At 47.8% G+C, this 115,343-nt stretch carries 47 protein-coding genes (2 of these 47 only partly in view); 29 read left to right on the top strand and 18 right to left on the bottom strand.

Features of this window, described 5'->3' with window-relative positions; genetic code table 11:
- The 5 genes from KD145_RS03450 to KD145_RS03470 form a co-directional block, all read right to left on the bottom strand.
- Positions 1 to 614, bottom strand: partial view of a peptidase domain-containing ABC transporter gene (locus tag KD145_RS03450; RefSeq protein ID WP_212004514.1) — the 5' end (the start) only. Its footprint begins 1,579 nt before the window's first position; 614 of the gene's 2,193 nt are visible here — the first part of the coding sequence; its start codon is at positions 612 to 614; its stop codon lies off the left edge, out of view.
- Complete coding sequence (locus tag KD145_RS03455) at positions 601 to 2,202, bottom strand: vitamin K epoxide reductase family protein (RefSeq protein WP_212004515.1); 1,602 nt, start codon at positions 2,200 to 2,202, stop codon at positions 601 to 603. Before KD145_RS03455 ends, KD145_RS03450 begins: the two co-directional genes overlap by 14 nt.
- A 5-nt stretch (positions 2,203 to 2,207) precedes the next feature.
- A complete protein-coding gene (locus KD145_RS03460) occupies positions 2,208 to 3,632 on the bottom strand; it encodes a TlpA disulfide reductase family protein (protein WP_212004516.1) in 1,425 nt (474 codons plus the stop codon).
- An 85-nt stretch (positions 3,633 to 3,717) separates the two neighbouring features.
- Positions 3,718 to 3,960, bottom strand: coding sequence for a hypothetical protein (locus KD145_RS03465; RefSeq protein WP_212004517.1), 243 nt, complete (start codon positions 3,958 to 3,960; stop codon positions 3,718 to 3,720).
- A gap of 481 nt (positions 3,961 to 4,441) precedes the next feature.
- Entirely contained in the window at positions 4,442 to 5,986 is a 1,545-nt protein-coding gene (locus KD145_RS03470) for a S8 family serine peptidase (RefSeq protein ID WP_212004518.1), read from the bottom strand.
- A 1,079-nt stretch (positions 5,987 to 7,065) separates the two neighbouring features.
- On the opposite strand from KD145_RS03470, the gene KD145_RS03475 reads away from it, so the two are divergent.
- The 12 genes from KD145_RS03475 (at position 7,066) to KD145_RS03530 (ending at position 36,834) form a co-directional block, all read left to right on the top strand.
- On the top strand, positions 7,066 to 7,677 hold the full coding sequence (locus tag KD145_RS03475) for a hypothetical protein (RefSeq protein ID WP_212004519.1): 612 nt from the start codon (positions 7,066 to 7,068) through the stop codon (positions 7,675 to 7,677).
- A gap of 177 nt (positions 7,678 to 7,854) precedes the next feature.
- Entirely contained in the window at positions 7,855 to 8,496 is a 642-nt protein-coding gene (locus KD145_RS03480; RefSeq protein ID WP_212004520.1) for a hypothetical protein, read from the top strand.
- Positions 8,497 to 8,509: 13 nt separating this feature from the next.
- Complete coding sequence (locus KD145_RS03485) at positions 8,510 to 9,154, top strand: hypothetical protein (RefSeq protein ID WP_212004521.1); 645 nt, start codon at positions 8,510 to 8,512, stop codon at positions 9,152 to 9,154.
- Positions 9,155 to 9,295: 141 nt separating this feature from the next.
- Entirely contained in the window at positions 9,296 to 10,891 is a 1,596-nt protein-coding gene (locus tag KD145_RS03490; protein WP_212004522.1) for a hypothetical protein, read from the top strand.
- Between the two features lie 42 nt (positions 10,892 to 10,933).
- Positions 10,934 to 20,536: a DUF6603 domain-containing protein gene (locus KD145_RS03495; RefSeq protein ID WP_212004523.1), complete on the top strand. Its 9,603-nt coding sequence runs from the start codon at positions 10,934 to 10,936 to the stop codon at positions 20,534 to 20,536.
- Entirely contained in the window at positions 20,533 to 22,032 is a 1,500-nt protein-coding gene (locus KD145_RS03500; protein WP_212004524.1) for a hypothetical protein, read from the top strand. Before KD145_RS03495 ends, KD145_RS03500 begins: the two co-directional genes overlap by 4 nt.
- Positions 22,033 to 22,034: 2 nt before the next feature.
- Positions 22,035 to 22,943 (top strand): hypothetical protein, encoded by a 909-nt coding sequence (locus KD145_RS03505; RefSeq protein WP_212004525.1) that lies wholly within the window; start codon positions 22,035 to 22,037, stop codon positions 22,941 to 22,943.
- Between the two features lie 16 nt (positions 22,944 to 22,959).
- Entirely contained in the window at positions 22,960 to 26,955 is a 3,996-nt protein-coding gene (locus tag KD145_RS03510; protein ID WP_212004526.1) for a hypothetical protein, read from the top strand.
- 4 nt (positions 26,956 to 26,959) lie between these two features.
- On the top strand, positions 26,960 to 28,426 hold the full coding sequence (locus KD145_RS03515) for a hypothetical protein (RefSeq protein WP_212004527.1): 1,467 nt from the start codon (positions 26,960 to 26,962) through the stop codon (positions 28,424 to 28,426).
- 68 nt (positions 28,427 to 28,494) lie between these two features.
- On the top strand, positions 28,495 to 28,992 hold the full coding sequence (locus KD145_RS03520) for a hypothetical protein (protein ID WP_212004528.1): 498 nt from the start codon (positions 28,495 to 28,497) through the stop codon (positions 28,990 to 28,992).
- Between the two features lie 121 nt (positions 28,993 to 29,113).
- Positions 29,114 to 36,085 carry a type I polyketide synthase gene (locus KD145_RS03525; RefSeq protein WP_212004529.1) on the top strand — a complete coding sequence of 2,324 codons (6,972 nt, stop codon included), beginning with the start codon at positions 29,114 to 29,116 and terminating at the stop codon, positions 36,083 to 36,085.
- Complete coding sequence (locus KD145_RS03530; RefSeq protein ID WP_212004530.1) at positions 36,082 to 36,834, top strand: aspartyl/asparaginyl beta-hydroxylase domain-containing protein; 753 nt, start codon at positions 36,082 to 36,084, stop codon at positions 36,832 to 36,834. Before KD145_RS03525 ends, KD145_RS03530 begins: the two co-directional genes overlap by 4 nt.
- A gap of 92 nt (positions 36,835 to 36,926) precedes the next feature.
- On the opposite strand, the gene KD145_RS03535 is transcribed toward KD145_RS03530, so the two are convergent.
- From KD145_RS03535 to KD145_RS03560, 6 genes are all read right to left on the bottom strand, one after another.
- Complete coding sequence (locus KD145_RS03535) at positions 36,927 to 54,287, bottom strand: non-ribosomal peptide synthetase/type I polyketide synthase (RefSeq protein ID WP_212004531.1); 17,361 nt, start codon at positions 54,285 to 54,287, stop codon at positions 36,927 to 36,929.
- An 896-nt stretch (positions 54,288 to 55,183) separates the two neighbouring features.
- Positions 55,184 to 56,041, bottom strand: a complete 858-nt coding sequence (locus KD145_RS03540) for an AraC family transcriptional regulator (RefSeq protein WP_249219729.1) — start codon at positions 56,039 to 56,041, stop codon at positions 55,184 to 55,186.
- A gap of 26 nt (positions 56,042 to 56,067) precedes the next feature.
- Entirely contained in the window at positions 56,068 to 57,483 is a 1,416-nt protein-coding gene (locus KD145_RS03545; RefSeq protein WP_212004532.1) for an aldehyde dehydrogenase family protein, read from the bottom strand.
- 107 nt (positions 57,484 to 57,590) lie between these two features.
- The gene (locus KD145_RS03550; protein WP_212004533.1) at positions 57,591 to 57,920 is read right to left on the bottom strand and encodes a nucleotidyltransferase domain-containing protein; all 330 of its coding nucleotides are present in this window, start codon (positions 57,918 to 57,920) and stop codon (positions 57,591 to 57,593) included.
- 2 nt (positions 57,921 to 57,922) lie between these two features.
- Positions 57,923 to 67,678, bottom strand: coding sequence for a neuraminidase-like domain-containing protein (locus KD145_RS03555; protein ID WP_212004534.1), 9,756 nt, complete (start codon positions 67,676 to 67,678; stop codon positions 57,923 to 57,925).
- Between the two features lie 46 nt (positions 67,679 to 67,724).
- Positions 67,725 to 75,239: a SpvB/TcaC N-terminal domain-containing protein gene (locus tag KD145_RS03560; protein ID WP_212004535.1), complete on the bottom strand. Its 7,515-nt coding sequence runs from the start codon at positions 75,237 to 75,239 to the stop codon at positions 67,725 to 67,727.
- A gap of 354 nt (positions 75,240 to 75,593) precedes the next feature.
- Between KD145_RS03560 and KD145_RS03565 the strand changes: the two genes are divergently transcribed.
- Genes KD145_RS03565 through KD145_RS03575 form a run of 3 tightly spaced genes read left to right on the top strand, consistent with a single transcriptional unit; the run spans position 75,594 to position 82,981 of the window.
- Positions 75,594 to 78,218, top strand: a complete 2,625-nt coding sequence (locus KD145_RS03565) for an ROK family protein (protein WP_212004536.1) — start codon at positions 75,594 to 75,596, stop codon at positions 78,216 to 78,218.
- 16 nt (positions 78,219 to 78,234) lie between these two features.
- Positions 78,235 to 79,632 (top strand): sugar porter family MFS transporter, encoded by a 1,398-nt coding sequence (locus KD145_RS03570; RefSeq protein ID WP_212004537.1) that lies wholly within the window; start codon positions 78,235 to 78,237, stop codon positions 79,630 to 79,632.
- A gap of 34 nt (positions 79,633 to 79,666) precedes the next feature.
- On the top strand, positions 79,667 to 82,981 hold the full coding sequence (locus KD145_RS03575) for a glycoside hydrolase family 38 C-terminal domain-containing protein (protein WP_212004538.1): 3,315 nt from the start codon (positions 79,667 to 79,669) through the stop codon (positions 82,979 to 82,981).
- A 68-nt stretch (positions 82,982 to 83,049) separates the two neighbouring features.
- On the opposite strand, the gene KD145_RS03580 is transcribed toward KD145_RS03575, so the two are convergent.
- The 5 genes from KD145_RS03580 to KD145_RS03600 all read right to left on the bottom strand — a co-directional run bounded on the left by KD145_RS03580 (position 83,050) and on the right by KD145_RS03600 (position 88,360).
- Entirely contained in the window at positions 83,050 to 83,793 is a 744-nt protein-coding gene (locus KD145_RS03580) for a GntR family transcriptional regulator (protein ID WP_212004539.1), read from the bottom strand.
- 89 nt (positions 83,794 to 83,882) lie between these two features.
- Positions 83,883 to 84,653 carry an ABC transporter permease gene (locus tag KD145_RS03585; RefSeq protein ID WP_249219730.1) on the bottom strand — a complete coding sequence of 257 codons (771 nt, stop codon included), beginning with the start codon at positions 84,651 to 84,653 and terminating at the stop codon, positions 83,883 to 83,885.
- Complete coding sequence (locus KD145_RS03590; protein WP_212004540.1) at positions 84,654 to 85,415, bottom strand: ABC transporter ATP-binding protein; 762 nt, start codon at positions 85,413 to 85,415, stop codon at positions 84,654 to 84,656.
- 11 nt (positions 85,416 to 85,426) lie between these two features.
- Complete coding sequence (locus KD145_RS03595; protein WP_212004541.1) at positions 85,427 to 86,371, bottom strand: pentapeptide repeat-containing protein; 945 nt, start codon at positions 86,369 to 86,371, stop codon at positions 85,427 to 85,429.
- A 159-nt stretch (positions 86,372 to 86,530) separates the two neighbouring features.
- Positions 86,531 to 88,360, bottom strand: a complete 1,830-nt coding sequence (locus KD145_RS03600) for a cytochrome c peroxidase (protein WP_212004542.1) — start codon at positions 88,358 to 88,360, stop codon at positions 86,531 to 86,533.
- Between the two features lie 215 nt (positions 88,361 to 88,575).
- Between KD145_RS03600 and KD145_RS03605 the strand changes: the two genes are divergently transcribed.
- Positions 88,576 to 90,924, top strand: coding sequence for a metallophosphoesterase (locus KD145_RS03605; RefSeq protein WP_212004543.1), 2,349 nt, complete (start codon positions 88,576 to 88,578; stop codon positions 90,922 to 90,924).
- A gap of 64 nt (positions 90,925 to 90,988) precedes the next feature.
- Here the strand turns inward: KD145_RS03605 and KD145_RS03610 are convergent, their stop codons facing one another.
- Both KD145_RS03610 and KD145_RS03615 read right to left on the bottom strand, forming a co-directional pair.
- A complete protein-coding gene (locus tag KD145_RS03610; RefSeq protein WP_212004544.1) occupies positions 90,989 to 91,705 on the bottom strand; it encodes a LytTR family DNA-binding domain-containing protein in 717 nt (238 codons plus the stop codon).
- Entirely contained in the window at positions 91,702 to 92,778 is a 1,077-nt protein-coding gene (locus KD145_RS03615) for a sensor histidine kinase (RefSeq protein ID WP_212004545.1), read from the bottom strand. Before KD145_RS03615 ends, KD145_RS03610 begins: the two co-directional genes overlap by 4 nt.
- 202 nt (positions 92,779 to 92,980) lie before the next feature.
- Between KD145_RS03615 and KD145_RS03620 the strand changes: the two genes are divergently transcribed.
- From KD145_RS03620 to KD145_RS03680, 13 genes are all read left to right on the top strand, one after another.
- Positions 92,981 to 95,320 (top strand): outer membrane beta-barrel family protein, encoded by a 2,340-nt coding sequence (locus KD145_RS03620; RefSeq protein WP_212004546.1) that lies wholly within the window; start codon positions 92,981 to 92,983, stop codon positions 95,318 to 95,320.
- 233 nt (positions 95,321 to 95,553) lie between these two features.
- Positions 95,554 to 95,868: a hypothetical protein gene (locus KD145_RS03625; RefSeq protein ID WP_212004547.1), complete on the top strand. Its 315-nt coding sequence runs from the start codon at positions 95,554 to 95,556 to the stop codon at positions 95,866 to 95,868.
- Positions 95,869 to 96,307: 439 nt separating this feature from the next.
- Positions 96,308 to 97,399 carry an HNH endonuclease gene (locus KD145_RS03630; protein ID WP_212004548.1) on the top strand — a complete coding sequence of 364 codons (1,092 nt, stop codon included), beginning with the start codon at positions 96,308 to 96,310 and terminating at the stop codon, positions 97,397 to 97,399.
- A 9-nt stretch (positions 97,400 to 97,408) separates the two neighbouring features.
- Positions 97,409 to 98,239, top strand: a complete 831-nt coding sequence (locus tag KD145_RS03635; RefSeq protein WP_212004549.1) for a hypothetical protein — start codon at positions 97,409 to 97,411, stop codon at positions 98,237 to 98,239.
- A 74-nt stretch (positions 98,240 to 98,313) separates the two neighbouring features.
- Positions 98,314 to 105,099: a hypothetical protein gene (locus KD145_RS03640; RefSeq protein WP_212004550.1), complete on the top strand. Its 6,786-nt coding sequence runs from the start codon at positions 98,314 to 98,316 to the stop codon at positions 105,097 to 105,099.
- An 11-nt stretch (positions 105,100 to 105,110) separates the two neighbouring features.
- On the top strand, positions 105,111 to 105,992 hold the full coding sequence (locus KD145_RS03645) for a hypothetical protein (protein WP_212004551.1): 882 nt from the start codon (positions 105,111 to 105,113) through the stop codon (positions 105,990 to 105,992).
- A 24-nt stretch (positions 105,993 to 106,016) separates the two neighbouring features.
- Positions 106,017 to 107,225, top strand: coding sequence for an ADP-ribosyltransferase (locus tag KD145_RS03650; protein ID WP_212004552.1), 1,209 nt, complete (start codon positions 106,017 to 106,019; stop codon positions 107,223 to 107,225).
- A 10-nt stretch (positions 107,226 to 107,235) separates the two neighbouring features.
- A complete protein-coding gene (locus KD145_RS03655; protein WP_212004553.1) occupies positions 107,236 to 107,619 on the top strand; it encodes a DUF6508 domain-containing protein in 384 nt (127 codons plus the stop codon).
- A gap of 79 nt (positions 107,620 to 107,698) precedes the next feature.
- The gene (locus KD145_RS03660; RefSeq protein WP_212004554.1) at positions 107,699 to 109,045 is read left to right on the top strand and encodes a hypothetical protein; all 1,347 of its coding nucleotides are present in this window, start codon (positions 107,699 to 107,701) and stop codon (positions 109,043 to 109,045) included.
- 143 nt (positions 109,046 to 109,188) lie between these two features.
- On the top strand, positions 109,189 to 109,779 hold the full coding sequence (locus KD145_RS03665; RefSeq protein ID WP_212004555.1) for an RNA polymerase sigma factor: 591 nt from the start codon (positions 109,189 to 109,191) through the stop codon (positions 109,777 to 109,779).
- 81 nt (positions 109,780 to 109,860) lie between these two features.
- Positions 109,861 to 111,039, top strand: coding sequence for a FecR family protein (locus tag KD145_RS03670; RefSeq protein WP_212004556.1), 1,179 nt, complete (start codon positions 109,861 to 109,863; stop codon positions 111,037 to 111,039).
- A gap of 126 nt (positions 111,040 to 111,165) precedes the next feature.
- On the top strand, positions 111,166 to 114,321 hold the full coding sequence (locus KD145_RS03675; RefSeq protein WP_212004557.1) for a SusC/RagA family TonB-linked outer membrane protein: 3,156 nt from the start codon (positions 111,166 to 111,168) through the stop codon (positions 114,319 to 114,321).
- A 58-nt stretch (positions 114,322 to 114,379) separates the two neighbouring features.
- Positions 114,380 to 115,343, top strand: partial view of a RagB/SusD family nutrient uptake outer membrane protein gene (locus KD145_RS03680; protein ID WP_212004558.1) — the 5' portion only. 638 nt of this gene lie beyond the right edge of the window; the window shows 964 of its 1,602 coding nt (coding positions 1–964); it begins with the start codon at positions 114,380 to 114,382; its stop codon lies beyond the right edge, outside the window.

Genomic DNA, 115,343 nt, shown 5'->3' on the forward strand with positions numbered 1-115,343 from the left:
TTATGGGTATTGATACCGGTATCCACAATACTCTGTGTAAGGAAAGGAAATATCAGCTGAAGCAGGCTGGTAACAAATACCGACAACATCAACTGAAAAAGATATCTTTTGTAATTCCACAAGTATTTATACAGTATTCCCCAACCTATGCGGTCATCTTTGTCGTTCTCCTGCTGATAAAATTCAATCGTCGGTTCCAGCAGCAATGCAATGCCCGTTCTTTCGTTACCCTCTTCTCCGGCGAGCCATTTGGATTCAAAAAACGCCCGTGGCACCTTACGTATGCCTGCCTCCGGGTCTGCCACCACAATGTAACGGTTGCTCACTTTGGGAGTAACTACCACAAAATGGTTCTGCCCCCAATGAATAATGCAGGGCAACCGGGCTTCCCTGATCAGCTGTTCGTAAGTGATTTTTGTGCCCACACATTTGAAGCCCACCCTTTCTGCAGCCTCGGCTATGCCCAGCAGCGATACACCATCTATCGCAAAGGATGCATATTCCCGCAGCTTGTTGATGGAGATACTTTTACCATAATGGGCAGCAATCATCTTCAGGCAGGTAGGCCCGCAATCCATCATATCCAATTGCCTGTACCACTTAAATCCTGCCATGTTCCTTTACCTGGGAGATGTTTATAAAATGTTTGATATCTGCCAGCGTATATTCTGACAAATACAAATGATTGTTGAAGAAAAGCGCCGGTGTATGGGTGATCTCATTTTCATCACACCAGGCCCGGTGCGCTTCAAAAGTGCCCATCACACTTTCATCTATCTTCACGTCGGTATATTTTTCCAGCCATGCCTTTGGATTATTTACGCCGCTCTCATACCAGTCAGCCATCGCCATCTCACATTCCCGGCTGCCAAGCTGCTGTGAAATACCGATCAGTTTCTGAATGATCTCGTTTTTCGGATCATTGGAATTATAGGAGGCTGTATAGATAGCTGTAAATTTCAGTTTGCTCCTGCACTCATCCACCAGTGGGCTCAACAGCTTATGCATCTCAGAACAGGGCTTACAAAACGGATTGGATACAAACGTTATTTCAAAGGAGGCCTCCGGATTACCAAATATAATCTTGTCACTCTCCGCCATCTCTTCAATCTTACGTTGCTGTTCCAGCAGCGTATAAAAGATGTTATCATCCTTCTTAAACTGGTTGATATCGCGCTGTAATTTTTTAATCTGCTGGGCACTTTGGATCAATGGTTTCAGGATAACCCAAAGGGAGCCCATCACCAGCAATATGGCCAATAATACATATGGCGCCGGATTATTTTCAAGAACCCGAATGCTTCCGACCTGTAACAATACCGGCAAGGTGGCAAAAAATTCCAGCCACAGGATAACCTGTACAGATAAACACAGCTTGCACCACGTTTTTTTCCGGTATTGATAGATGATGGAATAGAAAGTATAGGGTAATGCACAGACATTAAAAACCGCGAGTGTGAGCAGCGTACTGCTGGTACTGCCGCCAATACTTAATGTCAGCCATGTAGCAAGGAAATAAAAGAATCCTATTTCGCTCCACGACAGCCGCCCTTTGAATATTTTAGCACCTTCGGACCCGAGTATATCCTGACAGCCGTTGCCGGAAGCAGAGCTGCACAAACGGTTAATAAACGGATTGTTCATATTAAAAGACTGTATCAGCAACAACGACGTTACCGCCAGGCCTGCCACTTTCAACAGGAATAACATTCCTCCGCTGAAAGATACAGGCGAAGACAGGAACCAAAAAGAAAAAACAGCCAGCAATAATTCCAGCGATATTGCCTGCAATAGCCGCTGTTGGCGGATTTTAGCCTTAGTCCTTACAAAATCAGGTTCGCCGGAATATCTGGTCTTCTGCCCTACCAGCACTACCCCGCTATATTGCATAAAAAACAATTCCAGGCTGGTGGTGACGATGCGGTCCTTTTCATTCAGATAAGTAACTGATTGATCATCCAGTTGTGTGACCAGGCAATAGTCGCCTTCTGAGGAGGCCGTTTTAGCAATGAAGGGAGCCGGTACCTTGGTGAAATTATCCTTCCCGATGGCAACGCCGGCATTCTCTATATTAAAATGGTCAAACAGGTCGCTGATACTGAGTAAACTCGGGTGATAGGGATGTGTAGAAAAAAAACTATCTACTGTTTCTTTATTATAGTCAATAGCCAGATGGTCAAGATACGTCGTTACTATTTTCATGTGATCTATTTTAAGAGCTTGTCTAACTGCGCTATGAGGGCTTTATCACCGGGTCTTGGCGCATTGGCGGATAGTATTTTTCCATCAGGCCCCAGCAGGAGATACCGGGGGATACTGGTAACACGATAGGTCTTTGCAAACCCCGAAGCAAAGTTACCTCCCAGCAGGTAAGAGTTATCAGCCTGCATGAAAGCGGTGAAACTCCGGTTTATATTTTTCCAGCTACCTGCTTCTGTGTCCAGTGAAAAGTAAAGAAAGGTGATATTCTTTCCTTTGTACCGGCTGTTCAGCTTTTCTGAAAATTCCATTTCGTTCAGACAGGGCTGGCACCAGCTGGCCCAGAGGTCTATGTAGATGTACCGGCCTTTATGCTTGTCCAGTAAGTCTTTCAGCTGTATCTGTTGTTGTTGCAGATCAAGCAGTACGGAGGTTTCCGTTTGACTGATATCGCTAACGGATATACGATTATTGATGGCCTGCAAGTATTCTTCTGTATGGCATTTCTTTAAAAAATATGTAAGGAGCGTATCGTTTCTCAGGCGCTGATCCAGGTTATCACTGGCGATGGCAAAGAGTATTCTGTCTCTGGACCTTCCGGTAAAGGAGCTGTCTGCATTCTTCATTTTTTCCAGTCCGCTGCTTTTCCTCTTTAGTCGTATGGTAGTAAGGTATTGATTATAGAACCACAGGAAAGCCCTGTAGCTGTTGAGGCCAGCGAGTAATGAGTCGTTGAATACCGCAGGTTGTATGAACTGTTGTAGTCGTTTGTTTAATGATTCTCCGGTATATTCAAATCCGCGTACGGAATGATAGAGATAGCGATAGAAAAAATGATTTTTCAGGGTTTGCCGGAAGGGCTGACTGATCAGTTGATGTTGACAGAAGCTATCCAGTATCACCGATCTTTTTATATAAAAATCATACAGTAATGAGTCCCTTATATCGTTGTTGGCCGGTACTGGTGGCAGATGCTGACCGAATGTGGCGAAGTATTTTTTATCACTTGCTTCGTAATTTTTCCGGCGCATTTCATCGGGGAAAGGTATTCTGTCGGGAGCATCGAAATTATCAAATATAAAGCTGCCATAAGCTTTAAAAAGGCGATCGGTACAATCCAGTTCATTTTGTCTTTGCGGATTGTCGGACCGGATACGAAGTTGTCCTGCACTGCCGGAAACGAAGAGGCTGTCGCCTGGAAATAGCAACAGCGGGAAATGGCTGCCGGCTTCTTCATAAAATTCAGGCCGCAGCAGCGGATGTGAAGATGCCTGTGACCCGCTTTGGGTGAGCACAATATTATCTTTCATCAACAGGTCATCACTCTGTGAAAACCGGATATTGCCGGTGGTTTTGTACTGTATAACTGCCTTTTGCGCTGTAGCTGTTGAGTACAGCCATAGGCCTAAGGTCAGCAAAAAAATCGTCTTCACGAACATCATGGATAGTAGAAATTAAAATAAAACGGACCTGGAAAGGAAACTGCGTTTACGGACGCAGTTCCTGTAAGGCTGGATATTAGCATAATGTGTTGCAGGAAGAGCAGCACCAGCTAGCTCCGTCACTTCCCGGCTCCAACGCCATTTCGGTAGCTTTTTCTTTAGCTTCAGCCATAGTGAGGTTACCACCGCCGCAGCAGGAAGCTGGCCCGCAGGTATCAGCGCAGCCGGTGTTGTAATGGGCGCAACAGGTACCACCACCTTTAACATCGCGCATTTCTTTTTTGCTCAGCTGACGGCCGAGTTCAATTACTTTCAACATAATAATAAAGCAATTTTCGGGTAAAGCCTCATTAACCGCCTTAGGCAATAAAACGGCGTTTCCAGCTTTTTTGAATGGGTTGAGTGGAAGCATCCCATATTCGTAGCTACTGAATATCGTGGACTGTTGCAGAATCGGGAACACAACGACAATAGATGTATAATGGCAGTTTTATACTACTACGTCAGGGATAAATATCGGTCGACACAGGTCTTTGATAAAGGAGAAACGGGAAAATGCTTACAGCTGATTATTTTTTACAGTTAACATCAGTTTTTGGTTGACTATTTTGTATGCTCAGTTTGGCACAAATGCTCTTCTTAAAATCTAAACTAATAGTATTCTATATTAAATCCAAATATTTTTTTGGAGAGATAAGATGCGGATGAGATTTACCAAAACAGGTAAGGACGTACCCTTTACGGGTACGTCCGTTATTTACATTGTTCATTTCCATCAACAAATAATCAGGAACCGATGATTAGTTACCAACAGCCTGGGCAACATTTACATAGCCCCATCCCAGTTTGGAGTTCCTGTTGGGATAATTGCTGGCAGCACGTTTCATTCTCGCTACAATGCTGTCTTTCGGATAGCTGGGATATTTACTCCATACCAGTGCTGCAATACCTGCTGCGCTGGCAGTTGCCACAGAAGAACCACCTACTGTATTAGGACTATTACCGGTAGCGGTAGTCGTGAGGGGATTTCTGCGGGTACCATTTTTTTCCATGATAACGGTAAAGGCTACCTGTGTGCCGGTGTGGCAGTCTTCACAAGGCGTAGTAATACTTTCCGTAACACCCGTCACGGCCAGTACGGAAGGCAGGTAAGCAGGATATACTACACCCAGCAAAGCACCAAAAAAGGAGTTGGTAGTACCGGCAGCACAGAACAACAGTTTGCCCTTGTTGCTGGCATAATTCACGGCGTCTGTGATCTGGCCGGCTTCAAAGATAGTGCCCATGCTCATGCTGATGATCTTCACAGAGGCATTGTCGCCTCCCAACACATAAGCATCAGAAATACCCTGTGTTGATTCAGAAGACAAGATCACCACATTTTCCGCTGCATGAACCGTCAGCAGGTTACAGTTATAAGCAATACCTGCACTACTGCCATTCACCCCTCTGGGTGCTGCAATAACGCCTGCCATCTTGGTTCCGTGTCCACATACGTCTGCGGGTGTTCCTCCGGGATAGGTTGCAATTTTTTCTATGGTTCTACCGCTGGAAACACCCTGATTAAAAGCGCTGCCCAGGTTGGCCTGATCGGGGCTAACACCGGTATCTATCAGCATCACTTTTACATTGCTGCCGGTCGATTGGGTCCATGCCTGCGGAATACTGTGCAGTGCATAGTTCCAGGACTGCTTGGCACCCGGCGTAATATCGGCATAATCTACACCCGCTACCAGAGAGGTATTAGGCAGATTGGCATCACAACCGAAAGTCAACAGATTGGATTCCGTGAACGGACCTGACCGCCCCTTCGGCACCTGGCCATCATTCATGTATTTGGCGTAACTGGAAGGCTCGGCATAACGTACCAGTCCGGATGCACGCAATGCCCTTACTGTAGACAGACGGCTGGCTTTTACATAAAACACGGGCAGCCTGGAAGCCTCATAGGTAATGAGGGATTTGACACTTGCACCGGAAGTCTTTTCATTATCCAGGATCAGGTTTAAAACGTTTTGTCTCGCTGCGGTCCAGGATTCGCTGTGGATGTCTATTTTGTCGATAGTCGCTTCCAGGTTGCTTACTCCAGCCGCCTGGTAACCGACTGCCAAAACACTATCCCCCTGTACCAATGCGCTCCATAGCACATTATCGTCTACCATTTTCCAGTTGAAACGGCTATTCTGGCGGAGCTGTTCATTCACCAAAGCATTGATGGCAGATTTTGGCATTACTTCTTTCGGGTTTTCCTGGACACGGCCGGGATTCAAAGGCGTTTCCTGTCTGTTACAGGAAACAACAACAGCAACAAGAATACAGGCTGCAAATAAGTTGGAGATTTTCATGAATAACGTTTAAGGTAAACAAAGTTTTAAAATGAACAGAGGTTTTTCAATCATACTGTTGATGGAAATATTAATGCCAAGGAGGTTATTTGAATAGTACAGTTGGGCTTCACGCTTGGGTTACATCATTGACATTATTTAAGGGTATCAGGTTAGCAGAGGGAATACTATCATCTGAATAAATACTCCTATATACTTTATAGTAGTTCTAATTTAGTAAACATATTTAATCCGGGAAAAAAATTAAGACTGGTGCAACATCAAAAGGAGCAACACCACTTACTTTCAGTGAAACGACAGTTCAGCAAGAAGACCTGATACGTAATACTGTCAATCTTTCGCATCTTCACCCTATCAGCATCAATGATTTTATCCCCGCTGTTCATAAATTAATTTTAACGTCGAAATGAGATAATTTTTATGGCAGAAAATAAAATCATAATTAACTTCCCATCTGCTGCGAAACCTTATGCTGCAATGCTCTCCCCCATTTGATTCATTCAGCAACCTACTGACCGCAGCTTCTCTGAAACCCTTTTGTATCATCCAATCTTTATCAATGACCTCGCCCTCCCCCACTGGGCCTCCATACCATTATGACCACCCAGTCGGGCTGCGGCACTGAGATGATATTGTACTATTCAAAAGTACCCCATAAAACGACATGGACCTTGTGGTTGTATCTGTTTCATCCAACCATCTCTCTCATCAATCAGATTATATTTTTGGCGAAACGATTTTTTTATTTATATTCGATATCATCATTATGACCGGAAAATTAGCATTCATCCTTAACCTCAGACAGCTGTGATGAACATGTTGTGAAATTGCCCTCAAATGCCTGTTGATGTTAGCTTTCTTTCGTCATTCATTTTAGTCAACGCATTACATTTTTACCGAATACTATCCTGACAAAGTGGAGTTTCTATTCCACTCGCGCTACCATCCGAATGAGAGCAAACCCTGTTGTTCTCATAACATTTTTTTCGATGACCGGGCCTGAAGAGAATTCGGGTAGGAAGTTTTTTGTTCGTGACCTTGCTTCTTTTATTTTTCATTTCATAAATGAGATTAATCATATGAACACGCTCACACAAACACAGAAAGACAATCACGCGTTAGTAAATCAACGTCTGGGACTCGCTGCTGATGCACATCTCACACTCAGTAAAACCATTAAAAGCATCCAGCAGCAAAAGAAAAATCTGGTATTTTCCTCTGACCCGCTTGAATCCGATGTACCACCTGTTCATGTCAGTGTAGGCTCCATTGCTGAGTTTAAAAAAATGGTTGGCACTCCTGACGGATCAGATGATAGCCACATCAACTATCCGGGAGCCATGGCAGACCATCATCGTGAGCTTATGTCCACAGTGAGTTCCAAACAGGATCTGCTGGGTAAAATGGACGAACACTTGCATGACAAAATGCAAAAAGCCGCCTATGCATATGTAATGGGCGATTCCCGCAAAGTACAGGAATATGAACCGCTGATTAACTCACTGATGTTCCCGGGAAGAATTGCCGTATTCACAGGCGAAGATCTGGACATCCCTGCCGGAGAAGTGTACACCATCAAAGGAGAAGACCCTGTGGTATTCAATTTCGAAGAAATAACAGAAGGTAAGGATGCCGAAATTATGATCACTACCAACTGTTCACTTCATACTCAATACTTCACACAGAAATAATCCCGGTTCCCGAACCCCATCATTTTCAACTAAGCAAAACGCTGGAAATAACTGACCCTGAAATCATCTCTATTCCCTCTTATTTTTTTACGGGAGCCCCTTCAACGACAAATCCTTATTCAGTTTTATAGGCTTATTGCATGCCTCTTAGTTAAATTTTAAAAACATTATCTCATTATGTGTAGTTTTTCTTTTGTGGGTGCTGATTACACCACCAAGGCACCTGATGGCGGAAATGGCAGCCCCGGCACCAAAGGCAGTACGGGCACTGCCGGGACCTCTGGCTACAATAGCAGCACCTGTACCTATTACTGTAACACTCCTCCTGGCAATGGAGGTACCGGTGGACAGGGAACCCCTGGCGCCGCTGGTTCACAAGGAGCAAAGGGACTTCCTGCTCCTCCCGGCAGAGTGCAATTGGGCATTGTCACAGGAGCTGTTACCATTTGTGCTGGTGGAGGCAAGGGCCAGGATGGCGGCAAAGGTGGCAGAGGCGGTATCGGCGGACCAGGAGGGGATCCCGGTGCAATGGACCCTCAAGCCAAATGTACGGCCGCCAGCAGAGGTCAACAGGGAAGAGGAGGTAACGGAGGCAATGGGGGCAAAAGTGGTGATGGTGGTGATGGCACTACTGTTATTGTCACTTACACCCAAATCACCGGTGGTTCAATCACGCCTAACACTTTTTCAGCAAATCCGGGTACTCCCGGTGATCCCGGTTCCGGCGGCGCAGGAATTCCTAATGGCACCGATGGTAGCAGAGGAGCCGTTGGCAGCCAGGGTAGCTCATCAAATGTTATTATTCGTCAAGAAGCTTAAATCTACTTACAATATGTCATCCATCTTAATTATCGGCGCCCCTATTCCAAATCCTGCTGCCGTGGGTTCCAGGGGAAATACCGGCACCAAGGGCGCCACAGGAACAGCCGGCCAATCTGCCTACAATGACAGAAACTGCACCTACTATTGCAGTTCACCTCCTAGTAATGGTAGTATGGGCAGTCCAGGTACCACAGGTGGTACAGGAGCCGGTGGCGTCAAAGGTAACCCCATGCCTATGGACGACGTGCATCTGGGCGTTGTCAGTGGCGAGGTCACTGTTCAAGCAGGCGGCGGCACCGGGCAGCCTGGCGGCAAGGGTGGTCAGGGGGGAAATGGTGGTCCCGGTGGCGATCCTGGGGCAAAAGATCCCAATAATGTTTGTACTGCTGCACAAGCAGGTCCTCAGGGTCCCGGAGGAAAAGGTGGCAATGGTGGAACCGGCGGCGATGGTGGTAACGGAGATACCCTCATGGTGTACTACACAGCTCTCAACCCCGGTTCGTCAGTGAATGGGATAGAATTTAACGGCAGGCCTGGCGATCCTGGCAATGGCGGAGATCCAGGTACCAGCACCAGCGGCAATCTCGGGCCTGGAAATCCAGGTGGGCCCGGCAGGCCCGGCGCTGCCTCCAATATCATTATACGCCAGGTGTAAAACATTTTCGTCTGATTACATCGCAACAATATCCGGTCCCGCTGATGATCTGGCTACCTGGGACCGGTTTCTTTCCTAACATTTCAATTACCAGTCCGGAAACAACCGGTCCTTATTCTCCGGACTTAAATGTCTTTTATCATGGAACAGACAAATTCCGTATACGCAGCAAATGCAACAGCTACCAGCATTTCAGTGCCTCTCTCCAGCCTGGAGATGATCGCAGCACAGGCAAACATCTATGATCTGCTCACCAATGGCCCTTCCCTGCCACCAGGCTGGGACATCATCAAGCAGCCATTTGCAAATGAACGCGCTACGGATAAAGTCGTTCCCGTTCCTACCCAGGGATACATGGTTAAAATCACTGTTAAAGACAACAATAATCAAAATGTTCAGGTGGATATTCTGGCACTTGGATGTGCCTGGATTAAATATTTTCAGTACCAGTATAACGGGGCTTTCACCCTGGGAACGTTACCTCCTGAAATAGCCGGCAGATCTGTACCTCCACAGGCAAACGTACTCTCTGTTTATTCCATCGCCTATCAATTCCTTCGCAGACCTCTCTGGAATGCGGTTGTTACCCGCGAAGATCCATCACGCCCGCTGTTTATCTGCGGCCATGGCCTTGGTGCGCCATTAGCGCAGATAGCGGCCCTTGATCTGCGCATTGGCAACTTCGGTCCCGCTGATCCGGCCACCGGTCTTCAACCAATTGCACCTTCCACCCCTACTCCCTGCTACACCTTCTCTAACGCCAACTTTGCCAACAGCGCCATGCAATCCTATTACAAGGATACTGTAACAGCGCCAGTAATCGCCACCAGAGCAGGCAGCAGTGGAAATGATGTAGATCAGTGGCCTATCTCTCCATCCAATCTGGTGTTGCTGGGTACCTTAAATCAGGTTAATGCCAGTTTGATTCCTGACGAAGACGATCCCTGGTGGGAAAGAGCGACTATTTTCTACACCAGAACATTAGGTGGTAATCCTCTCCCTAATCAACCGGAACCTGTCAACATTCCTAATATTCCAGCCGGGTTCTCCAGAGACATGGCCTTTTCTCTATCCAAAATGACCATGATGGCCTATCACTGGACACAGCACCCCGATAGCCAGACTAAAGCTCCTTCACTCAATTATACTTTCGTCACAAAAATCAACAGCGAAGGAGCGCCATGGGCTTATCTCTTTACGGGAGATACCAACAACTCTATTATCGTTGTTTTCCGGGGAGCTACCAACTGGAATGAATTCAATTCTTACGCAGCATGCTCTGTTTTTGCTGCCACTCCCTGGTATACCGATCCCTCCGCACATGTGCATAAGGGTGCCTATACCCTTTATGAAGGTATGACTGCTGCCTTGAAAGCCGCGCTCCAGCCCTACAGCAGCAGAAAACTCTTTTTCGCAGGGCATAGTCTTGGCGGGGCTATCGCCAATATTGCCGCTTCCGACTATGCCATCAGTAATTACAGGCCGGTGGAAGCTGTTTATACTTTTGGCAGTATTATGTCGGCCGACTATACATACGCCCAGAAATTCAATGAGGTATTGGGTACTAAAAGCTATCAGATCAGAAGGCCGAATGATCGTATCACCACCGGCCTTATGTCTATAGGATATGAGCCTGTAAATACCGGTGTGCTGCTGAGAGGAGAGTTGGAATATGAAGAGCCGGACTATCACAACCTCCTTCACTATAAGAAGCTGCTGGATACTGCAAAGGCTTAACTCCAGATGGTCCCCGATTTTCTGCCCCTCAAACCATTGACGATGATTAACGAATTAACCGCCGCACAAACAGCCAGACATAAACGTACAGCTTTCGGCGCGAATGATAATGGTCTTACCTTTGCAGGTCTGGACCCCATCCTGGCCAGTCTTGGACTGCTGATAGGATTACTTACCCAACCAGACCCGGAGCTGGAAGTCTATCAGCTGAATCCGAATTGGTTCGCGAATCCGATCGACAACACCCAAAAAGGGATTACTGCCAATCCTGAACAATTCCAACAACTACTCACTGCTATCCTGGGTAAAATCGGGGGCAATGCATTGGGTATTCCCATACAGGATGCTTCCCTCCTGGGTACCTGGTATCCGATAAAAAACGGTCAGGAACCTACGGGGTTTTATTTGGTGAGCTATGAGAGAGAAACAGATACTGTGAAGGAAACCGTACTTGGGCTCGGTGTCCTGCATATCTGGAAGGTGCCGCCCTCTCCCGGTAATCCTTTGCTGACCGTAAATGTATGGGGACTCATGCCTTTCGTTGCCATTGGAAATGGTAGCTTCAAAATTACTTTTACGCATGAAGGATACCCTATCAGTCTGGGTATAGCCACAGAAGGAGGTGATCCCAAACTGCCGCTGGTAGATATCAACGGTATCTCTTTTGACGGTGTGAAATTCAGTGCCCTGATAGATGTGGCAGCCAGGGACCCGTTTAGTGTTTCCCTGGAAGTGTTAGCGTTGAAACTGGGCGCTGCTCCTCCGGCCAACAAGTCCCTCGCTGACCTGCTGGCCATCAGCGGACAGGAAATGCTGGAAATAGCCACCAACCTGTTCATGGGAGCACTGAGCTATGTCTTTCCCAACCAGCAACAATACCTTAACTATATCACCCCATTGCTGGGTTTGTCTTCCCAGGTGCCCAACCTCGCTGTGAAGCTGCCCGTCATGGAGTGGTATAACCTGTTTGAAGTAGCCGCGAATCCTGATAAATATCCGGATGGTGTCAAAACACTTTTCTTTAACTGGTTTAATGCCTTATGCACGGATCCGGAGGCCCTCAAAGGCTGGATCAGCTGTCTCAGCGGCTTCCTTGGCAATATAAACATTCAGGTAACGGGAACGGGCACACGCATCGATCCTTACCAGCTGAAGATCCTTGCTGTCAATGGCATTGGGCAGCTTAACTTCGCGGTAGCCACGACGGTGGATGAGGGTGGCATCCGGTATTTTTATCCTGGCTTGTCTTTCACAGGTAGTAATGTAGCACTGGGCAGTTCTCCAGCGATATTTACTTCCCAGGCTAATCTGGAGTTAGGACAGTTTGGGCTGAGCGCACAGGCAGTGACAGCCTCTCCGGCAATAAAATTCATTTTTCAGTTTGCACTAAAAAATAAAACAGCGGGGCAGCCGCTGGTGTCGTATGATGGCAATAGTGTAGGCTCCCTGACAGCTGGCCTGATGCTGGGATCAGATGGGAAAATCGTTCCTGATTTCTCCTTGAACCAGGTAGTTACAGGCAATACTTCCTTTGAAAACGTCAACTTACTCTCACCGGGGGAACTGGCTGAAGTCGGAGCTGCGGCCTTAAGCGCAGCACTCAGTTCTCTCATCGGCGTGGGTACCAATGATTTCGCCGATAATATCGGGGCGCTGATAGGTTTAATTGCACCGGTAAGTGCGCAGGGAAAATGGCCGGCAACTTTACCACCGCCATTCTCAGAAAAGCAGATGGTGCACTCCATTATGAATCCTGTGAAGGCCTGGGCAGACTACTATCTCCATACACTGCAATATCCTGGTGAGGTGGATGGTAAGGCTGCATTTGCCTTTATCGTTCAGGAAATGGCATTGCTGCTGCAACAGACGGTACCAGGTTTGAATGTAACCGTTACCGGCAGCGGTACTGCAGATGATCCCTGGATGGCGGGTATTTCACTGAGCAGCAGTAGTCTCCCCGCCTACCTGACAGCATACCGGCAAGTCAATCCCGACAACAGCATTGATCTGATCATTGGCATGTCGCTGATACCGACCATCACAATAGTCGGTGTAGAGATTGTCCCTTCTCTTAACCTGGAAGCACTGGCACTCAGATTCCCTGCCAATGGTGATGGCGTACAAGCGTTCTGGTTACCTGCTGTCAGTTCCAGACTGAAGCTGCCACAAGGGTTCATCACACCTTCCCTTGGCGGTGTAGTCGTTAGCGTTAATACCGCACAACTGTCTGCCCAATGGAACCGTCTTAACGGATGGGGTTGGTCTATGCTGATCAAGAGCCCTAAGCTGATCATCAACGGGAAAGATATCGTGCTCGGTCAGGATTTGAATTTTGATGATAAAACAGCCTTAGAGGATCTGGTAAAGAAATCTGCCGCCACATTCAGTCCTTTCCTGATAGGTGCGTTAGGCACCTTGATGATGCGGGTGGAAAACAGAGCCGCCCTCTTCACTATCGGAGCACTGGGATTAATTCCGGATATCACCCACTCACCGGTATTCCCTCCAGGATTGACCTGGACAGGTTTTCAGCAACTCAGCCTCAGTAGTCTGAGTAATCCCTGGCCGGATATACGTAACTATCTCTCCGCCACATTCGCCAATACAGCGAATGCTAAAAGCCTGCTCTCGCTCCTATCTTATACCATCAATACACAAATTGCCGCTGCACCCGCCACAGGTGGCAATGGCAAATACGAAGATCCATGGACATTCCCGCTGCCATTAGGATTTGAAGGAATTGCATGGTATGAAAATATCGGGAAGATATTAGGTCTGGGTGCTGGCAGATCCAACACCTGGCAATATCAGCTTACTAACGGCGACGGTACCACGAAATTTGGATTTGATCTTCATTCCCGTATCTATGCACTGAAATATAACCTGTCCACCGGCACCCTCATTTTCGATGACCAGGTCCCTGCTTTCAGTCTGACTGGCACCCTTTACAATCCTGACGGCGGTATGCTGGTAGATCACCCGGGAACGGCAAGCAGTGTGGAGAAAATCATTGTAGGATGTAATCTCTCTTATGACACTGCCAGCAAGTCTTTCCACTTTACACCCATTGTCACACTCCTGAATGTAACCTTACCCGGACAATCGCCGAAAGCCCAGCTGACCTTGCAGGACTTTATGGACCCTGCTTTCACCACTGCCTTGCAGAATGGATTCATGGTACTGCTGAATGCCGGATTACAGGCGGCTTTTGAACAGGTAAAGACTAAACCTTTGTTCCAGCAAGCTTATATGCTGCTATCCATGCTGGGGCTCACCATATCCCCTGATGGAGAAGCAGAACTCCGGGACATTAAACTGTACGACATTACAGCCGGGTTCCTGGCAATCAATAGCGCAGGCTGGGATGGGTTACTGGCCAATTTCAACACTTACATACAGACACAGTTCAACCAATTGCTGGCCATACCGGAGCAGCGCAACCTCCTGTACAACTTCCTGTCAGAAATTTTTGGTATACAGATACCGAAATTTGAAGAACCGGTTTTACAGTTGCTCAACGGACTGGGCATCTGCGGGCCGGCAGAGGAAGGTTATGTCATATATCCGTATACGTTACTGGAAATCATCAGCAACCCTTACCAGACATTCCAACGGATTTACAAGCAGCTGTTTGACATTGCGAACATAGATAATCTGAAGCAGCTGGCGGCTAATCTGGCGAAGAACCTGGGGCCTTACAAAGCCGGCGTCTGGAGCTTCAGCACAGATGCCACAGGGGTGATGTCCTTTGGCATTCTGCCGGAGGATGCTTTTTCGCTAGGGTCATTGTTCCTTGTCAGTGGCGGCATTCAACTGGACCTCAGCAACGAGATCCTAAAAGGAGAACTGACGATATATTGTGAAAAAGTAGGCATCAGTCTGAAAAGCGGATTCACCGTAAAGCTGGATAATGGTAGTCTGAAGTCAGACTTTACATCTGCAGCAGTATGGGGTGATGGCAGTAAACCTGCGGCGCAATCGCTTCTCCTCATTCCGTTTAACACCAACGTTTTTCTTAATCAGGTAGCGGAACTTGCCCCAACCTTTACCCTTAACATCCTTCTTAATGCAGTTTTCGAAGAACAACTGCTGAAGAAATATCCGCTCATTCAGCAGATCTTCACCGGGCTTGGCCTGGCAGATAAGATACCGGCGGAAAGCCTGGCAGTACAACATTTCCCGAATGAAAAACATCCCATCGCGGAAAATATTACCGATCAGCTATGGCAGATGCCAGCATTGATGGGCATTCTGCGCGATCCACTGGGATGGCTGCTATCCGATGAAGTACTGGGTACCAATGGCAGATTCAGTATTTCCAAGCTGGTACAAATGCTCAGTCATTTGCCGGAAGTCGAGGCCACGAATGGCATCAAGGTGGCACCAAACACCAGGGGCATGAAGATTACCGGTATGCCTTATGGTTTTGAAATTGATATGAATGGCGATACAGATGTCGCTAATTTCGGTTTCAGTACAAAAGATCTGGTGATCAGTGATGACTGGGGTACATTGAACCTCCTTGCCTTCCAGGTGGGCGTTGATCAAAACTATCAGCCTTCATTCGCCGGTGAGGTGACTATTTCCACGGGTGCAAAGATTCCTCTCCCATTTTATGTAAAGACGGGATATAATAAAGAATTCTTCCTGAAGATTTCAGAAGGAAGTGCGGATAAGCCCGGACTGTTGTCTCTGCAACTGCTGCCTTTCCTCGGATGGGGCTCTCTGGCAGAACAGGCCGCACGAGTTGCAGCAGCGGCGGTACTGAAAAAGCTTGTCCCCGTTGTATTACAGCAATTATCCGACAGCGGCGCCAAAGATTTTGTAGATAAACTTATTGCATTTGGGGATCAGGTTAATACCACAGAATTGGTAGACAATATCATCAAAGTACTGACTCCCGGCGCTTTTGCGACCAAAACGCAGCAAGACCTGTTAAAGGAAATCGAAGCCGTAGCATTGGCATGGCTACAGGAAAGATTCACTCCTGCGGGCGCGCCAGCTACCGTACAAGGACTGATTATCCTGCTCCGGGATGTAATGCCGGGGCTGTCTGCACAAGGTGGCAGGCTTGCATTCAAACCAGACAACAGGATACCTGTCACCATACTCGCAGGACTTAATGACAATGGGTTTCTGGGCCTTTGGGCCGATTTAACCCTGCCAGAGATGCAGGTATTGAAAATCCAGCTGGCAGAAACAGGCGTCGGCGTAAAGCTGGATGGCACTGTCAATTTCTCCTTCGGGGTAGATATGCTCATTCCGGTAGATGATAACAGCGGACCAGGTATTACGTTTACATATGATCTGAGTAAAGGTTTCAAACTATTGTTTGATCCTATCAGTAATAGCACCAACTCCTCCCAACATTCAGATCTGGCCATAGAACTGCTGCCTGATTTCTTCTCCAGGCCCACTGATGGCCTGGCCATGAAGCAGAGCGTTACCGACTGGCTATTACAGGTAGTGAAAATAGTGCTGCCACGATATGTATCCCTTCTGGTGCTCAATATCGAAAAAGTGAAGAGCTGGCTGGAAACTCCTATTGTTACAGGAGCGCCGACACCAGCCACATTGTTACAGGCCACCTCCCTGATTTTGAAGCCCAACAGCAAATACGAACTGAACACCATTGATAACCTGACCAGGCTAACACCAGCAGGATTCTTTGGTAATCTCTTCTATACCCTGATGCAGACAGAACTCACCCTGCTGCAGTTCGGGGAAAATAACAGTGGCAAAATTCTGGTAGGACCACGTAATGGCAAGCAGGATTACTATGGTGTAAGAGTAGTTGCACCTGCATTAAAAATTGCAGCCCTGCCTAATGTCGTCATACAATTAGGCGCCAATGACACCGAATGGATTGACAAATCCGGTGATGGCAAGTTCACTGGAGATCCTGGCATAGGCTTCTACCTGCCTATCACTAAGTCGGGTAACAATGACCTGGAAGTTAATTTCTCTCTATTCAGTCTGTTATTATATAATCTTGGGTTTGATATCATCGGCACCAATGGCAAACCTATTGTGGATCAGCCGAGATTTAAACTCGGCGCTGTAGAACCAAGAACAGTATTTGAACTGAATTTCAAAGAGGGCGGCGGAGCATCCGTACAATTTGGGGCAGGCATCACGCTGGCTAAAATGGGCTTATCGCTGGCGCCGGATAAGATGGCTGGTTCAGGAGGCACCAATCCAATTGCCAATAATATCCTGGGCTCCGGCAGTACAGATGGTAATCCTCCTGTAAACCCGGAATTTTCTGTTAGCACCGCTTACATCAATAAACTATGGGTAAACCTGAAAAGCAATACTGGTAATGGTTCTGAGATTATCGTACCTATAGAACGCTCCTTCGGTCCCTTGTATATTGAGAGTCTGGGTTTAGGCTGGGAAGACCAGGCTAAACTGCTGGACTTCCTGTTTTCCGGTAATGTGGCCCTGGCAGGACTCAGAGCATCCGTCGTTCGTTTAACAGTAGGCGTTCCCGTTACAGACCCCACCAATTTCAGTAAATATAAAGCAGACCTGCAAGGGCTGGACATCAGCTTCAAAGGTGGCGCAGTTACCATTAACGGCGGTTTCGTGAAAACCGAAACGATGGCAGGCGGTGTAAATGTAATCTCCTACAATGGAGTAGCAGTTATCAAGGCCGGCACTTTCTCCCTGATGGCGTTGGGTTCCTATGCACAAGTACCGGTATCCAATGCGCCTGGCGCTGAAATGATGCCTTCCCTGTTCATTTTTGCAGTGCTCAACTCTCCGTTGGGCGGACCTCCTTTCTTTTTCATTACCGGCATCGCCGCAGGCTTCAGCTTCAACCGCTCGCTACTGATACCAGATATTACTGAGGTGCAGGATTTCCCGTTACTGAAAGGTCTCGTGGATGGCACCTTTGCAGAAGGAGAAGACCCGGGAAAAGCCCTCGAGCAACTGAGTACCGTAGTAGCGCCTGAGATAGGACAGTATTGGCTGGCAGCTGGCATGAAATTTACCACCTTCGAACTGCTGACCACTTCCGCCCTGTTGTTCCTGAGCTTTGGAAAGGATTGGGAAGTCAATCTGCTGGGACTCAGTTTTACTTCTCTCCCACCCAGGATCCCCAGAAATCTGGCATTGGCTTATTTCGAGCTGGCCTTGAAGGTTTCCTTCAAGCCCGTACAGGGAATTCTCTCTTTCGAAGCGCAGCTGACGCCGAATTCGTTCGTATTATCGAAAGACTGTAAAGTAACAGGGGGATTCGCATTCTTCCTATGGTTTAAAAATATAACAACAGCGACCTATACTATCCCTGCCGGTGACTTTGTGATCTCGCTTGGCGGTTATCATCCTGATTTCAATAAGCCGGCATGGTATCCGACTGTACCAAGACTGGGTATGCAATGGAAGATGGATATTGTTATTGGTAGCATCAGTATTTCCGGTGGCTGCTACTTTGCACTTTGTCCGACCGCAGTAATGGCCGGCGGTTACCTCAATGTAGCCTATGCGCTGGGACCATTGAGTGCATGGTTAAATGCATCGGCAGATTTCCTCATTGAATGGAATCCGTTCTACTTCAATGTAGGTATCAGTATTACCATAGGCGCATCTTTCGGAACGACCATCCTCGGTGTTACAATTTCCATACGTGCAGAACTGGGGGCTACACTCAGATTGGAAGGACCTCCAACACATGGTTACGTCAAGGTGGACTGGTTCGTGATCTCCTTTACCATTCCTATCGGTTCTGGCGAAACAGTTACCAGCGATAATAATATCACCTGGGCTGCCTTTGCAGAGGCCTTCCTGCCGCCGCCTGCAGAACCGGGCAGCACTATGGGCAAAGCCGGTTTCAGGGCCGAACCAGAGCAGCAGGTAGTGAAACTCAATCCGGAATTCGGATTACTCGCTGATCAGGATAATATTTGGACCATTCAGCCATATCCATTCTCGCTCAGCGCCAAATCTGCTATTCCGGCATCCACCATTACTGTTACCGACAGCAACTTTAGTCGGAATGGCGTGAAAGTAGGTGTACGGCCAATGGGGTATATCGATAACCTGAATGCACCGCTGACGATCACCCTGACAGATGATCATGGCATTGCCGTAAATCTGACTGCACGCAAGATCAAACTGATCGTGGATTTTGACGGCGCGCCAGCCGCTATGTGGTCCCAGGATCCTTTGGATCGCCACAAACCACCGCCAGCAGATGATCTGCTGATTCCGGGTGCTTCCTATGGTCTGACACTGCTCGCTGATGAATACAATTACCTCGGAAATGTACCGGCATTTGATATAGAAAATCTCAAGTATGATATAGGTACATACCGTATGCTCCCCTACAAGGTGACGATTAAATTCCCGCCTGCAGTCAGATACCCGGCCAGTGATCAGAACAATGCCTATAATGTCATCATGCACTCCATCATGCAGGATATAGTGATCACCAGACGGAATATTATCCTGGAGGGCATCGCAGCCAGCCACATACTGGCTCCACTCAACCCGGATCTCAGTGTGATGGCAGCAGCCGCAGACATGATTCTGCAGGCATTGCCCGTCATCGCCCGGCTGGCCATCTACCAGAACAACGGTGTCATGGAATCTGCCAGACAGATCCAGCCACCAGTAGTAGCCGCTGTGAAGCCTGTTTCCGAAAACAACATCAAAGCGCCGCAGTTAGTAGGCATTGTGAAACGATATAAAGTCAACAGGCTGGAAACAGTCAATCAGAAAGCAGAACAGGTCATTGCCATCAGAAGCCACTATCAGCCGATGGAAGGACTCACCCGCAAAACCAGGCCGCTGGCTGGAGCTAGGTCCGCATCTTCCCCAGACAGGGGTACGAAAGTACTCTACGATGGTACTTCCATTTTGTGGAACGTAGACCATCACGCAGATACACACCTGGAGCTGAAAGGAGATCTACCAGTGAGAGTGTCTGGTTTTGACCGTCGTGGAAGACTTACAGGTATTCAAATTGCAACAGGTACACAGACCATTTCCATTGCTCCAGGCACTGCACAGATAGTTGTACAGGGATATACCGGCGGTGATATGATTACCGGCTGGGAAATAAATACGCAGCTCTTCAAAACCAACAGTGTATGGGCGCTTGGTGATGCAGCCATGATGCGGGTACAGAACAGTCAGCGTGTACGCGTTCGTCATACAGCCGCCAATACCGGTCTCATAGATGCCGCAGATCTGGTGCAATACAACCAGATCACCGATATCGGTAATACTACCCGCAGCGGTTGGATACAAACCGTCTTCCCTGCCAATACCAGGTATATCGGCGTATTACTGGAAGAACATACCGGTGCGGAAAGGTTAGATATCGCTATAGCTGCCGGCAGTCTTCCGTTGGAAGGGAAACAGTTATCACCGGTACGCACCTACGAAACCGTAAAAGGTACACTATTGCTTTACCCATGTCCGGACGACCGTCATCCGGTAGAATACATGGCGATACTGGCAGTTCCGAAAGACAACAAAGTGAAGATCATCGGTATGTATGGATTGTCCGCACTGCCAGATGATAGTAAAACCATTCAGGCCGGGTTACAACTCAGCAACGCAGGACTGGATGTCACAGCAGCAACTGTAAAATCCGCCACGGTTAGTACTCACTCTAAAAAACAGGCATTATGAGAACCAGTTTCGATTCCAATCCCGGCACGATAGGACCGGGTATGATCCGCTTCTATGATTCAATTCTTAATCCGCTGGAAGCTGGCGAATACACCTTGAAAGCAGCGCATCAGGTCAAGGATCTGCCCGGAGAAACACCTGCTCCATATGTTGCCACTCAGAAAATAGTCGTGGATGGGCCCAGGTTCTCCATCAATCCGGCAGATATCCACATGGTATATCCGCCGGCCAATCAGGAAGGGCTATACGATAATATTATGCCCAATATGGTATTCAACAATTTCGCGCTGCCCTGGGCAAGATCCATTGATCCGGCAGCGAAAGCCAGGGGTACCGTTATGGCCGTAGACGATGATCAGAACCCCATTCCATGGATAGGACTATTAACCATATATCCGGATGACCTGAAAACCAAAGCGGGAGAACCTCATACAGTAACTGTTGAGGAGTTGGTACATCCGGCTGACAGCAAGATTCTACCGCCCGTATTAGGTAATTTATTTGGTGCAGAAGAGACGCAGATATCCGTAGTAGATTTCGACCTGAGCTATTTCCAGGCAATTGCTCCCTCCCTGAATGAATTACCCCTTCTGGCACATGCCAGGGAAGTAAACACCGGAGGAAAAGTACTACTGGGAATGGAAGATGACGGCTGCTTCTCGCTTGTATTCGGCAACCGGGTACCCAAGGCCGATGCCGAGAATATCATGTATCTGGTATCCTACGAAGGGCACCAGGATCATCTGCATGGCAGCACTATCAGTGGTGGTTATACGAAAATAAGATTGGTATTACTGGGTACCTGGCAATTCCGGGCGAAACCTGCACAAGGCAGTTTCATCCAGCTGATGGCTAACCTTTGTCTGGCAGGCAGAGGTGGCGTAAAACTGCTGCAGATGCCTATATCGGAAGAAACCGGCGCCATCTCACCAGAAGCCCGGAAAGCACTGGAGATGGGATATGTACCCATGCAGAATAATATGCGCCAGGGCGAACAAAGCACCTCCTGGTACAGGGGGCCGCTCCTGCCCTCACCCACAAAGCGGGATTTTGCCTACGGTCCTTATCATTACAGTGACCATGCCATTCACTATGATCCGGAGACCGGTTTTTTCAATCATGCCTACAGCAGCGCATGGCAGACAGGAAGATTACTGGCATTATCTGACGCCTCCTTTTCATCCGCATTATTCACCTGGCGGAATAATTACCTCAACGCCATTATCAGTAGCGTCAAGCAACTAGACAAGGATAAGATCTATGCAATAGCCGGAGAATCCAGCAGCATGCTACCGGCGACGCATGCACGTAATGCAGTAGGGTTACTGCTATCCGGTGGTTTCAGCAAAGTAAAATGGCCACAGATAGTTAGTCGCGCTGAAGTTGTACTCCAGGAAGGACTTCCGGGGATACTCACGGAAGAAGAAAAAATCGCCATCGTAGAAAATGATGCCGATCCGCTTTTAATACTTGTTAAAAAAATAAAAGGAGAATAGCGATGAAATCATGGGGAAACAGAGCGACTATCTGCTCAGATGTAATGCAGCAGTTACTTTCCGTCAAAGACGGCGATTATCCGCCGCCGATCCTTCCGGATAACCTGACCACCTGGCTGGCTCAGCTGACATTACTTTATGGCGTACCCGTAGCGTACATGACAGCAGACAACCGGATGTTGCCGCTGGAGTCCATGCGTTTTTTTTATATGGACAGAAACTGGCTGGATCGTTTGGTGGATGGCGCCCTCAGTGTAGGGGTCCTTTCTTCCAGAGAGCAGGTATTCAATGAAGCATTCTATGAAGAAATCTATGCGCAGATAGATGTCAAACAATTACAGTTGCGTTCCACCCTGCGCAAAGAACCACTCCCGACTGTAGTTGCCGCCGGTGGCGGGATGACAGGTGTCATCTTTCGCTCCGCAGTAGTATCCGGATGGCCTGGACTGGAGATAGAGGGATTGAGTGGCGGCACCCTGCTGAATATACTGCGTATGGACCGGCTTTCTGACAACACCATGCTGTGTATATGGGATGGATTGCCGGACACCGTAAACTTTATAGAACCTGCAGAAGGATTGCATTTCGGTATTATCCGTAATCCAGCCGCCAGTACCTACTCCGTGAATCTGCGTGGGCTGGGTTATCCGGCCGATAAACCCTACCCTGCAGGAGAGCAGATTTATAACGGAGCAGCTCCCGTACAGGCATCCGGTGGATTCCGCAGTGGTACTGAAGCCGGAGTAATGGATATTATCGCTCTTAAAAACAATATCATCCAGGCAATGCCTACGGGAGCACTTCCGGATGGAAAACTATCCCCCGGGGCATTTGCTATTCAAATGGTACGCGGAGCCGGTAAACAGCCATATGATCTGAATTCGCCGGCATGTGATCCACTTATTCCCTGAGCATAAACTGTTAATCATGGCAAACACCCAATATATTCCCGTTTGGCCAGGCCCGGTAGTAATGGTGCCTGTTCCGCTGGACGTACTCCGTATAGGAAATCCGGATGTCACATCTACCACCACCTGGGCCAGCACCAAGAACAATTATTTCAATTTGTGGATGAAGCAGATCCCTGACCCACCTCCATTTGGGCAAGGTACCTGTCCGGATGCAGGTATTCACCTGATGTGGACCCTTCCCTACAGCATGCGGCAGGGACAGCAATCCGATGTAAACAATCCGGAAGGGAACGTGGCATTCCCATTTGTTCCCAACAGGTGGCTGGTTACCCGGTTTACCTATCCGGTACAAAATAAAACCAATCCGAATCCTGCTCCTCCTCAGTTACAGGCAACCATCATCTGCAGTGATACCTTGTTTGATATAACAGCAGCCACTGAAAATGGCGGTCTGAGTGGAGCCAGTCAATATCCTTATCCGGAAGATCCGGCATTCCCTGTTAAAGGAATCGGCGCCAGCATGCCGCTTGCCAGCTGGAAGGGAGAGGTACGTAATGGCAAAGCATTTATTATGGCAGTAGGGCCTGGTGATGTTTCATGGTCTGTGGCATATGATAATGTGAAGAATGTATTTACCATGCATGATCCTGCAGGTGCAGATGCCGCACAATACACCTATTCTCTGCTGGGTTGGTATGACGATCCAAAGGATGATCTCCTGTCGAAAATAACGGTTGAAAGCAATGATGCGTGGATGGATGCGCTGGCATTGCAATTCGGCTGGTCCGTAGGTGGCTCCGCAGAAGTGCAGGAAGCAGTAGACGCCTGGCTTGCCTGGCAGAAGTCCCATGGTCTGGATGGTCCTTTTGACCCCAATAAACTACACTTGCCTCAACAGATCAAAGATGCCATGATTGCCTGGAATAACTGGCGGCAAGCGAATGGCGTGAAGGAAAATCAACCTAACCTACCTACTCAGTGCATTTGTCACTCTATGGCTTCTGTTCCCTGGAGTGGCAACGCCATCGCATATGGAACAGGGGTTCCTACCCCGGAAGGCGGCGTCACAATAGCTGTCGGCAATAATGCGATGGAAGCTATTTCCACCTACATGGCCAATAAAGTAGTAGAAAGTCAGGGACAGCACCCTGCGAATATACCTATTGTCGAAAGGGCGTTGGAAGCCTTCCAGAAAGATTTGCTCGCGCAGCTGAATGATGATCCTACCGGCGTAGAAATGGCTATCCATAAAGACCGGTTTGAACAACATTATGGTGGGCAAGAATGGATTGTGGTGAGGCCGGAGAGTACGGATGAGAATATCCTCGGCACAGGAGGACAACAGACGATCCCCCTCAATGCAGCTGATACGGCAACCCTGACACTCCTGAATGCAAAACAAAGTGAGCTGAATAATCTGAATGCAGACCTTCTCACCCTGCGACAGGAAATGTTTCAGGTGCATGTCAAACAAAGCCTCTTTATCAAATCCACCCCGGCAAATATCAGAACACAGGTGAATGATAGCATGTCTGCATTGACAGAAGCATTGAATACCCAAACCGCCGCCAGAGATCTAAAGAAAGCAGAAGTAGATACAGATGCAGCTGACTTCGCCGTGAAGCTGGACAAAAACTTCGTCCTGAAAGCGATAGATATCCTACCCGCTGCAGCGCCGGTAGATCCTGTCATCATGGTTGGTGGTGCCTATATTGACACCAAGCTCACCTCACCGGAGCAATACACAGATACGGCAGCACTGTTTGTCCGTTTTACCGGGCAGACCGTCACCGGCATCAATGTGACATTTACCGTAAATGGTAATACCCGTACACACCTGATTGCAGCGGAAAATCTGCTAAACAAGGTCACCATTCCCACCTGGAATATCTTCCCGAAAGAAGCCATGGATTTATGGATTGAAACCATGATACTGGATACTTCCTGTGCGGCATTGATCGCATCCATCTGGTTTATCAAAAGTAATATCACGCCTACCGCAGATCAGATGAGGGTGCTGACACAGCAGATCCAGACGCAGCAGACAGCCATCTGGAATGATTCAGCAGCGTTGGGATTACATCCGCAGGCCCTGAAAGCAGCTTCAGGTATAGAAGGAGTTATCCCTTCTCCCTTCGCCGTAGCATTTATTACCAAACAGCCATGGACACCCATTTACATGGATTGGAAGATCCAGTATATTCCAACCTCCATGGTGAGCACCGACTCCCTGAAGGACTGGAAGCTGGGAGAGATTGACTACGACTGGAAAGGCAGTAGTCTTACACCGCCTGCGAATAACATTGTTTTGTATGGTCGTGCGGTGATGAATGCCAAATCCTCCCAGGTGATACAAACAAAAATGGCCACCTTCCACAATGATCCTTTATACGATGGACTTCCGCCGTATGTACTCGAAGATCTGCAAAGAGTGGCTGGCATGGTAGGTCAGATTGACTTACTGACACAGTCCATGAGTGGTTTTACCAGACAGCTTACCACCTCGCTCATCTCTATCAATAGTGCGCCTACGGATACTACCGTTAAAAGGCTGCTGGGCGACACAGAGCTGAACTACAGACCAGTACTGGTGAACTATACGCAGACACAGCCCTTCTTCCCCATTCGTTCCGGGCACTTTCAGCTGGTAGATCTATGGGTAGTAGACGCATACGGGCAGGTATTGAAAACCAAAAGCAGGTTTGCAGCCCCATTGGACCCGCTTCCAAATGTTTACTGGTCCGAAAATCTAACCACTACCAGTCCCAACTATATTGATAAAGATAGAAAGGATTACGGGCAGTTGTCACCGAGGATATCGCAGCCGGCGAATGTACACCTTACCCTATTGCAACGGAACAATGATAATATCCCGACTAACTCCTCCGATTTAACCAGTCCTATCTGCGGCTGGGTGATGCCTAATCACCTGGATAACTCACTGATGGTATTTGATGCTGATGGCATTAACCAGGGAGCTGTCATCAAAGTACAAAGACAGATTGAAAACGGGAATGAACCTGGTGACTTCCAGTATACGATCCGATGGGATGCAGTACCGGGAAGCAATACTGCTCTGGGAGCGCCGCCGGAACTGGAAAACGAGCACCTGCAGGCATTTGTCAGCAATTTATTGAAAACAGGATTCGATGGAGCCGGTGCATATGATGATCTGATGAGTGTGATAGATGTCACCTTATGGCCAATGAGCAATTTCAAAACTCAGACCGGAAATCAGTCGATACTCCTGGGAAGGCCACTGGCAGTAGTACGTGGAGAAATTAATATGCAGCTGAGTGGTACACCGATTTACAATCAGGCCTGGATAGATACCGGAAAATATTATGACAACGGTCAGCACTATCAGCCTATTGATCCTCCATATCTCAACACTCCTTTCAATATCAGAATTGGGGATGCTTATCTGAATGGCAACGGGGCTATTGGTTATTTCGAAGCCGACAACTACAATACCTTCTATGCCGTGTATGGAGCTAACGGACAATCCAGAGAGCTGTTAAAAATGTTCTCCCGCAATTCCAGAGGCAAAATCGACCTGGCCGGTTTTGCCGCACAGAAATTTACAGGAGCCGATTTCGAATCTGATTACGTAAGTCCGGGTCATACGATAACGCTGACGCCCAAACGTAACGCTATCAAGCTCACGATGCTGGTAGATCCTTCGGGGGGCATTCCGGTGATTCCCGGCAGTCAGCCTTCTTTCAGTGTAAGTCTGCCTTTAGGTCCGGTTTCCAATGCCCTGACCAATCTGAAATCCACCTTCCGTACAGGTCCGCTGTTGCTGGACCCTGACAGGATAAAGATGCCTACTCCGGCAGAAGTCAATGGCAAATGGGGATGGATAGCCCGCAGGGATGTAACAACCTGGAGGGTAGAAACGCCTATAGAGCCTTACACACCAATAGCAACTTCAGATCAGGAAAATCTGCGGCTCACAGAAGGGTGGATTACTTTATCCGGCGCCAATAAACAACAACCAGAAAACAACTAAAAAGATGATGGCAGATTTGAAATTCAGTTATGATTTCCGGCCTTCCGAAATTTTCACCAACTCTGTAGTAGACCTGCATCTCTATATCACAAACAATACAGCCCAGTCCATTGAATTTGAAGGAGGGCCTGATAGTGATATTATACAGATTGGTTTCCCCAAAGGGGGCGGGGCTACAGACCTTGTAATTGATACCAGCTTTAGTGGCAAAGCAGAAACACAGTGGTTTAACTGTAATAAAAGTGCAGGTAGTGATTATTATGTTATCACGGCTATCAGAACAATCCCTATCCCTCCGGGAGAGGAAATTCAAGTCTCTTTCCTGAGGGTACCGATCAATAGTACCGGAGGAACTGCCGCAGTCGGCATAACGGAATACCTGGGCATTCTGGACCCTGCTACCGGTCAGAAGAATATCGTAAAAGTGCAGCCGCAGACATTAAGTCTGATGGCCTATTTACAGCAACAGATAGTAGGTTTGAACCAGTCCACCACGCTTACCTGGTATTCCACCGGAGCCACCAGAGTAGTGGTAACCGGATTTGCGACAGGAGATAAACAAAGGGAATTCCCTGTTAAAGGCGACAGGCCACCTTATCAGGATAATTGCATTGTAGATATAGCGCCTGACAAAGACGACACCCCCTACACCCTGATTGCCTATAACGGGAACGGCAACACGGACCCCAGTGTTCAGGTCAATGTAGTCCTGTTTCAAAGCAAAGCGATCATTCTTTCCTATGATGCCTACAAATCTGCCAATCTGAGTCAGGATAACCTGGTAGGTACTGATCCCCTGATGGTAAATCAGGCCATCTTCCTATACTGGTATCTGAAGTATGCATCCGGATCACAGCTGAGAACTCCTGACAGGCGCATTACTAATCCAATTACACCCATGCGGGTAACGCCCGGGGAAGATCTTGTCAAAGGTTATCAGGGTAATTACGGCGATATGCCTGATAGCGCCCCTTATCAGCTCACCGCATTCGGATTTAAGAATGATAATCCCACCAGGACACTCTCATTCAAACTTAAACCTGTTGGCATTGCCTACTTCAAATTCAAAGACAAAGCAGCAGATGGTAAGCTTTCCGGGGTTATCTGGCTAACAGATCCTGCGGATTGGCCGGCAATGGAAGTAAATCTGAGCAGTCAGCCTTACAAATTCGTCATTTATCAGCCTGGTGGTGCACAAAACACCTATTACCTGGGTGATAATGATAATCATCCACAGATACAGTATTTCAATTATGCCAAAGCTGATGCCGACAAGTACACCCTCAGCTGGGTGACTGCGAATCTCACCAGTCTGACACTTAATCCCGGAAATATCACTATTCCGGCGAATCAGATCAAAGATGGTGCTCAAACGCTAAAGCTGGAAGCGGCACAATATACACTGACAGGCCGCGCTGCTGACGGGAGTTCTATTGTGAGTATTCTCCGGGTACCTTTCACTGTCAGTTAAAAATTTTCCGATACATCATGTATTTCTTAACCTTTAAAAATTCATTAACCCAAAAAAACAAATTCATTATGGCTACTATTAAAGTTGATGAAGGCCAGGTAGGGGAAGCACTGGGAGATAATACCCTGGAATACCCGAATATCAATAGCTGCCTGTCTCTTACAGCAGTATATGCCGACAAAAAAAGATACGGCGGGCATGCTGTCATGCTTGATCTCCAACCCGGCCAGCTTACTCTGCAGCAAATCTGCGATAAAATCAATGCCAATAAAGGGACCAGTACCAGACTGATCATCATTGGTGATATAGGCACATGGAATCAACACTGGGGTATCCTGGATCAGACCAAAAACCTCGTCCTTAATGGCAAGAAAGTGACCAGTGTAGGAGATATTGGTGTTAAGATGGGATTTGCCACCACCGATGAGTATGATACCGATAACTGTGCTACACCTGGTGGCTCCTATGATGTATACTTCGGCTATATCAGCGGAGCGCGGAAATTCTGGGTATATGACACTAAGACAAAACTGGATTGTCCTTATATCGGGCAGAAAACCTGGTAACTATTTAGCCATCAGGGCAGCCCCAAAAGCCCTTTTTTACTTTTGGGTCTGCCCGGCCAAATGCAAGCCAGGATATGACAAACATTACTTATGATGAATAACCCGTTTCAAAAACTATTGCATGGAGTATAAAACAATTGTCGATCTTATCTCCAGATTCCCTATCAGTAAAGCCAATGAGAAGGCGCTTATATTCCTGGATCACAATGGCAAAGAATCACAGGTTTTCACATACCGGACGCTGAAACAGCAATGTGTTACCATCGCCGAAAACCTGCACGGACATTTAACTCCCGGAGAAATGGTGCTATTATGTACCCCTGAGCAATCCGACTTCACCCTTGCATTTTTTGGTTGTATGATAGCTGGTATTGTGCCGGCTCCTATGGCGCCTGTTCGCAACAACAAGGATAAAAACGGACTGGAACGGATTATCCGGATTGTCCGTCAGCAAACCATTCGCAGTATTATCCTGCCGGATGAACAGGTATCCTTGTTCCGGGAGGCACTCCAGACAGCCAATGCTGGTAATGTCCACCTTATTCCATTGCAGCGATTATTGCAGCCATGCATCACTGCCGAATCTTTGCCGGAAATCAGCCCGGAAGACATCGCATATATTCAGTATACATCCGGATCTACGGGCACTCCGAAAGGTGTTGTCATCCGGCATCGGAATGCCATTAGTAACCTCGCCTACATGCATCGGGTATTCCAGCGTAGCGAGACCGCCAGAGTAGCCGGCTGGCTGCCCTTCCATCATGATATGGGACTCATAGGTCATCTCCTGGGCATCCTCTTCGAACATGGATTCGGTGTCTTTATCAGTCCGCAGTCCTTTATGTCCTCTCCATCCCTATGGCTGCAGATGATAGGACAATATCAGGCCAATGCTGCAGCCGCTCCCCCTTTCGCATTTGAACACTGCTGTAATAAAATTGCAACTACAGCCGGACTTCAATTATCCTCCTGGAAATATGCCTATGTAGGTGCTGAAACAGTTTCTCCTGAACTGCTGCAACGCTTCGCTGCAAAATTTGCACCTGCAGGCTTTGATATACATGCCTTCAAGCCTGTATACGGACTGGCAGAAACCACCTTACTGGCAGCAGGCGGAGGTATGGGGCTAGATGAGCTACTATCGTCTATGCATATACGTCATACCGGTCAGACGACCCGGCATCTGCTCCCCTATACTATAGATCCGGAAGTCCGTATATCCGTGCATCATCCCGAAACCGGCGCATTGCTCGCAGCAGGAGAAGAGGGTGAAATTTATATCCTGAGTGCCGGCAACGCCGAAGGATTACTGGATGACAAAGGCTTACAGAAAATACCCGATAATACCCCGCTGAGAACCGGGGATACAGGATTCCTGGAAGATAACCGGCTCTATGTCACCGGCCGGTTAAAAGATATTATCATCGTGCGAGGTGTAAACTATACCGCTGAAGATCTGGAAAACATGATCCGTTACCATCAGGAGGACATCCGGACAAGCGATCGGACCGTCTGTATTTCCCATATTGCAGCGGAAGAACAATTGCTGGTATTTCAGGAAATACACCGTCATACCGATATTTCAACACAGGAACGTATCATTGCCAGGATTAAAGGGAGCCTGGCGGAAGGTTATGGAATTGTTCCTGATAATATTCTGCTGGTACCTTCGGGGGGTATTCCCAGAACCACCAGTTACAAAGTATCCAGGAAAGCGTGTCTGGACAACTATTTACAGGGAAAGCTGCCATTACTTAACCACATTCCCCCTGCGGCTGTCATGACACCAGATGATGCAGTAGTGATTGTATCCATGGCCTGCCGGTTTCCTGGCGGGGCCAACACACCGGAAGCTTTCTGGGAATTGCTGCAGCAGGGTACAGATGCCATCAGTGAAGTTCCTGCCAGCCGCTGGGAAAATGATATTTTCTATGATGCAAGACCTGCCATGCCAGGGAAAGTCAATACCCGCTGGGGAGGATTCGTGGATGACATTGATCAGTTTGATCCTGCCCTATTCGGAATATCACCCCATGAAGCCCCGGAAATAGATCCGCAGCAAAGGTTGCTCCTGGAAACATCCTGGCGGCTGGTGGAAAATGCAGGCTGGAAAAAAGAACAGCTGGCAGGTACTGATACAGGGGTTTTCCTCGGCGTATCGACTAACGATTACCTATATATGAAAATAAAGCTCATTCCAGGCATGGAGAGCTTTAATGCCTACTCCGGGCTGGGTAATGCGAACAGTCTGACCGCTAACCGGATTTCCTACACCTACGACTTAAAAGGCCCCAGCATGGCCATAGATACGGCCTGTTCCTCTTCTCTCACCGCTTTCCATCTGGCAGTACAATCCATCCGAAACGGGGAATGCACACAGGCCATTGCTGGTGGAGTAAATGCTCTATTATCTCCGGGTCCGACCATCACCTTGTCGCAGTTTGGCATGATGTCGCCGGTAGGAAGATGCAAGACCTTTGATGCCAGTGCAGACGGATATGTACGTGCAGAAGGTTGCGGAATGGTCATGCTAAAGCGGAGATCTGCCGCCTTGCGGGATGGAGATCCCATCCTGGCAACGGTACTAGCCAGTACAGCCGGGCAAGATGGTAAAAGCAACGGGATCACCTCTCCTGATGGAGCAGCACAATACCGGCTGATTACCAGAACACTCGCCGAAGCCGGCATCTCCCCGGATACTGTTTCTTTTGTTGAAGCACATGGTACCGGCACAGCCCTGGGTGATCCTGTGGAAATGGAACAACTGGTAAAAACCTATGGGCGGGCGGCAGGCAATATTTGCCATATAGGAGCAATAAAAGCGAATATAGGTCATCTGGAAGCCGGCGCCGGTATCGCAGGATTATTAAAGACGGTGCTGATGTTGCAACATGGCAAAATTCCACCACAGCCACATTTGCAGGAATTAAATCCACGCATACATCTGGAAGGAAGCCGCCTGAAAATCCCTACTGTACTGACCAACTGGGAGTCGGCAGATCCACGGCGCGCTGCCATCAGTTCATTCGGTTTTGGAGGTGCGTTAGCACATGCCATCCTGGAGGAATTCACTCCAATAGGTCCGCAGGTAAAACCAGAACGTCCATTATTTACACAAATACCTTTTATATTCTCCGCCCATTCCACGGATGGACTGTTGCAGCAGGCAGACCAATGGATTGATTTTCTTTCAAAAGATCCGGACATCAGTATTCATGATTTGTGTTTTACTCAGGCGACTACCCGAACGGACCTACGTTATCGTCAGGCATTTCTGACAGATAGTAAAGCCGTTTTAACACAGAAGCTAAAAGCCTTCCGGGAAGGCGTTTTCCAGCACTCTGATATGGTAACAGAAGGACAACGCTGCTTCATTTTCTCCGGACAAGGTGATCAGTACAGAACTATGGGCAGGGAATTGTACTTCCATTTCCCTGCATTCCGCAGGGCTTTTGACCGCTGTGCTGCAGCAGCAGATGATCCGGAAGCAGACTATTCACTGGTAGGCATGATCAATGGAAAAGAAGAAGGATCTTTTCTGTTAGACCATCAATATCAACCTGTACTTTTTGCAGTGCAGTATGCTTTGGGAATTTTACTGGAAGAAAGCGGCTGCATTCCACAACTGTTACTGGGTCACAGTATAGGCGAATATGCAGCGGCCTGTCTGGCCGGATGTTTTGAACCGGAAACAGGTATAGCGATGCTCAAAAAGAGAGCCGCATTATTGACTGCTCTTCCCCGCCAGGGAAATATGCTGACGATTTTCGCAGACGGGGAAACAGTAGCAGCGGCTATTAATCCCTATCCGGAACTCTGTATTGCAGCGATAAACAGCCCTCTCAAAACTGTCATTTCCGGTAGTCCTGATGCCATTAACGAAGTAGCCAACTTCTTCAGCAGTCAGGGTATTGGCATATTCTCCCTAAAAGTATCGCAGGCATTTCACAGTCAATATATGGACCCCATTCTGGAGCCTTACCGGGAATACCTGCAGCAGTTTACCTTCCGTGCACCCTCGAGGAGATGGATTTCTTCCTTACATGGAACAGAAATGACTATGGCCCCGGATGCAGATTACTGGATACAACAAACGCGGCAGGCCGTTAATTTCAGACAGGCGTTGACGTTAATAGCACCCGAAAGCATACGGGAGTTTGTAGAAATTGGTCCGGGTGGCAATACCTTGCTCGCTGTCAGTGAAACCATCGACTGCAGCAATACACAATTACTTCGCACCCTCAATTTCCGGAAGGGCGACAGAACAGAAATCTATTTTCTCCTCGAAGCCCTCTGTCGCATGTACAGCGCGGGAGCACAGATACACTGGGAAAATATACTGCAGGGACAGGCTTTTCCGACGCAGATACCAGGACAGGCATTTCAGCACAAACGTTACTGGCTGGAGGGATTAAGTTCCGATCACCTGACAGCATTAGCAGATCATACCCGTCAGACTCGTGTATCCAGGCAAATACTACGTGATTGCTTTTACCAAATCCGCTGGAATCCTGCCGGCACTATTTCTGCCGACATACCGGAAGAGCTGTTACGTGAAAAAATCAACTGGATCATTGCTGCACCCGCCGGACCTGTTACCGATCAGTTGCTGCAGCGATTAAAAGCTGTTCAGAAAAGTGTATACTGGTTCTGTACAAGCGAATCCAGCGATACCGGCCAATACCGCCCTGATTACCATTTCAACGTACAGGCTGTAAAAGCCGACTATCGGAAAGCATTAGATAAAATAGTTAACCTTCAGCGAACAGAAAATGAACGTGAGTGGAAAATTATTTACGGAGATGCAAGTCTGTCAGAACAGCATTCACCTAGTTCAATAAATCATATATCCGATAGCGTTAGTATGCTCATTCCTTTCCTGCAAGCAGTTAAGGAAAGTGCACTGGTAATGCCTTTATGGCTGCTCACCCGGCATGCACAGCCAGTGCCGGATGCAGGAAAAGACCTGAAGCTGTCAGCCGCCGCGCTATGGGGATTTGGCAAGACTTTATTCCTGGAGCATCCCGAATGGAGAGGTGGCATGATAGATATAAGTAGTCCGGAAGATGTATCTGTATTGCTACATAAAATATTGCAGCCTGGCAGGGAGCATTGTATCACCCTCCGGAAGGGGCAGCAATATGTCACACAGTTGCAACCCATGCCGGAAGTAGCGGCAGCCACCATTTCTCTTCGCAATGATGGCGCCTATATTATCACCGGCGGCTTCGGCGGACTAGGACTAGCCTGTGCATCATGGCTGGCAGGCAAAGGTGTGAAACACCTGATACTATTGGGCCGCAGAGTACTTCCTCCAGCAGAAAGCTGGGCATCCATCACCGCAGAACATCCGGAATACCATGTCATCCGCCAGCTTAGTGGGTTACAACAGGAAGGCATACACGTAGCAACACATAGCATGGATGTGAGAGACAGCAGGGCACTCGCACATATCTTCGAACAGCTGGATGAACAGCAAATACCTGTTCGTGGGGTATTGCATGCCGCCGGCGTCAACTGGTTTTCCAAAGTAATGGACCTGGACAGCAACAAATTAGCCGGTACGCTGCAGATAAAGACCGAAGTCTCCTGGCAGCTGCATCAGCTTACGAAAGAGCGGGACCTCGACTGCTTCCTGTTGTTCTCCTCCGTATCAGCATTATGGGGATCTGTTGACCTTAGTCACTATACTTCCGCCAACTATTACATGGATATGCTCAGTATGTACCGGAAAGGCCTGGGACTACCAGCTACCTGTATCGACTGGGGACCATGGGCAGAAGCAGGCATGAGTGCAGGAGCATACGAAATGCAGGTACTGGAGCAATTGGGGTTCCGGCTGCTGGCCCCTGCAAAAGCGTTATCCTGTATGGAGACTGCCATTGCCAGACACGATCCGTTGTTACTGATCGCAGATATTAACTGGGAAAAATTCAGGCTGTTTACAGAATTCTCGCTGCAGCCATCCCTATTTGGTCAGGTAGTCAAAAGCAATACCGCAGCCACACCAGCCGCCGCCAACCTGGATCACATCCTGAGCAGTACACCCGCAGCCGCCAGAGCTCAGATTGAAGAAGTAGTAAGGCTGGAGCTCCGCATGGTCATGTTGATAGAGTCTATGGATACGATAGATGCCCGTCAGCGCTTTAACTTCCTGGGTATGGATTCGCTGATGGCGATTTCCTTCGTAGCGCGATTGGAACAGTATTTTCATTGCAGGCTGTCGGCGACATTGGCCTACAACTACCCCACCATTGAAGCGGTGACTGATTATATTTTCTCGCTTGTATATGAGAACAGGGATACCATTCAACCAGTTATTACGCAGCTGCCGGAACCACTGCCGGACGCGGTTCCTGTGCCGAAAGCATTTATAGTCATGAATGAAAAAAACAGACCAGTAAAACAGCAGCTGTATTGTTTTCCATATGCCGGTTCCGGCGCCTCCGCCTATTCCCGCTGGGCAGATGCTTTCGGAGAACAGCTGGAAGTGATCGCCGTACAGCCACGTGGTCGGGAAGAGCGGAGTCATGAACCCGCATTCACGGACCTGCAGGCCCTTGTCGCAGATCTGTTGCAGAATTATTCAGATCCTGCGGAGGAGTTTTATTTCTTCGGCCATAGTATGGGCGCATTGATGGCATATGAGTTTTACGTTGCCTTACAGCGTGCAGGCAGGAAGCTGCCCGCAGGATTGATCCTGTCCGGATGTGGCGCTCCGCTGGAAGCAGGTACAGGAACCTTACATCAGCTGGGCGAAGATGCCTTTATAGAAGAAATCCTGAGAAGTTACGGCGATCCCGGTATTGCTGCGGAAAGAAGGAAAGCCTTACAGCATACGAGTGAACTGTTACGTGCCGATCTGCAGGTACTGGAATGTTATCAGCCGGGAGGTATGGAGATAACCATTCCACTGACAGTAGTTGCCGGTCTGCATGACCAGCTGGCGCCAGCTGCAACAGTACGCCGCTGGATGGACCTGGCCACTGATAATTTCTCCATTTGTTATCTGAAAGCAGGCCATGACCTGGTACAGCAAAAAAGTCAGGATCTCATAAAAATTATTTCCTCAGCCATCAAGCAAACATTATGAGTAATACGGTTAAACCATGGTACAATGTATTTGGAGGCCGCTATACCGGCGGGCAGCCACCGTTTTATTGCAGAGAGGAGCTTTCATGGGTAAGGGTACTGGAAGATAATTGGGAAACTATCCGGGATGAAGTCATCGGATTAATGCAGGAGAAGCCCGCCAGATTACGGCCTTATTTCATTAATAAGTCCATGTCTTTTCCACCGAAAAAATGGAAGACCATGGGATTGTATTTCTGGAAATTCACCATGCATGACAACTGCAGAAAATGTCCGGAGACAGTGAAGCTGATGAAGCAGATCCCCAATCTCACCTCTTGTTCCCTCAGTGTATTGGAAGCAGGTTCCAACATCAACCCGCATCAGGGAGATACGGATGCAATTATCCGCTGTCATCTGGGATTATCGGTGCCTGCTACTTTGCCAGACTGCGGGTTTCAGGTATCAAAGGAAATCAGGCCATGGGAAAATGGGAAGGCGCTGCCATTCTGTGATGCCCACACCCATACCGCCTGGAATAACTCCAGGGAGCGGCGGTTAATCCTGATTATAGATGTGATCCGTCCCGAATTTGCCGATCAGCAAAATATGATATGTGCACATGTACTCGCGTCTTCCGCACTACAAATGTTATATCAACGATTTGCCTTCCTCGGACGGCAATCCGGTTACCTGAAGAAAAATCTCTATCATCTGCTGCGATATGCTATCTGGGTAGTATTACCTATACAGCGACTGAAATTTTTCTGATAGGGTAATCATCGAAGATTATTATCTGGCAATAGAAGAGGCCGTCTCATAAATAAATGAGACGGCCTCTTCATCATTTAGCAAAGACGCAGTTATACCTGGTATAACTGCTGCTTTCCAAGCTGCATCATACAGTGATGAATCAATGTTTCCAGATGTCTGATATAAGCAGTACCCAATGCTTTAATCGTGGATTGCTGGAAATGATGGGTGCTGTAGAGCCAGTCTATTACCAGTTCATCATCTGTCACCACACTGTCTATAAAGAGTTTGAACCGCATGGTATAACTTCCGATCAGCTTCAGTTCGGACGAAGTGCCGGTTAAAGCAATCCATTTGTGGTTGCTGCTGACATTATCTATTTGTCCATGATAGTTGAAGATGATATCCCAGGGGTCTTTACCCTGTAATCCGGCTTCTTTGTTGATGTACTTCAACACGCCGAAGCCCAGACCTTTATCAGGCACTTCATTCAGCTGTTTCTTTATAGTGCTGATCAGCGCACCGGTATCTTCTCCGGCGCTGGCATCCAGCGATACAGGCGACAAAGTTGTAAACCAGCCTGTAGTATGACTGATGTCAATATCCGGGCTAATGTCTTCACGGCCATGTTTCTCGAAGCCAATAGACACCCTGCTACTGTCCATCCATTCGGAAAGGGTTAATGCCAGGGCACTTAACAGCAGATCCTTTACTTCTGTCTGGTAGGCCTGAGCCACCTCATGCAAGAGCTTCCGGGTAAGTGATACGTTGAGGCGTACACGGTAGGCCGTCATTTCATTGATTCGTACCAGACCTTCGTAATGTTTGTCAGTAGGCAAAGGATGATATTGATCTGTTGCCTGCTGCCAGTAATCACGCTGTGATAATAAGCATTCGGTTTGTCCATAGTGCTGTAAAGCATTGTACCATTCCCTGTAAGAACTGCTTTTCGACACCATCGACACTTCTTTTCCCGCCAGCAGATCCCCCAGCAGACGATCCAGATCATCAAATAAGATACGCCATGACACTACATCCACACCTAAGTGGTGAATCGCCACCAACAAGCGGTTGGAAGGGATCTTTTCCGGAGTCAGGAACAACACCGCACATACCAGCTTACCATCTTTCATGCTGAGACTGTGTTTATACTTATCCTCCCAGAAAATAATTTCTGCGGCCAGATTGTCTTCTGATGTGGATCGCAGGTCCACCACTTCGATCGTACCATTGTCATTACCATACCATTGCTGCCATTGGCCCGAACTGTTACTATAGGCAAACCGCAGGCTGTCATGGAAGCTTATCAGGTGCGTGATGGCAGCTGACAATATTTCCACGTCAATGGCCTTGTTAATCTCAACGGGCAGACTTTGAATAAAATGATCGGAAACATTACTATCATCTGAGAGATACCATTGCTGTACCGGTAACAGTCCACATTCACCGCTCAGGTATCCCTGTTCGCCGGTGATGCGTTTGACTTCCTGACCCGCCAGCAAGGTGGCCAGTTCCGCAATTGTTTGATGCATGAACAGGTCCCTCGGCTGCAGCACATAACCATAGTGTTTAGCCCGGTTCACCACCTGAATGGTGATAATGGAATCCCCTCCCAGCTCAAAGAAATTATTGTGTACACCGATGGCTGACACACCCAGCAGTTCCTGCCAGATAGTAACCAGGTGACGTTCTGTTTCATTACGCGGCGCCTCCTGTGTGGTATTTGTAACCTGCACCTCTTTAACAGCGTCCAGTAATGCTTTCTTATCCACTTTTCCGCTGGAGGTGGTAGGCAGTGATAACAGTTCTATCAATTGCGCAGGCACCATATAATCCGGCAGCCTTCCTCTGAGGAAATGGAAGATATTTTCTTTGTTTATGGTATCATTGCTGAGCACATAACCGATGAGCTGTTTATTACCATTATCATCAGCTTTCACTAATACAACCGCTTTGCTGATTTTTTCATGCTCTTCCAGTACATTTTCTATCTCACCCAATTCAATACGATGGCCTCTGATTTTCACCTGTTCGTCTCTGCGGCCCAGGTATACTAGGTTGCCGTCTGGCAGCCAGCGGACCATATCACCTGTTTTATAAAGGCGACCTTCTCCGAATGGGTTAGTGATAAAACGTTCATTCGTTAACGTTGTCCTGTTCAGATACCCACGGGCTACCTGTACGCCTCCAATGCACAGTTCTCCTACTCCACCCAGCGGCACCAGATCATTACCCTCATCCAGCACATATAACGGTACGTTCGCCACCGGTTTCCCGATCACCACCATATTATCGTCCAGTACCGGCCTGTCGGTCAGACTGGCACATACAGTGCCTTCCGTAGGCCCGTAAGCGTTAATTAACCGGATACCTTTTGATTGTATGTAGAGCGCCAGACTTCTGCTCAAAGGCTCACCTGCTGATACTATCGTGTGCAGGCATCCCAGGCTGTCTTTCATCGCATTCAGATAAGAAGGTGGTAATACAGCCACTGAAATGGTGTGCCTATTGACCAGCGCCTCCAGCATGGCACCGGAAAGCAGTGTTTCTTTTTCTGCCAGTACCAGACATCCTCCGCTGAGTAAGGTGTTGAATATTTCGTAGCAGGCGGCATCAAAACCAACAGATGCAAACTGAAGGGTCTTCATACCTGGCTGCAGACGCAGCTCTTCCTTCATGGCACGTGTCAGGTTCACCACACTGCCATGTTCCACCATCACGCCTTTAGGTGTGCCGGTAGAACCGGAAGTATAAATGAGATAGGCCAGATGGCCGGCAGTAACCGCACTGTTTCGCAACAGTGATACCGGCATGCGTTGCAGCTGATCTGCCATAACATCTACCTCAATAATGCTGCGCTTATCATTCAAAGGCAAACCGTTCCGGCAATTACGACTGGTGATAATAATACTGGCCGAAGTATCTTCCAGTATATAAGCAATACGTTCCTGCGGGTATTCGGTATCGACCGGCACATATGCCCCTCCTGCTTTGAGTATGGCCAGGATGGCGATAATCATTTCAGGAGAACGTTCCAGGAAAACCGGCACCAGCTTTTCTGTTGTTACGCCTTCTACCCGTAAATAATGGGCCAGCTGGTTTACACGTTCATTCAGCTCCTGATAGGTTATCTCCGTGTCTCCGAATACCAAGGCCGCCGCATTCGGTGCGAGTGCCACCTGTTCTTCGAAGATATCCACGATCGTCTTATGTGCATCAGCGGAGTAATCTCTGCGCTTGTCGTTAAACGTTACCAACAGCTGATGCCGCTCTTCCTGACCGAGCATATCCAGCTCACTGAGCGGCTGCTCCGGTGCATTCGCCACTGCTTCCAACAGATGGTGATAGTAATTCAGCAAACGGAGGATCGTTTCTCTTTTAAACAAATCTATGCAATATTCTACATCTATCTGTAAGCCGTCTTCTCCTTCCTTCACAAAGAAACTCATATCAAAGAGGCTGGTGGATGCTGTATAAGGCTCTTCAGATATTACCACCCCAGCTAAATCCAGCGCCGGCATTTTCGGCGTATTCTGTAACATAAATACCACCTGGAATAAGGGGTTTATGCTGAGATCACGTTTATCCAGCACTGCTTCCACTACCTTTTCAAAAGAAACATCCTGGTTCATATAGGCGTTCAGGGTAGTTTCCTTTACCTGCTGCAGGAAGAGATGGAAAGGCATATCTCCTTTGAGATGTGATCTCATTACAAGTGTGTTCACAAAGAAACCTATCATTTCTTCTGTTTCTTCCTGTGTTCTACCTGCAACACCACTTCCTATGGAGATGTCTTCCTGCCCACCATAACGACACAGCATTACCTTAAAGACAGCAAGCAGTGTCATGAAGAGCGTAGCGCCCTGTTGCTGGGAAAGATTGTTTAACTTCTCAACTAATAATTTATCAATATTAAATTCTACAGTAGCTCCCCTGGTACTCAATACCGGCGGCCGTTCATAGTCTGTAGGCAGACTCAATTCCCCGCTGCCGGCCAGTTGTTCTTTCCAGTATGCCAATTGTTTATCCAACAGGCTGCCGGTTATATATTTCCGCTGCCACAGCGCATAGTCGGCGTATTGCAAAGGCAATGGCTTCAACTGAACAGATATATCCGCTGCATAGGAGTGGTACAAAGTAACCAGTTCCTTTATCAGATTACCTACTGACCAGCCATCAGAAGCGATATGGTGAATGATGAGTGCCAGCACATGTTCTGTTGCATCCAGGCGAATGAGGTGTGCCCGCATCATATAATCTGCTGACAGATCAAAAGGCTGGCCTATCAGAGCAGTGATGCTTTCCTGCAATGCTACAGGCGTTTCCATTGTATGCAGCTGCCAGCGGTCTTTATTCAATATATGCTGACCAGCAACGCCGGTGATACCATTGATTTTTATAACAGTACGGAGCGCTTCATGACGGGATACGATCATTTGTAAAGCCGATTCCAGCGCAGTGGCGTTTAAGTTGCCTTTCAACCGTAAAGTAGCCACCATGTGATACTGCTTACTACCCTGCAAGCGGTCGATGAACCATAAACGTTCCTGGCCGAAAGAAAGCGGGATATGTGAAGGCCTGGACACAGCCGTAATCGGCGGCAATAATGATCCTTCCTCTTTGTTTTGCAGGTGGGCCGCCAGTTGTGCAATAGTAGGATATAAGAAGAAATCCTTTACTGTCAGATCCGCCTGTAACTGTTTGCGTATCGCAGAAACAACACGGGTGGCCAGCAGGGAGTGTCCTCCGAGTTCAAAGAAGTTATCTGTAACGCCTACACGTTCCACACCAAGTAAACGCTGCCAGATGGCTACCAATGCGGTTTCTTCGGGCGTAACGGGTGCCTGGTAACCGCCCTGATGCTTCTGCTCCATATCTTCCCATTCACTCAGGAACTTACGATCTGTCTTACCGTTCGTTGTCAGTGGCAGATACTGCAAGGCGAAGAATGCGGATGGCACCATATATTCCGGCAACCTTTTCTTCAGCAATTGCTGTATTTCTTTTTGCAGGATGGTACAGATATCCCCAAACAATGGGATATTGGCTTTTACGGTCTCTCTGGCATCATTGTAAGGCTGCGCTATAAAGCCGGTATACGGTGTGCGTTCCAGCAGTACATTCATTTTCATCGGATCATCATGCAGCAGGAAACGGCAATGATACCCTTTTGATTTTGCCGCTGACAATACTGCATTTACGGCAATAGTCTCTGCGTCAGGTGCTGCCATAGCGTTCACCAGGTCACGTACCTGGAGCGCTGATTTGTCATCCAGGGCTTGTGCCAGCATCCGTTCCTTCCATAAACGCGGGTTAGGCACATCCTTCAGCGCGATGGTCGCAGTATTATTGTCCAGTTGTTCCTGAACAGCTGCACTGTTCCAGGGTTGCCAACGAGGCTCCCATGTTTCCTTTTCAGTACCAACATGTACTATGACAGTATAGCGGTATAAGCTAAGCTCATTGATGAAGTCACCCTGCTTCCACAAGATCTCTACATGCGTGATCTCCGGATACTGTGCACGCAATTGGTAGAAATAGGCAGGTGAAAAACAAAGCTCTTCTTCTTTCAGAACTTCCTGGTCTGCATGCCAGATAAAATCTTTAACAGCAGTACTGTCCTGCATTCTGTCCAACTGCAAACGGCGTTTGAAAGATGGCAGAAGACGCAGATCACGCACATCCCCTATCACAATATGCCCCTTGCCTTTTAACAGCCTGATAGCTTTAGCCAGTACATCAGACATATACCCGGCTCCCGGGAAATACTGAATAATAGAGTTCAGTACCACCAGGTCTATTGTTTCAGATGCAGGCAGTGCTACTTCATGTGCCGCACAAACGTTTAGTTCAGTATCAGGATACCTGCGCAGCTGTTTGTTGACATGCTGCTGCAACTGACCTGTAGACACCGGGGAGAAGTCTGTTCCGATATATTTGCTGATATGGTCTGCCAGCTGATAGTAGATCAATCCTGTTCCACAGCCTATTTCCAATACACGCTCAGGTTTCAGCCCCAGGATCACTCCCGCAATATCATTCAGCCATTTCCGCATCTGATCAGCAGGGATTGCCCCACCGGTAAAACTATCGTTCCAGCCGGTGATGTCGAATTCAGGGTCAGCTATTACGATATCTTCAGGTTTGGAGAAAGCCATTTCATACAGCTCTTTCCAGTTGGCCACCTGATGCTCAAACAACTGCTGTTCCTTCAGTAATACCTGCGCTGGTTCGGGCACATAATAGGCCGCCAGCCTTTTGTCGCCGGATGGTTGTTGTTTCACTACCACGCAGCTGTTGGCAATAGTATCCAGCTCGTTCAGGGTACGTTCTATCTCGCCGGGTTCTATACGGAAACCACGGATTTTTACCTGATCATCTATCCTGCCAAGATATTCCACGGTACCATCGGCCAGCCACCGGGCCTTATCACCGGTGCGGTATAACCTTGCCCCGGGTGTAGTGCTGAATGGATCGGCGATAAATTTCTCCTGGGTAAGCGCTGGCTGATTAAGGTATCCCAGCGATACCCCAGCTCCGCCTACATAAAGCTCTCCCGGCACTCCTACCGGCACTAAACGCTGCCGGCTGTCCAGCACATACGCCTGCCTGTTGGCTAACGGGCGTCCGATTGGAATGCTGACGCCGGCAGAGATAGCAGCTAACGGGTAAGTGAGGGAAAAGGTAGTATTTTCCGTAGGTCCGTAACCGTTAATAACAGTAATATGCGGATGTGCGGCCAGGAATTTCTGCACATGTATTTCTGACAATTTTTCTCCTCCTGCCAATACCACATTCAATCCCTCAAAAATATTGATATCATCATCTATAAGCTGATTAAACCAGCTTGCCGTAAACCACATCATGGTTACTTTCCTGCTTTGCATTTCCTGGCGAAGCAGCCTGTTATCCAGCAAATGTTTTTCCGGACAAAGGACCAGTTGCCCGCCATTGAGTAACATGCTCCAGTATTCAAAAGTGGTGGCATCAAATGACGGGGAGCCTGTAGACAACAGTACATCGTCGTTTGTCATAGAGACAAAGCCCGCGCCCTTTACAAGGCTGGTTACGTTCCGGTGTGTTACCATAGCCCCTTTGGGTCTTCCGGTAGATCCGGAAGTGTATATCACATATGCCAGAGAATCAGGTCCGGTGGATATCTTCAACTGTCCGTCCGGCTGACCGGTCACCAACTCACTGAGGTTGTCCAGGCAGATGAATGTGGCGGCCGGGGCTGCAGCCCTCAACAACGCTTCATTCGCGGCAGTAGTGATCACCAGCTTGCCGGCGATATCCTCCAGCATATAGGTAATACGCTCTGCCGGATAAGTCGCGTCCACCGGTACATAAGCAGCACCCGCCTTCAGTATGGCCAGGATACTTATTATCAGTTCAGCTGATCTGCCGAGGCATACCGGCACCATTGTATTTTCTTTGACCCCATTGGATATGAGGAGATGCGCCAATTGCGATGAAACTTTATCCAGCATCCGGTAGGACAGCTTCTGCGTCTCAAATACCAGCGCGGTTGCATCAGGCGTAAGCCTGGCCTGTTCTTCAAACAGTTCAACAATTGTTTTATCAGCAGGATAAGACGCTGCTATACCACTAAAGGACAACAGTTGATCCTCTTCCACCTTACCGAGCATATTCAGTTCACTGATGGGCAACGCCGGATTTTGAACAATCGCCCGCAGCAGCGCCACGTAATGGTCCATCATTTTGCGTATAGTCCTCTCCGTGAACAAGTCAATACAATATTCAAGTTCCACCACTGTTCCATATGGCTGCACACTTATTGACCAGAAGAGATCAAACAGGCTGGTGGTGTGGTTGATACGCTGTCTTTTGAGCATTACCTCGCCCAGTCGTAACTCCGGAATATCGGGGATATTCTGTAAGGCAAACATCACCTGGAATAAGGGATTTTGGCTGACATCGCGGGCACCTACCACTGCTTCCACCACCCGTTCAAAAGGAACCTCCTGGTGTTCGTAGGCATCCAGCGTTGTCTGGCGCACCTGTTGTAAAAAGCTGTCAAACGCAGGATTACCACCCAGATCACTTCTCATCACCAGTGTATTTACGAAGAAGCCTATCAGTGATTCCGTTTCCTGTTGCAACCTGCCTGCAATACCACTACCTACAGCGATATCCTCCTGTCCGGTGTAGCGATAGAGCAGCACTTTAAAAGCGGCCAACAGTAACATATACAGCGTACTCTCCTGTTGCTGGGCCAGCGTTTCCAGCTGACGCGTTAATGTTCTGTCTATTCTGAAAGTGATCAGGTCCCCTCTGGTACTATTGATAACAGGACGTTCAAAATCAGTAGGCAATTTCAGCGCGGGTATATCTTTGAGTTGATTTCTCCAGTAGTCCACCTTTCTCCCCAGCAGTTCGGAATTGAGGTAATCCCGCTGCCAGATGGCGTAGTCAGCGTATTGAATGGGCAATACTTCCAAAACCGGCTCCCGCTTTGCAATATATGCGTTGTAGAGTTCCAATAACTCCTTTACCATCACAGACAAAGACCAGCCATCAGAAGCGATATGGTGCATCATCAATACCATCACATGTTCTTCCGGAGCAAGGGGAACGAGGTACACGCGCAGCATATGGTCCTTTGACAAATCAAACGGAACAGTAATAAGGCCATTGATAAAAACCTGCGGGTCTTCCTCATAAACAGACTTGTCTATTACTGACAGTTGCCACTGATTTTTTTCCAGCACATGCTGATAAGCTGATTCTCCTTCCTGTATAAAAACTGTACGAAGTACTTCATGCCTGTTGACGATATTACGCCATGCATATTCCAGCGCAGTAGTATTCAGGGCACCTTTAAGGCTGAATGTTGCGGGCATATGGTATTGCACGCTGCCTTCCAGCTGATCGATGAACCACAAACGTTCCTGGCTATACGATAAAGGAATATGTTCCGGCCTGATGGCAACGGTGACAGATGGCAGTAATCCGCCTTTCTGCTGTTGCTGCAGCCAGGTAGCCAGCTTTTCTACCGTTGGATGGTCGAACAGGTCTTTCACAGAAAGTTCTGTTTCCAGTTCTTTGCGTACGGCAGATACCACGCGGGTAGCCAACAGGGAATGGCCTCCCAGTGTAAAGAAGTTATCCTGTATACCGATGCGGTCTACTCCCAGTAAACGCTGCCAGATGGCTGTCAGCTGACGTTCTATCGGTGTAGCAGGTTCCTCGTGACTGATAGTCTGATCGTCTTGTACGTCTTCCAGGCTACTTAACAGCTTACGGTCTGTCTTTCCATTACTGGTTAAAGGCAGCTGACTTAATGCAATCAATGCAGACGGCATCATATATTCAGGTAGCTGTTTCTGTAATGACTGCCGGATATCTTTTTCACTGATGGCTCCCAATGCTGTGTTCACAACATAATAACCTACCAGCTTCTTCTCTCCTGTCGGAGATTGTTTCACCACCACGCTGCTGGCGGCAATGCCGTCCAGCGAATTCATGGCCCGCTCTATCTCTCCCGGCTCAATACGATAGCCACGGATCTTCACCTGATCATCTGCTCTGGAGGTGTATATAATACTTCCTTCCGGCGACCAACGGCAAAGGTCACCGGTACGGTACCAGCGACCATCCTGGCCCTTCAGCACCACAAATTTTTCAAGCGTCAGTTGTTCATTGTTGATATATCCTGCAGAAACACCATCTCCGCCTATATATAATTCCCCATCCACGCCAACGGGCACCAGTTCTCCGTTCTGATCAAGGATGAGCGCTTTGGTATTGGCCAGGGGGCGACCGATAGGAACTGTAACAGCATGGGTATCCAGGCTGTCAATCGGATAACTGGTAGCATATACGGTCGTTTCTGTAGGTCCGTATACATGTACCAGCTTACCGGGGCCATAGGCCGCCAACGCCTTTTTCACATGATATACTGATACCTTTTCGCCGCCAAACAATACTTTTCGCAACGGACGAAGGCCTTCGATACTACTGTCCACAAAACTGTTGAACAGGGCCGTAGTCATGAAACATACAGTGATCTGTTCTTTGCGTATGATGGATGATAATTCCAGCGCATCGGAGGCAGCCGCATCCCGTATCATACATAAACGGGCGCCCCTGAGCAGGGTGTTGAATATATCATAAGTAGATCCGTCAAATGCATAGTTGGACCACTGCAACACCTGATCGTTTGGCTGAATGGCAATTACGCCCGGTTCAAATACCAGTTTCGTGATATTTTTATGGTTGACGGCAATACCCTTAGGACGGCCGGTTGTACCGGAAGTGTACATGATGTTCACCAGCGCATCGTGGTTTGTTTTGATACCCGTAGCTGCAGTGGTAAAACCCTTTGCACCCGTTATATCAATACCTTCAGCCGCTGACAAGCCCATGGCTTCAAAGAGTGTATTATCTGTAAACAGCACCTTTGCAATGCCTGCATCCTCCATCATCATACGGATACGGGCACCCGGATAGCCGGTATGGAAAGGAACATAAGCCGCACCGGCTTTAAGAACGCCCCAGATAGCCACGATCATATCAAGGCCGCGATAGGACAACAATCCTACTTTGTCTCCGGGTCTTATACCTTCTGCCAGCAGGTAATGCGCTACCTGGTTGGCCTGCTCGTTGAGTGAGTGGTAGCTGAGCTGCTTTCCATTGAAAGAAACGGCAACTGCATCCGGCGTAGCCAGCACCTGGGATTCAAATAATTCCACTACGGTTTTGTATGCCGGATAATCATGGTGTGTGGCATTAAAGGAATGCAGCTGCTGCTTTTGCTCTGTTTCACTCAGCAGCTTAATTTTATGCAGCGGTAAGGTTGGCTGGTTCACCACCTCACTTAGTATGGCCTCGTAATGCTGCATCATTTGCCGGATGGTAGCCTCTCTGAAGAGATCAGTGGAATATTCAACCATTAATGATATACCATCAGGAAGGTCTTGCGTGGCCAGGGTAATATCAGCGATACTGGTTTGACGTACTACCGGTTCATAAGCCACCTGTACATCTCCGAGACGGATATCAGCGGCATTGGGTATATTCTGCACCGTAAACATCACATGGAGCAATGGATTATCCCCCCTGCTCCCTTTGTCTGCAGCAGCTTCCGTTACTTTATTAAAAGGTACATCCTGGTATTCGTGTGCATCCAGAACTGTGCTGCTTACTTTTTTCAACAGTTCGCTGAATGAAGGTCTGCCACTCAGGTCTGAGCGAAGCACCAATGTATTGGCAAAGAAGCCCAGCAATGGCTCTACTTCCCGCTCGGTTCTTCCTGCAATGGCACATGCTACAACGATGTCTTCCAGGCCGCTGTAACGGGACAATAATACCTTGTAGGCGGTGAGCAGCGTGGTAAACAATGTCACTCCCTGCTGACGGGACAATTGCCGTATCCGGGCCGACAGTGTTTTATCTATCCGCATTTCAGTTGCCGCACCACGGGTGCTTCTGTTTACCGGCCGTTCAAAATCCGTTGGCAGCAGCAGTGGTGTTGCTCCTTTCAGTCTGTTTTTCCAGTAAGCTTCTTTTTCTTGTAGTAAGGCATCTTTCAGGTAATGACGCTGCCAGATAGCATAATCCTTATATTGTATGTTCAGCGATGGTAAGGCTGCAGTATGGTTTTCCCGGTATGCAGTGTATAAAATTGCCAGTTCATTGAACAGTACTCCTGCTGACCAGCCATCGAACACAATATGATGCACGGCCAGCACCAGCACATATTCCATATCAGTGATGCGGATGAGGGCTGCGCGGAGCAGGTTATCCTTAGCCAGATCAAAAGGCGTGTATACAAAATCGGATATAAATGCCTGCAGTCTGGCAGGATCAGCTTTCAGCAACGGATCATCGATGGTGGCCATCTGCCACTCGTAGTTGTCCAGGATACGCTGATATGGCTGCCCATCGGCCTGTTCTATGACGGTGCGCAGCACTTCATGACGGCCCACAATCTTCTGCAGTGCATGTAACAGAGCGGCATTGTCCAGATTTCCTTTCAGTCTTAATACAGCCGGAAGGTTGTATTGTACGCTGCCTTCCAGTTGGTCTACAAACCATAAACGCTCCTGGTTAAACGACAATGGAATGTTGGCAGGTACAGGCTGCCGGCCAATACCGGCCACCAGCGCTTCTTCCCTGCGTACTTCTGATGCAGGAATCTGGTCAGTCAGCTGACCGTTCATTTTCCCTTGCCGACCATTTACATATTTGCTATGGGGAGCTTCTACCGGTGCAGGAAGCATGGGAACGGGTTCCGGTGTTACGGTCACCGGCACATTACCGCTCAATTGCTGCTGCATCATCAACAACTGCAGTTGCTGTGCCATTACATTCACCTGACTTTGCAACAGCTGTAAGGTTTCTGATGCTATGCCGGCTGTCTTCCCATTTACAGGTGGCAGCAAAGGTGTTTCAGGAGTAATGGACGGCACTTCCCGGGTCACTACCGGCGACGCAGCAGGTAAAGGTGCTGGCGTGGTAATTACCGCATGAGCAGCGATATAATCAGCTATCAATGTAACAGTGTCCATTTTCTCAAACAATAGCCTCATGGAAATACTCAGGCCATATTCGCTCTCTATACGTTTTACCATACTGGCCAGCACTAATGAATCGGCGCCCAGTAAGAGTAATGGCGTATCAACATTGATATCTGCCGGTGCTATTTTCAGCAACTCACCCAGCATATCTACCAGGAAGGTGGTAATAGCAGTCTGACTACCGGCAACCGGGGCTGCGGTATGATGATTGAGTGACATGTTTACAGCTGGTGTAGTGGTAACAGGGATTGTTTTTATTTCATTTTCCTTTATCCAATAACGCTGACGCTGGAAAGGATATACAGGAAGTTGTATTTTATGATAATGGCCCTGGTCAAAGAATCCAGACCAGTTAACAGGGATCCCTTTAGTGTATAAAGCGAGTAGACTATGCAGCATGGTGTTCCATGCAGACTGTGATTCCCGCATACTCGGCAGCAGACGGCCTTCATCAGCCGGCACTGTCAACTGCGCCATAGACAGCAGATGTGGTTGCGGACCTACTTCCAGGAATATATCAGCACCAAATTCCTTTATCGCCTTCATACTTTTTGAGAACTGCACCGGTTCCAGGATATGATTACACCAGTAGGCAGCAGTGGTTATTTCCTCCCGGATGATATTTCCGGTAACATTGGATACCAGCGGTATAGCCGGCATATGAAAACGGATGTTTTCTGCCACCTGCCGGAAAGCCGCTATCACAGGCTCCATCAGCCTGGAGTGGAATGCATGCGAAACCGTCAGTTCGCGGTGGCTGATGCCTTTCTGTTTTAAAGCTGCCACCACCTCGGCTACTGCTTCTTTTTCGCCGGAAATAACGGTAAGGGCCGGGCCATTGATAGCAGCAATAGACAACGCAGCACCATATGGCTGGATAGCCTCCTTCACCTCATTTTCCGGAGCAAATATCATCGCCATAGCACCGGGTGTGGAAACAGCCTGCATCAGACGGGCTCTTTCCGTGATGAGTTTTAAACCATCATCCAGGGAAAATACACCGGCTGCATATGCAGCTGCATATTCTCCTACACTGTGACCCACCACTATAGCCGGTGTGACACCCCATGATTTCCATACTTCTGCCAGCGCGCAGCCAAGCGCAAATAAAGCCGGTTGTGTGAATTGTGTTTCCCGGAGCAGGGCATTACCCGCTTCCCTGTCGTTTTCATAAAGGAGGGTTATCAGCGAGATATCCCATTGTGTTTTCAGCCAGGCGTCACAGTGGTTAATCACTTTTCTGAATACTTCATTCACCTCATACAACTCCCTTCCCATGTTCCAATACTGGGAACCCTGACCTGTAAACAGCCAGGCTACTTTTTCAGGAGCCATGGCATGGCCATACAGGAGCGTCTTTGTCATTTTCCCGGATACGTAATTATCCAGGCATTCTTTTGCGGCGGTATTGTTGCCAACGTGAAAGGCTATACGATGCGGGAAGCTGTCACGGGACATAGCACTGCTGTAAGACAGATCGGACAGGGCTAATGCCGGATCCCCCAGCAGACCAGCATAACTGGCTGCCAGTTCTTTCAGCGCTGCCGGAGTTTTGGCAGATAATACAACAGGATAGGCAGGTTTGGCTGCCGCCGGAACAGTATGATCTTTTGCAGGTACCGCTTCTTCCAGGATCACGTGCGCATTGGTGCCGCTAAGGCCAAATGCACTCACTGCACCATATCTTTTGCCATTTACAGGCTGCCAGGGTGTTAATGCATTAACCACGCGTACGGCCATATTATTCCAGGGGATAAAGCGGTTGGGTGTCTGATAATGAAGCGTAGCAGGTATCTTCCGGTGTTGCAGACAAAGGATCACCTTAATCAACCCCGTCACACCAGCAGCGGCTTCCAGGTGACCAATATTGCTTTTCACAGCACCTAACATTAATAGTTCTGTAGCGGTGCGTGTACCTCCATATACAGCATTCAGGGCCTGTACTTCCACAGGATCACCCAGGCGGGTACCGGTACCATGTGCTTCGATATACTGTACTGCTTCAGGAGCAATACCGGCATTTTGTAAAGCCTTGTGCAGCAGTTGTTGCTGTGCTACCCCATTAGGCGCTGAGATACCATTGCTTAAACCATCATGGTTTACTGCGGAGCCGCTGATAACCGCCAGTACATTATCTCCATCGGCCAGGGCATCGCTCAGTCTTTTCAGTACTACGATACCAGCACCTTCCCCTCTCACATAGCCGTCGGCGTTATCATCAAATGTTCTGCACGCACCTGTAGGAGAAAGGGCGTTCATCTGGCACAGCTTTACGGTGGAATCCGGCGACAACATCAGGTTAACGCCGCCCGCCAGGGCCAGTGAACAGTTGTCATGCAGGAGGCTCTTACATGCCTGGTGTATACTCACCAGGGAAGAAGAACAGGCTGTATCCAGTTGTATTACAGGACCGTGAAAATCCAGCAGATACGCCACTCTTCCTGCAGCAATGCTTCTTTCTGTACCAAGCCCTGTAAATGCGTCTTCAAAGTAGGTAGCATCGTTGTTTGCACGGATAAGTTGCTGATAATCGTCAGCGCCCATACCGATAAACACCCCGCTGTCACTGCCTCTCAGTGAGGAAGGACGAAGTCCTGCATGCTCCAGTGCTTCCCAGCATACTTCCAGCAGCAGGCGCTGCTGAGGGTCCATGGCGGCTGCTTCTTTGGGAGAGATCCCAAAAAAGAGGGGATCAAATTTATCGACATCTTTAATAAAACCACCTTCGCGGGTATACATCTTTCCCCGCATGCCGGTGGCAGTATCATAATAAGCATCCATATCCCATCGGTCTGACGGTACCTGGGTGATAGCATTTTTCTCTGAGATCAACAGTTGCCAGAAGTCTTCCGGAGAGGATACATTACCCGGAAACCGGCAGCCAATACCGATGACCGCTACCTTCTCTTCTATCTCAGCGACCTTCTTTTCTTCTTCCTTCACCTGCGGGGTCCTTCCCGAGAAATGAGTGGCAAGGCTACCTACATTAGGATAGCTATAGATGACGGTGTTATCTACAGGCGTTTGTAAAAAATCTTCCAGGTCATTCGCCAGGGCAACAGCCTGCATGGAAGTGATACCGTATTCTGTGAAAGTCCTTGCCTGTACCAGTTCTGCGGCAGATAGCTGTAAATGCTGTTTCAGCCAGTTTTCCAGCCAGGTACCTATTTTCGTTTCCCGTTCATGGAGTTCCTGGTCCGTTATGACTGCTATTGTTTTATTATCACTCGCAGCAGCTATGGCTGCAATGTCTTTATCATAGACACCCTGACGGTATTCATCTGAAAAAAGATAACGTTTTACTTTTCCGCTGGTTGTTTTAGCTATTTTGCGGACAGGCAGTACATGTTTTACTTCCAGCCCGAGTCTGGCGGCAACAAAACGTTTGATGGACCTTGCCAGCGGTGCAAACTTCTCTATGCTCAGTTTGTACATGACAAATATTACGATATCTTCGGAAGATTCGTCTTCATTGGGCACGCCACAAGCCAGCACCTTTCCGGTTTCAATATCGTCCATCGTTTCCAGCATCTGTTCAATATCATGCGGATAAACATTCTGCCCATTGACAATAATGATATCCTTCACTCTTCCTACCGCATACAAATAGCCATTCAGCATAAAGCCGGTATCACCTGTATTCAGCCAACCTTCCTTGATCACAGCATGGGTGGCAGCTTCATTATTGTAATACATCTGCGTAACACTTGGGCCATACACCCATATAATACCGATACCACCTTCCTGTAAGATCTCTCCTTTTTCATCGGTGATTTTAATATCGGTATTGGCAATCAGCCTGCCGACATTGACGATCTCCATATTATCTGCAGTGCGCTGCTGTTCCAGCATACCTGGTTCAGAGATGTAACGTCCGATAGTGATGGCTTCCCTGCGAACAAAAACACTCTCCAGTAATGTATCGGCAGGGGCAAAAGTAACAATGAGGGTACTTTCAGCGAGTCCATAGGCAGGGCGCATCGCTGTGGGCACTAATCCATATTTTGATAAGGTGTCGAGGAAAGTACGGCAGAGTGTACCTGAAATAGGCTCTGCACCGTTGATGATCACCTGCAGACAGGACAGGTCGAGTCCTTCCGCTTTATCATCGGAAAATTTATCGAGGTAATATTTATAGCCAAAGTTGGGCGAACCGGTTATAGTGGCACGGTGCTCCGATACTTTTTGCAGCCATAACAAAGGATGTCGTATAAACAGATCCGTTGGCATCAGGAAATGCTGTGCGCCATTGGCAATCGGATACAGGTGAAAAAAGATCAACCCCAGGTCGTGTGTAAGCGGCATCCAGCTCAGGCGACGGTCTGTTATATTGTCGTGAGTGGGTAAAGCAGAAAAGATGTTGGCAATCAGATTACTGTGTTTCAGCACCACGCCTTTCGGATTGCCTGTGGAACCGGATGAAAACTGTATAAAAGCAATATCATCGGTAGTGGCAGGATATACGATGCCGGAAACATCGCTTATCTGTGCATCTTCTGTAAACAAAGTGCTGTCAGCGAAAGGTATTTCACCGGGAGATTTTTTATGATGCATCTTTTCGTAGGATGCCCTGCTGGTAAGCAGATAAGGATGATGGAGCAGTTGCCATATCCGGAACAGTTTCTGTGCATTTTCACCCTGATAGGTAACGGCTACCGGCACTGGTATGATCCCACCCAGGATACATGCCCAGAAGAACTGTATAAATGTTTTATTGTCTTCTATCTGTAATACTACTTCATTTCCGGGCTTCACACCCTTTTCCTGGAGGTAAGCCAGCAATGATCTGGCACTGACATAAAGCTGGTGATAAGACAGGAATTCTTCTTTACTGGCGCCTGAAATAAAGGTGACACCTTTATCCAGGTTATCTTTCTGTGCTATCAGCAATGCTGATAGTGTTGTCTGAGGGAACGATGCGTTTGTCATATATACTGGCTATTTTATTTACTATCGGTACCGGGATTAACCATACAGGGGATTACCGGTAAATTGATTCAATATTTTTTCGTATATGCGTTACATTTATATCATTGTACAAACAGGGTCATTGCATATGCATGGTCATTTTTATGCATAGCAAAGCCGTTCCGGTTAACTAGCAGTGTTAACCAGGTTTGTATTCAGTGCGGATATTTTTAGACAAAATGCTACACGCATCACCTGTACCGGGGTACAGCCAATGTGCGGATCATAAATGGAAGTGGATAAAATGTGCTATTTAAAATAGTACAAAATGGTACCGGTTTTTTTCCGGTGGATTTCATAACGATACTTACGAATGGTTTCCTTGTATTTTGAGTGGTTTCATAAATTAATAAGGGTTCTTTAAAAGAGGTACTTTGTTTTCATTGATGGAATCGGGTAATCTGTATACGCTACACTAATAATGGAAACGCCAATCAGGGGGCATTGTTGGCAATTAAAAACGCTTATTTATTCTGGTGGTCCAACCAGTTTAGGTGTATAATTAATGTAAAACCATCACTTAAAAAAGGGTATTCGTGAATTACAGACAATCACTGCACTTTCGTTATTGCACGTTTCATTTAGGAAACTGACATATTGATTATTAAGAGAGCATAGCATAGTCCGGTTTCATAGGAACAACTCTTCTGGCATCTTTTAAGTGATATCAGTTCACTGCATTAAAAAATTTGTGTAGTAAAATAAGCAAATAAATATGAAATCGCCAAAACTCCCAGATTAAATAAAAAACATTTCGCGTTTATATACACTACGCTCAAAACAGTTAGAAACAGCAACAATAAATACATTGTATCCTTAGAAATATTAAAATCCATCCCTCCTCCTTTTAAAACTGTTCACGCTTTTAACAATTCCGAAGGCGACTGCCCGAACTGCTTTCTGAAGGCAAAAGAAAAATGCGATAAATCCTCGAAGCCCAAATCCAGATAGATATCATTAGGGCGTTGTCGTTTTTGAGTAATCAGGGAATAGGCTTCCTGCAAACGGCGCTGCTGCAGCCAGCTGCGGGGCGATGTCTGAAATATCTTCTGAAAATCGCGCTTAAAAGTAGCCAGGCTCCGGCCGGTAAGGTAGGCAAAACGTTCCAGCCTCACATTGAAGTGATAATTCTTCTGCATAAATTCTTCGAGATTAATTTTATGCGGATCCGAAAAATCAAACAATACCTTCCTGAGATCTTTGCGATGGACAAACAATAACATAAGCGCCTCTCTCTGTTTTAGCTCCAGTAATTCGGGTGCTTTATTCTCCAGTAACTCCTGATATTGCAGCAACGATTCCATAAAATAGCGCAGATGCTGCGCTTCAGACAAATCAATAAATGCCGGCGTTTTCAGTTTTTCTTCCAGATGAAATCCTTCCTGCGCGCTGACTTGTTTGAGTAATTCTTCATCAAACCGCATGGACAAGGATTTGAATTCTTCCACTTCTGTCGGCTTTTTTATAAACTTCAGCAACTGATTTTTTCTGGCAAGATATACATCCCCTTTTCTAAACACCTTCCTTTCGGTTCCATCATCCAGTTCCATTTCTCCCGAAATAACCATCGACAAACTATGATGTAAGACAAACTGCTCTCCTTCCCTAAACGCGGTGAAGTGACAGGAATAATTGATATAGTTATTCTTTTCAGCCATACGATTTACCAATCTGTATAAAAACATCGCCTGAGTGAAAACCCAGGCAATGTTCATAAATATAGAACTTTTTGATTTGCCGTTTATATCAGGATAGATTTGGGTTCCAGGTATTCCTCCAATCCATATACACCATACTCTCTTCCAAGTCCGGACTGTTTGAAACCGCCAAACGGCGCCATAGGGTCGTGTTTGAATCCATTTATGCAAACCCTTCCGGCATCGATCCGGGAAGCTACACGCAGTGCCCGGTTTGAGTCAGCAGAAGTAATATACGCTGCCAATCCATAGGTGGTATCGTTGGCAATAGCAATGGCTTCTTCCTCATTTTCATACGGAATAATGGACAACACAGGGCCGAAAATTTCTTCCTGCGCAATACGCATATTATTCCGGACATTGGTGAATATGGTGGCTTTAACGAAATTCCCGTTTTCAAGACCTTCCGGCTTACCCATGCCGCCTGCCAGCAGGGTCGCGCCTTCGTCCAAACCAATCCGGATATAGCTTTGCACACGTTCAAACTGCTTTTCGGATACCATTGGTCCTACGTTGGTAGTTTCATTGCCAGGCTCCCCTACTACTACCTGTGCTGCAGCGGCCTTAGCTATCTGATTTACTGCTTCCAGTTTGGCTTTGGGCACCAGTAAACGTGTAGGTGCGATACAGGCCTGTCCGCTATTCATATAAGCCCCAAATACGGCCTGTGGAACCGCCTGTTCAAGATCAGCGTCATCCAGGATAATATTCGGCGATTTACCGCCCAGCTCTAACGTTACCCGCTTAATGGTATCCACTGCAGACTTGGCAATCTGTTTTCCGGTAACTGTAGAGCCGGTGAAGGATATTTTAGCAATGTCAGGATGGTTCGTGATGGCGTTTCCTACCACATTTCCCAGGCCGTTCACCATATTGTAAAGTCCTTTGGGCAAACCAGCTTCATGGAAACATTCGGTCAGCAGCTGTGTCTGCAATGCACTCATTTCGCTTGGTTTTACAACCACTGTACAACCTGCTGCTATAGCCGTTGCCAGCTTGTTGCAAATAAAACTATTACTGGCATTCCAGGGTGTGATGATGCCTACCACACCTACCGGTGTCATCTGCACCAGCGTATCTCCGGCCTTCCGCTGGAATTCAAAATGGCGAAGCGTTTCCATCATATTATCAAAAGCAGCGATAGCATTTTGTATGCTCATCCTGCAAAACTGACGGGTACCGCCGTATTCGAGGATCATTACCTCCACCAGTTCTTTTTCCCTTTTACTCACCGCATCTCTTAAATTTTTCAATAGCTCAATCCGTTCTGCTGCACTTGTTTGGGAAAATGACTGAAATGCTGCTTTAGCCGCGGCAATTGCCCGTTGGGTATCTGTTTCATCACCCAGGGTCACTTCACCGATCTTCTGATGACTGGCCGGATTAATCAAATCAAAAACCTGTGTTCCGTTGAGTGTTACAAACGCACCATTGATGTAACCTTTAGTTATACTTTGCATATTCTTTTTGTTTTTTGTACAATACAAAGGTCCGGTAACCTGAAAAGATTTGTTTTGTTGTATAGCTCAAATATGCTGTGTTGTATAGCTCAACAGAGATTTGATGATTAATGTAAAAAAGAGGCTCGTTCATAAGCAGTATAACCGGTTTTGAGCACAGTCTGTACAAAAGAATGATCTTCTGTTGCATACTGATCTGTCTCCTCAGGTGTATAGATATGAACATCCACTCTGGGCAGGTGGTTGCGCAACATAGGCTGAATATTGACCGTTCTCAGCGGCATTGGAAGCGCCGTCCGCTGAATAACGAATATATCCAGGTCACTTCTGGGTGTGGCCATTTGTTTGGCATAGGATCCGAAGACAATGATTCGCTCCGGATCCAGCTTTGCCACCAAACTTTGCACCACACCGTTGATATCTTCCGGTGTAAGCATAATTATGCAATTGAATAGTTAATAATAAGGTAGAGTTTTTCAATACTATCAGCAGGTAAAGAGCGGAAATCATCAGCATCTTTCGGCTTCAGCTTTATTGACCAGGGCTGGAGTAACACCTCTTCACCGGAAGCAAATGGTTTTACCAGTTGTTGCAGGCCGGGGTAACTATTGCTGCTGGTCATATCCTGCAAGTCCGCACCAGCAGGGCTCAGTAATACCTGCATTGGCGTCTCTTGTCCATGGAAACGGGCTACCAACTCTATACGGCTCACTTTCTTTTGCTGGAAGCTACGTGTAAAATAAGGTAGCCGTGCTGCCAGATCATCCAGTACCAGTTCCTGATCGCTATCATTGCTGGCAGGGTAAAGAAATCTGTACCATTTCTCCGGGAACTCCTGCTGTATATCGAATACCCTGAACATCCCCTTCCTGTTTTCAGCCAGTGCCATTTCATTCAGCTGTTGCTTCAATTCTGATACCACCTGTTGTTTAAAGGCTTCTCCTCCTTCGCGGGCAGTATAATTCATATGCAGCACCACATCTGTCAACGTATTAAAATCAAACTGACGAAAATCCTTATTGAGTTGAATGTGCCAGGTGCTGACAGCTCCAGCGCCTTCAAACGGAAGGTAACGCTCATCTCCGAAATTAACTTCAAAAAGTCCGCTGTCCTGCTGCGCATGACTGACAGCAATAGATTGTACCGCTGTGATTTCATCTCTGAAGCGCGGATCGGTAACAGTATAGTCTCTGGCATATTTACCCCTGGCACTCAGGGAGGTGTCCTTGCGAAGCCCGTTACCAGTCAGGGTCAACGTACAGGCTATAGTGGTAAATGGCCCTGTTATACATGGTATGGACAGGCTCACAGCTTTGATCCTTCTGAAATAATGTCCGGGATAATCCATGTCAAACAATGTTTCCGGAATAGTGATAAAACATTCGCCTTTTTGTTTTAACTGTAGTAATGCTACGGGATCGAGCAGTGACAAGGAAATATGTTTCCGCAGTTCGTAGGTACGGCGGTTCTGTTCATAATAAGCGGTTTCCAGCCTTTTAAGGTCATGGTGCAGCGACTCTCCGCACAGCAATCCTTTACGCAGGTTATCCCAGTATCCGAACTGGATATAGTTGGAGCTGCTTAATCCCAGTTCATACCGGAAACATTTCTCTGTGCGTTTAGCCAGATCAAATGCCAGCTGATAACTTTGAAAATAGAGGGTAGAGAGCTGATTGCTCATCCAGTTGTACAGTTCCTGGCTGGTGAATTTACGTTCCATGTATTCCATCTCTTTTTCCAGGTTAAGCACTTGTTTATCATGCAATACCAACTCCTGCCCGGCAATTTTCAGCCTTGCGGCTGAGGCAACTATTTGTTTGTCCAGTTGCAGCAGTTCCTGTTCTGCCAGCTGCCGCTGGAACTCCCATTCTTCTGCGCGACGGCTGTAGTTGGCAGCTGTCAAGGTTAGCTGGGCGCCTTTTTCCAGGGTGGTGGCAAGGCTGTTTAATGCCTTCCCTCCTCTTTCTGCGGCCTGTGCCAGGTTTTCACCACCCACACTGGCGCTCACTGTAGGAGTGCCTCCAAAACCCGCACAGCCAGCGAGGAAAGTAGGGATAACACTTAGTCCTCCGCCAATAATATAACTGGCAGTGACAGCCGCTTCCAGACCAGTGGCCACCGTGGAGAGCACAAAAGCTGCCTTTTCTCCGACAGACCATCCTTCTTCAATCAGCCGGGCATAATAATCCCGGCGGATGGTAGCCAGTAACCTGGATTCTTTCAGACTTTCAAGTGTGGCTTCTGCTTCCTCTATCTGCTTATTCCGGATGCTGGTAGTAGCCCTTAACATCAGCATTTCATGTTTATTGCGAAGTGTAGTAAAGGCTTCTGCATCCTTTTTCTCCAGCGCAGACAGTAGGGCAGCTCCCAGGCTTTTTACTTCCGCGCAGTGATCAAGGGCACGCTGCAACATGAAGTTGAAACGGTACAACGGCATGGGCGCATTGATATCTGCCAGCATGCCTGTTATATCTATATTACCCGCTGCTGCGGCGCTAATCAGTACACCAGGATCAATGGGTTGATCACTGAGTGGTAACTGCTGTACCTGACCTTCTATATTCATACAATGCCTGATCTTGAACAATCTGTCGCTTACAGTATCCCACATCGTCATCATTTTTTCATTATGAGGAATACCAAAATACAGCAGTTCGAAACGGGGCAATTCCGGCCTGTCTGCCAGCGGTACGCCCGTCACGGGCATAGCAGGAATGAGGTTTTCTACTTCCGTTAATACATTGCCAAAGGCATCGATACTATCTTTTTCCAGCTGATAGAACGTTTTAACCTGTCTTCCCTTAGCCTCCGGCACCACTTTGGGCTTAGGTCCCAGGATTGCCTCTGCCAGCACATATAACTGGGCTGCCTCATTAATAAATTCCATGGTATTACGGCGGAACAACTGATCTGCCCAGGAGAGGATGGTCTGTATATATTTTATGAGCACATTTTTCTGATATGCCACCGTACGCATTCTTGCCAGCAGATGCGGATTAAAGGGATTGTTTCTCCACTCGCTGACCTGCATCACACTCTCCCTGTCTATCCTGGCAATTGATTCCAGGAGTGATTCTATCTTCTGTCTGTAATAATCAGCACGGGTCGTTTCAAAAAAAGGTTTGGTGATCCAGAAGCGCTGCTGGGGAGTACTGTTATCATTCACCGTATCGTCTGTATTAACGGGATTGAATATATAGTGGTACCATTCCAATGCCTCTTCGAAACGCTGGTTGGCAGCCAGCTTATTCGCGATATAAAAGGGTGCATGAAAAAACAGCTCCCAGTTATACACAGCATAAGCACCCATATAGGTGAAATCTACATCCTCCACAGGATAACTCAGTGTTTTATCAGCCAGCCGGTAGCTGCGTGTAACAAACTGCGTAGGTTTATAATATTCCTGGAAATTAAAAGCAGCCGGGCTGTCGGGGATGCTGCCCGGCGCTATCTGTATCTTTCTGTTCAGTAACCCTTTCAGCCCTTTGATATTCAGTTCCCTGATAAAAAGTTCTGCAAAGGGATGATAATGGATATAGAAATTAAAGGCCCCATCCTGATAATAGGTCCAGGCAGAAGATTGCCGCTGTTGCCAGTTACTGGCGTAATAGTCCACCATATAATTGCGGTGGGAATCCCAGCAGGAGAAAGTTCCGAAGTCTGAAAATCCGGCTGCTGCAGCATCAATAACAGTAAATGTTTTACCCGGAGAGATGTTATTCAGTAGTTTAAAGCTGTCCTGTGCTGCAGCCGCCTGAAGCTCTGCATTGGTTTTAGCTTCTTCCAGACTGGTAAAATAAAAGCTGTAGCTGCCTGTCTGATGCTGCATCAGATTATTACGGAAGGCGCTTTCATTTGCTGCAATGAGATATTCCTGTGGTTTGGCCGTACTGACTACCTGCTTTCCTGTTTTCTCAAAATTATCTGTCCCTTTGACAGCATTACCGGGTTTGTTGCTATACAACCTGACATCTATGCTTTGCTGAATCCGGATACGGAAGGCAATATTTTCCCGGAAATTGCCGCCTGTATTATCCTGTTTAACAGTAATAACGGCATCAGCTATTGTTTTAGGAATCCACTTCCCTTTTTTCATTTCACTCCATGCCAGATTAATGTCCCAGTATCTGTCGGGGGCGGTGAGTGTAAAGTTCCCGCCCTGTGTAGGAATGCTCTGGGAAACCGGTTCTGTTGCTTTCTCTATAAACTGAGGCCACATCAGGAACAGCCGTTTATTATGCACACCGGCCATAAGATGGTTACTATTGATGTCCAGGTCTATTTTCTCCCAGGCAGTCCAGCGTCCACCATTTTTACGCTGACGATAGAAGTACTCAGGCGCGATGCTGCTGCGGGTACGGGCGAACACGTGCAGGACTGCTTCATCCAGTGTGACCTCATTGTAAATGGCTCTCGTTTCGAGATTGGCTACCCTATCCAGTTTTTCCAGATAGTTCAGATAGGCCTGTTCAGCATTGTTGTTGTCTACATCCTGTTGCATCAGCTCTTCTTCCAGTTCACGGAAGAAGGGAGATTTTTCATCCCTGAGCTCAGGCTCCAGCCAGTTCTCCGGATAAAGGAAAACTTTTCTGTTGGCTTCCCACACGCGATAGTATTTCATCCATTTCCACTGATTCCATTTTTCATCCAGATCAGCACGGGCAATAATATCTTCTTCCAGGTTCAGCAAGCAACGCTGCACCAGGAGCTGGGCGGCGGCCACGGCCTGTTTCAGACGGGAAGTCTGCATACATACACCCATTTCCACATCAATCAGGAAGTAATTGTAAAGATCATTTTCAGTAATCCAATATTGTCCGGTGGTCTGGTTCGGATGGGCTATTAACCAGGATACCAATGCATCTCTTTTTTTCGTCCGCAGGTCGTCCTGCAATGGCTTGATAATTTCCTCCCATCGGGACAGATCATATTTTGCTTTCAGTACTTGCTTCATACTCTCTGCGGTGTCTGCAGCGGGGTTGGCATCAGCCCAGGAAAATATTCTCGCTGCATTGACGCCCAGCTGGCGCACCAACTGCATACACTCTTTCAGGCGTTGCAGGTGGTCGATATTCCGGAAGGCCACTCCCGGCTCCCAGCCAAATGCCTCCACACAGGTAGTGATGTCTGTTGCCTCCCAGCCTGTCAACTTCGCAAGCTCCTCAATAATACCGTTGTCCGTTGCAGACAAGACAGCCGTCATCCATGCGAGCATGTTTGTTACAGTAGCTGGTAACGTATTTTTCCACGCAAAGAAACCTGTAAAATGCAGCCAGGCTTCCAGCGCAATAGTGGTGTTATTATCTACCGGAAAATGGGCAGGATGAGGCCAGCCAAAGCTACTGGCATTTGTTCCGGACAGCCACCATTCCAGCTCTTCCGGCTTTATTTTCAGCTTTGTAATGATAAGGGAAAGTTTATGCAGTAATCGCAGGTTACTGAAGATGGCCGGCAGTTCAGCTGAGGTCAGTGCATAGCGGTAGAAGCCATCCGGTTGTTTCTCAAGGAAACGAGTGTCACTAAATGCGACGAGCAAGGGCTGATCAGCGATGATGGTCCTTCTCAGCAAATGTTCCATATGTGTACTGCTGATTGATAACAAGGCAGAAAGCTTCTGGATAAGAAATGCTTCGCACTGCATTTTCATCAGGTATTGCTGCAACAGCGGCTGCAGCCATGCAAAACGTGCCGCTCCCGCCAGCCCCTGCGGAGGCGGTGCCAGCTGTTGTTTCGCTATCGCTGCATCCAGTACTTCTCCAAAATAGGCTGTAATCAGATCATCCTGATGTTCGGTGGCGGTATTGATCCATATCCCGCTAATAATAGCCATGGCCTTCAGTTGGCTGGCATCTGTAAACAAAGTTGGGATCAATCCCAGCTTACTGCGGACATAATCTTCCGGTGTTTCTTCAGGTTTGATGACTACCCCATTCAGAATTTTTTGCAGTTCGTCGCGTAATGGCTGAAGATATTGTGCCAGTGTTTTATCATCCGGCCGCATATCTGGCTGTAGCGAAGACTGATGGGCCAGCAGGTAATCAAGCTCCGCTACAGAAAATCCTGCAGCTTTTACTTTCATAGCCAGATCAATGAATGACTGCAAGGCTTCCGGAGAAGCAAAGGGATAACTACCCCATAAGTTTTTCAGCCGTAATAATTCAGCAATATTCAGCGACAGTATTTTCGACAATACACTGATTCGATAGATACGGGTGAGTATGGTCCAGTCAAGATCACTGTTGGCATTCAGCTCCATGTCCTTCATTACCAGGAACAGTTCTCTTTCACTCATGCCCAGTGCGGCGATGATACCGGGGATATATCCTTGTACAGGTCCTGTAATAGCGGCCGGATGGTCTGGAAAAACAGCGGCATCTATCAGTTTATTACAGAACAATTGCTGGTAGAGCGTCTGTTGAGGTTGAGCAGCGGCAGTACCATCTACTGAATACAAGGTGTGATCTATATTACGGAATAATGCCAGTACCACAGGCCATTCCATGGAGAAACGTGCCCGTATACGGTCTGCCTGTGCAATAAATCGTATAACCGGTTCCGTTAACATTTTGCCAGCTCCCGGATTGGCAGGATCAATATATGGTAAAACCATATCCGCTTCCTGCATCCGGATATTCAGCTTTTTCCAGAGACGGATGAAGCGATGAATACGGCCAGCAGCAGCAGTATTTAAGTTCATCACCACAAACTGGTTTGTATCACACTGCGTACCACCGGCAGGAACAGTATCCTGAATGTATATATTACCGGCGGGATTAATAAAGGGCATGCTCAGTAACTGTAACAGTTGTCCATAGTCCAGGCCCGTTTTAAAAAGCAGCAATGGTACATGACTCAAAACGGTGAGCCAGTCTCCCATGATGTTGGCGGTAATATCATCCGGCATATCCGGATGAGGAATATTGTTGCCGGTTTCTACCAGCCCCCAGAACTCCCAGGGCTCTTTACTTGCGACAGTATCAGTGATGATATCACGCTCCATGGTCGTCATATTCAGGTAAGCACTGTCAATTTCGGTATCACTGGGAGTAGAAGAGGAATTATCTCCTTCTTCTGTTTGTTGCTGGAAGAGCTTCCACAGTACAGACGGCTCTGTCCCCATTTGTTGCAGCCATAGTGTGCTTTGCAGCGACCAAAGGTTAAAAGGTAACGTTAAAGGGTATACTTGCGTTGCCAGTTTATTATAGGCAGCTATATTGGTATATTCCGGGTTGGCTTTCAAAGCAGCCTGTGAAAGATGCGTTTGCCGGGTAGAGAGGATATGAATATGGTTATCGGCCACAGATGCCTGGTAAGAATGGTTAGTATCCCGGATGGTCCAACGGTGACGGCTATCCGGAGCGGCAATCTCCGCTTCTGCGCTGATTGTTATTCCTTTTGCCTTCATAGCTTCCCTGAGGGCGGGGCTGATGACACCGGCCACCAACAGCGCAGGGCTGTCCAGCACTATCGGGACAGGTGGCTGCACGGCATCTTCCAGGACTTCGTTCACCAGATCAATATAAGGCAAAGGTGTGTTGGTATTTTCACAGCTCAGTTCTATCTCTCCCAGGTCCGGACGGCGTTCCAGCAATACCTGCTTCACCTTCTTCCCCCGGTGAATGCTGCTCCCATTGGTCTCTCTTTCATTCAGGAAACGAAGTATGTCCACATAATGGGCAGCGGTACTGTATACAGACCTGCATTCCTTGCATTCGCAGTAATCCATGGACCCGAATAGCGTACTGAGATTAGGTAAAATATTAGCTGCTGCCATTTTTTTATGGCCCACAACCGTGTTGTTACCGGATACCGGCACGGGTGCAGGGACCATAGCAGGCGTGGTACTGTTGACAGCCTGATTATAGGTCCCGTAATAGGACAATGCCAGTGCGTAGGCGTTTTCGGCCTTTCGGAAGATACGCTTTGCATCCGCTGCACCAATATTTTTCTCTTTCATAATGGCGATGAACCTTTCCAACCCCATAAAATATACCTGCTGGGCGGAATCTATCTCACTGTTCATCGTAGCCGCTACCGTGCGATAAGCAGGATTCAACCGGAACATCCGCTGGATAGCTTTGATTTCTTTGATAGTAGCAGGTACATCTTCGATATGCTCTACTGATTCAGGGTGCTCTTCCACATACTGTTCTACACGGGTATCTTCCAGATCGAAGTCGGGGTTGTAGACAATAAACTCACCGGATGCATCGAATATAGGTCTGGCCATGGCCTGAGGGCCAGATGCCAGCATCTGCTTACGGAATTTATCTCTTTCCTTTAACAGTTTACCGGCGAAAGCGGTGGTAGGGTAATTACGTTCGAAAGTGGTTTCCAGAATGGTAGCAAACTGTTGTTGTTTCTCTTCTTCAGTAGCTCCGTCCATATTCACCGGATAACCTACCGGTTTTCCATCAGGACCGTTATTGCGGATGATATTCAACCATTCATTGGCATCGTATAATGCAAATTCACGCTGGTCACGGGCTGTACCGCTGGTAATATTTTGCTGCAATGCCGCCACCATGGGAATATGATTCCGTGTCAGTGCTCCCAGGTCAAAGCTGAGTTTCAGGTTTTGAATAACCTCCTTTGTATACACCTGGTCTGTCTCCAGCTGTCGCCACAGATCATCCATAGACCCTTTATTGGTGGTATAGGCTGCCAGGAATTTACCTGGATCTTCTGCTACAGCGGGAGTGAGTTTTATCAGGTCCCCTACGGTACCTTTCCCTGTACCTGCTTTATCATCTGCCGCATATTTCAGCTTGATAGCATGAAGGTCTGTCAACAGCTGAGCGACAGCAGTGTTCATTGCGAGTGGAATATAGTTAGCCTGGAATGCCTTGAGCAATATATCCCGTTGCAGGTCTTCGGACAACATGGTCAGTTCCTTCAACACTTTTTCCTTTACCAGTTCAGCTTTATTCTTATCCAATACGTCCATCAGTAATACATCCGTGAGCAGTCCGGGCTGTCCCTGTCGGATAAAACCATAAAAGATGGCCGCATCCATCGGTACTCCCCAGCGGAGTGCTCTTTCCGCGAGATGCCAGGCAGCAATCCAGGAGATAATAATATGTGGTGTACGAGCTGTTTCACCGGAGAGAAAAGACACATCCTGAAACTGTCCATCTTCCTTCAGATCCAGTGGAGACAATCCTTCCAGCAATGGTTGAAGCGTAGCGGCCAGCACCTCCCATTCCGACAGTCCTTTATATTCTATCTCACTGAGATTGATGTTTACTTCCAGCCGGGAGGCCGCATTAAAATAAACAGGCGACTGGAATATTACACCCCCATTGGCATCATATGCTTTTACTACGATATCGGCGGTGGCTTTTTCAGCCCGGTTGAATTGCTCCGCTTTGTACTTCACGGAATATTTCCCTTTGCTTGCAACCACTTTTCCCAATGACTGCTCCGTACGAAGATCACGGTCAAATACTTCCACCGGAGCATTGTCCATCAGCTCTCCGCGTTCATTCCTGATTTCACCGGATACGATAAAATAATCACTGCTTCCATTATCATCGTCGTCATCATCATCATCATCACCTTTTTCTGAATTGATCTTCATATCAAGCGTGGTGATTTTACCTGCTTCACATTCCACCTTTTTATGTGTTAGCAATTTGCCCTCTTTATAAGCACCAACATACACGGTTATTTCATCATTGTTCTGTTCTCCGGGCAGGCCAAGGTCGGCGGCGGTGAAAGTCAGCGTATATGCCCCTGCCGTATCCGTATGTCCGGGAATACCAGCGACATTGTCTTTTTTAGGTGCCGTGAGGCTGACAAAAAGATCCAGTCCTGACAATGGCTTATCGTTATGGTCTATAGCCTTGCCCTGGATAGTATATCGGGGTACAACGGACTGCCCCACCTGAAAATTGGCAGTCACAGGTGTTTCCTGTTTACATTTGACTTTTGTTTTTGCCAGCTGACTGTTATTATCATATACACTGATGTATACTTCTATTTCCCCATCCTTTGTGTCCGCTTTCTTCACATCATCTGCCGTAAAGGTGAGTGCATATTTGCCGTCTGTTCCGGCAGCCGTTTCTATTCCCTGTGGCTTTTTATCATTTTCGGGATCAGTAACGGATACATATACTTTCAGTCCGGATACAGGTTTATTTTGTTTGTCGGTGATACTACCGTTTACAATGTAGTTTTTTCCTTTTGAGGCCATAAAATTTACATTAAAAAGTTTGTGATAAATTATGCTGAGGTCACGGTTATATCATGCCGTCATAAGGAGATAATCTCGGTGGGATGGAGCCTTGCTCAAAGTTTCCCCAGAAGTCAAACGAACCAAATGCGGCGTCAAATTTTTCCCGTTCCTCTCTTCCTTCCCAGAATCCAAGGTCTGTGGTAGTCCCTTTTTTGGGGCCACTGGTATATTGTTTGGAGTAGCGGTTATGGAAAAATTTAGGATGGCGGATGAGCATATAGGAACCATCTTTATCTCTTAGTTCGGCAGGAGTATTAGACGGTACCACGCCGGAGTCTTCCATATTTTTGTTTCTTGCCATCAGGAATATACCTGCGATATCCGCTACTGCTCCAAGAGTTCCGACTCCAGCTTTTAATCCCTTGCTAAAAGGACGGACTTCCGAGATGCCCACACCTCCACTGGCTTCTTTAAACCCTGCTTTGTCAGCAACTACTCCATTACCCATTTTTACATCCTTTATTCCTTCCAATACATCGGCAGGCGCTTTACCCTCCAGGGTTGTTTGCCAGTTTTTCGCACTAGTAGCCTCTTTAAGAATACCAATATCTCCGGTTCGGGTACCAGCTTCCATTCCTCCGGGATTTTTGTCCACACTGGTGATTTTAGCATCTTTCATACCCAGCTCACTAACCAACTTGCCGCTGGCCTCCCCGTAATGGCCTCCCTTTTGTCCTTCCATGGCTGCAATGGATCTCTCACGGATACTTGTCCTCAAAGATTTATCTGCTGCCTGTCCCTGAGCACCGGCATATTTAAGGCGCAGCGCTCTGCCTTCCGGTGAAGCCTCTGCAATTTTTGCCAGCTGATCACCCGTAGGTGGAGGGAGTTCCACTCCCCCACTGGTGGCTTTCACCTTTCCCGTCTGCAATTGTCTTCCCCCATCAAAAGCTGCCTCTCTCACTTGTGCCTCTACAACATCATGAATATCATTACTAAAGTCGAACTTGGGTCTCTCTGCCATCCCTTCCGGATCAATGAACGAGACAGGCCGGTTGCTGACATAACGATATCCATTGATACCAGCTTCGATGCCCAGCGGATCAGAGGCGGTCCACCGTGCCAGCCAGGGGGCATAGTAGCGGGCACCATGACAGGCGAGACCTGTCTCCTCATCTCTTTCCATGCCTGTGTAGCGGTAACGTTTAGCCGCTGCCTTTATAGCAGCGTTCAACCATTGATAGGCCGTAGTGCCAAAAGGATGAAATTCTTCATAACTGATAACGGCAGCCGCTGTGGTATTGTCCACCTCCAGACAGGAAGAGCCGATCTGATTAAAGAGCTGGTAACGAACGAGCTGCTCCGGAGAACCATCATTGATCCCGTTGCGTGTTTCTATCATGGTAAAACGGTGTGTCCCGTCCATAAGGCTTAGCGTGGTCCTTTCCAGTCCAGCATGTTGTCCGCTGTATTTTTTATAGACTTCAAAAGTATTGATGTAAATACGCTCTTCCTTTATTACAGGGACTGCATTGGGGGCTGCTGCCAGCGTGGTGATTTTACGTATGCGAGTGCCGGCATAGTCGTACTGATACCAGGTAGTTTCCGGTATACCGCCGTCTGTACGGCGTTGCGCCACACTCTTCACCAGCTCGTTACTGAAACTCCATCCCAGCTCCTGCAGATGGGGCATCGCCGTCATATTTCCATGGGCAGTATCATAACTATAGTGATAGGTATAATTCCCGGAGCGGGTGTTTAGCAAACGGTTGTTCTCCGTCGCATAATCATACTGACGGCCCCAGTTATTGCCGGTAGCCTGATGACGCATCTGAAGTATATTGCCCACTGCGTCATAGACATACTGCTGTTTATAATTACGCATCAACGAAGGATCACCAGGATGCAGAGAAGAGAGATAAGGAGCATCTGCCCAGTTGTCCGCTGCTTCAAAAAGCAGGGCTGCATTATTTTCTCGGCCAGTAGCGGTTATAAGACGGTAGCAGGCATCATATTGATAGGTGTTGATACCGGAGATTAGCTGATTACCGGCAAAAGTTACCGGAATATTATGATCTGCTATATGGGTGATATTACCGGAAGGATCATAAGTATATCGCAGGTCCTGCAACGGATCATCATTACCACGGCGGCTCGACACTGCTGTAAGCCTTAGTGTCAGTGGGTCATAGCTGAAATTGGTCACCACACCATTACCATAGATAATTTTGTTACGCTGCCCTTTTTCATTATACCCTATCTGGCTAATGTAGGCCACCGGCCCGGCTGATTGCGGATGGACCACCTCTTCCTGCACCAGATAACCACCTTCATCATATCCGGGCAAAACAATACTTCCATCCGGCTTTTGCTGCCGTACAACAAGTCCGAGCGCATTAAAGACAGTATATTCCGTAAATATCGTCTCTTCCAGTTTTGTCGATGACCGAGCCGTTTTCCAGTCCGGGACCGTTGTAAAGTCTTTAAACAATTGCCTGGAAACGGACCTGGGGTTACCCTTAAAATCATATGCGGGTATACTGATTACTCCTGCCGTATCATAGTGCAACAGTTCCCTGCCACATAGGTTGAGCTGCTTCGGATCTATAGCTGTTTCCCCATAGATGATATACTCATAACAATGGTCCATCGGTATGGGACCATCTCCTCCTTTCACCGTAGCGCTCACCAGGCGGTGCAGGGTATCATAATCGTACAGAAACTGATAACCACGCGCATCCCATTTGCTTAATGGTAATTGCAGCACATCCGGAAATAACCATCCTTCTCCCTGGTCCATATGCCATTGATACACATTCCTGCCAGACATTTCCCAGGTATTCCTCAGTACAACATTACCTCTTGCATCTCTCACCCATAGCAGATTACCGGTAATATCCATTTTGAAAAAAGTAGAAAAGTATACAGCTGCGCCGGTTTCAGCATCACGGTTATGCTCCACCTGAAGCAAAGAGCGCCCCATAACATCGAAGTGTATCATCAATGGCGTCTGTGCATGCTGAGCCGTTTGCTCCGCTGCAACCTTTTCCATTTCCGGATCTCTTCCCTGCATCAGGAAAACATCGTCCAGCAGGTGCCCCACACGGTCATGATACCATTTCGATTCCAATACCGTATCATTTCTGTCGTACAGTTGTTGCTTCCAGGGAGTAAAAGTCACTCTTGAAAGCGTACTGTCGCTGTATACTGTTTTTATCAGCCGCCCCATGGCATCATAATAAAATAATGTACTTACTCCTTTTTCCACCAGTTCAGCAGCTTCTTCAAACTGAGGAGAAAGCGCATAATAAGGTTCGTATTTTTTTACGGGATTACCTTTATTATTCAGCACAGTGCGGCCGCTGGCCAACCAACGTAGTTGTTGCGGGACTAATGTTGCTGTATTCACTTCTTCTATGGTATAATGCGACGCCGTATGGATCGTTAGTTTTTTAGCTATTCCCGGAGCTGCCTGCATTTTTTTCATGATCACCTGCCCTAAACCATTGGTGTATTCAAAAGTTATCTGTACATCGGAATCCGGATTTTCCCGGTAATGCGTTGTCCTTTGAATCGTAGCCACTACAGCAGGTTTACCTGTTTCCATATAGGCATTGACGTTATATACCATTCGAACACTGCCATGCTGCAACAGTTGTTTGGCCAGAGAAGTCAGTGTCACAGCATCCTCTGCATGGAAAAACTCCTGTACCAGCTGTTGTTCTGTTTCAGTGGTCTCCGCGGTGAGATGCAACAGATCATCCGCTTCTTCCCCTTTTCCCATCACTGCGGTTGCTTTTGTTAACCCTAGTTCATCTGACAAAACTGCAGTGATGTTATCATTCGAATCTTTTAGTTGTTCTGCCTCCAGTGTATAAAAGTTAAAGACAGTCGCTGTTATGCGATTACCCAGCGCATCTTCCGTATGCTGCAATAGCAGCCAGTAGTCCTTATAATAACCCAATTTTGTGACTGATCCTGCTGCATCTGTATACGATACCGGTAGGAAAAAGCGATGCTGAGCAGCTGTTACGGTTTCACCGATCTGAAGCAATTGTGTAGTACCAGAGGGAATCCACCAGCCATCAGCATCCGGGAACCGTACATATTTCCCTGCACTCATCAGGTCTGAGGTTACTTTGTCTCCATATACATATCCTACCAGGCTGTCAGGAAAAGCCAACTGGTATTGCTGATCAGTAAAAGCATACCTATCCCTTGTGAACAAAGGCAAAGACGCCAGCAGGGTATTATCCTTATATCGTGTACAGATATTCGCTATCAGACGATGCTGAGGTATAACGGGAACAGGCGTTGCATAATAAGGCAGTGCCGTTGTCTCCGAAATAATATGTCGGAAATCAGACACATCATACCAGGTGGCTGCTCTTTTGATATGATACAATTCGAATGTTTTTGTTTCTGCTTTCAGCGGCAACAAATAAGTATCTTCATCGATAATTATATTTGTATAACGGTACTGGTTATACGTTATCATCAGGGTAGCCTGTGCTTCCTGTACTTCCTGTGGCAGGCTGTCATCAGGAGAGATGCGGGGGTATATTACAGTCACTGTTTCCAGCGGATGGCCAAAATCATCTGTACGTAATTGCAACTCCTGCTGCACACGGGGATCAGTTACGTTCTGTTCATAGGTGTAGGCGATCGTTTCGTGCGGAAATACGGCCAATACAGCATGCTGTTGTGATGTCCGTGGCTGGAGTAGTCTCGCACTGCAGCTAAAGGTAGTGACACTGTATGGCAGTACAGCCATGGCCTTGTCTCCTACTCTGTCCTCCATAAATATTTCTATGCGTATCACCTTACCCCGGCATGCACGCCAGGCTTCACGGCACTCGTCTACCGTCAATTCAGCAGGTAATAACAGCCCGGGCTGTATTTTTTCCAGTGAAGCAGCTGGCACACGGTCGTACCAGTAGTCACCCGTATATGCTGTCAATCCACCTTGAAGACCAGACCATATACCGGTATGATACCAGGTCCTGGTAGTAACAGCAGGTTGTTGCAGCGACTGTTCCCCCATACGGTCAATATCTGTTTTCGTCCAGTATTTCAATTCTTCCGCATCAGTATGTTCTACCATACCGAATCCCCTGAATTCTCGCTCTGTATGGTCATAATAACCATGGTGATATTTGTAGGTACTCACCGAACGATGCCCTGATATCAGATCGCGGGTTTCCACAGCGGCAATACAGTGTACGGGAAAATGCAGCCTGGTGATCCATGGGTGGCCTGCCAGCTCATCTTCCAGGTAAAATTTCGTAGAAGGGGCATATGTCAGCATCACTTCTTTCCCCATGTTGTTTTTGTAACCCGTCAACAGATAGGGTTTCCGGCCCTGTAGCAGGTCGATGTAGCGCAAAGGAGAATCTGCGGCGGCAGGGAGATTGTCAGACCACACAATACAGGCAACACCATTGCCCAGCAGATCTGCTACGATAACATTGGCCGCCGGATGTATATCAGGGAAATTATCTATTTCGACAGGAGTGATGGAAAAGGCATTTCCACATTGGTTCTGCCAGCAGCTGCATTTATTTTTGCCGAGATAAATAAGGTCAGCAGTGCCGGACCCATCAATGTCTGCCAGCCTTACAAACCGGGGCTGGAAGGCATCCTGGGTATCCAGCAGCGGTGCATGGCCCATATTTATCTTCGCGCCAAATTTACCGTAACCCAAATTTGGCCAGTAACACACTTCTGCATGGCGGATACGAACAATGTCTGTTAACCCGTCTCCACTCATGTCTGCCAGGAAGAAGGTTTCCTGTGCATCCGTAAAAATGACACGGGGACCAGCTTCTTCATCAGCAGGCAGTAAAACCTGACATGCTTTATCATATCCATTTTTTCCATATCCTGGATACCAGGTGAATACGTTATCAGCAGCTATCAGCAGATCGGGTTTTCCGTCGCCATTAAGATCAATCATACGGAGACCCGGATCACTCATATCCAGCGATGGTACTTTTTCGAAAGGACGAAAACCTTTCCAGCAACCTTTTTCATCGACTTCAAAATATCCAGGAGCAGAAGCTGCAAAGGAGGTCAGTTGTTTGCTGCCGTCAGCATCCAGATCTGCGAGCTGCCAGGTATTTCCCAGTCCATCAAAAGAAGGTCTGGCAGCGATAAGCCGGGCCGGTGTAAATCTGCCTTCACCCAGATTGCGCTTATAATACCATCCTTCAGCCTGTTCTACGAGGATTCCGTTCATGCCCTCATTATACAGGTCGGTCAGGAGATAGTCACCTGTTAGCCCTTGTGGTAAATGCACTGCTGAAGCAGTGTCTGGTTGTTGAATAGTTTTGTTCCATTCGGGCTGCTGATAGCTGAGTGTCAGCGGAGGCAGGCTTTTGCTGCTATAGGAACCATTCTCTTTTTTTATGTAACCAGTAATGGTAATAGCCTGGAGGAAGGTAAGGCCGGCTGAGATGTTATAATCGTAGGCAAAATCCATGGATTTTACCAGGGCAGCGCTTCCTGGCAATTCATCAAAATAATGCATCTGCAATACTCTTCTGCACAAACGGGTAGTACGTATTTCAAAACCGCTGTTATATACAGAGCAGGCATCTTGCCGGAAACCCCATTCACTGCTTTTAGTATAGGGCGCTTGTTGCGCGTATTCCCCATAGTCAAAAATGGTCTGAAAAAAATAATCTTCCGGCATGGGAAAGGCTTGCTCTGGGGAAGTATAAGGCGCCTTATTGCCATACAATACTTTTTCCGGATACAGGTTAGTATAAGTAAGCTCTCCTTTTGATAACCTGTTGCGATGGTGCAGCAATGACTGATCAAAGCCCGCCTTATCTTCTTTTTTGTACTGATAATGACAGCAGTTACCCTGGTCATCATATACAAATTCCGGCATCCACTGGAATATGCGGAAGGGATCAGCCGGATCAGATATACGGGCATTAGCGCTCCAACCATATAAAGTTGTCAGGTTGCCGGAGGAAATAATACGCCACTTAACTTCAGGACTGACAACACTTTTCCACCGTTCAATCCTGGCAAACTTGCCTTCGGTTCTGGGACGGTAGCAGCGGATGGTATAATTCCCATCCGGTGAAGACCACTCATCATACAACTCCTTCCCGACGGTATCCCTAACCATACCGCCGTCAGCCGCACGTTTCAATTGCGGTACCAGCTCGTCCACATCTGTCAACAGGAAAGTATCCGTCTCCAGGTCATCGTGATAAACCGGAATACCCTTATCTGTTTTTCGTTTGATAACACTCAGGTTGAGATCCCAGCCCATACCGAAGATTCCGTTACCTGCACCCGAATTATAGGTAAGCTGCAGATCAGGAAGCCCCCCTCTCGCCGGAGATACAGGAAGAGGGAACTGTAGAGAGGAAGTTCCATTCACGGCATTGACTGTAAACTGTTCATCGATGCCCTTCAGCGCACCACCTCCTTTGGGCAGTATCACAGCTGGAATGTTAACTTTTGATGCAACGGAAGATGACTGCTTTTCCGGCAAGGCATGCATCGTCTTTCCGACAGGTTTTACCAGGTCTGATGCGACCCCTGATCTGACTGTATCCATTTATAAAGAAATTTATCGGGATAACTGATTAGGTTAAAAACTGGTTATTTTGCTCATTCCCGAAAGTAGTACGGATGGAGATTTTATTTCTAGTGGTTACTACTGACTTTTCAATTTAAGTGTTTGCCACGGCTGGATTTGGCAGGTTAAATCATCCTCTCTATCAGGCCTTCCATTTCTCACATTGAGATAGGTATATATTTTTGGGGTTAATCACTTGTACAATATAATATTTAATTATAATATCTTACCTATTGGGAGTTTCCTGGTTCCTGCCAGTTTACCCCGATGCTCACTAATTTAATTTGTCACTCCAAAAACTTTTATTATGTTTGAACATATGAACATTAAATAATGATATCAGAGAAAAAAATAGCGATCGACATTGGTGGCAGTCATGTATCTGCCTGTATAGTAGACACCACTCAGCCGGGAGTGCTTCCTGGCAGCATCATCAGCAAAAGTCTGCGGGCAGACGGCAGCATAACGGAAATTATCTCCGTGATAGCCAGCTGTATCACCGCTTTAAAAGATACGCCTGTCAGCGGCATCGGGATAGCCATGCCCGGCCCTTTTGACTATCAGCAGGGCATCAGCGCCATCACCAAAGTAGGCGGTAAATTCGGCAGCCTGTTTGGCCTCCACCTGCGTCAGGCATTACAGGACGCCACCGGCATTGGCACCCTTCCTGTTGAGTTTTACAACGATGCACACTGTTTTGCTATCGGCGCCCGGCGTGTACTGGGGCTCAACGGCGAAAGGACGGTCCTCCTTACCCTGGGCACCGGCTTCGGATCGGCTTTCCTGGCAAACGGAGAACTGGCTACTGGTCCTGGCCTGCCACCTTCCGGTGCTTTTTATGATTGTCCTTTCCAGGATGGCCTGGCGGATGACCACTTCTCTACACGCTGGCTGCTGGACACTTTCAGACAGCAGACAACAGTGGCTGCTGCTTCTGTGAAAGTAATGGCAGAAGAATATAAAGATATTGCCCAACCGGTATTTAACACCTTCGGCGAAAACCTGGGCACTTTCCTGCGGCCCTGGCTCAGCAGTTTTGGCTGTACCGAACTGGTGATCGGCGGCAACATCGCCCGGGCCTATCCGCTGTTTTCCACTACGCTGGAAAAACAGCTGGAAGATCTTCCCTTAAAAATCATTTATTGTCAGGAAACAGAACGCTGTATACTGGCTGGTGCTGCTCTGGCTGCTCATCCGCCACAAAGCGATACCCTGCGCCGGACACTACAGCCTCTGCTGCCCGTGAGCCGCGAAGTAGCCAAGGATAATACTTATACGCTATTCCCTTCTCTTCACACCCCCTTTCCGGTACACGAAGGATATGCTTCCCTGGCATCCCTGATCAAAGATGATCACATCATTATCATAGACGGCTACGACGGCGTACTGTGGGAGCATTTCCGGTCAGACCTCCACCAGGCACTGCTTCAGCACAACCGGCCGGTGTATTGGTACCACACCGGTGTATGCCTGCAATCGCCTGAGGTTATTACCTCCCTGCTACAGGAATATTCCGGCACTGCAGACCCTGTGTTTGGCAAAAGATTCGAAGGCAGTCTGTCTGACTTTTTTGACGCAGAAAAATTATCACTGATAGATCCTGATGATACGCCCGGCCTGCATATCATCTATGGCACCGGCGCCGCCCTTAGCGGCATCAAAGGCCGGACACTCTATATTGACGTCCCTAAAAACGAAATCCAATATCGTCTCCGGGCCGGCAGCATCACTAATATAGGCACGCCTACCCACACGTATAAACGCTGCTACTTCGCCGACTGGCCTGTTCTAAATAAACATAAACAGGCACTGCTACCGCAGCTCGACGTTATCATCGATGGCCAGCGCCCGGATACGATCACCTGGATGCAGGGCGCTCATCTTCGTACAGCCCTCGACGATATACTCACCCAGCCTTTCCGCGCCAGGCCCTGGTTTGAAGCCGGCGTATGGGGCGGCGAGTGGATGAAACAAAATCTCGCCGGCCTCAATCCCGACGAAGTAAACTATGCCTGGTCCTTTGAACTCATCACACCCGAAAACGGCTTAGTGCTGGAAGGCGACGGCAAACTACTGGAGATCAGCTTCGATATGCTGCTGTTTCACAACAACCGGCAACTGCTCGGGAAAGCCGCTCAGCGCTTTGGCACCGCCTTCCCTATCCGCTTCGACTTCCTCGACACGTTCAACGGCGGGAACCTCTCTGTTCAGTGTCACCCACGGCCGGAATATACCCGTACACATTTCGGTGAAGACTTTACACAAGACGAAACATACTATATCCTGGACTGTGAACCGGATGCACAGGTATACCTCGGCTTCCAGGAAGATATACAGCCCGAAGCTTTCAAAGGCGCACTGGAAGAGGCATTAGCGAATAACGTTCCTTTACCGGTTGAAAAATATGTGCAACAGTTCCCTGCCCGCAAGCATGACCTGTTCCTCATCCCCAACGGCACCGTACACGCTTCCGGTAAAAACAACCTGGTACTGGAGATCAGCAGCACTCCCTACATCTTTACCTTCAAGATGTATGACTGGCTGCGTACAGACCTCAATGGCCGCCACCGTCCTATCCACCTGGACCGTGCATTTGAAAATCTGTACTTTGACAGGAAAGGCGAAACCGTACCCGATACGTTAATATCCCGGCCCCAACTGCAGGAGGAATGGGTACAAGGAAAAAAATGGCAGCTGCCCACCCATCCGGAGCATTTTTATACCGTTGACCGTTATGAGTTTTCCGGAGAGATGCGTATACTCACCAACGGGCAATGCCATATCTGTATGCTGGTAGAAGGACGGCAGCTGGAAGTGACCGCGGGCAACAGCACACAGCGGTTTCAGTATGCAGAAACATTCGTTATTCCTGCCGGAACTGACACCTATACCTGCCACTATGATGGTGAAGGCAAGGCTATGCTGGTAGTGGCGTATGTAAAAGACAACTATTGCTGATTAAATATTTCACGCTATGAGAAACGGTAACACACATCTTTTCATTACCACCGTCACCCTGATCGCTGCATTGGGAGGCCTTCTTTTCGGCTTCGACATTGCCGTTATCAGTGGTATCATTCTCCCTGTCAAAACACAATTCCAGTTGACCGCCTCACAGGAAGGGTGGTTTGTTTCCTGTGCCCTGCTGGGATGCATCGCGGGTGTCGCCGTTTCCGGTACCCTGAGCGATCACATTGGCCGTAAAAAAGTATTGGCCATCGCCGCGTTCCTGTTCCTTGCCAGCGCTATCGGATTTGCTGTATCCACCACCTATCCCCTGCTGATACTTTTCAGAGTACTGGCCGGCATGGGTGTGGGCGTGGCTTCCAACATTTCACCGCTCTACATCTCCGAACTGGCACCTGCTTCAAGACGTGGCAGGCTGGTAACTTTTTACCAGCTGGCCATCACCATCGGTATCCTGGTAGCCTATTGCTCCAATCTGGCGATACAGCGCCATGCCACCACCAGTGGTGGTGCACAGGAAGGATGGTTGCACTGGCTGTTTGTAACGGAATACTGGCGCGGCATGTTCCTCGTAGGGGTTGTACCTGCAGCCGCTTTTTTCGCACTGCTGGCCTTCGTTCCGGAAAGTCCGAGATGGCTGGCCCGTTTCGGACAACAAACCGCAGCACTGCATATCCTGGAAAAAATCAATGATAACAAAGAAGAGGCCGCCACAGAACTGAAGGCTATCCTGGCCGTATCTGCGGATCAGGCTAATGGTGGTATACGTTCACTGCTAAAGCCACCGTTGTTGCAATTGCTGGTGATGGCCTGTGTATTAACGGCTTTCTCCCAATTCAGCGGCATCAATGCTGTCATCTACTACGGCCCTACCATACTGCGCGCATCGGGTATAGTAGCCAACGACACACTGCTGTACCAGGTGATGCTGGGAGCGGCCAACATGCTCTTTACGCTTATTGCCATCTGGAAAGTAGACAGCCTGGGCCGCCGCCCGCTCTACCTGACGGGCTCCATCTGCGCTGCAGTTGCACTTACTTTAACTGGTATTTGTTTCCTGCTGGATATCAACGGTGGGCTGCTGCTCATACCGATCGCCTTTTTCCTGTTGTTCTTTGCCTTCTCTCTGGGGCCGCTAAAATTTGTGATTGCCACAGAAATATTTCCCACGCCGGTACGGGGGTTAGCGTTGTCTATCTGCATCCTGGTAATGTGGGTATCCGACTGGCTGCTCAATCTCCTGTTCCCCGTTATGCGGGAAGGCATGGGCATTGCAGCCACCTTCTTCCTGTTTGCCGGTTGTTGTCTTTTCTCCTTTTTCTATGCACGAAAATATCTGTTTGAAACAAAAGGTCAATCACTGGAAAATATCACCATCAAAGAAAAAACGACCATCCACCATTAATTGATTTAATTATTTAGTTATTTAATTATTTGTTATGAGAATATTCTATTGTATCACAGTTCTGCTTGCCTGCGCCCTGAGCAGCACTGCCCAGAAAACAGTCCCGTACCTGGGAAAAGTAGACTGGATCAATGGCTATGACCACGAAACTGAAGGCGAAAATATCCGCTATTACTCTGCTTATCCGGACTATGCCACCACTGCCTTGCTCACCCGCGCCACTGATGGCCATAAAACGATAGCATGGCAGACAGCAGCCGTACCTGCACGTATCAAAGGACCTTATGTTTATTTCAGCTGGGTAGCAGGCCATTCCACTGCCACCAGCAGTGGCGACCGACACTTTGATCTGTTTGTGGACGATGAAAAACTACTGACCATCACCACGCTACCACGTAATCAGGCGCCGGTATGGTCGTTTGTCGCAGCAGACAGCAGCCGGATCGTGTTTGAACAAATCCGGAAAGATGGTGCCAACGACGCCCACGGCCTCATGTTCCTTCGGCTGCCCTTAAGCCGTGTAACACCAGGGAAACCCGTGAGACTGAAAATCATCGGCCAGGCCCAGCAAAGCAACGACTGGCTTATGACCTTTAAATTTTCTTTCCAGGAGAAAGTGGATATCAACCCACAACCTTTTATACTCAAAAATGGTCAGCAGCCAATAACGCTCACTGCACTTCATTTCGGCACGCCCCGCACCTTCCAGGTTACGGTAGGCGGTAAAAAAGTGTATTCGTTTCCGGTAGAAGACGGCGTTAATAAATTCGATATACCTGTTAACCCGGTGCGTCAACCGGATAGTATTCGTATAGTCGTTACCGATGCAGGTAAAATACTGGCAGACAAATTTGTCGCATTAAAGCCTGTAACCTACCGGGAACTGAATTTCATACATCATTCCCATACAGATATCGGTTACTCTCACCTTCAGCCGGAAGTACTGAAAATACATCTGCGAAACATCAACGATGCACTGGACATGATTGCTACCACCCGGAATTATCCGGAAGAAGCGAAGTTCAAGTGGAACATCGAATCCCTGTGGGCAGTAGAACATTTTCTGCAACAGGCCACACCGGAGAAAAAAGCAGCCTTTATACAGGCAGTAAAAGATGGTAATATCTGTTTATCTGCCCTGTATGCCAATATCCTCACCGGTCTCTGTTTACCGGAAGAAACCTTTCACTTCACCGATTTTGCGGCACAGCTGCGTAAGACTTACGGTCTGCGTATCCCCAGTGCCATGATCTCTGATGTGCCGGGCTATACCTGGACTACCGTTACAGCCCTTGCCAAAGGCGGCGTGAAATATTTCTCCAGCGGCCCTAATTATCTGGGTGAAAGCCATCCTTACCTGGGAGATCGCGTAGGCCACTTTGTCCGCAACTGGGGTGATAAACCGGTATGGTGGGCATCTCCCTCAGGAGAAGAAAAAATACTATTCTGGGCTGGCGGAAAAGGATATTCCTCCTGGCATGGCACCGCACCCGGCGCAGTCTTCGAAAGCGGCCCCCAAAAGATCGCCGCTTATTTAAATGAACTGGACGAAAAAAAATATCCTTACGATATTGTACAGTGGAGATACAATGTAGTAGCCGACAACGGGCCTATCGACACTTCCATTTCCCGGTTCGTGAAACAGTGGAATGAAAAGTATGCATCGCCTAAAATTGTGCTGAATACCACCGATAAACTTTTTGAAACCTTTGAACAGAAGTATGGTAAAGACCTGCCGGTAGTAAAAGGTGATATTACTCCCTACTGGGAAGACGGCGCCGGCTCTACCGCCAAAGAAGAAGGACAGAACCGCCTCAACAGCCTTCGTTTGTCACAGTTGGCCAATGCCTATGCCATGCTGGCTCCTGGCCAATATGACGTACAGCAATTCTACAACGCATGGACCAATGTTCTGATGTTCCATGAACATACCTGGGGTGCCCATAATAGCATCTCCCAGCCGGATGTACCGTTTGTAACGGAGCAATGGCGCATCAAAAAACAATTCATGCTGGATGCAGACAGCCAGATCAACGTCATCGCAGACAAGCTGTTCCAGCCATTGACAGACGAGCGTTCCCGCAGTATTGCCGTAGTCAACACCCTGTCCTGGCCCCGGAGTGGACCGGTGAAGATCAGGATAGCCGGTAAATCCGTGAAGGATGCCCATGGCCGGAAATATCCCTTACAGCGTCTTTCCGACGGGACCTATGTGTTCCTCGCCAGCAACGTGCCTGCTTTCGGAACGGAAGTGTATACCGTCAGTGATGAACCAGCAACTGCCGCCGCTTCGTTTACCCGTAAGGGTAATATGCTCACCAACGGCAACATCACCGTTGTATGGGACCCTATCCATGGCAGTATCACCCAACTCAATGCGAAAGACGGTCATAACTATGCCGGTACTTTTCAATCGCAGGGCCTGAACAGCTATTGGTATGTACCCGGTCAGAATCCCGCAGATGCCGTTACCAATCAGCCTGTACAGGTACAGGTATTGGAAAGCGGTCCTGTAGTGACTTCCATCGCCCTCCGGGCGCAGGCCCCAGGCGCGAATGCACTGGAGAAACGTCTTACATTGTACGCCAACAGCAGCACTTTACTGATCGAAAACACCATTGATAAAAAACCGGTAAGGCAGAAAGAAGCGCTGCATTTTGGTTTTCCATTTGATGTGCCCTCCGGGAAAGTAACACTGGACGCAGGTTACGGCACGCTGCGTTATCTTGAAGACCAACTGCCTGGTTCCAATATGGACTTCCTCTTTGGCCGCAGGTGGATGGATATCTCCAATACTGCCAACGGTTTACAATGGATGCTGCTGGAAGCGCCGATGGCAGAACCAGCCAATATGATCGATGAGCGCCTGCAGATTGCACAAAGCCATAAGGAATGGAAAAAGACTGGTCAGCCAACCGCTCTCTGGTTTTCCTATGTGATGAACAACTACTGGCATACCAACTACAAGTCAGACCAGCAAGGCAGCAGCAGCTATCACTATGCCTTACAGCCGCACGACCAGGTGAATGGCACTGCCCTCGAAATGTCAGCAGCCGATTTCTCACAACCGTTGATCGATTTTCCGGTGAAGAAAGGGATTACCTTACCAGTAGGGCTTTTCCGCCTGACCAATCCGGCTGTCATTGCCACGGCCATAATACCACAGGAAAACGGCCAATACCTGATACGGCTCTTTAACCCCGGCCAGACGCCACAAAACACCGGATTCAACTGGGGCACGCTCAAGCCTGCACGAATTGCGGTTGTCAGAAACGGGATCACAAAAGATGCCAACGCTACCTTCAGCTTACCAGCTATGGGTGTGGAAGAATATCTGATCACTCCATAAAATAACATAGGCTGTATCATTTCTTTGATACAGCCTATTTTTTATCAGGGTGATAAAGCTCCTTTTATTTACAATTGTGGTCTTTTCAGTTCAATGCTGTACGTAAAACAATCACTCCGGTACCAGCAGATATTAAATTCCAGCGGTCGCCTGCTGGCATCCAGTACTACCCTACGCCGCTCCAGCACCGGCGCCCCTTTTTTAATCTTCAGCAAGCCGGCAATCTTCTCATCCGCTCCTATCGCTCTGATCTCTTCCTGTGAATAAACGGGCACAACATGAAAATCCGCGTCGAGCATTTCATACAACGGACGATCAAAATTCTCTTTACCGGTAAGCCCGATTCTGGGATGAAAGAAGGATTCAAAATATACCATCGGGCTTTTCTCAGTGCTACGGATACGCTCCAGACAAACAACAGGCTGGTGGTGTTCCGTTTGCAGCATCTTCGCGACTTCCTCTGCCGCCTTCACCACCGACACCTTGTTTTTAAGGGTTTTGAAAGGAATCCCTTTATCTTCCATTTCATGTGTAAAGCTGTACCAGTTGTCCAGATTGGTGGTGATCTTTTTCTTTTTCACGGTGGTGCCCGACCGTTTTTTTCTTTCCAGCAGACCATCTTTTACCAGGTTGCCAATCGCCATGCGCAGCGTGTTCCTGGAAATGCTCCATCGTTTAGCCAGGTCCGTTTCCTTTGGAAAAATATCTCCCTCCCGGAAATAATCCTCGCGGATCAGCTTCCGTAATAGTTCTTCAGCCTGCTGGTGCAGGGGAATCTTACTATCGTGGTCCAATAAAGGTATCTTCGTCATATATGTACGAACATATTGTTTTTTTATGATGAAGAAAAATTTTTTACCGGAAAGTAGATAGTTGTTGTTCCCCTGATGTCGTCAATCTCCTACATTCGCTTTTTATACACCCGCATCGCAAAGGCATACCCCACGAGCATAATCCCCACGCACCACGCGAGTGCAATCCAGATGTCAATACCGACGACAGGCTTCCCTGATAACAGCGAGCGTATGGCTTCCACGATGGAGGTCACCGGCTGATTTTCGGCAAAGGCACGAACAGCCGGCGGCATAGACTTAGTCGGTACAAACGCCGAGCTGATTAAAGGCAGGAAGTGAATCGGATAGGCGATGACACTGGCGCCATCCACCGATTTTGCAGTCAATCCGGGGATCACCGCTATCCATGTCAGGGCCAGCGTAAACATCGCGAGCATACCGGCTACGCCAAGCCATGACAATATTCCCGCCGGCGAGCGGAAGCCCATCAGGAGCGCCACGAGAATGATGACAAACACCGAAATCACATTGGACATCAGCGAGGTCAGTACATGTCCCCACAACGCTGCCGAACGCGCAATCGGCATGGAGTGGAAACGCTCAAATATTCCCCGCTGCACATCGGTAAACAGACGGAAGGACACGTAGCCTATACTATTGGCAACGGCAATCAGCAGTATACCTGGCAAAAGATAATTCACATAGTTATCTGTACCGGATTCAATGGCGCCGCCTAATACATAGACGAACAACAGCATCATCGCAATCGGCATGATGGTGACGGTGATGATGGTATCCATGCTGCGGAATACATGGCGCATGGAACGTCCGAGCATAACACTCATATCTGCGAAAAAATAGTTCTTTGTCGTTTCCATTTATTGTTCCTCCTTTTTGTTAATAATTGCAAGAAATATCTCCTCCAACGTCGGCTGTTTTTCAATATACTCCACCTTTGCAGGTGGGAACAGCATTTTCAGCTCCGCGAGCGTGCCGTTCACGATAATCCTGCCCTTATGAAGAATGGCAATTCTATCGGCCAGCTGTTCGGCTTCATCCAGATACTGGGTGGTCAGGAATACAGTCGTGCCGTTACAGGCAAGCTCTTTGACAATCTTCCAGACCTCAATACGGGCCTCGGGATCAAGCCCGGTGGTCGGCTCGTCGAGGAAAATAAGCTGCGTGTTTCCAACAAGGCTCATCGCGATGTCCAGTCTGCGGCGCATACCGCCCGAATACGTGGAAACCTTGCGGTCGGCGGCATCAGTCAGGCCGAAGCGATTCAACAGATCATCCGCAACCTTACGCGGATCTTTGATATGCCGCAGCCTGGCGATCATGACCAGATTTTCCCGTCCGGTCAATATCTCGTCCACGGCGGCAAACTGCCCGGTCAGGCTGATGGATTGCCGCACACTGTTGGGCTTTGACGCAACATTAAATCCATTTACCACGGCCGTTCCGCTGTCCTGTTTGAGCAGTGTGGTGAGGATTTTGACGATGGTTGTCTTGCCCGCACCATTGGAGCCGAGCAGGGCGAAAATGCTGCCCCTTTCCACCTCTAAATCTACTCCCTTCAGGACATGAAGGTCCCTGTAGGACTTATGCAGTCCTATTACTTGAATTGAGTTATTTTGCATATACTCCCTATTTATATCATTGTAACGTTTGCCAAATCGGCTCCCATGCCTTTGAGCGCGGCATAGGTTAATTTATCCATCATCGCGCCATCAAAGCAGATGGTTGAGAGCGCACGGTAATATTTATTCGTCAGGGCATACATCGAACGAAAAGATACATCTCTTAGTGTCGCGCCCTTAAATGAAACTTCGTTCAGTGCTGTCTTGTCAAACTTAACGCCTATAAAGGTTTGCCCATCAAGACACACACCCCGTAGATCGGAAGACTTAAAGTCCACCCCGTTAAAACTACAGTTTTCAAAAATCGTTTTTCTAAGATCGGTCATCGCCAGCTTTACGTCGATCAGTTTTGCATTGGTGAATTTTGCGCCGGTCAGCCCTGACTTGCTGAACTCAGTGCGTACAAGAATGGCCTTGTTGAAATTCGCACCCGTCAGGTCAATGGCGGACAGGCTGCAGTCTGTCAGATTCGTTCCGTCGAAATTGGCTTCACTTACATCGCTGCCCATAAACGAACTGCCGGTCAGATCCGCGCCCGAAAAGTCGGAGCCACTCAACGAACTTCCCCTAAATTTCATTTTATGTGCAGTAACGCCCGCAAAGTCACTCTGTGACAGGTTGCTCCCGCTGAAGTTTGTCAGCAGCTGCCGTTCAGCCGGGCTGGAGGGGGCAATGACCTCCTGTTCCGTTTGCGCTATGTCATCATCACTGTCAGTTGTCAATTTAAAAGCAGTCTCATCGTCCGGGGACTGGAAGTTCTCTGAAAAATAGTTAAGGTCAACACCCAGAATCTCCGCGAGCCGGTTCATCGTAATAATGTCCGGGACTGACTCACCGCGTTCCCATTTTCCGACTGCCTGTGGACTGATAAACATCCGTTGAGCAAGTTGGGCCTGAGACATATTTATTTCTTTTCGTGCTTTGGCTATTTTGCCGCCAATGATCTTAGCTTCCATTTGTTTTATTTTTTTCGATACAGCAAAGATATTCTGGTTCATTTTCAGAATCAGCAAAAAGGCAAAACCTGTTAGTTGTAACGGTGCTACTCCTGGTTGTTATTTAACAACCAGGAGTAGTATTTGTCTGATTTTCAGCATATTTGATATTTAAAGGGGTCAGTACGCTGTGGTCGGTTTCCAGCTACTGGTGTCTGTAAGCGCCTGCATGAATGCCGCCAGTGCCTTCTTTTCCTGTGCTGTCAATCGCAGTTTTTCAGCCGGCAATGTCTGGTTCGGTGGCGCAATACCTAACCCGGCGCCGCCTCCCTTGTCGTAAAAGTCTATCACCAATTCCAGCGTAGGGAACACACCATTATGCATATACGGCGCGGTGAGCGCACTGTTACGCACCGTCGGTGTCTTAAATGCATAACGGTGGATGCTGATATTATACAATATATATTTACCGGGATCTTTGTCGAGCCGCGCATGGGGGCGGTTGCTCTCGGGAACGCCCAGCACCTCCGATTCGGGCTCTGCGAAATAAGGCGGCGCCACGCCATTGAACAGCGGTGCAAAGTGGCAGGTACCACATTTACCTTTCCCCATGAAGATATTGAATCCTTTTTTTTCCGTGTGGTCCAGTGCGGTGGTATCACCATTCATATACAGGTCGAAGCGCGATTGCAGGCTGACAAGCGAGCGCAGGAAAGAAGCCAGCGCATTGGCGATATTTTCTTCCGTGATGCTATTTCGTCCTGCTGCGAAGGCTTTGCTGAAGAGGTGTACATAGGCGCTGTCTTTTTTCAGCGCATGAGCCGTCTGTTGCAGGGAGCCGTTCATTTCCTGTTTGTTGTGCACCACATCCGACACCTGATTTTCGAGGAAGACGGCACGCGAGTCATAGAACTGTTTCGACTGAAACGCTGTATTCAGCAAACCGGGCGTATTGCGGGCGATGGGGGTTTTGCTGTCGAGCCCCGTATTTTTGACCATCCCATCGGTGAAGGCTTTGGAAGCCTGGTGACAGGAAGCGCAGGAACGTTGCAGGTTGCCGGACAACGCGGGATCGTAGAACAGGCGTTGCCCCAGCTGTATCTTGACGGCCGTAGGGTCTGATTCGTGATTCGGCGAATAGCCGTTGGCGTTATAGTACTGCATCGCAAAGAGATGAGGTGCCTGGGGCGACAATATCCTTCGTTCCTGCGGCAGCTGCAGGGATAACTGTTGTTGTAATGCCAGTAATGAGGCACTTAACGGATTGGCGTAGGTGGTAATGAAGTGCAGCCGGTCAAACTCATTGAAGCCGGGATGTTGCAGCAGGTATTGCCGCGCTGCATTGAAACGGTCTGTCAGCCTATGTTTGATGGTGCTATCTGCAAGGCTGCCGGCATACAGCATGACAGCATACCGTACCCCTTCCAGTGCTGCCGCAGCTTCGGGCATGGATAACAACGCTACCGGCGAATCATAGCCGGAAATGCCCAGTGCAATAATGCGGTATATCTCGAAGCGCATGGCATCCAATACATAAGCGTCCATGAAGCCATAGGGGTCTGTTTGTGATTGCAGCGTGGTAAACTGCGCCCTGAGCGCCGTTACAGCCGCCAGCAATTCTCCGGAGGCTCTAGCTGGCGCCCACAGCTGTTCTTCCATCACCTGAAAACCCTGCGGGGGCAGTATGTCGCGGGAGTTCTCGCCATCGGCGAATGGTAATGCAGGGCCGTTGATACTGCGGATCAGATGCGGATAATAATATTCTGTGAGAAATTCAGCACGCTTGTAAGCCAGCCGGCCGGAGCGGAACAACCGTTTCAGCACAGGAGCTGGTGCATGACTGCGGATAGCCTGCTCCAACTGTTGAAGCGTATCGGCTACAATACCCATTTGTTGGTTGAAATAAGTTTCCAGTACTGCGGCGGGCCTTACAGGGACCGGAGGCCGCTCCCAACGCAACTGTATAAAGGATAGTGCGGCTAACAACAGGGTCGTAATAGTGGTTTTCATATAGTAACGGGTAATTAACAATCAGGTATTGTAAAATATGAAAATTGTAACTATTTTCAGGAACGGAACATGTTTTTTCTGTAATGAAGCAGTACTGCGCGCCTCCGAAAACCCCGGGCTTCATTCATCAAACCTTATTCTGTTTTATATAGTTATCCCAATTGCATTTAATCTAAATCGATCTATTAACATCCAAACAATTAAAATCTCATCCCATGACTCCCTGTTTGCCCACTATCGCGAAATCGTGTATCCTTGCCTGTTGTAGTACCCTGCTGGGCCTTGCTTTGCAGGCACAGACCACACTACTTCCTTTCGGTTCTACCTGGAAATACCTTGACAACGGCTCCAACCAGGGTACGTCCTGGCGATCGACCTCCTTCAATGACGGCTCATGGAAGGAAGGCCCGGCCGAACTGGGCTATGGCGACGGAGATGAAGCCACAACTGTAAGTTATGGCAGCAACTCCTCCAATAAATATGTCACCACCTATTTCAGGAAGAAGTTCAACCTCTCCGGTCTCAGCAACTACACCGGCTTTACCCTGGAATTCAGAAGAGACGATGGTATCGTTGTATATGTAAACGGTACTGAAGTTAAAAGGGACAACATGCCCACCGGCACTATCTCCTATAATACAATGGCATCCAGTGATGCCAGCGATGATGGCGCATCGGTTCAAACAGCTACCCTGCCTGCCACTGCTTTTGTGGAAGGCAACAACACCATAGCAGTAGAGATACATCAGCAGGTGGTGACCAGCAGCGATATTTCCTTCGACCTGCAAATAAAAGGCAATACCGGCAGCTCATCAGCTTCCGTGGTAAGAGGCCCCTATCTGCAAATGGGTAACCAGACGGCCGTCACTATCCGCTGGCGTACTGCCACCGCCAGCAACACCAAAGTGAAGTATGGCACCGTATATGGCAGTCTTACGGACAGCGTGGTGAATACCACTTCTTCCACGGAACATGAAGTAAGGCTATCCAACCTGCAACCAGATACCCGCTACTATTACAGTATAGGCACTACCACCGCAGTACTGGAAGCTACCGACAAAAACTATTTCAATACCGCCCCTCCCACCAACACTACCCGCAAAATAAGGATTGCAGCCTACGGTGACTGCGGCAACAATTCCAGTAACCAGACAAAGGTAAGAGACGCTTACCTGGACTATGTAGGCTCCGCTCATACAGACGTATGGTTGCTGCTCGGTGACAATGCCTATGACGGCGGATTAGATAACGAATATCAAACCAACTTCTTTAATATATACAAAGACAACCTGCTTAAAAACATCCTGCTGTTTCCCACATTAGGCAACCACGATTATGATAATGACCCTTCCCGTCAGGATGACCATAATATTCCCTACCTCGCCAACTTCACCCTGCCTAAGAATGGCGAATGTGGTGGCATAGCCTCCGGCAAGGAAGAATACTACTCATTTGATTACGGCGATGTCCACTTCATCTGCCTGGACTCCTACGGAAAAGAAAGCAGCAAACGCTTCTACGATACTACCAGCACACAGGTACAATGGCTCAAGAACGACCTGGCCGCCAATACCCGCAAATGGACGATCGCCTACTGGCACCATCCCCCGTACACCATGGGCAGCCACAATTCCGATACAGAAAGCGATCTCGTAAAAGTAAGGCAGAACCTCATCCGCATACTGGAACGTTATGGTGTAGACCTTATCCTCAACGGACATAGCCACGACTATGAGCGCTCTTACTTTATCCGCGGACATTATGGGCTGGAAAACACTTTTTCCTTTACGCAGCATGCAGTCAGCAAGAGCAGCGCTAAATACGACAGCACCGCCAACTCATGCCCCTACGTATCTACCTCCGCCAAAACCGGACATGGCACCGTATACGTAGTGGCCGGTTCAGCCGGACAGATAGGCGGTACACAGTCTTCCTTCCCGCATGCCTCTTCTTATTATTCCAACGCCACCACCGGCGGCTCGCTGGTGCTGGAAATAGAAGGTAACAGGCTGGATGCCCGGTTTATCGCAGCAGATAAAACCATCAAAGACCGCTTCACCATGATGAAAGACGCCAACAAAACCACCGTGGTGAATGCTACCGCTGGCCAGCCACTTACCCTCAGTGCTTCATGGCCCGGTAACTACAAATGGGACGATGGCTCCACCAGCCGCACCCGGACGGTTACACCTAATACCACCACAACCTATACCGTTACCGATAATGCCACACCGGCGATCTGCATAACGGATACCTTCAAAGTGGTGACCAGTGCTATGGCAGTTTCCGCCACAGAAAACAAAACAACACCATCCACCTTCTCCTGTAAAGTATATCCCAATCCTTCTCCCTACAACAAGCTACAGGTGGAGATCAGCAGCAAACAACAGCAGCTGGTGAGATACAGCATTACAGATCTCTCCGGCAGGAAAGTTCAGGAAAATACCTGGCAGGTACCCTCCGGTACTATCACACAGACGATCACGCTGTCCCGTGGTAATTATATTCTTACTATGGTCAACAGTAACGGTGAACGACAAACGCAGCAGATAGTGGTAGAGTAAGACTGAATTTTTGACGGAGGTCAACATCCCGGGGCATTTACAGCTGCCCCGGGATAAAGATCATTTACAAACCCTCTTTCAGCACTTTGAAAACAAACTCCCTGTAACTATTACCTATAGGCAGCTCCTGTTGCCCGATCTCTACATCCTGTAACGTAAAAGCCGTTACCCTGGCCAGGTTCACGATAAACGAACGATGAATCCGCAAAAATCGTTTATCCTTCACTTCTGTTTCCAGATCACCGATCTTGTACTTTGCCATGAAAGTGGAACCATCTGTGCGATGCAGTACTACATAGTCTTTCACACTTTCTATATAGAGGATATCACTGGTGAGAATTTTATTGTATTTATTGCCGGTCTTTATGAAGATATACTCTTCCTGAGGCGTATTGCGGATGTTGGCAGCCTGGGTTTCTTTGGGAGAAAAGCGCGAATAGTAGCGTTCCACGGCTTTGAAAAAACGTTCGAACGTGATTGGTTTGAGCAGATAATCCACGATATCGAGTTCATAACCTTCCAGCGCATATTCACGATAAGCGGTTGTAAAAATGACTGCCGGTGGTTGCCGCAAAGTTCTGAGGAATTCGATACCGGTGATCTGCGGCATCTTTATATCCAGAAAAAGCAGGTCCACCTGTTTGGTTCGCAGTTCCTGCGCAGCTTGCAGGGCATTCGCACAGGTGCCCACAATTTCCAGTGTGCTCAACTGACCGATATGATTCTGCAATAAAGCTATCGCCAGTGGTTCATCGTCTGCAATAAGGCATTTTATTTTCACAACTGCTGGTTTAATCGCAGCTCCAGCTTCGCCGTAAATACACGCTGTGCCACAGTAGTTTCAAATGTATGGGTTTCGGGGTAAAGTAGTGTTAATTGTTTACGGATATTTTCGAGGCCGATACCCAGCTGCTGGTCTACCTTCGTCCTGAAAGTGTTGCTGATCTCAAAGGCAAACCTATCTTTACCCTGGGTCAGCCTGATCCGGATCTCCGGTGAGCCTGCGTCTTCGCCGGCGCCGTGTTTGAACGCGTTTTCAACGAGCGACAGCAATATCAGCGGCGCAATTTCCACATCCCGTTCCAAACGGTGTTCGAATGAAATAGCCAGACGCTCATCGTAGCGGAGTTTTTCCAGTTCAATATAGTTCTGAAGCAGAGTGATCTCCTGTGAAACTGGTACAAACATTTTATCGGAGCGGTATAGCAGCGTATCCAGTATTTCCGATAAACGGGCGATTGCCGGCGAGGTTTTGGGCGACTGCAAGATGGACAGGGAATAGATATTATTCAGTGTATTGAACAGGAAATGAGGATTGAGCTGCGCTTTCAGCGCCATCAGTTCAATATCAGCCTTTTGTTTTTCCAGGTCCATGGCCCGTTTATTCACCACATACTGATCTTTCAGGAGTTTGATAAAGATGAAAACGAAAGCGTATGAAAATGCATGAATAAAGTAATTCAGGAACAGATAATCCAGGTCTGTAAAGATCTCCGCTACAGACTCCTGCTCAAAGGGTCTGGTACGGATAATAGGCTCCAGAAAATAAACAACACTCAATCTCGATATAGCCATGATCAGGTACAACACAACGAGCGATACTACCAGCGTACGGAAATAATGTTTACCGGTCAGTAACCGTGGCAATACAAAATAAGCCAGAAAATAGGATGTAATGGCAGCGAAACCTATGAAGAATAGGCTATTGAGCAGTTCCTGGCTGAACGTATACATCGGATTGATATAACTATTGTACCTCGACATGGATAATACGTACACACAGATCCAGTAAGTAAAATGCGTGAGGAACCGTTGTTTGCCGGTGAATTGTATAAATTTCTCTATTAAAGGCATGAGGGTAAAAGTACCAAACTTTCAGGTCATGTTCAATGCACCATCGACGAAATTGACCGCTCCGCATATGAAAACGGGCTTTGCGCAGCCGGGCATCCCTTTCGGCCAATAATCCACTATCTGTATCCCGCAACCCACTATTGATCGACCCGCTCAGCACCGCCTTCCGGATTGCCTCACATTTGCATAAACACTCACTAAAATGAAACAGTTATTCCTGATGCTTTGCTGCCTTGGCATGGCAATCCCGGCTTTCAGCCAAACCTATACTTTGAAGGGAAAGATCATTTCCGTTACCACCAAAGAGCCTGTCATCGGCGCCACTGTATTACTGCAGTCACAGAAGGATTCCACCAGGAAATTCCATGCCACTGCGGGCCCTGACGGTAATTTCAACCTGACCTTAGCGGCTGGAAACTATACACTTCAAACCCGGGCATTAAATTATACCACCTACTCCCGCACTATAGTAATGCAAAACAATACAGACCTTGGATACATCAGTCTGACCGATAACGTGAAACAATTGTCCACCGTGCAGGTACAGGGCGAGAAATCAACCCTGGAATTAAAAACAGATAAAAAAGTATTTAATGTGGGGAAGGATATTCTGTCAAGAGGCGGTAATGCAAACGATATTCTGAATAATGTACCGGCTGTCAATGTTGATATACAGGGAAATGTATCCCTGCGCGATAACCAGAACGTAAGAATCCTGATAAACGGGAAACCTTCTATGCAAACGCAGAACAACGGCTTATCACAAATTCCTGCAGCAAACATTGAAAAGATCGAAGTGATAACAAACCCCTCCTCTGCTTACGAAGCACAGGGCAGTGCGGGTATTATCAATATAATACTGAAGAAAAATGCATCGTTGGGATTTAATGCCTCCCTGCAGGCCGGCCTTTCCAGTCCGAGGAACAACAGTGTCAACCTCAATGCCAGTTATAAAACACAGCGACTAAATCTATTCACGAATATTGGATACCGCGATCAGGCTGTATTGTTTACAGAAGAGATGATACGCGTCAATAAAAACCCTTACAACCAGCTCCGGCAAACCAACCGCTTCGACTTAAACAACGATAACGTGAACGTCTATCTTGGAACGGATTTTTATCTCAACGAACAAAATACATTAACAGCGAGCTACTACCGTACCAAACGGCGCAACAACGATACGAATGACTTTCTCTATCATTATTCAAACATACACGGGACTCAGGACAGTACCATCAGCCGTTTCGAGAAATATCGTGAGCCGCAGATATTTAATGAACTGGAGTTGAACTATACCCGCATTTTTAAACAACCGGGAAGAAAATGGACCACTTATGTACAATACGATTTCTGGAATGACGATGAAAACCAGGACATCCGGCAATCCAATACCCAACCCGGTTCAGATATGGTCAGTATCATCACGCGCGATATCGAAAGCAGTAAGGATATTTATTTGCAGAGTGATTATAAACTGCCCCTGAAATCGGGTCAGCTGGAGATGGGTGTCCGCGGGCAATGGCGCGCTATACGCAGCGAATATTCCGCTGCCCAGGACGGCAAATTACTGGACGACAATAACAACAAACTTTTTTACGATGAAAATATTTACGCCGCCTACACCCAATACAGTAGAAAGTGGCAACAACTGGATGCCCAATTGGGTCTGCGAAGTGAGCTGTCCGGCATCCATATCAGCGACCGTGAACAAACCACCGATAAACGCAAACAATACATCGACCTGTTCCCTACCCTGCATTTACAGTACGGTTTCAAAAATGAATGGAGTTTACAGGCCAGTTACAGCCGCAGGATCAACCGACCGAAATTCTGGCAGCTCAATACCTTCGAAGGCTTGTCAGACCAGCGTTTCCTGCAGCGCGGCAACCCTAATATCGATCCGATGTATACGAATGCCGTGGAACTGGCCTTATTGAAGAAGACAGAAAAAATCAGTGTGAATCCTGGTATCTATTATCAGTATACGACCAATTACTTTGGATCCGTGATTGAACCACAGGGCGATGGAAATTTTGTGAAAACATGGGCCAATATGGGAAATGAACACCGCTATGGGCTTGACATGACCACCACCTACAATCCTTATACATGGTGGCGCCTATCCTGGGATATAAACTGGTATTCCTATTCCCAGCGTGGTGAATACGCCGGTAAAACATATGCCGCTGATAACACCACCTGGTTTACAACACTGCGTTCCGGCATGCGGTTCCCCAAAGTCGTGAACATCGACGGGAGCTTTACCTACCGTGGCAGACGACAGGAAGTACAGGTAACAGTATCAGAGCAATACCGCGCCAACATTGGACTCTCCAAAGACCTGTTCGGCGACCGGATGTCACTTTCCTTCAGTATAAACAACATCTTCAATTCCAATATTTACGAGCAGGAGATGGATGTTCCGGCGTATTCACTTTACTACCTTTCCCGGCAAAATGGGGTCGTTTACACCGGCAATGTGGTGTACCGGCTGAACCGGAAAAAGGGCCAGACAGACCGTATGCCAGCGGAGAAGTAAGCAGCATCTCCATAGAACCTGGTGAGTTCCCGATAACTTAAATCAGTAAAAAACAAGAACATCACGATAAGTTAATAAAACACCTTTATTGCAGCGGAGCGGCAAAAGCGTCCATCAGAAAGGGTTTGGCAAAGAATAGTTTGTTGACACCTAAAAAATCTTCTGTCATCACCGGCAGAAGATTTTTTTGTTCCGGGGTGATATATTATCTTTTTTCAAAATTCCTATATTCTATGTTAATTGTTTTTGGCTTTAGAAACATGCCGATAAAAAGTGAGCGGGTGAATCATATTAACTGCCCTACCTGTGGGAGTCAAAATCTGTTTGGAACTGCCCATCGTCGTTATTTTCATGTGTACTGGATTCCTGTTTTCTCTGTTGGCCCTACAGACATTGAATTGAAATGCGAGAGTTGCCACGAAGATTTGTACAGTGAAGAAGTACATGTCAAATGGGACCAGTTTAAATATTACTGGTATACATTTATTGGCTTATATCTGATTGGTGCATTACTGCTGTATTTTATGCTGGGAACAATGCTCAGATGATTTTACGGAAAGGAAATATCGCGCAGTTGTAATTTCTTCTTAAAACCAGGCCGTTGGCAGTTCCGATACAGAGGGCTGCCAACGGCCTTTTACAATCCCTCCTATACCCTAACGACGCATAAATCCGAAAACAACGTACAGTCATGGCAGCACTGCAATTATTCCGCACCAGACAAGACCGATACAACCTCTCAAACCTTGCACACACTCAGTCTCAACCAACTTAATTTCGTTCTGCATCCTAACAATAATCAAACAACACAAAAATTCCTGTACCATTATTTTTCAATCCATTCAAAACCAACCAAACCCTCACCCACTGGCAATCTCACTCATCAACAACAATCTCATCCATTCAAAAAAAAATCTACTTTTTATTTTGAATAATTAAAAATTTGTACTTTCAATATAGATTTTAACCCTCATAATAACCCACACTATGCGACCAGTTAACAAAGGAACTGCTGCAGATAACGGCTATGCATATAACAGCAATTCCATCATCAACTTTTCCAGAACTAAATTTGCAGCTGCAGCCCTTGCACTAGTACTCACCGATACGCCTACCGCTGCAAGGTGTTCTACTTTTCTGTTATCAATCATAGATATCCCCAAGGCAAACCTCACTGCTGATCAAAAATTATTGAAAGAGGGAATAAAGGAACGTTTTAGTGGGATGTTTCAAAGCGCTGCAATACCTTTGTTCACCCGACTAGGGGCTTATTGTTCCTTTTGCGGAAATATCATTTCTACTTACATTGAAGTGGAGCATTGCGTTCCGAAAGCCATTTATCCCTTCTTCACTGTTACCTGGGATAACTTTCTGGCAGCATGTGGCCCCTGTAATCAGCTAAAGGGCAATAAGCCACTAAGGGCTTTAGTACAGATTTGGCTGCAACAAGAGGGCAATAATAATCCAACAGAACAAGACTACTACGATTGTATTCGAGAACGGCACTATGTATGGGCTGATCTGGATGAATTATCCTATAGGGATCTCCCGTCAGATCTCTGGTACTTCAGCGTTAGCAATAACACATGGGTATTGGTACCGGCCCCAGGAAATACTGATATCAACAATACGGTTACTTCAACTGATGTTGGCCGTAGAGAGATTTATGCTAACATTAACCTGATGGGTACCATGGTTAACAGAAAAGTAGAGGTAAAGATACGCTCTAACACAAATCCGTCCCTACATGGTCAGGAGCTTATTGACTTATGTCAGCTTAATCGTATTGGCGACCTCTCCAACACCAGTGACAGAAGACTTTTTTCCCGTACACAGGCCTACTTTACCGCCCTGCAGGTGATGCGCACATTTTCAGTTGCAATAGGAAACCAACAGATCTTTGACCTCCTATGGCCTAACTATCTCGCGCAGGCCAAGTCCAGCGGCTTCTATTCCGTTTTCCTACGATTGCTTGACAATTATTATGACCCATCAGGAACACCACTGAATCAGAGATTTGTAACAGAAACCAACAATGCCTTTTATTTTCCCAATACGAATACCATTGCACTCCCTTAATTCATTCTTATGCGCCCCCTACTCAAAACAGCCCCCGTCCACCTGCTTACCATACATCCTGTGCAAGCACTACTGATGCAGACTACCGGAGAATATTGCCATCTTTGCGAATGCCGGTTACCAGACCATTCATTTGTGATGGATAAGCGAAACGGCCAGTCCTTCGAAGGCTACAGTACTCCTGACCTCTGGCCTCACCTTATCCAGCTGTGTGATGCATGTTACCATGCGCAACAGCAGGCAGGACAACAACCTGCAACTGCTATTCTTTATCCTGATGAACAACTTACCTTTTCTGTTCATCCGGATAAATCACCTTTTGTATATGAGAAAAGAACAGTACTGCAGGCCGTACTGGACGCTGACGGGAAACCGCTGGACGAGCCACAGTCCACAGAGATGGTGTTCGTAAAAGGTACCAACGAAAGCGCGCAGGCGACCATCCGTCACTTTCAGCTGAACACTGCTTACTACGATGAAGCCACCAACAGCTTTAACATCCGGCTGTCTGGCCCGTCTGCAGGCATTGACATACGTGTACGGCAGCGTACCGAGGTATGGAATATTGTAAACGATTATATCAGCCGGTATAAGAAATTACTGGAAGTAGACCCAAAGCTATCCGGCATAATGCTTCAACATGGCCGGCTACTCGCCGCAGGCAGCGGCTACTGGTCGGTATGGGCAACCCTGCTGTGGCAGGCCACCGGCGACCAGAATATACTTGCCAATGTATTACTGCCGACCAGCGCATACAGTGGCAGGTATGCTGTCCTGGCCACTGCCTCCCCCAATACTGACCAGGTATACCCTGGCACGCATCCTGACGTTTTCGAATAACAGCTCCATCATATGGCGTAACGGAATGAGATCGATACGAATATTCTATCTAATAGCTCTCTAACAAATATGCTATGGAATCCACACTCCTGGAAAAAGTTAGCCTCACCTCCACCGCACTCTCCCCCTTGCTGGTACAATTACAGCAAAGTCTGCAAACCGCGATGAACAATGATCCCAATCATTATCTTCCGGTTAATGCCACTACCATTGGCACCGCAGGTGCTGCCGTCATTACCCTGATGCAAAGTGCGCTTGGTATCAACAGCTATACACTTACCGCCAATATTTCCATCACACCCGATGAGGGCAGCGACACCCTTACCGTTACCGGTGATACCAACGCAACGATTATAAATATTGATAGTCCCACGCTCACAGCAGTGTTTAGCGTACAGCAGCAGGCGCTGATTATTGAGCTGAGCATTCCGGCGCAGGACCCCTGGGAATTTACAGACACCTTCCCCGCTTTCAATAATACCTGGCTGTCGCAACTCAGTTTTGTGAACAACGAAACTACCTGGCCGGTCTTTATTCTGTCCAGCATTCAACGCAATGTATCCAGTGGTCAGCTGGCCGCAGGCCTTAACCTCAGCGCACAGGTCGATCTCCAGGCGCCTTTCAACACGTTGCTGACGCTGATACCCGGTGCTGCCAATCCTTTGCCGGTACTTGGTCCGGTAACAGTCAGCGATCCGGTCACCACATCATTAAACCTGCTGGGCACTGTACCTGCTTTCACCCTGCAGCTGCCAGGCATGCAGCCCCTCGCATTCAATCATCCCTCATTCAGTATTAACGGGCTTTCTACGGTATATAACGGTACCGACTATCTGCAGATGGATTGTTATGTAATGGCCAATATTACCTTGAATACCTATACCCTGCCGCTGGCAGCAAGGCTGCCTATCGGCGGCACTTTCCCCCAGCTATTGCTGCCACCGAAACAGCGTGTGCCCCTGTCCGTTATCACCGGTTTCTTTTCCTCCATGTTCACATCCGGCATATCCGGCTTACTGACAGCCGCATTGCCGGAGCACCTCAGCACACTGCTGGGTAAGTTTTCGCTGAATGGTTTTGTGATTACCTTATTGCCGGGCTGGAATGGTTTCAGCAATATCAGTTTGGCCATCGCCTCTACCGATACGCCGCTATGGCTATTGATACCCGACGTATTTGAACTGAAAGAAGTGGGTATTGCCCTGCAACTTAAAACGGTGGCAGGCATTAAACCCTATAATATTACCGGCAGCATATGGGGCAGCGTAAACGTCGGGAAACAGCTGGTGATCGGTACTATCATCCCCTTGCCGATAGATGCTTCAGAATGGGTATTCACCGCCAGCGCCGACAATGCTATTCCCAGTCTCGGGCAATTTGCACAATTCCTTGGCGGTGATAAACTGGGAGGTCTGTTACCCGCCAATCTGAAAGATGTCGGTGGTTTCTCCATGACCAATCTTACAGTCACCTGGCGTCCTACGGATCAAACCTTTACCACTTTTGGACTGACACTGACCACCAACAATACCTGGACCATCATTCCCAACTGGTTCCTGGTGAAACAGCTTGACTTGCAGATGCAGGTGGCCAATCCGCTCACCACCCCTCAGCTTACAGGCACTTTCGCCGGCACACTGGTGATAGGCAGTGTAGGCGTTGCCGTTAGCATTGATAGAGCAGACCCCAACAGCAGCTGGATACTGTCTGTGGTTACTGAAACCATTACCCTGCCCAGCCTGGGCGATATGACCCAGCTGCTGGGCGGCACACAGCTGATAAATGTATTACCTGATTCGATTGTACAAAATCATTTCCAGCTGGATGATTTGACCGTTAATATCGATATCTCCCAACAAAAACTCAACCTGCTCTCCTTTGTGCTGGATAGTGCCGACAATTGGGATATTATTACCGGGTTATTATCCGTTAATCAACCCGGTATTGTCCTTCAGTTCGACTGGCGCAATAGTAAAAGTCCGGTGATTACCGGCCGCATATACGGTGATCTCATTTTTGCAGGAGCGGATTTTTATGTAACCGCAGATAAAAATGCAGATGGATGGAACCTCAGCGCCAGTCTGCAAGACAATACCACCCTACATCTTTTTGATGCAGTAGACGCAGTCATCCCCAGCGCCTCTCAACAGCTGACCACACTAGGAGTTCCTGACGTTGTACTTTCTACTGCCAACATCAGCTATCATACCAAAGACGGCAGCTATGAGCTGGAAGGTGTAGTTAATATCAACGACTCATCCGGTAATTTGCCCTGGTCCTTCAATGTAGGACAAACGGGTATTTCCATCAAAGACCTGGGTATTAAGGTTACTTCACAGGCTGGCAGCAACACGAAAGTTTATATTAAAGGTACCCTGAATATTGGCAGTACCATCAGTTTCGATATTCTTTACCAGGTTGGCGGAGACCTGGTGGTAAAAGGTACGCTGGTAGGTTCCGGACAATATATCAGTGTGAAAGACCTGGTGAGTTATCTCTGTGATCCTTCTGCCGACACGGTTACCTGGACCAGTGCTTTTGAATCACTGGACCAAATACAGTTTACCAATGTACAGCTGAATTTACTGATTGGTAAGAACCCCTCCTTCCAGATATATGGCACTATGCTGATCAGCAGTGTAGAGGTAGATGCTGTATTTGTGCTGACGAAACAGCAGAACATATGGAACTTCGCTTTAGGTATTAAAGTGTCCATGAGCCCCAACTGGAGCATTCCTGGTTTTACCAATACCCTCTCTACCTTCCAGCTGCAACAGGCTACTTTCGCACTGGTTGCCTCTTCTTTCGCCAACGCCTATACGTTGCCTGCGGCTATCGGCATTACGGAAGTCAGCAGTGTATCAAGAGGATTAAATTTTTATGCCCAGTTTCAAATCAGCAGTGCTGACCCGCAATTTAAAGCCGCCAGGGCAGTATTACCTAACGGCATGCTGCCAACCGGTACCACCATTACCATACAAGGGCTGATCACCGACCCGCTGAAAAATTCGTATGTGGAAGTGGTACTGAACAGCGATCCCAATGGGGTACCATTGGCGGGATGGGATTCTGTACTGCTGAAAAAGTTCTCCCTGCGTTTATATGCCGCACCGGCCATTGCGCTGCATGGAGAGTTTATTATGACAATGATCACTGATGTAAAGGGTAATCCGCTCACCTTATCACTGGACCTGAAAGCCTCTCCATCAGAGATCTCCATTGTATTCATACCGGACATGCCATGGCAGGACCGGCCGGTGATCATTGCATGGGTCAATGCCCTGGGCATTACCGGTTTAACTTTTTATCTCACCGATCTGGAGCTGGGAATTGAACCCTTTGCGGGTCCTGCACTCGCGGGTACTGTAGGCGGAGGTATTGATTTTACTTCCACCAAACATGCCGGTGCAGTTTTTGCGCCGAATGTCATCGTTCAGCCCAATACCATACTGGCCGGTTGTTTGCCCGATCCGGTAATAGTAGCGGAACTGAAAAGACAACGGGTATCATTGTTACCGCAGAAAGATACCTTCTGTGATATGAACGAAGATGTGAATCTTAATCAGGCGATAGATACCAATGTCCGTATAGAGGCCAAAGTAGGATTTATGGTTATCCCGGAATCCCCGGAGCCTGTCATTCCCAATCAGATAGGAATGCGCCTTGTGAATTTCACCCTGCCGTATATATTAAAACGTTTTGCCGACATTACCCTGCCGGATGTACTGTTTCCTATTCTATTCCCGGACATTTGTTTCTACGTCAGCTTCGATCCCACCAAACTACCGAAGGTGTTGGATTTCGAGTTCAACGGAAAGATCGTAGTATTTGGATTTAACGGCCAGATTGCCACCACCTGCAATCAGGACAGGATATATCTGCATGCAGGTATGGACCCGGTTGTCTTTAGTGTGAACGGTCTGAACCTGCTGGTACTTCAACGTTCCGCTACGGATTCCACAGATGGACCTTATGTAACAATTGACAGTGCACCTACCGGCAATAATCCCAATATTGCTGCCGACCTTTACTGCAATTTTTTCAACACCATTCAGCTGGCAGTCACTGCACTGGTGCAGGTTGACCAAACAAACGTTGCCAATTCCTATTTCTATTTTGACCTGGCGGGTAATGCCGGGCAGTTGACAAACATGAAAGTCCATTGTGAATACCTTCAGGCAAAATACATGAATATTACCTGCAAATTCGGGCTTTTCCTGGACACTGCACACATACCGGGCTTCGATATTACCAATACCTCCAACGGCAAAAAAGTAAAAGCCGCTGACCAGATTGATCTGGAAAAAATGCCGGGACAGGGCGTAGACCTTCTCGGTAAATTCACCATGATACTCGACAATCGTGGTAATCAACCCAGTTACACACTAAGTGGCTGCGGCACTTTTGAGATAAAAGCAGGTCCCTGTGATATCCCGTTACACCTGCATTTCAGTGTAAATAACGTGACCGCTGATACGATCTCCGACCTGCCCTCCATCATTGTTCAACAGATGAAGGACAATGCTGCCAGTATTTTTAATGCCTTGTATCAGACAGCCACCTGTTTTGCCAAACTGGTGAAACTGGGTGTTATTATTTTTGATGCCGCAGTAGAAGCTGCCAAAGTATTGGTCGACTTCTTTGAAACCAGCATTGATCTCTTCTGTCAACTGCTCGATGAACTGGGCAATGTTGTACAGGATATCGCCGACTGGCTCTGGAATATTTTTGGCAGTACCAATTCCGGTGCAAATACCAAAGCACTGAAAGCCAATACCAGCTTCAGTGACAACGCCATCTCCCAGGCGGTGAAAGCGTCTGTAGGTGATTCGTATACTGCCGAAATGCTGATCAGTGATCAGGCTTATGCCGGGTATAGCGCTACCAGTGCGGCAAACGCCCTGGTGTACAATTTCAGCACCTATGCCAATGATGCGGTGGATGCCGGTAAGCTGTTGTCAGCAAAATACAGTTTCCAGGATGTAGTGCCAGCGCTGTATACGGTGTTCCCTTCACAAACTGCCACAGCAGAAGATATGTGTTCTATATTGGTGCAGATATTCGGTACAACGCTTACGGCGCAGCAAATGGCCGATGCACTGGCATTGATATACCCTGCCAAACAAGTAGCCCAGGCGTTGAAAACACATTACGCAACTGATACTGATACCGCTGCGAAGATGAGTGTATTGTTGCTAACAGCCTACCAACTTGCTAAACATCCGCTGTCAGTTAGCGATCTTGCTGGTGCGCTGGCGCCATTGTATGCACCGGCAGATGTAGCCCCGGTGCTGAAAAATAATTTTCCGGACAAGACAGCTACCCCGGCAGACATGGCGGCATTGTTAAATGCAGCATATAGCCCGCCATTAAAGGCAGCACAGATGGCAGATGCATTGGCCGCCTCCCCTTATGCCGTGCCCGATGTGGCTAAATATCTGAAATCACAGTCTAGCTATGCTACGGATGTTGATACCGCCGCTAAAATGGCCAACATATTATACACGGCCTATCAGTCATCGATCTCAGTAACAGATATGCTGAACACACTGGCTGTCGTTAACTTCAACGCTTATGAAAGCGCCACACCGGTAAAGGCGCTGTATACCACTGTTACGACAAATGCACTGGCCACAGACCTCGTAAACTGTTATCAAACTATTGCCCCACTGAACATGCTGCTGCTGGGCATTGCCCTGAGCGCGGCCGGCGTAAATCAGAACGACCTGGTAGTAGCTGTAAACAATGTATTGCCAGCTACCACTGCCGGCGAAATGGCTGCTATGCTGGTTATTGCTTACTCCAGCAATACGGCTGCGGGGCTCAGCACTGCCGAATCCAACAAATTAGCAGGCGACGATGTGATTACCGCCTCTCCTTTAGTAGTATCCAATGTATCCGGTATTTTAGCAACGGAACTGGCCGGTGCGCTGGTGAGCGTGTTTACACCACCTAATACTGCCATCACTGATCTCAGCAAAGCGCTTTGCAAAGGTTACAGCAACCCGGTTGCCAATGATGTGGCAAGCGGTATCATGTCGGCATTCAATGATACCTCCTCCACCGACCTTGCCAATGCGTTGACCACGGGCTACAGCGTTATAGGCCAGACACTGACAGCCAGCGAAATGGCCAACGCCATAGTAGCAGGCTTCACATTTATCGGAAAAGCTATCACGGAAACGGAGGTATTGCAGTTTTTACTGACACACTATAGTGGTATTACCCCATTACAGGCAGCACAGTTCCTGGTAGCGTCCTTCGGCACCCACACCTCCATAGAAAAGGTACTGGCAGCGTTGTATGCAGGCTTTAGCACACTTACGCCAATACAGGCCACCATGGTGCTGCAACAGGCATTCTCCGTAAGCACTGAGCAGGTAATAAGTGTGGCCCAGCCGGTTATACAAACATTCTCGCTCACCCAGCTGCCTAACCATGTGGGCTGCATTTCCCTGGCACTGAAAGCAGCACAGTTCCAGCTAACAAACGTCAGCAGCGCGTTAAGCAAAATCTACAGTCCAAACTGGCATACAAGCGACTATAGTGTTGTGCTGGATGTTTATTCCAACCACCAATGGGATACGCTGTTACAGGGAGTAGAGGCAGGTCAGGCTGCCCCCGACCTGGCCCAAAGTCTTAAAAACACCTACTCATCTTTACAGCCGGCAGAAATGTGTTCGTTACTCACAGCTGGCTTCTACCTGGTACAGGTAAATACCTCAGTAGTGCCGATGGCAACTGCCATGAAAGCTGCCGGCTATTCAATATCACAAACCGCGGGCGCCATGTCAAAACAATATGCACCCAACTGGACTACTGATGACTTCGGACAGGTGGTACAGGTATATAACTCATAAAATTCATTCATATGAAAACAACTATTGAACGGTCGCTGACACCTGAAGCTATTCAGCAACTCCTTACATCGCTGGGTAAAGTCACACTGCTGGAAGCTGCTATCGGCTGCCGTGTAAGCGGGGGTAACCCAGTAGACTGCGCTCCTATAATATTAAAAAACAACGCTGATGCCACAGTTGGGCAGATGGCTGATGCCCTGACTACTGCCTGGGCAGCTGCTATTGACGCTGATATGCTTACCAAAGCACTACAGGCCTGTAAGTTTCCTGAAAACCAGATAACTGATGCCGTAAAACAGGCTATCAGCCTTTTTTACCAGCAAGATGTGCCATATGTTGACAATAATGGCATGAATAAGGCGACAGGGCTTTACCAGGGCGATCTTACACATATGAAGGCTGCTTCGGAAATCGTGGACTACCTGGTTATTTCCAGTTTGCCCAATGATTACTCCGCCACAGCCGGTTCCATGATAGAGGCGCTGAATAATATAGGCGTTTCCGTTGCAGCGCTCGCGGAGAACAAGGCAGCTGATTACCGTTCCAGTGATTACTGCTGGATATCACAGCCTATCAGCAACCAGGCTTTCAAACGTATTATCTGTTTTGAAACTACTCAAAGCGGTGATGGAGCTGCCAAAGAGGTACCTGGTATCTTCACGTCACTGCAAACATTTGCCGGCACTGCTGCACAAAACATCATTGTGGCAACATCCATGGTAAGCACCGGGTCCAATGGTGCCAGTCCGTCATCCATCCTTACCGCCTTGTTCAATGGAAGCCAAACACTACTAAACAGTGATTTTTCGCTGATGGCTTTCGAGATCGTTTATTTTAACACAGGCTGGACCAACACGCTGAACGAGTTATTCACGCAATTGAAACAGGCATAATTCCCTCATCTATAATTCCTGATTATGGCATTACAATTAATTGATTCTTTCACAATCGATAATGCTTACAGCGCTCCTACCCTTCAGCTGTGTATGGGTGATCTTACCAACCTGGCGCCGGAAGATGCAGTGGATTTCCTGGTGGTATCAGCCCAACCCGGGGACTATTCTGCTTCTGGCGGTTCACTGATAGGTTCGCTGGCACAGGCAGGCGTGTCGGTACAACAATTATCAAATAACAAAGCAGCCAACTATGAGCCCAAGATACCGTGCTGGATATCCAATACGATCAGTTCTTCCAATTCGGGTATACAATTCAGCAGGATACTGTTGTTTGAACCCAGCAATCCGGCTACAGACGCAGCCGGGTTGGTATGGACTATTTTTCAGGCATTGAATTGTTTCCAGGGAAACAATAGCACTACGGTAGCTTTACCGATGGTATGCACCGGCAGCGGAGGAGCTTCTTACCAGGATATTATACAGGCATTGTTTTATGCGGCCACTTTTGCAGGTTCGCTGTCTGCATTTCCCATGCCTGTTATCAAGCTGGTAGCCTATGATAACGATAAGCTGCAATTGGTACAACCCATTTTCAGCACGTTGAAAAACAACTATCAGAACCTGGTGAGCCTGAACCTGCCGGGAGGTTATCAAAACTATGCCCCGGGTGTCTGGAATGCTGTCCAGGGAATCAGCCTGAAACCAGGGCTTACCCAGCGGCAGGCCTTTGGCGTGCGGATGTGGACTTCCAATTATTATGGAATAATCAATTCTACCCTTCGCAACGGCAACACAGATCCAAACTATTATACCCTCATGCCTTTGTTCAGTGCTATCGATTCAGGGCTTGCCAATATCGCGGCATTCCAGGGTGAAACATACCGTGGAGAAAGTCAAATGTCAGCCGAAAGACTTGCCCAGTACCAGGTAGGCGCCAATATCCTCGAACCGGGCTATACCAGTAGCGCACGGCCTCCGGGCTCATGGTATAACGGTGCAAATTATAAATTTAATATCTATGGGCTAAACAGCCATAGTATTGCCTTCCTCTCCGTATATCCCGGTGAAGATGAATATCTTTACCCCAGGAATATGACATCCACTGTAAACGGCAGGAGCTGCAACGGCGACAATATTCTATGTACCTTTACCATGCAGCAAACAACCATCAACTATTGTTCAGCTGAGATGGAGGAATTTATCTCCAAAACAGTAATAGCCATTCATTAAATAACATATCATGACCATCAATGATTTCTCCAAAGAAGATCTGCAAAAGGTTCTGGCACTGGCCGGCAGTATTTCAGCCATGAAAGCAGATGACCTGCGGATATTCGCCGATCATATACCAGCGCATATCCGGTTAATAACCTCACTGGACGAAATAAAATTCCTGGAAGTATTTGATTATAATACATGGGCAAAAGAACAGGGATGGGACTATGTAATGTCGCCGGAAACATTGGATAACAGCGATACTGAAACATTGCGCAAACTAATGACCACCCATGTACGTACCAACCGTTTTGTAGAAGGGCACTGGGACCAGTTGTTGCTGACAGGTTATATCTCCCGCTTTCTGGCACGTTTGCAGGAACTGTATAACGAGGCATATGCCCGGTAGTAGCATCACCCCTAAAATACACCCCATGAAATGTCTATTTTCCCATTATTTCAACAGGTTCATACTAGTTATACTGTGCATGCAAACATTCAACCTGCATGCACAGTCAAATATTGGCTGGGGCCCAACCAGCGCCAGGTATCTCCTCAGTGCATCAGATATTCATTTCAATCCTTTTTTTGACCCCTCTCTGATGTCTAAATTGATAAATGCCGATTATACCGGCTGGGAGGCTATCTTCGAATCATCAGCCATACAACAGCCTAACGGATATGGCAGCGACGCGAACTACCCGCTGTTAAAATCTGCCCTCAGGGCTATGCAGCAGCAAAACAGCGCCCCTTCTTTTGTTATCATCTCCGGCGATTTCCTTTGCCATGATTTCAAATCCAACTATTCACAATATGCTGGTATGGGATCGGTGGAGGCATTCACAGCCAAAACCATTCAGTTCCTGGCCTGGATGCTGAATAAATATTTTCCGCAAACAGTTGTATTACCTGTACTCGGGAATAATGATTCGTATTGCGGCGATTATATGGTAGAGCCTAATAGTCCCTTCCTGCTTATGTTTGCCAGGGCCTGGGCGCCATTACTGCGAAATAAAAACAAAGCCGCTGACAGTATTTTTGTAGCACAGTTTTCCAAAGGTGGTTATTATACCCATCCTTTCCCCGGCAAAGTACGGGGGAACCTGATACTGTTGAATACTGTCTTCTTTTCTGCCAAATACTACAACGCCTGTGGCAATACCGGTGATGACCCGGGGTCTGATGAACTGCAATGGCTGAAAGAAATGCTGGAAGACAACCACCTGAGAAATGAAGTGGTGTGGATGGTATATCATATTCCTCCGGGTGTGGATGTACACGCCACGCTGCATAATTACGGCGACTGCCAATCGAATATCACACTCATGTGGCGCGACAACTACAATAACAGGTTTCTTGACCTGATACAACAATTTTCTTCCCTGGTCCGCGCTAACCTGGCAGGGCATACACACATGGATGATTTCCGGGTGATCTACCAGAATAAGCTACCCATTTCCTTTATTCATATTACCCCAGCCATCAGCCCTCGCTTTGCCAACAACCCCGGATTTCAGCTCATCAGCTATCACCACAGGTTACTGCAATTGATGAACGCAAAAACATTTTACCTGAGCATTAACAAAAATGCCAATACCTGGACACCTGAATATAATTTTCAGCTGACCTACAACGTGGCAGGCATTAATGCCTCCAGTCTTAACTGGGTGAGAAACAAAATAGCTGCAGATTCGGCCTATCTCAATAAATACATTAACCTCTATAAAGTAAGCAATCCCGGCTCCAATGAAATCAACCTGCAAAACTGGAAAGCCTTCTGGTGTGGCAACGGAGCAATAACACAACAACAGTTTTCTGATTGTTACTGTCAATAAAGCAGCTCAGGATATCTTACCTCCCCATACGCCCCCTTTTATTTCCTTCGCCCGTTTTCTATCTTTACAAACATATTATTAATTAATTTCCTATTTCTTGCTTTCTATTAGTAACCGGCGATACAAAAAACTTTTTAAAAGGTATGGAGCGTATGTCCATGGAAGAGGAAATACTGTTAAGGATGGCCCAGGGAGATGAATCGGCTTTTTCGAGCATCTACCGGCACTATCATCCTTCTTTATATATATACCTGCTGCGTTTCTGTAAGGTCCCTTCTCTTGCAGAAGACCTGGTGCACGACGTATTTCTCAAGATCTGGGAGATCAGGGGCCGTATTAACCCTCAACTTTCTTTCAGCGGGTATCTTTACCGTATTGCCCGCAATCATGTGTTTAAAACCATCACCAAACTGGCCACTGACGGGCAGATGCGGGCACAACTATACCAACAGTTGGCAGGTATTGATCCGGAGCATCCCGATGAATTGGCACGTACAAAGGAATATGAACGTCTTTTCGAGGAAGCACTTTCAAAGCTGACACCGCAACGGCTGAAAGTATTCCGCCTTTGCCGTCAGGAAGGGAAAAGTTATGACGAGGCCGCTGCCATACTGGGTATTTCCCGTAACGCGATAAAAAAGCACATGGTACTGGGTATGCGTTTCATCGAGGATTATGTGTACCGTCATGGTGACATTCTGATGGCGATCTGGCTTGTCTCCACCTTTTACTAAAAAAATTTTCCCCAGGGGGTACCCTCCTTTTATATTTCCGGATATTATTATAGTACCCTTTGTTTTCAACGGGAGAATAATATGCCGCGACCTGAAAATTACCACGAGAAACTGTTACAGCAGTACCTGGACGGCCAATGCAGCCGGGAGGAACTGGAGGCCCTATTCGGATATCTTAACACATCCGCTTCCAAACGTCCCCTGCTGCTGGTTATGAAACAGGAATTTGAGCGCGTTATGAATGAAAAGCATGACGTGCCGGAAGCCCTTGGAAACCGTATAGAGACAAGATTGCTACAAGAGATCAGCCAAAGCAAGGTGGTGCCGATGCGTCCCTTCCACTATCTGAAGTGGGGCGCTGCCGCTGCAGTTGTTGTACTCCTATCGGCAGCCGTTATCTTTTATCTCTCCCACCAACCTGTTGCGCCCAAACTGGCACAACACCATGTTATACCTGTGGGATCACCGGGCGGCAACAAAGCGAAACTCACACTGTCAGACGGCTCCGTGGTTACGCTGGACAGTACCGGCAACCGGGTGATCCAACAGGGCGATGTTAAAGTACAGCAGCATAACGGGCAGCTGCTTTACCCACTCGCCGCCGGCCCTTCATCCATTGTTAGTTACAACCTGCTGGCAGTTCCCCGTGGTGGACAGTTTAATGTAGTACTGCCCGACGGAAGCCATGTCTGGCTCAATGCTGCGTCCAGCCTGCGCTATCCTACTGCTTTCTCTCCTAACAACCGTACGGTGGAAATACAGGGCCAGGCCTATTTTGAGATAAAACCGATGCCAGGCCAACCGTTTATTGTAAAAGTGAACAATATGGAAGTACAGGTATTGGGAACCAGCTTCGACTTAATGGCCTATGCCGACGAGCCTGTAACCCGCACCACACTTGTACAGGGAGCAGTTAAAGTTAAATCCGGTGATAACGAAAGACAGCTGCTCCCCGGGCAGGCAGCTGCAGTGAACAATACCACCGGAGCGCTCTCTATACAAACTGCGGACCTGAGGGAAGCAACAGCCTGGAAAACAGGCTTCTTCAACTTTGAGAATGCCAGCCTGGTCAGCATACTGAAGCAGCTGTCGAGGTGGTATGATGTAGAAGCGGACTATCAGTCGATACCAGATGGAAACCGTTTCGGAGGGTACATCAGCCGCAGCCTGCCACTGCAGGAAGTACTGCCTATGCTGGAAACTGATAGGGTAAAACTCAAACTGGAAGGCAGGACAATCAAAGTAATATTGACCCGGTAAAATACCAGCCCGTACTGCCTTTTCCTGTATGATAACTCTAAACTCAAAATGCTAAAACCAAACATGACTGCAACCAGACTGGTTGTGATTTGAAAACCGCTTTGTTCAACCAAAATGTTCTACGTTATGAGATTTACCGCCTTCCTCCTGCTTGCGGTCTGCCTGCAATGCAGTGCAGTAGCCTTATCGCAGCAGATCACACTTTCGGAAAAAAATGCGCCGCTGAAAAAGGTGCTTAAAGAAATGGCCGCACAGGCCGGAGTATCTGTGGCATATAGCGAAACCCTGATGTCTGCTACCAAACCTGTAACAATTGAAGTAAAGAATGCTTCCATGGAACGGGTACTTGAAATAGCGCTCCACGACCAACCGGTACGCTATACTATCAACAACGGCCGCATCCTGCTCAACAGCCGCTCCCGCGAGGTGGCCGATTCCGCTTTGACAGTCACTGGCAGGGTCACTAATGAAAAAGGAGAACCGATACCCGGAGCCAGTGTCCTCATCAAAGGAACAAACATAGGTACAGCCACCAGCAACGACGGCAGGTTCGAGATCAGAATTCCCAGAGAGCATGTTACACTGATCATCAGCGCAATTGGATTTCAGCCAACAGAAATAAGCGCTCAATCTCAGACCAATATGGAAATCCGGTTAAAAACGGGTACCCGAAGCCTGTCTGAAGTGGTGGTGATGGGCTTCTCTGAAGTAGAGCGCCGGCACGTGGCTTCCTCAGTTGCCCAGGTGGATGTAAAATTAACCAAAACCAGACCCATAGCTAAACTGCAGGAAGCATTTACCGGCACCGTTCCGGGTGTTACCATTCAACAAACCACTAATCTGCCCGGCAGTGTACCCGGCATTACGATCAGGGGCATCAGTACTTTGCAAAATGCTGGTCCTCTCGTCATTGTGGACGGGATGGAGCAAAGTTTAAATGATATAGATCCCAATCAGGTGAAAAGCATCACGGTATTGAAAGATGCTGCATCTGCGTCTATGTATGGTTCCCGGGGTGCCAACGGAGTAATCATCATAGAAACGGAGCGCGGGCAAATGGGACGGTTTAAGGTAGATGTTAACTCGTGGGGCGCGTTACAACAACCTATCGATCTTCCCAAATTCGTTAACGGTATCGACTATATGAAATTAAATAACGAAGCCCGGAATTTTCAGGGACAAACACCTCTCTTTACCGAAGAAGACATCCGCAAGATGGGATCCGGGGAAACTCCTTCTGTAGACTGGATGAAAGAAGGAATGCGACGTAGGGCCAACTCACAAAATGTTTCTATGAGTGTATCCGGAGGCGGTGGTATCGGCTCTTTCAACCTGATGATGGGATACCTGAAAGAAAATGGTCTGAACTCATACGAAGGCTCCGGCAAATACTCTGCGCGGTTTAATACCAATGTGAACATCGCAGATAAATTTGTTTTACTGGCTGATTTCTATGCGCATCGCTTGCAAATTAACCGGCTGAAGGAAAACGACGATGGAACAGGGTTATATGAAAATCTCTGGAAAATGAATCCCACCCAGCAGATATACTATACCCCCAGTGACATCCCAGAGCATTATATGTTGTACAATGACATGAACCCGATAGCTTCCATCAACCGCGGAGGATCCCGGAACAACCTGTATGATTTCAGCTCAGTGAACCTGCGGCCAAGATATAATATCAGCAAGCATCTCAGCCTGGAAGGCAATGTGTCCTATCAGATCAGCAAATCGGCTAATAAACGTCAGCGGGAAACTTTTAAGTTCTATGATGGTAACGGGAAACCGGTGAAAATATGGAAAAATGAAGTGGGAGCCGACCAGGACGTTAGTCAAAGCCAGTTGACCGCCCGAGGACTGCTTAACTATACAGGCAGCCTGCGTCATCAGGCCGACAAAATATATGTCACCGCCGGCTCCGAGGTGATGAGCTTCAATTATACCGACTACAAGGAAATTGCCAAAGCTTCTTTTTTCGGAAAGCTGAACTATTCTTTTAATAACAGGTATATACTCGAGTTCACTGCCCGCGGGGATGGCAGCAGCAAATTTGCTCCCGGTAAGCAGTGGGGCTTTTTCCCTGCAGGCGCTGTAGCCTGGAATATTACCAATGAACAATTCATGAAGGGGCTGGTAAATAACCGCATTATCAATAACCTCAAACTACGTGCTTCTTATGGACTGATAGGCAATGAGAATGTAGACCCATATTTATGGGAAGAGAACGTAAACGAATGGGGATGGCTGATGCGTGTACCCAACATGAATTTCACCTGGGAAAAACAAAAACAGGGAAACATCGGGCTGGAGTTGACGCTGTTGGACAACCGGCTTAGCCTGACAGCAGAAGCTTACAAAAAGAACTCTTATGATCTGATCTATTCGAGGTTCCCGGTACCGCCCATCACCGGCTCGAACTCGCTCGAAGCAGCTTTCAATATCGGAGAAGTAGAAAATAACGGATACGAAATTTCGGTACAGTGGCAGGATAAGATCGGTAATCTTGGCTATAGTATAGGCGCTATGCTGTTTGACAACAGAAATAAAGTGCTGAAGGCCGGTTACAGGAATGGAGACACATTGATCTTTAAAGATGATAACGATAAAATCTGGTACAAGGGAATTGCCATTGATAACTACTATGGATATAAAAGCAATGGCTTTTTCCGGGACCAGCGAGATGTGGACGCTACCCCGGCCAAACTTCCCAATACGCTTCCCGGTGATATTAAATATGTAGATCAGAATGGCGATGGTATCATCAATGACGCTGACAGAATAAACCTCGGAGATCCCTTCCCCCACCTGAATTATTCGGTAACTGTAGCCTTACAGTATAAGAACTGGGACTTTAATCTGTTGGGTCAGGGAGTGGGAAAAAGAACAGGACGCCTGAACGGCCTGGAGGGTTACCCTGTATTGGTGGATGGCAGCAGCAATTCGTTGGGAAGACCGCGACAGTACTATGCTGATAATCGATGGACACCCGAAACTCCTGATAGCAGGTTTCCGAGAGTGTGGACCGGATCAAGCACCAACGCCTACCTCAGCGATGTCTGGCTGGGCAATGCAGCCTTTTTCCGGGTGAAAGTATTACAACTCGGATATACGTTCCCGTTACAAGGCAAAACAATCAGAAACGTACGGGTATATGTGAATGCGCAGGATGCCATTACTTTCACAAGATGGGAAGGACTTGAACCGGAGCGGGACGGCGGTAATGGCAACTATCCCAGGATGGCTGTTTACAGCCTGGGCGTCAGGGCCACCTTGTTTTAGCAAGTAGTCGCTGCACAACAGAAAATTATATTTCAATCAACTGCAAAATATGCATAAGATGAAAAAGAGACTTATCCTACTGTTATTATTCTCCGTTATCCTGCCGGCATGCCAGAAGTTTCTGGACAAACCAGACCCCACTGCCACCAAATTCGATGAATTCTTTAATACAGAAGAAGACCTTCGGCGCGTTGTATACAGCACCTACCTGGATGTATTTACCAACCAGGGCGACAGAAGGTTACTGTTTTACATGGATGACAGTAAATCAGATAATGCTTATAGCAGAGTGGAAGGCGATAATCATCAACGTATTGCCAACGGTAGCTACGACGCCAACACCAGGGCTTTTGAATATTACTATACCATACACATGAAACATATAGGCCGTTTAAATACTTATCTGAAAAGTATCAATACACCTTATGTTGAAGATGAAGCTATCCGCACAAAATACAAAGGCATACTGGAAGGGCTCCGGTGCTGGCACTATTTCAAAATGGTTTCCCGCTGGGGTAACATTCCTTTTTACCTCGAGCCGGTGGATATCTCACAAGTAACACAGCCGGCTAAATCAAAAGAGGAAATACTGAATACACTTTTCCCAATGGCCGAGGCAACTGCCAATACGCTTCCGGACAAGGAATACAATTCAGATGCCTACATGTTCAACAAATACTCCCTCAAGGCCCTTATCATGCGTTATGCCTTATACCATGGCCGTTATGAACTGGCGGCGCGGCTGGCCAAAGAGATCATGGATAGTGGCAATTACTTGCTGTATCCGGTTTACGGAGATCTGTTCAAGTATAAAGGCGACAAGATAAACAAGGAGTTCATCATAAAAATGGACATGCAGAGTCATGGTAACAGTGGCACTAATTCCTTTGAGCACCTGGGGCCACATTTCCGGACAGGAAAGGGACAGTCCTACTCCGTGCCCTTAAAATCACTGGTAGATGCCTATTGGACTTTACAGGGCAATAAAATTGATGAATGTCCCTATCATAATAAACAGGACT

Origin of the sequence: Chitinophaga sp. HK235 (genome assembly GCF_018255755.1) — a bacterium.
Classification (GTDB): domain Bacteria; phylum Bacteroidota; class Bacteroidia; order Chitinophagales; family Chitinophagaceae; genus Chitinophaga.

What these genes read in the sequence shown, in the direction of transcription:
- KD145_RS03455 (WP_212004515.1), bottom strand. Translation starts at nt 2,202, where the DNA reads ATGAAAATAGTAACGACGTATCTTGACCATCTGGCTATTGACTATAAT.
- KD145_RS03465 (WP_212004517.1), bottom strand. Translation starts at nt 3,960, where the DNA reads ATGTTGAAAGTAATTGAACTCGGCCGTCAGCTGAGCAAAAAAGAAATG.
- KD145_RS03470 (WP_212004518.1), bottom strand. Translation starts at nt 5,986, where the DNA reads ATGAAAATCTCCAACTTATTTGCAGCCTGTATTCTTGTTGCTGTTGTT.
- KD145_RS03475 (WP_212004519.1), top strand. Translation starts at nt 7,066, where the DNA reads ATGAACACGCTCACACAAACACAGAAAGACAATCACGCGTTAGTAAAT.
- KD145_RS03480 (WP_212004520.1), top strand. Translation starts at nt 7,855, where the DNA reads ATGTGTAGTTTTTCTTTTGTGGGTGCTGATTACACCACCAAGGCACCT.
- KD145_RS03485 (WP_212004521.1), top strand. Translation starts at nt 8,510, where the DNA reads ATGTCATCCATCTTAATTATCGGCGCCCCTATTCCAAATCCTGCTGCC.
- KD145_RS03490 (WP_212004522.1), top strand. Translation starts at nt 9,296, where the DNA reads ATGGAACAGACAAATTCCGTATACGCAGCAAATGCAACAGCTACCAGC.
- KD145_RS03495 (WP_212004523.1), top strand. Translation starts at nt 10,934, where the DNA reads ATGATTAACGAATTAACCGCCGCACAAACAGCCAGACATAAACGTACA.
- KD145_RS03500 (WP_212004524.1), top strand. Translation starts at nt 20,533, where the DNA reads ATGAGAACCAGTTTCGATTCCAATCCCGGCACGATAGGACCGGGTATG.
- KD145_RS03505 (WP_212004525.1), top strand. Translation starts at nt 22,035, where the DNA reads ATGAAATCATGGGGAAACAGAGCGACTATCTGCTCAGATGTAATGCAG.
- KD145_RS03510 (WP_212004526.1), top strand. Translation starts at nt 22,960, where the DNA reads ATGGCAAACACCCAATATATTCCCGTTTGGCCAGGCCCGGTAGTAATG.
- KD145_RS03515 (WP_212004527.1), top strand. Translation starts at nt 26,960, where the DNA reads ATGATGGCAGATTTGAAATTCAGTTATGATTTCCGGCCTTCCGAAATT.
- KD145_RS03520 (WP_212004528.1), top strand. Translation starts at nt 28,495, where the DNA reads ATGGCTACTATTAAAGTTGATGAAGGCCAGGTAGGGGAAGCACTGGGA.
- KD145_RS03525 (WP_212004529.1), top strand. Translation starts at nt 29,114, where the DNA reads ATGGAGTATAAAACAATTGTCGATCTTATCTCCAGATTCCCTATCAGT.
- KD145_RS03530 (WP_212004530.1), top strand. Translation starts at nt 36,082, where the DNA reads ATGAGTAATACGGTTAAACCATGGTACAATGTATTTGGAGGCCGCTAT.
- KD145_RS03535 (WP_212004531.1), bottom strand. Translation starts at nt 54,287, where the DNA reads ATGACAAACGCATCGTTCCCTCAGACAACACTATCAGCATTGCTGATA.
- KD145_RS03540 (WP_249219729.1), bottom strand. Translation starts at nt 56,041, where the DNA reads ATGAACATTGCCTGGGTTTTCACTCAGGCGATGTTTTTATACAGATTG.
- KD145_RS03545 (WP_212004532.1), bottom strand. Translation starts at nt 57,483, where the DNA reads ATGCAAAGTATAACTAAAGGTTACATCAATGGTGCGTTTGTAACACTC.
- KD145_RS03550 (WP_212004533.1), bottom strand. Translation starts at nt 57,920, where the DNA reads ATGCTTACACCGGAAGATATCAACGGTGTGGTGCAAAGTTTGGTGGCA.
- KD145_RS03555 (WP_212004534.1), bottom strand. Translation starts at nt 67,678, where the DNA reads ATGGCCTCAAAAGGAAAAAACTACATTGTAAACGGTAGTATCACCGAC.
- KD145_RS03560 (WP_212004535.1), bottom strand. Translation starts at nt 75,239, where the DNA reads ATGGATACAGTCAGATCAGGGGTCGCATCAGACCTGGTAAAACCTGTC.
- KD145_RS03565 (WP_212004536.1), top strand. Translation starts at nt 75,594, where the DNA reads ATGATATCAGAGAAAAAAATAGCGATCGACATTGGTGGCAGTCATGTA.
- KD145_RS03570 (WP_212004537.1), top strand. Translation starts at nt 78,235, where the DNA reads ATGAGAAACGGTAACACACATCTTTTCATTACCACCGTCACCCTGATC.
- KD145_RS03575 (WP_212004538.1), top strand. Translation starts at nt 79,667, where the DNA reads ATGAGAATATTCTATTGTATCACAGTTCTGCTTGCCTGCGCCCTGAGC.
- KD145_RS03580 (WP_212004539.1), bottom strand. Translation starts at nt 83,793, where the DNA reads ATGACGAAGATACCTTTATTGGACCACGATAGTAAGATTCCCCTGCAC.
- KD145_RS03585 (WP_249219730.1), bottom strand. Translation starts at nt 84,653, where the DNA reads ATGGAAACGACAAAGAACTATTTTTTCGCAGATATGAGTGTTATGCTC.
- KD145_RS03590 (WP_212004540.1), bottom strand. Translation starts at nt 85,415, where the DNA reads ATGCAAAATAACTCAATTCAAGTAATAGGACTGCATAAGTCCTACAGG.
- KD145_RS03595 (WP_212004541.1), bottom strand. Translation starts at nt 86,371, where the DNA reads ATGGAAGCTAAGATCATTGGCGGCAAAATAGCCAAAGCACGAAAAGAA.
- KD145_RS03600 (WP_212004542.1), bottom strand. Translation starts at nt 88,360, where the DNA reads ATGAAAACCACTATTACGACCCTGTTGTTAGCCGCACTATCCTTTATA.
- KD145_RS03605 (WP_212004543.1), top strand. Translation starts at nt 88,576, where the DNA reads ATGACTCCCTGTTTGCCCACTATCGCGAAATCGTGTATCCTTGCCTGT.
- KD145_RS03615 (WP_212004545.1), bottom strand. Translation starts at nt 92,778, where the DNA reads ATGCCTTTAATAGAGAAATTTATACAATTCACCGGCAAACAACGGTTC.
- KD145_RS03620 (WP_212004546.1), top strand. Translation starts at nt 92,981, where the DNA reads ATGAAACAGTTATTCCTGATGCTTTGCTGCCTTGGCATGGCAATCCCG.
- KD145_RS03625 (WP_212004547.1), top strand. Translation starts at nt 95,554, where the DNA reads ATGTTAATTGTTTTTGGCTTTAGAAACATGCCGATAAAAAGTGAGCGG.
- KD145_RS03630 (WP_212004548.1), top strand. Translation starts at nt 96,308, where the DNA reads ATGCGACCAGTTAACAAAGGAACTGCTGCAGATAACGGCTATGCATAT.
- KD145_RS03635 (WP_212004549.1), top strand. Translation starts at nt 97,409, where the DNA reads ATGCGCCCCCTACTCAAAACAGCCCCCGTCCACCTGCTTACCATACAT.
- KD145_RS03640 (WP_212004550.1), top strand. Translation starts at nt 98,314, where the DNA reads ATGGAATCCACACTCCTGGAAAAAGTTAGCCTCACCTCCACCGCACTC.
- KD145_RS03645 (WP_212004551.1), top strand. Translation starts at nt 105,111, where the DNA reads ATGAAAACAACTATTGAACGGTCGCTGACACCTGAAGCTATTCAGCAA.
- KD145_RS03650 (WP_212004552.1), top strand. Translation starts at nt 106,017, where the DNA reads ATGGCATTACAATTAATTGATTCTTTCACAATCGATAATGCTTACAGC.
- KD145_RS03655 (WP_212004553.1), top strand. Translation starts at nt 107,236, where the DNA reads ATGACCATCAATGATTTCTCCAAAGAAGATCTGCAAAAGGTTCTGGCA.
- KD145_RS03660 (WP_212004554.1), top strand. Translation starts at nt 107,699, where the DNA reads ATGCAAACATTCAACCTGCATGCACAGTCAAATATTGGCTGGGGCCCA.
- KD145_RS03665 (WP_212004555.1), top strand. Translation starts at nt 109,189, where the DNA reads ATGGAGCGTATGTCCATGGAAGAGGAAATACTGTTAAGGATGGCCCAG.
- KD145_RS03670 (WP_212004556.1), top strand. Translation starts at nt 109,861, where the DNA reads ATGCCGCGACCTGAAAATTACCACGAGAAACTGTTACAGCAGTACCTG.
- KD145_RS03675 (WP_212004557.1), top strand. Translation starts at nt 111,166, where the DNA reads ATGAGATTTACCGCCTTCCTCCTGCTTGCGGTCTGCCTGCAATGCAGT.